We start from the raw sequence: 112733 nt of genomic DNA, 5'->3' as shown, positions 1-112733 counted from the left end.
CGTCGCCGGCCTTCGGGTTGTGGAACAGCGAGATCTCCATGGCCGAACAATCCGGCTATGGCCGTCGCGGTTCCGTCCGCTTCGGCCCGCCGCGCCGTCGGAACCATCCGGGCGGCGGCGACATTCTCGCTGGCAGGACCTGCGGCCGTCTGGCTGCAGGTCGCTCCATTCATCTGCCGGACCGGCCAAGAAGGCTCGACATGGCACCAGACGACGCAACCCGTCAGGGCGCCGCCGGCACCTCGGCGCCCGATGACCGGGATTTGGCCGCGCCGGAGGACCGTCGCGGCGTCTTCGCCAGGCATCGGCGCGCCATCCTGATCGGCTCGGTCGCGGCCGCGGTGCTGCTGGCCGGGGCGGCCGGCTGGTGGCTGCACGCCCGCAACTACGAAAGCACCGACGACGCTTTCATCGACGCCCGCACGGTCGCCGTCAGCCCGCAGGTCAGCGGCGCCATCGTCGATGTGCCGGTGACCGACAACCAGCCGGTCGAGGCTGGTGCCGTGCTGGCCCGGATCGACGACCGCGACTACGCTGCCGCCCTCGCCCAGGCCCGGGCCAAGGTCGACCAGGCGAAGGCCGACATCGGCGATGTCGCGGCCCAGATCGAAGCGCAGACGGCGAAGGTGGACCAGTCCCGGCTGCAGGTCGCCGCCGCCCAGGCGGCGCTGCAATTCGCCGAGGACGAGAACAAGCGGGCCCAGGACCTGGTGCGGACCGCCGCCGGCACCCGGCAGCGGGCGGACCAGGCGTCGACCGACCTGCGGCAGCGCCAGGCCGAATTCGACGGCGCCCGGGCGTCGCTGACCGCCGCGGACAAGCAGCTCGGCGTGCTGCGGGCCCAGGCCCAGAGCGCCGCGGCGGCGCTGGAGCAGGCCGAGGCCTCGCTGCAGCAGGCCCGGGCCAACCAGGACCGGACCGTGCTGACGGCGCCGGTCGCCGGCCGCGTGGCCAAGCTGTCGGCGGCCAAGGGCGCCTACGCCTCGCCCGGCCAAAGCCTTATGATGCTGGTGCCGCGCGAGGTCTGGGTCACCGCCAATTTCAAGGAGACGCAGCTCGACCTGATGCGCCCCGGCCAGCCGGTGTCGATCTCGATCGACGCCTATCCCGACCGCGACTTCCCGGGCCATGTCGACAGCCAGCAGTTCGGCAGCGGCACCGCCTTCGCCCTGCTGCCGGCGGAGAACGCCACCGGCAACTACGTCAAGGTGGTGCAGCGGGTACCGGTCAAGATCGTGTTCGACGACCCGCCGGACCTGCCGCTCGGGCCCGGCATGTCGGTGGTGCCGACCGTGACGGTGCGATGAGCGCCGCGGCGGAGGCTGCCGGCAGCCGTTCCGCGGCCGGCGGCCGCAATCCATGGCTGATCGCCGGCGTGGTCTCGATCGCGACCTTCATGGAGGTTCTGGACACTTCGATCGCCAATGTCGCGCTGCGCCACATCGCCGGAGGGCTGGCCGCCGGCCAGGACGAGAGCACCTGGGTGCTGACCAGCTATCTCGTCGCTAATGCCGTGGTTCTGCCGATCAGCGGCTGGCTGTCGGGCGTCGTCGGGCGGAAGCGCTTCTACATGATCTGCGTCGCCCTGTTCACGGTCAGCTCGTTGCTGTGCGGCATGGCGACCAGCCTGGAGATGCTGATCTTCTGCCGGGTGCTGCAGGGCCTCGGCGGCGGCGGCCTGGCGCCCAGCGAGCAGTCGATCCTGGCCGACAGCTTCCCGCCGGAGAAGCGGGCCCAGGCCTTCGGCATCTACGCCATCGCGGTGATCGTCGCCCCGACCTTCGGGCCGACCATCGGTGGCTGGATCACCGACAACTACTCCTGGCACTGGATCTTCCTGATCAACGTGCCGATGGGCATCGCGTCGTTGATCCTGGTGCAGTGGCTGCTGGTCGAGCCCGAGGTGCTGAAGCGGGAGCGCCGCGAGGCGCTGGCCGGCGGATTGAAGGTCGACTGGATCGGGTTGCTGCTGGTCGCGCTCTGGCTCGGCTGCCTCGAGGTCATGCTCGACAACGGCCAGCGCGAGGACTGGTTCGATTCCGCCTTCATCACCGTCTTCGCCAGCATCTCCTTCGTGTCGCTGGCCCTGCTGGTGCCGTGGGAGCTGTCGCGCAAGGACCCGATCGTCGACATCCGGCTGGTGCTGCGTCGGCAGTTCGGCACCACCTGCCTGGTGATGCTGGCGGTCGGCGCCATCCTCTACAGCTCGACCCAGATCCTGCCGCAGCTGCTGCAGGAGCAGTACGGCTACACCGCCACCTGGGCCGGCCTCGCCCTGATGCCGGGCGGCCTGGTGATGTTCGTGCTGATGCCGATCTCCTCCCGCCTCACCAACCTGGTGTCGCCGAAATACCTGATCATGGGCGGGCTGACGGTGGTGGCGCTGGCGATGTGGCACTTCACCACCCTGTCGCCCGAGGCGGGCTTTACCTATTTCGCCTGGTCGCGGGTGTTCCAGATGATCGGGCTGCCGTTCCTGTTCCTGCCGATCACCACCGCCTCCTATGCCGACCTGCCGCCGGACAAGACCGGCCAGGCGGCGGCGCTGATCAATGTGGCGCGCAATCTCGGCGGCTCGATCGGCGTCTCGCTGTCGACCACCCTCCTGGCCCAGAACGCACAGCTGCACCAGACCCATCTGGCCGGCCACGCCTCGCCGTCGGCGCTGGCGTATCAGCTGGGGCTGGACCAGGCGACCGGGCATTTCCTGGCCCAGGGCGCAGCCGAGGCGACGGCGCGGCAGCAGGCTTTCGACTGGATCGGCCAGCTGGTCGAGGATCAGGCTTCGCTGCTGTCCTATATCGACGTATTCCAGGCGCTCGCCATCGTCGCCCTGCTGATGATTCCGGCGGCGCTGCTGCTGCGTCGCGGGCGGTTCGGCGGGGCCGCCGCCCATTGACGACGATGATCGGCCACACCTCCGCAGCCTTGACGCCGGCGGCCCGCGAGCAAGCTCAATCCCTGCGGCCGCTTCGAAGGTCCGCTCAGGACTGTAGTCCGCGGATGCCGATTGGAGCATTCTGAGGACAACCAAGGATGGAGGCATCGATGCCGGAACGAAGCGGCTCGCGGGCGATGCTCTGGCTCTCCGGGCTCGTCATCATCCTGCTCGGTTTCGCCCTCGGGGCCGGCGGTATCTGGCTGCTCGGCCTCGGCGGATCCTGGTACTACTTGGCCGCCGGCTTCGGCTTCGTCCTGACCGGCCTGCTGCTGCTGTTCCGCAGCCCTGCGGCGCTGTGGGTCTATGCCGTGGTGGTGCTCGGCACCATCGCCTGGGCGCTGGACGAGATCGGCCTCGACTGGTGGCCGCTGGCGGCGCGCGGCGACGTCGTCTTCCTGGTCGGCCTGTGGCTGCTGATGCCCTGGATCACGCGCAGCCTCCGCCGCGACCCGGCGGATCCGCCGCCGGCGGCCTGGCGCGGCGCCGGCCTGCCGCTTGCCGTGGCGCTGCTGATCGGTGCCGTCGCCGGCATCGCCGCCATGGTCACCGACCGGCACGACCGGCCGGGCGAGCTGCCAACGGCCCAGGGACCGGCGCCGCAGGACTACGGCGGCGTTCCGGACGGCGACTGGCACGCCTATGGCCGCTCCTCATACGGCAACCGCTGGTCGCCGCTGACTCAGCTCACGCCGGAGAACGTCGGCCAGCTGCAGGTCGCCTGGCATTTTCGCACCGGCGATGTCCGCGGCCCGGACGATCCCGGAGAGACCACCTACGAGGTCACGCCGATCAAGGTCCACGACACGCTGTACCTGTGCACGCCGCACAATTTCGTGATCGCGCTGGACGCCGAGAGCGGACGCGAGAAGTGGCGCTACGACCCCAAGATCTCGCAATCGAAAGCCCTGCAGCACCTGACCTGCCGCGGCGTCTCCTACCACGAGGCGGCGGGCGCCCAGGCGGCATCGTCCGGCGATTGCAGCCGCCGCATCTTCATGCCAACCGCCGACGCCCGGCTGATCGCGCTCGACGCCGATACCGGCCGGCCCTGCCCCGGCTTCGGCGAGAACGGGCAGGTCGACCTGTGGCAGGGCATGCCGGAGCGGCAGGAAGGCATGTACTACTCGACCTCGCCGCCGGTGGTGACCCGCGACCTCGTCATCATCGCCGGCAATGTCAGCGACAACGTCTCGGTGAAGATGCCGTCGGGCGTGATCCGCGCCTATGACGCAACCACCGGCCGGCTGGTCTGGGCCTGGGATCCCGGACGGCCGGACCGGACCGAGCCGCTGGGCCCTGGCGAGACCTATGTCGCCAGCTCGCCGAACAGCTGGAGCATCTCCAGCGCCGACGAGGGGCTGGGCCTGATCTACATCCCGATGGGCAACCAGCCGCCCGACCAGTGGGGCGGAAGGCGCACGCCGGAGGCCGAGCGCTATTCCAGCGCGATCGTGGCGCTGGAGATCGCCACCGGCAAGCCGCGCTGGGTGTTCCAGACCGTGCATCACGACCTCTGGGACATGGATATCGGCTCCCAGCCCAGCCTGATCGACCTCGACCTGCCGCGGGGCAAGGTGCCGGCGCTGGTGGCGCCGACCAAGCGCGGCGACATCTATGTCCTTGATCGCCGCACCGGCGAGCCGGTGATCCCGGTGGAGGAGCGTCCGGTGCCGCAGGGTGCGGCCGAAGGCGACCACGCGGCGCCGACCCAGCCCTTCTCCGCCCTCACCTTCCTGCCCGACCGCCCGCTCGAGGAGCGCGACATGTGGGGCGCGACGATGTTCGACCAGCTGCTGTGCCGGATTCAGTTCCGGTCGCTGCGCTACGAGGGCATCTTCACGCCGCCGTCGGAACAGGGGTCGCTGGTCTATCCGGGCAATTTCGGCATCTTCGACTGGGGCGGCATCGCCGTCGACCCGGTGCGCCAGGTGGCGTTCGCCAACCCGGACTACATGGCCTTCGTCGACCGGCTGATCCGGCGTGAGAACGCCTCGTCCGAAGGCAAGCAGGAAAGCGCACAGGAACCGTCCGGCGGATCGGATATCGAGGGCACGCAGGAGACCGGCGGCGTCAACCCGAACTACGGCGCGCCCTTCATGGTGGCCTTGAACGCCTTCCTGTCGCCGCTCGGCCTACCCTGTCAGGCGCCGCCCTGGGGCTACGTCGCCGGGGTCGACCTGCGCAGCGGCAAGGTCGTCTACCAGCACAAGAACGGCACGATCCGCGACAGCTCGCCGGTGCCCCTGCCCTTCCGCATGGGCGTGCCCAGCCTGGGCGGGCCGATCATGACAGCGGGCGGCGTCGCCTTCCTGACCTCGACTCTCGACCAGTATGTCCGCGCCTATGACGTGACCTCCGGCCGGCAGCTCTGGGAAGACCGGCTGCCGGCGGGGGGGCAGGCCACGCCGATGACCTACCGCTCGGAGCAGAGCGGGCGGCAGTTCGTGGTCGTGGTCGCCGGCGGACACGGCTCGCTGGGTACGAAGGCCGGGGATTCGATCATCGCCTACGCCCTGCCGCGCTGACCTGGAAAGGGGCCGGCCCCGCGGAGCCGGCCCTGTCTGCGCATTCGGACGGATCAGCCGCCGCAGCGGGCGGTGTATTCCTGATCCGCCGCCTGGATCCGCTGATCCTGCTGCTGCAGCTCCTGCGCGGTCAGCTGCAGCTGCGCCTGGCAGTTGCGGCGGATCGCGTTCAGGCGCTTGGCTTCGGCGATCAGCCTGGAACCGGTCTGGCACTGCTCCGCCAGCGGCGCATTGGCCTGGTTGCTCAGGAGCTGGTGCTCGGTGCGGACCTTGTCGGTCTGGGCCTGGGCATCCGACTGGCAGTCGGCGAAGGCCGGCGAGGCCGCGAGAACCGCCGCAGCGGTGATCAGAACGAGTTTCACTAGACTCTCCCCATCAGGCTGGCAGGGTCGCCTTCCGCCGCGCTGCGGCGGAGACATCTAGGCAATGGTCGAGCCCCGGCGATTGTTCCGGCCGCGCTGCGACAAAGGCCGATCCGCCGATTCAGCGCCCAGCCGGCAAAGAAACCGCCGAATTTGATAAATGTTGCTTCTGAATCTCGATGATCACGCTGCCGCCTTTTGCGATCCGGAGGCGGTCGATTCACGTTTATCAATTGTTAGGACGATGAGACCTATTGGGATTGTCATGCCGATGTATGGCAAGCGAAGCGGAATTTCATTGCAAATCGCGCCGGAAAGAAGAGCGTTTTTAATGGAACAGTCGGGCCGCCCATCGGTTTCGTCGGTAATCAGTCGCAACATGGACGCTCTCCGATGCCGGCCATCTCAGCCGCAACCGAGCGACAGTTTCTCGCGACCGTCGCTCCCTGCATTCCGGATCTCCGGCGTTATGCCGTGAGCCTGACCCGCAATCGCGCGGATGCCGACGACCTGATCCAGGAGACCCTGCTGCGGGCTGCGCTCAAGCTCCATCTCTGGCGCCCGGGCAGCAACATCGTGGCCTGGCTCATCGTCATGATGCGCCGCCTCCATCTCTCTAAATTCGTCTCGGGCAAGCGCAACCAGACCGAGATGGTGCCGATCGAAGGCTGGGACCTGCCGTCCCCGGCCAGCCAGACCGAGGCGATCGAGGTGCGCGAGCTGGAGGAACGCTGGCCCACCCTGTCGCGCAGCCATCGCGAGGTGTTGCGGCTGGTGGCGATCAACGGCGCCTCCTACGAGGAAGCAGCCGAGCGCCTGCACGTGCCGATCGGCACCATCCGGTCCCGCCTGGCGCGGGCGCGGCATGCCCTTCGCGGCGAGGACCATCCGGTCCATTGATGGCGGTTCCGCCGCTCACAGCGCCTCGACCGGCAGCGCGAAGACGTAGCCGACACCGCGCTCCGTCCGGATGATCCTCGGATTGCCCGGGTCGGCTTCCAGCTTGCGGCGCAGCCGCAGCACCTGCACGTCGATCGTACGGTCGAACACATCCTCGCGGATCCGCGTGGCCTGCAGCAGCTGCTCGCGCGAAAGCGGCCGCTGCGGGGCCGCGACGAACGCGACGAGCAGCGCGTACTCGGTCTTCGACAGCGGCACCACGGCGCCTCGGGCGTCGGTCAGCCGCCTCAGGCGCCGATCGAGCTGCCAGCCGCCGAAGCGGCATCGGCCACGCTCGGGGAACCGCAGCGTCGCCCGAGCGTGGTCCCGTCCGCGCAGGCCCGCCCGGATCCGCGCCAGCAGCTCCCGCAGTCCGAGCGGCTTCGCCATGTAGTCGTCCGCACCGAGCTCCAGCCCGATGACGCGGTCGATCTCCTCTCCGCCGCGCCCGGTCCCGATGATCACCGGGACGGCGAGCCTTCCGCGGATCTCGCGCAGCAGGTCCAATCCGTTCTCCTGCAGGTCCAGGATCACCACGTCCGGTTCGTCCCTGGCGATGCACCGGGCGATCTCCTGGCGCCCCGCGGCCGCGACCGCTTGCGCACCGTGACTCCCCAGATAGTCGACGATGGCGTCCCGGATCGCGGGGTCGCCGTCGGCGACGAGGACGCGGACCGGCCGGTCTTCCGCGGCCAGGCCCAGCCGCGTCGACGACGTGCTGGACTCAGCCGGCGTCCAGGGAGAAGCGGGATGATCGGCCGGGGGCATCCGATATTGAAGCAAGGCTCCTGACTCCGGTTTCCGGCGGCGATGGGCATCCGCCGCCTGTGCTGTGCCCGGACCATCGCACCGGGATGGCGGAGCCGGAGGTGACCTGGGTCACCATGTCAGGACCGAAGTCGGCGGGGCAGGACGCCCGCGCGTATCGTCGTTAACGATTGCCGGAAACCGTCACGCCGTGCGGGTGATCTTGCCCAGATGCGGCATCGACAGGTGGAGCACCTGGTAGACCGCCCCGTCCGCTGTGTCCGGGGCCTCGGTCCTCAGGGCGAAGCACACCAGCTCCCATGACCGTGGATCGACCGCCAGGGCCGTGGTGTGGGTGCCCGGCCGCCGGGCGCGACCCTCCAGATCGGCGACGGCCTCGGCCACGAGGCCCGTCGGATCGGCGTCCGTCGGCATCGGCCAAGTGTGACGGGTGGCGTAACGTGGGACATCTCCACGATCCGGTCCCGCCAGGCAGGCGATCCCGGTCCAGTGCCGCACCGCCGGCCGGCCGAAGGACTCGACGATGCCGCCGAAGCCGCCGCCGCCCCACAGGAAGCGGCCCATCCCCCCGGTCGAAGCCCACAGGTAGAAGGGTGCGTACTGGTTGACCGGCGAGCCGTCGACGCCGCGCTCGCGGATCAGATAGGCCTTGAGCCCCAGCCCGGGAAAGGCGTCGAGCGCCGGCCCCCGGACCGAGACCCGGCGGCGGATGACCCGCATGTCGTAGTCGGACGGCAGCGTGATCTCGTATTGCATCACGTACATCTCGTCCTCCAGGCCATCAGACCGGCTCCATCCAGCGCACCGCCGTGCCGTCCTGCACCGGCTGGATGCTGACATAGGCGAAGACGCTGTCGGCCGTGGCGCCATGCCAGTGCCGCTCGTCCGGCGCGAACCAGACGCTATCCCCTGCCCTCACCTCCTCCGCAATCCCGCCGGCGCGCTGGACCAGGCCGACGCCGTGCAGGACATAGAGCAGCTGCCCGCGCGGGTGGCTGTGCCAATGCGTACGGATACCGGGATCCAGGGTGGCGCGCATCGCCGTCATCTCGCCGTCGCGACGGCCCTGCAGCAGCCATTCGGCCCAGAACGGCCCGCTGGCGATACCGTCCGGGGTGCGGGCGATCGCGGCGCCGGCGCGGCGGATGGTCATCTCGCCGGGGTTTCCTGGAGCCATGTCGGACGTCATCGCGCGCTCCTGTCGTCCCGGACCATCGAGGCGACGCCGCCGGCGAAGGACCAGTCGTCGAGCTGCGTGGTCGAGATCACCACCATGACGTCCTCGGGCCGCAGGCCCGGCGCCTCGGCCAGGCGATCGACCAGCCGGCGGTAGAAGCCGGCCTTGGTCCCGGTGCTGCGCGGCCGGCCGGCGGTGATCTGGAACAGGACGAAATCGCCGGAGCGCGGCCCGCCGAGATAATGGCGATCGAACACCAGCTCCCCCGGCTCGTGCTGGTGGATGATCTGGAACCGGTCGTCGGGCGGGACCTCGAAGGCCTCGACCAGCGACCGGTGCAGGCTGTCGGACAGGGCGCGGAGATAGTCAGGCGACTTGCCCCTGGCGAGCGAGATGCGGGTGAGCGGCATGGGAGGGCTCCGTGGATCGGCCTTGACGCCCAGCAGATAGCGCCGCAGGTTCGTCCGGAAAATCAGAAATACCTGGATCATTGGTTCAGAAAATCGGGACGTTCTCCATGCGCCGGATCACCTTCGACCTGGACGTGCTGCGCAGCTTCGCGACGGGGATGGAGCTGGGCAGCTTCGCCAGGGCAGCGGACCGGCTGGGCCGTTCGACCTCGGCGGTCAGCGCCCAGCTGCGCAAGCTGGAGGAGCAGGCGGGCACGCCGATCTTCCGCAAGGCTGGGCGCGGCCTGGCCCTGACCGAGGCCGGCGAGACCATGCTGGCCTATGCCCGCCGGCTGCTCGCCCTCAACGATGAGGCGGCTGCGGCGGTGCATGGCGCCGATCTCGAAGGCTGGGTGCGGCTCGGCCTGTCCGAGGATTTCGGGGAGGCGCTGCTGCCGGCCGTGCTGGGCCGCTTCGCCCGGGCCCATCCCCGGGTGCGGATCGAGGCCCGGATCGCCCGCAGCTTCGACCTGCTGGACCGTGTCGGATCCGGCCAGCTCGACCTGGCGCTGGCCTGGGGCGACGGCGGCGGCCTGCCGCATGCCGAGCCGGTGGCCGAGCTGCCGATGCGCTGGGTCGGCCCGGCCATGGGCGACGGCGTCCTCGCCTCCGCCCATGGCCGGGCCGACGAGCCGCTGCCGCTGGCAACGCTGGAGGCGCCGTGCCTGCTGCGCACGGCCGCGACCACGGCGCTGGACCGCGCCGGAATCCCCTGGCGCCTGGCCTTTGTCAGCCCCAGCCTCGGCGGGCTGTGGGCGGCGGTGGCGGCCGGGCTCGGCGTCACCATCCGCACCGATTTTGGCCTGCCGGCCGGGGTGCGGACGCTGAAGCCGGCCGATGCGCCGGCGCTGCCGTCACTGCCCCTGACCCTGCTGCGGGCCGAGGCCGAGCCGGATCCGGTCACCGCCCGCCTGGCCGCCATCCTGGCGCAGTCAGTGCGAGACGTGCTGCCCGGCTTCACCCGGGCCGCATGAGGTTGGGTCTCGCTTATTTCAGCATGCGCGCGATCGCCTGGTAGCGCGGGGTGAAATGCGGCGCCAGCAGCGCCGCCCAGGCCTTGAACATCTTGCGCGATTCGTCGGGGCAGCGGACGGCGCGCGTCTCGGGCAGGAACTTCTCCCGGACGATCCAGTCATAGTCGTCAGGATTGTGGCCGTACATGTAGCACAGCAGGTTGTAGAAGCGCTGCTCGCTGAGGGAGTGCTCGTCGGCGAAGACCTGCATGTTCTGGCTGGCGTCGCTGCCGACCGAAGCGTTGTTCTGGAACCAGATGGCGGCCATCCGCAGCACCTCGGCGATCTGGTCGGTCGTCTCCTTCCCGCCGGGGTTGAGGAGGATCATCATCGCGGCCATCTGGTCGACCGCGTCTTCCTCCCGCCCGGTCGACGGCAGCTCCAGCATGTCGATCAGGGCGTGGCCGGTTTCGTGCAGCAGGATGAAGCGGATGTTGCTGGCGATATAGGCGCCGAGGATGTTCGACCGCGGATCCGCCTTCTCGGCCAGCTTCTGGGCCTGCTGCTCCAGGGAATCGACCAGCTCGTAACAGAGGACGATCGCGGAATCCTTGGGCGAGTAGAACGCGTTCACCGACCCGCATTCCGCGGCTGCGTAGCGCAGCGGGCGCGGCAGTTCGAACATCCCGTTCATCCAGGCGATCTCGGGATTCCGCCGCAGCAGGTCGGTGTCCCGCGTCAGCTCGTAGGCGCCCTTGAGGGCGGGGCTGTCCGGCTCCAGATAGGCGAAGGCGAATTGCCCCTCCTCCATGTCCTCACCGCTCGGGCCGGCCTGGTTGTCCTGATGGGACGAGGGCGCGCCGCCCGTCTCCGATGGCCCTCGGGCAGGTGGCGCCCGGTCCGGGGCGGGGCTCGTGCTGGCCTGCTGCGAGCGGTCGGCGTCCTGGGGCGCCTCCCTCGTGCCGGCCGATCCGCCCTGCGGATCCCGTGCATCGGCCAGCGCCATCAGGGTCGGGTAGCTCGGTTCCGCCGGCGGGGTGTCGTAGCCGAACGGATAGAAGCTGTTCGAGATCAGCACCGAGAGCGCCTGCAGATCCGCGTCGTGATCGGCCCGCCAGATCAGGTCGTAGCCGCGGATCTCGCGGCCGCGCTGCTCGAAACGGCTGTAGAACTTGCCGGCCTTGCGGTTGCCGGTGACGATGAACAGGTTGTTCCGGCGGAACTCGTAGGTGATCTCGGATTCGCCGCTGCCGGAAAGGGCGTCGTAGAAGGCGTTGATCTGGCCGTCGGTGACATCGGTGAAGCGCATCGTCATCAGCGATGCGCCGCCATCGGGGTCGTTCAGGGTGACACCCCCCGCCTCCGACTCCGTCCGCTCGGTCAGGACCTTGGAGGGATAGGAGATGGTGATCCCGCTCCTCGAATCGGACAGGGGCTGCCAGCCGGTCTTATCCCGCATCGCCAGGGCCGTGCCGGCGAGCGTGACGGCCTGGTCGGGGTCGAGCTCGCCGGTGGCGCGCAAGCCGTTCTGCTGCTGCCAGGCGGACAGCGCGCTGCGCGTGCCGGCCTTGAAGGCGCCGTCGAACCAGCCCTTGTAGAAGCCTAGCCAGGCCAGCCCCTCCTGCACCAGCTTCTTCTCGTCCGGGTTCAGCGCCTGCTCCAGGGTGGCCGGATCGGATGCGACGATGTTGGAGCGCTGGCCCGGCACGATGTGCTGCCCGTATCCGGGCGATGCGCCGAACAGCCCGAACAGCAGGCAGGCCGCGGCGGCCGCCGCCCGCGTCATCCGCGACAATTCCGATCCCACCATCTTCCCCCTCCGAACCCTCTCGTGGCCTGATATTCGGTGAATTTGTTGAGAATCAGGCCGAATCCGTACCCAATAAGGAACTGAGCGGGGAAGTTCTGAAAAGCCCCTGCCTGCGGACGATCAGGATGGGCCGATCTTCAGGCCAGCGACTGCAGGTCGCCGCAGATGCTGATGGCCTGGCCGGAGATGGTGCGGCCGCGCGGCGAGGCCAGCAGCAGGATCTGGTCCGCCAGCTGGCGCGGCTGGATCATCTCCCGGATCGAAGCCTGCGCCAGCGACTGCTCCTGCATCGCTTCGGCCGTGATGCCGCGCTGCGCCGCCTTGGCGGCGAACACCCGGCGGATGCGGTCGCCCTCGACGATGCCGGGCTGGATCGCGTTGACCCGGATGCCGAGGGCCCCGAGCTCGATCGACAGCGACTTGGTGAAGCCGACCACCGCCCATTTCGAGGCGGCATAGGGCGTGCGCAGCGGGAAACCGAGGCGCCCGGCGGAGGAGGACAGGTTGATGATGCTGGCGTTGCCGCTTTTCGCCAGATGCGGCACGGCCAGGCGGGTGCAGTTGAACTGGCCGGTGATGTTGACCGCCAGCGTCCGGTCCCATTCCTCCGGATCGATCTGGTCGACCCGGCCGGTGGGGCCGGCGATGCCGACATTGTTGACCAGGCAGTCCAGCCCGCCCAGCGCCGCCAGCGCCTCGTCGAACAGCCGGGCCACGGCCGCGCGGTCGGACATGTCGGCCGTGGTCGCGGTGATCGCCGGGCTCTCCGCCGCCAGCGCTTCGAGCGCCGCCGCGTCGACGTCCGAGACATGCACCCGCGCCCCCTCCTCGACGAAGGCGCGGGTGATCTCCCGCCCGATGCCGGACGCGCCGGCTGTGACCAGGACGCGCAGGCCCTTGATGCCGAGATCCATGGCGTTCTCCTCCTCGTTCGTTTCAGTCCGGCAGCCTTCCGGTCGCCGCGATGAAGCGGGCGGCGTTCTCGATGTCCGAGGCCAGCGCCGCGCGCGCCGCCGGCCCGTCCCGCGCCGCGATCGCCGCGACGCAATCGGCGTGGAATCCCTCCGCCCCGCCGTCGACGAGTCGTTCGGTCGAGGATCTGAGGTCCAGGTTGATCACCGGCCCGACCTTGAGCCAGAGCCCTTCGATGATGGCGACCAGCGACGGCAGCCCGGTCGCGGCGTAGATGGCGAAGTGCAGCTCCTTGTTCAGCCGCAGCGCCGCGATGGCGTCCGCCTCGGGCGCCTTGACCTCGCGCCGGAACGCCTCGTCCAGCCGGCGGATCTCGGCCAGATCGCCCTCCGAGCGATGGGCCGCCGCCTGCTCTGCGGCGAAGCCCTCGACGGCGAGGCGGACCGTGGTCAGCTCGCGGAACTTGGCGCGGGTCATCACCGGCACGGTGACCGCCCGGTTCGGCATCACCGCCAGCGCGCCGTCGGCGACCAGCCGGCTCACTGCCTCGCGCACCGGCATGATCGAGACGCCGAGCGTCGCCGCCACGCTGCGCAGCGACAGCTTCTCGCCCGGGGCCACGGCGCCGGAGAGCAGCAGCTCGCGCAGCGCCTCATAGGCGCGCTCGCCGAGCGTCACCCGCTCGATCCGCGCCATGCCGGCCAGCCCCGCGCTCATCCTTCAGCTTAACTCCTTCCGGGACTCGACAAGCCTTCCGATTTCGTCCAGCCTAACTGTGATCACAGATCACGGCAAGGTGGGCGCAGACCCAACCCGCCGTGGCTCGACCGGACGAAGACCGCGCCAAGCCGGCGTCTGACGAGGGAGGATCCTATGCCTGAAGATTTGCGCTTCACCCGCCGTGCCCTGTTGCGGGGCGCCGCGTCCACCGCCGCCGTCGCCGCCATCGGCATGCCGGCCATCGTCCGCGCCCAGACGGACGCGCTGCGCATCGGGCATCTGACGCCGCGCACCGGCTTCCTCGGCCCGCTCGGCGAATACGCCGTGATGGCGGTGCAGCTCGCGGCCGAGGAGATCAACGCCGCTGGCGGCGTGCTGGGCCGGCCGGTCGAGCTGATCATCGAGGATTCGGTCAACCCGCAGACCGCCTCGGCCAAGGCCGAACGGCTGGTCGAGCGCGACAAGGTCGCGGCGATCATCGGCGAGATCTCCTCCGCCTCCGGCCTCGCCATTTCCCAGGTGGCGCAGCGCAGCAGAACCTTGTTCTTCAACACCGGCTGCAACTCCGACGCGCTGCGCGGCGCCGACTGCAAGCGCTTCATGTTCCATGTCGAGGGCGCCAACTCGATGTATGTGAAGTCGGTCGGCCGGGCGCTGCTGCAGACCGATCTGGTCAAGGGCAAGCGCTGGTATTCGCTGACCGCCGACTACGCCTTCGGCCACGACCTCCTGAAGGTGGCCAAGCGCTTCATGGAGCAGAATGGCGGGCAGTTCGCCGCCGACGAGCTGGTGCCGACCGACGCCACCGACTTCTCCGCCTATCTCCTGAAGATCCGGCAGGCAGAGCCGGACCTGGTGATCTCCAACCTCGCCGGCGCCCAGATCACCAATTTCATCAAGCAATACGCCGAATACGGCCTGTCCTTCCCGGTCGCCGGATTCGGCTTCGACACCGCGGTCGCCTGGGGCGCCGGCGAGGGCAACTTTCTCGGCACCTGGCCGTCGCTGTGGCACCACCGGGTCGACACCCCCGCGTCGAAGGCCTTCGTCGACGCCTTCACCAAGAAGTATGGAAAGCCGCCGGAGAACCAGGCCTGGGGCGACTATAACGCGCTGAAGATTCTGGCCCGCGCCATCGCCGAGACCAAGTCGGCCGACAGCCCGGCGATCGTCGAATATCTCGAGAAGGGCGCCAAGTTCGACGTGATGAAGTCGCGCGAGGGCTATTTCCGGGCCCGTGACCACCAGCTGATGACCGAGATGTACGCGATCACGGCACTGCCGCCGGACGAGGTGGAGAACCAGTGGGACATCTTCACCTCCTCGCCGGCGGTGCCGGGCCCGGAGGAGCCGCTGGAGGCGATCGCGCCGACGGAAGAAGAAGCCGCCTGCACGATGCCGGCGTGAGGCCCGCCGCGCCGTGGTCCTCGCCCTCCTCACCGAGCAGATCGTCAACGGCCTGTTCACCGGCGCGATCACGCTGCTGATCGCGCTGGGCCTGTCGCTGATCTTCAGCCTCGGCGGCATCGTCAACCTGGCGCATGGCGCCTTCTACGCGATCGGCGCCTATCTGGCGGTGTCGCTGACGCCGAGCATCGGCTATGGCGGGTCGCTGGTCGCGGCCCCGGCGGCGGTCGGGCTGCTGGGACTGCTGCTGGAACGCTTCCTGTTCCGGCGCTTCTACCGGGCCGACCCGATCCTGTCGCTGCTGCTGACCTTCGGCCTGGCCATGGTGATCGAGCAGCTGCTGCGCATGGGCTTCGGCGCGGCGCCCCTGCCCTATTCCATTCCGAGGTTCCTGCGCGGCCAGGTCTTCCTCGGCGACTTCGTGCTGTCGCGCTACCGGCTGACCATCCTGGCCGGCGTCGTCGTTATCGTCGCAGGTTTGTGGTGGCTGCTGCAGCGCACCGCCTTCGGGCGGGTGGTGCGCGCCGGGGTGCAGAACCCCGACATGGTCGGGGCGCTTGGCATCTCGCTGGCCCCCTATATGGGCGCCGTGGTCTTCCTCGGCGTCGGCCTGGCGGCGCTGGCCGGGGTGATGCTGGCGCCGATCGCCGGCGTCCACCCGGCCATGGGCGCCGAGATCCTGACCGGGGCCTTCGTCGTCGTGGTCATCGGCGGGCTCGGCTCCTTCTGGGGCGTCGTCCTGGCCGCCCTGCTCGTCGGCGCGCTGCGCGGGGTTATGGTGACGGTCTACCCCTCCGCCGCCGAGGCCGCGGTCTATGCACTGATGGCGCTCGTCCTTCTGCTGCGCCCGCGCGGCCTGTTCGGCGAGCGCATCCTGCGCTTCGAATGAGGTCGCCCGGGATGAGCAAGCGCAAGGACAGCCTCGTCCTCGTCACCGCCGCGCTCGGCCTCGTGTTGCTGCCCTGGCTGCTGCTGGCGGTCGGCCTCACCCTGACCTCGGCGATCGACGTGGTGGTCTTCGCCACCGCCTGCCTGGGGCTGAACATCCTGGTGGGACGGACCGGCCTCGTCTCCTTCGGCCATGGCGCCTGGTTCGGCCTCGCCGCCTATGCCGCCGCCCTGGCGCAGCTGCCCTGGTTCCCCAGTGGGATCGTGCTGCCCGGCCTGCTCGCCGTCGCCTTCGTCCTGGTCGCCGCCGCTGTCGCCGGCGTTCTCGTCCTGCGGCGGCGCGGCGTCTATTTCTCGCTGCTGACCCTGGCGCTGACCGCCCTGCTCTACGCCGTGGCCTTCCGCTGGACGGCCCTGACCGGCGGTGAGAACGGCCTCGGCGGGCTGCAGCGCGGCACGCTGCTGGGCTTCGATCTCGACGACGCCTGGGCCTACTACGCCGCCGTCGCCGCGGTCGGCTTCGCCGTGGTCGTCGCGCTGCGGCGCTTCCACGCCTCGCCGGCCGGCACCGTCCTGGTCGCGATCCGCGAGAACGAGCAGCGGGCGCGCTTCGTCGGCTATCCGACCACCCGCTACAAGCTGCTGGGCTTCGTCCTGTCGGCCGGCATAACCGGCCTCGCCGGGGTGATGTCGGTGTTCAACCATCGCTTCGCCTCGGCCGACCCGCTGTCGATCGCCTTTTCCGGCGAGCTGCTGGCCATGGTCGTGATCGGCGGCATGCGCAGCTTCCTGGGGCCGGCGCTGGGGGCGCTGTTCTTCATCCTGTTCCGCGAGTTCCTGTCGATCTGGACGCCGGACTGGCTCTTGTGGTTCGGGCTGCTCTTCGTCGGCTTCATCCTGTTCTCGCCGACCGGCCTGGTCGGCATCGCCGCGCGCATCCTGGCGACGCTCCGCCCGCCGCCGGCGGAAGCCGCCGCCATGGCGGGCCGGCAAGCGGGAGCCTCAGGTGCGCTGCCGGCCTTTCTGCGCCCGGCCGACCACGGCGACGGGCCGGTCCTCGTCGCCTCGGGCCTTGCCAAGCATTTCGGCGGCATCCGCGCGGTCGAGAGCGTCGACATCGCCGTGCGCGACCGGTCGCTGCACGCCCTGATCGGGCCGAACGGCGCCGGCAAGACCACGGCCTTCAACCTGCTCTCCGGCATGTTCACGCCCGATGCCGGCAGCGTCAGCTTGAAGGGGCGCGACATCGCCGGCTTGGCGCCGGAACGGATCTGCGCCGCCGGTATCGGCCGGTCGTTCCAGATCACCAATCTGTTCCCGGCGCTGAGCGTCGAGGAGAATCTGCGGCTGGCGGTCCAGGCGCGGCATCCAAAGCGCTTCGCCCTCTGGCGCGCCGCCCGGGCGATCCCGGAGATCGAGGCCGAGACCGCCGAGCTGCTGCGCTATCTCGGCCTGTCCGGAATCGAGCAGGCCGAGGCCGGCACCCTGTCCTATGGCGGGCAGCGCCTGCTCGACATGGGGCTGGCGCTCGCCACCCGCCCGCGCCTGCTGCTGCTCGACGAGCCGCTGGCCGGGCTGGCGGCGGCGGAGCGGCAGCGCGTCGGCGACATCGTCAGGCACATCTCGGCCGACATCCCGGTGCTGCTGGTCGAGCACGACCTCGACCGCGTGTTCCAGATCGCCGATGCGGTAACGGTGATGAACGAGGGCCGGGTGCTGGTCGACGGCACGGTCGAGGACGCCCGCGGCGATCCGCGGGTGCAGGAGGTCTATATCGGCTCCGGCGCCGCCGCGGTGGCGGCCAGGCCGCGGCCCAGCGCCGCCGAGCCCGAGACGCTGCTGGGCCTGGAGGGCGTCAACACCTTCTACGGCAAGAGCCACATCCTGGCCGATGTCGCCTTCGCCGTGCACCGGCACGAGATCGTGGCCCTCTTGGGCCGCAACGGCGCCGGCAAGTCGACCCTGCTGAAGACGCTGATCGGCATCGCCCCGCCCGCCTCCGGCAGCATCCGCCTCGACGGGGCGGAAATCGCGGGGCTGCCGCCGGCCGCGATCGCGCGGCTGGGCATCGGCTATGTGCCGCAGGGGCGCGGCCTGTTCGCCGGCATGACGGTCGCCGAGAATCTCGGCCTCGGCCGGTCGCAGCGCCGCAGCGGCCACGGCACGCATTGGGACCTTGACCGGATCTTCGAGTATTTCCCGCGCATCCGCGAGCGGCTGCACACCCCTGCCGACTACCTTTCCGGCGGCGAGCAGCAGATGATCGCGGTGGCCCGCGCCTTGTCCGGCGATGTCCGGGTTCTGCTGCTGGACGAGCCGTTCGAGGGGCTGGCCCCGGCAGTGGTCGAGCAGCTGTTCGAGAGCTTCGACCGGCTGCGCCGCGACCTCTCGATCGTCATCGTCGACCATAATCTGGACCTGGCGCTCGCCCTGTCCGATCGTACCGTGGCGCTGGAGCGCGGCCGGGTGATCCATGCCGGCCCGTCGCAGGCGCTGCGCGACGACCTCGACCTGCGCCGCAAGGTGCTTTGGCTGTGAGAGCCTGTCCGGACACTCGCCCCGGCGGCCGTCTGACGCGGTTTTCTGCGCTTCCGGTGCTCACGGACCTCATATCCGCTGCGCTCCGGTTCTCGAAAACCACGCCAGCCGACTCACCAGGACGCGTGTCCGGACAGGCTCGGAAAGGAAGGAACGCATGCCGACTATCGCGATCATCGGCACCGGGCTGATCGGCCGGTCCTGGGCGATCGTCTTCGCCGCCGCCGGCTGGCAGGTGCGGCTGACCGACGCCAGCGCCGCCGCCCTCGCGGCCGCGCCGGGACTGATCGCCGAGGGCCTGGCCGAGCTCGCCAGCCATGGCCTGATCAAGGATCCGGCCGGGGCCGCGGTCCGGGCCCGGGCCGCCGGATCGCTCGCCGAGGCGGTGGCGGAGGCCGAGCTGGTGCAGGAGAACCTGCCCGAAGATGTGGAGATCAAGCGCGCGGCCTTCGCCGAGCTGGACCGGCTGGCGCCGCGCGACGCGATCCTCGCCTCCTCCACCTCGGCCATCGTCGCCTCGCGGTTTACCGAGGGCTTGGCCGGCCGCGACCGCTGCCTAGTCGCCCACCCGGTGAACCCGCCGCATCTGGTGCCGGTGGTCGAGCTGTGCGGCGCGCCCTGGACCTCCCTCGAGACCATCGAGCGGGCGCGGCGGATCTACAGCGCCGTGGGGCAGGAGCCGGTCACGATCCACCGCGAGGTCGACGGCTTCGTGCTGAACCGCCTGCAGGGCGCATTGCTGGCCGAAGCCTTCCGCCTAGTCGGCGAGGGCGTGATCAGCCCGCAGGACCTGGACAAGACCATCAAGGACGGGCTGGGCCTGCGCTGGTCCTTCCTCGGCCCCTTCGGCACGATCGAGCTGAACGCGCCGGGCGGCATCCCCGACTACTGCGCCCGCTACACCGGTCTCTATCGCCGCCTTGCCGCCGACCCGGCCGGGCCGGAGGTGTGGGACGGCCCCACCATCGACCGCCTGCTGGCCGGCTGGGGCGAGACCCCGGACGCCGCCCGGCTGGCCGCGCGCAGCGCCTGGCGCGACCGCCGCCTGGCGGCGCTGAAGGCGCACAAGGTGGCGCAGTCCGAAGACCCGACCGTTTCCTGAGCCGGAGAACAGACCAGATGGCCAAGAGCCGCAAGATCGTCATCACCTGCGCCGTCACCGGGGCGATCCACACCCCGTCGATGTCGGCCCACCTGCCGGTGACCGCCGAGGAGATCGCCGAGGCAGCGGTCGGCGCGGCCGAGGCCGGCGCCGCCATCGTCCATCTGCACGCCCGCGACCCTGAGACCGGCAAGCCCGACCAGACGCCGCAGGCCTTCGAGCCCTTTCTCAAGGTGATCAAGCAGCGCTCCAACTGCATCGTGAACCTGACCACCGGCGGCGCGCCCTGGATGCGGGTCGAGGAGCGCATCCTGCCGGCCCAGACCTTCAAGCCGGAGGTGGCGTCGCTGAACATGGGGTCGATGAATTTCGGCCTGTTCCCGATGCTCAACCGGTTCAAGGAGTTCAAGCACGCCTGGGAGCCGGAGGCGCTGGAAGCCTCGCGGGACCTGGTGTTCCGTAACAGCTTCAAGGACATCGAGTTCGTGCTGCGGACGCTGGGCGACGACGGCATCCGCTTCGAGTTCGAGTGCTACGACACCTCGCACCTCTACAACCTGCACCATTTCCTGGAGCGCGGCCTGGTGAAGCCGCCGCTCTTCGTCCAGACCGTGTTCGGCATCCTCGGCGGCATCGGCCCGCATCCGGAGGATGTGGCGCATATGAAGCGCACGGCGGACCGGCTGTTCGGCGATCAGTACGAATGGTCGGTGCTCGGCGCCGGGCGCAACCAGCTGCCGATCGCGGCGATGGCGGCGGCGATGGGCGGCAATGTCCGCGTCGGGCTGGAGGATTCGCTCTGGGCCGGCCCCGGCAAGCTGGCGGAATCGAACGCCCAGCAGGTCCGCCTTGCCCGCCAGATCATCGAGGGGCTGGGCCTCGAGATCGCCTCGCCTGATGAGGCGCGCGAGATCCTCGAGCTCAAGGGCGGCGACCGCGTCGCCTTTTGACGCCGGGAGGCTGGTCCGACGCGCGTGGATGGCAAGTCCCCCGTTCGGCCAGTCGGAGGCGCCGGAGCGTAACGCGGCGGAGGCTGCCCCCGCCCCCCGATGGCGTAGGGGCGGCTCTCCGTCCGTCTCCCACTCTCCGCGCCGGAGGGTGGGGAGACCAGAAAGGATGATGCCGGTCGCTCCCCACGGCGGGAAGTATCGCTGTTACGGTGGTCACAGCGACAGGCTGCAGACCGTGTGAGATTGGCGGCATGACTACCGCCTCACATGCTCGATTCCAACGGTCCGGCATGTTCGGACCGCTATCCCGCCACGGCGCTTCGGCTCGGGGGGATCGTGGATCGTCTGATCATGTGGGCGGCCTGGGGCGATCATCGGTCCTGTGGCCGATTTCCCACTCTGCCCAACAATGTGGCCATCCCGCCCTGATTTCGACGCCGTCACCTGATATCGGTGAAGGCTGGCATCGGAGTGCATGCTATCTTCAGTTTGAAATCTGGGGAGTGAAATCAAGTAACAGTTCGATTTCTTCATTGAATGGTTATTTTGTTTCCGCGCCCTGCACCATTCGAAACGAAGCGATTTTCGGTGTGGATAAATAAATGACGCCCTCTTTTACCGCCTCGGTACGATCCGGTTCGGATGCCCCTGCCCTCCGGTTCGAGAGCGCATCTCGCCGAGTCTATGACCGCCCCGTCGCCGTCGATGCGGAACGGGTGTCGTGATGGGGGCGCAAACCCGCATGAATCCTGGCGTTTCAATTCGGTGCACGACCGACATCGCGTCTCTGGGTATGATCGAGGCAAGCATCCCGAAGGGGAGCGCAAGAAGCGGTAGGGATCGGACAGGTTCAATGGCACAGGCGCCCGAGGCGTCGCACACGGCTGCTGGTGACGGGCAATCGATCGTCAGCCAGACTCTCCCCTCTCAGCTCCTGACCCTGTTCCGGACGCTGCGAGCCTCCCCCGACTGGAAGCGGATCCTTGTCCTCATCGTCGGCGTCGTCATCGTCGTCGCCCTGACCGCGGCGGCGCAGATCCGGCTGAACGCCTGGAATCAACCGTTCTATGACGCGCTGGCGCAGAAGAGCCTGATCGGCTTCTTCCACCAGTTGCTGGTCTTCGTCGTCATCGCCGGCGTGCTGCTGACCCTCAACGTCGCCCAGGCCTGGCTCAACCAGACGCTGAAGGTGCGGCTGCGGGCCGGGCTGACCCGCGACCTGTTCAGCGAGTGGCTGAAGCCCAAGCGCGCCTTCCGCCTGGCCGGCGCCGGCGAGATCGGCGAGAACCCGGATCAGCGCATCCACGAGGACACGCGGCACCTGACCGAGCTGTCGACCGATCTCGGCATCGGCCTGCTGCAGTCGACCCTGCTGCTGATCAGCTTCGTCGGCGTGCTGTGGATCTTGTCCCAGGGCATCGCCCTCAAGATCGACGGCATGGCTCTGTCGATCCCGGGCTACATGGTATGGTGCGCCCTGCTCTATGCCGCCGCGGCCTCCTGGATCAGCTGGCGCGTCGGGCGGCCGCTGATCAACATCAATGCCGAACGCTATGCCCGCGAGGCCGATCTGCGCTCGGCCCTGGTCCGGGTCAACGAGCATGTCGACGGGATCACGCTCGACAGCGGCGAGGCCGATGAGCGGCGCCGGCTGGACGCCGACCTCGACCGGATCGTCGCGGTGATGCTGCGCTACGTCCGCGCCGTCACCAACCTGACCTGGATCACCGCCGGCTATGGCTGGTTCACCATCGTCGCCCCGATCCTGGTCGCCTCGCCCGGCTATTTCGGTGGCGACCTGACCTTCGGCGAACTGATGGTGGCGGTGGGCGCCTTCGTCCAGGTGCAGCAGGCGCTGCGCTGGTTCGTCGATAATTTCAGCAACCTGGCCGACTGGCGGGCAACACTGCTGCGGGTGATGAGCTTCCGCGAGACGCTGGTGACGCTCGAGACCCTGAACGGGGAACCGCGCAGGATCGAGATCGCCGAAGGCACCGGCGACACGCTGGGCTTCGAGAAGCTGGGCGTGCTGTCGGCCGGCGGCCTGGCGGTGCTGGACGACGAGCGGGTCGAGATCAAGCCGGGCGAGCGGGTCCTGATCGTCGGCCGCACCGGCGGCGGCAAGAGCACGTTGTTCCGCGCCTTCGCCGGCCTGTGGCCCTGGGGCACCGGCCGCATCCTGATGCCGCCCCAGGCCCGCACCATGTTCCTGCCGCAGCGGCCCTATCTGCCGCCCGGCCCGCTGCGCGACGCCCTGACCTATCCGATGGATGCGTCCAGCTTCACCGACGAGCAGATCTGCGCCGCGCTCCGGCGCACCGAGATGGGGCATCACGAGATCTCGCTCGACCAGGTCAAGAACTGGGACAAGGAGCTGACCAGTGACGAGCTGCAGACCCTGACCTTCGCCCGGCTGCTGCTGCACAAGCCGCGATGGGTGTTCATCGACGAGATGGTCGATGCGTTGGACGAGGAGCGGCGGAAGACCGCGATGTCGATCTTCGAGCAGGAGCTGCCGGAGACGGCGGTGATCACCATCGCCCGGCGAGAGGTCAAGAACGGCTTCTACACCCGTGTCCTGCGGCTGCATCTGACCGACGAGGTCACGGGCGAGCGCCGGATCCCGATCGGCAGGCCGCCGCGGCGGGCGATCCCCTCCTCCGCCGGCTTCGCCCCCCTGCTCCACCACCGAGACCCGATGGAATGACCAAACGGCCTGCCGCACCCCGCCGCGCCTCCAAGAAGGGCGCCGCGGCGCTGTCGGACGACGCCCTGCTCGACCTCGTGCAGCGCCAGACCTTCCGCTTCTTCTGGGAGGCGGCGCACCCGGTCAGCGGCATGATCCCGGATCGCACGGACCGCGCCGGCAAGGCGCCGAACGACTGGGTGACGACCGGCGGCTCCGGCTTCGGCATCCTGGCCATCATCGTCGCCGCCGAGCGCGGCTGGATCGACCGGGCCGCGGCGGTCGAGCGACTGATGACGATCGTGCGCCATCTCGAGCGCACCACCTCGCATCACGGCGTGTTCCCGCATTTCCTCGACGGCCGCACTGGCGCCACCGTCGCGTTCAGCCGCAAGGACGACGGCGGCGACCTGGTCGAGACCGCGTTCCTGTTCCAGGGGCTGCTGACCGCGCGCCGCTATTTCGACCGCGACACGGCCGCCGAGACCGAGCTGCGCAACCACATCGGCTGGATGTGGAACGAGACCGAGTGGAACTGGTACACCCGCGGCGGGCTGAACGTGCTGTTCTGGCACTGGGGCGCCAACAACGGCTGGGGCCTGGGCCACGAGATCCGCGGCTGGAACGAGTGCCTGATCGCCTATGTCATCGCCGCCGCCTCGCCGCGCTACGCCATCGACGCCGAGGTCTATCACCGCGGCTGGGCCGTCGGCCGCTGGTTCCTGAGCCGGCGCAGCTATTACGACGTCGAGCTGCCGCTCGGTATGCCCTATGGCGGGCCGCTGTTCTTCAGCCACTACTCCTTCCTCGGCCTCGACCCGCGCGGCCTGAAGGACCGGTATGCCGACTACTGGGAGCAGAACCGCCGGCATACGCTGATCAATTACGAGCACTGCGTCCGCAACCCGAACGGCTTCAAGGGCTACGGGCCGGATTGCTGGGGCCTGACCGCCAGCGACACGCCGGGGGGCTATTCGGCCCATGCGCCGGACAACGACCTCGGCGTCATCACCCCGACCGCCGCCTTGTCGGCGATGCCCTACACGCCGGAGCAGTCGATGCGGGCGCTGCGGCACTTCTACGAAAAGCTGGGCGACCGGATCTGGGATCGATACGGCTTCGTCGACGCCTTCTCCGAGCAGGCGAACTGGGTGGCCGACACCTATCTGGCGATCGACCAGGGCCCGATCGTGGTGATGATCGAGAACCACCGCACCGGCCTCTTGTGGCGGCTGTTCATGAGCGACCCGGACGTCCAGCGCGGCCTGCGCACCCTCGGCTTCGAGAGCCCGCATCTGGGCGGGCGATGACGGCGACCATCGTCTATCTCCTGGAAAGTCTGCTACATTGGTCGAGCCATGAACGAGAACACCGAGAACCTCGTCCTCGAACATCTCCGGCATCTTCGCGCCGGCATGGATCGCATCGTCGACCGCCTGGACGACCTGACCGCCCGTGTCGGGCGGCTCGAAGTCAACACCGCGCGCATCGAAGTCGTCCTGGCCGAACACTCCGTGCGCTTCGACAAGATCGAGAAGCGGCTTGACCGGATCGAGACCCGTCTCGGCCTGATCGACGCTTGAGTCCCTCCGGCAGCACCGCTCTGACCGACTGGCTCGACCGGCAATACGCGGTCGCCGCCCGGAACCTGACGCTCGGCGTCTCCGCCACCCATCTGGTGAAGGAGCGGCGGCCCTTCCGCCAGCGCATCGTGCCGAAGCCGGGATCGGTCGTGGCCTCTTCGGTGATGGGGGCCTATGACCCGGACCCGGATTATTTCTTCCACTGGTTCCGGGATTCGGCGCTGGTGATGGACGCACTGCGGATCCTGGTGGCCGACGGCACCCGGCCGGCCGCGGATGCCGGCCATATCCGCGACTTCATCCGCTTCAGCCTCGGCCTGCGCGGCCTGACCGGCGCCGCGGTGCTGGCCAAGGGTGACCCGCGGCAGGGCGTCGACCCGGATGTCGTGCAGCATGTCCGCTCCGAGGCCGATCTGCGCGGCGTCGCCGGCGACCGGGTCTGGGGCGAGGTCCGGGTCAACCCGGACGGCACGCTGGACACGCTGAACTGGTCGCGGCCGCAGCATGACGGGTCGGCGCTGCGGGCCCTGACCCTGCTGCGGTGCCTCGACGACGGCCTGCTGGAGCCGGGCGTGCGGGACGAGGCGGCCGGGCTGCTGCGCATCGACCTGGACTTCGTCCTGGCGCATCACGCCGAGCCCAGCTTCGAGATCTGGGAGGACAGCCTCGGCCACGACTATTACACCCGCGTTGTGCAATGCGCCGCGCTGCGCCGGGGTGCCGATTGGCTGGAGGCTTGTGGCGACTCCGGGACCGCCGGGCGGTGCTGGGAGGCCTCGGCGGCCCTTGCAGAGGCGCTGGACGGCCATTGGCGGGCTGGGGCCTATGCCAGCCTGCTGCCGGCCGCGTCCGGCGCAATGGGCCGCGACCTCGACATCGCCGTGATCCTCGGCGTGCTTCATGCCGGCTTGCCCGCCGGGCCGCACAGCATGCTCGACCCGAAGGCCCAGGCCACGCTCGCCGCGCTCGAGGATCTGTTCGTCGGCCTGTTCCCGATCAATGCCGGGCGGCCGGCGCCGGCGCTCGGCCGGTTCCGCGAGGATCGATATTACGGCGGTGGGGCCTGGTATATCGCGACCCTCGCCGCAGCGGAGTTCAACTACCGTCTGGCCGCGGGGGTGGCAGGCGGCGCGGCATTCGCGCTGACCGAAGACAACCGCGGCTTCGTCGTTCGTGTCCTGGGCGCCGAGCCCGGGCCGGAAGACCTCGACAGTCGACGCCTGGTCGGCGCCCTCCTCGCCCGCGGCGACGCCTTCCTTGCGACGGTCCGGACCTTTACTCCGCTGGACGGTGCGCTGTCCGAACAGATCGATCGCGCGACCGGCGCCCAGAGCTCGGCCAAGCATCTGGGCTGGAGCTATGCCGGCTTCATCACCGCGGTCCAGGCGCGGCGCCGGATCGCGCAGATCTGACGGACTCGACGATCTGGCCCGACGCTCTGGCCGGTGCGCGTACGAGCCCTATGTTCCTCGCCGCGACCACCAGGCCGGAGATCTTTCCCATGCGCCTGTTCCGCGCCATCCCAGCACTGCTGGGTTTCTGGTTCGTCGCCCTGCCCGGCCTGGCCCAGCAGCCGCCGTCGCAGACCTATGGCGAGCTGTTCCGGGACGTGCAGATGCAGCGGGTCTTCCCGGACGGCAAGACCTTCGTCGATGCCGAGCCGAAGGCGGCGCCCGGCGAGATCCTGCGCCTCTATGCCGAGCGGAAGGACGAGGCCGGATTCGATCTCGCGGCCTTCGTGCGCCGGTACTTCACGCCGCCGGCGACGCATGAAAGCGGCTACCGCTCGGTGCCCGGCCAGGATGTCTGCAGCCATATCGACGGGCTGTGGGACGTGCTGAAACGGCCGCCGGACCGGCCCGACCCGCGGTCCTCCCTGCTGCCGCTGCCGAACCCCTATGTCGTCCCGGGCGGGCGCTTCGGCGAGGTCTACTACTGGGACTCCTACTTCACCATGCTCGGCCTGATCGAGAGCGGCCGGGACGATCTGGCGCACGACGTGCTGGCGAACTTCGCCAGCCTGATCGACCGCTACGGCCACATCCCGAACGGCAACCGCAGCTATTATCTCAGCCGGTCGCAGCCGCCGTTCTTCGCGGCGATGGTGGAACTGGTGGCGGAAAGCAGCGACGACCCGGGCGCGACCTATGCCGCCCACCTGCCGAGCCTGGCCCGGGAGTATGCCTTCTGGATGGACGGCGCCGATTCCCTGGAGCCCGGGGCTGCCCATCGCCGCGTGGTCCGGCTGCCGGACGGCACTCTCCTGAACCGCTACTGGGACGACAGCGACCAGCCGCGCGACGAATCCTATCGCGAGGATGTCGAGACCGCACGGGCGACGAACCGGGCACCGGTCGAAGTCTATCGCGACCTGCGGGCCGCGGCCGAAAGCGGCTGGGACTTCTCCTCGCGCTGGCTGGCGGACGGCAAGACCCTGGCCACCATCCGCACCACGGCGGTGGTGCCGCCGGACCTGAACAGCCTGATGGCCGAGCTGGAGAGCGTCCTGGCGAAGGCCTATGCGGCGTCGCACCGGCCGGAGCGCGCGGCGGAGCTGGAGGCCCGCGCCAGGCTGCGTGCCGAGGCGGTCCGACGTCTGCTTTGGGACCAGGAGGCCGGCGTGTTCACCGACTATCTGTGGCGCGAGGGGCGACGCACCGGCGCCGTGACTCTGGCGACGGCCTATCCCTTGTTCTTCGATCTGGCCGATCCGGACCAGGCCGCCCGCGTCGCCGAGACGCTGGAGCGCCGGCTGCTCGCCCCCGGCGGCCTGCTGACCACCGAGATCGCCTCGGGGCAGCAATGGGACGCGCCGAATGGCTGGGCACCACTGGAATGGATCGCGATCCGCGGCCTGGCCCGCACCGGCCATGACCAACTGGCGGAAACCGTCGCCCGCCGCTGGGCCGAGCGGGTCGCCGGCGTCTACACGCAGACCGGCAAGCTGACCGAGAAATACGACGTCGCCGGTACCGAAGCCGCCGGCGGCGGGGAGTATCCCAACCAGGACGGCTTCGGCTGGACCAACGGCGTGCTGCGGCGGCTGCTGGCGACATACCCGCAGCTCACCACCGCAAGCGGCGGCGACATCGCCTGCCTGGCGGCAGCGAACGACAACCGGGCGCCGGAGGCCCAGCCCCTGCGCCGTCCCCCTTAGCCGGCCGCCTTGGCGGTGGCGGTCGAAGAGGCGCGCCACAGGTCGATGCCGCCATCGAGCGCGTGCCGGTCGATCTCGGCCAGCTCCTCGGCCGTCAGCGGCGCGCCCTTCAGCGCGTCGAGGCTGTCGTCCAGCTGCGCCACCGACCGGGCGCCGATCAGGGCCGAGGTGACGCGCGGGTCGCGCAGCACCCAGCTCAGCGCCATCTGCGCCAGGGTCTGGCCGCGCCGCTGGGCGATGGCGTTCAGCTCCCGGATGCGGGCGATGTTGCCCTCCGACAGCAGGTTGGTGCGCAGCGAGCGGCCGCGCCTGGCCCGCGAATCCTCGGGCACGCCGTCCAGGTACTTCGAGGTCAGCATGCCCTGGGCCAGCGGCGAGAAGGCGATGCGGCCGATGCCGAGTTCCTGCAGCGTGTCGAGCAGCCCGTCCTCGATCCAGCGATTGAGCATCGAATAGGAGGGCTGGTGGATCAGGCAGGGCGTTCCGAGATCCTTCAGGATCGCCGCCGCCTGGCGGGTCGCCTCCGGCGAGTAGGAGGAGATGCCGACATACAGCGCCTTGCCCTGGCGCACGACATGGTCGAGCGCGCCCATCGTCTCCTCCAGCGGCGTCTCGGGGTCGAGCCGGTGCGAGTAGAAGATGTCGACATAGTCGAGCCCCATGCGCCTGAGGCTCTGGTCCAGGCTGGCGACCAGGTATTTGCGCGAGCCGAAATTGCCGTAGGGCCCCGGCCACATGTCGTAGCCGGCCTTGGTCGAGATCAGCAGCTCGTCGCGATAGGGCCGGAAATCGGCGGCGAAGATGCGGCCGAAATTCTCCTCGGCCGAGCCGTAGGGCGGGCCGTAATTGTTGGCCAGGTCGAAATGGGTGACGCCGCGGTCGAAGGCGCGGCGCAGCACGGCGCGGCCGGTCTCGTAGTGGTCGACCCCGCCGAAATTCTGCCACAGGCCGAGCGAGATCTCGGGCAGCTGCAGTCCGCTACGGCCGGAGCGGCGGAAGCGGGCGGTCTCGTAGCGCGCCGTATCGGCGATCCAGGGCGTCTGCATGGCTGTGTCCGTCCTATCCGTGTTGGCGTCAGGCGACCGGCTGGGCGCATTGCCCCGTGCCGACGATCGCGGTCTTCGCCGCATCGGCGTCCTGCGGCGCGCCGTCCTGCAGGAAGAAGACCTCGTTGTTCTGGTTGAAGGCCTTCAGCTCGCGCCCGTCGGCGTCCGCAATCGTGCCGGTATGGTTGATCGGGTGCTGGCGGCGGCCGCCCTCCGGCGTCTCGACGATCAGGAAGCCGCACAGCTCGTAGCGCACCGTCCGCCCCGCCGGCACCTTCACCTGCAGCTCGGCGATCGGGTCTTCCCTGGTGACGTGGAGGACACCGACGGTGCGGCCGTCGATGCCGACGGCGATCAGCTCCTCGATCTGGTCGGGGCCGAGCTCGTCGACGATGCGGAAGCGGTGGTCCTTCGGGCCGGCGCCGGCCGGGGTTGCGGCGAACAGGCCGATCAGCAGCGCCAGGGCCGCGGCGCGCCAGAGTCGCAATCTGCGTGTCGATGGCTGCACGGCGCCCTCTCCGTCCCGTCCCTGGTCGCAAGCGAGCGACCCTAGCGCGCGGGCGGGCGACATACCAGCTTGCACGATCACCCCCGGATCGGTTAGGCCAGCGCTTCCGCGGATGCGGCACGGTCCCGGGCCGTGCCCACGGCATCCCTCCGAAAACCCAGCGTAGGGTCAGTTATGCGTTCTTTTGACGGACAGCGGTCCGACGGCGCGCCGATTCGCCGGAACCGCCAGGAAAAGCAGAAGCAGTTGCAGGAGCTGGAGCAGAAGCGCGCCCATCTCGGCAGCCACACCTCGCCGACTCTGCGGGCCGCCATGGACCGCAAGATCGCCGAGCTGAAGACCGAGCTGGCGCTGGCCGAGCGTGCCGCCGCGAACCAGGCCGCCAACCCGGCCCCGCAGCCGCGCCGGCCGCCGCGCCGTTGATGGCAGGGGGGCGGCGTCGGCCGCCGCCCCTAGATCTCGATCACCAGCCCGTCATGCGCTGGCCGGACATGGTCCGGCAGTTGCCGGCAAAGCCATTCATAGTCCATCTGGTGGTTCATGTGCGTCAGCCAAGCCTGCTTCGGCTTGAGCCGCTCGATCCACTCCAGCGTCAGCGCCAGATGGGCGTGCGAGACATGCGGCTCCGGCCGCGTCGCATCGACCATCCACAGCTCCACCCCCTCCAGCGCCGCCCAGGCGCGGTCGTCGAGGCGGACGACATCGGTCGAATAGGCGAAGCGGCCGAAGCGGTAGCCCATCGAGACGACACGGCCATGGTCCTGCTCGAACGGCACGATGTCGATGTCGCCGACCCGGAACGGCCCGTCCAGCAGATGCGGCACCAGGAACGGGTGGTAGAAGCCGCGGTCCATCTCGACCGAGGTCATGATGTAGCCGAAGCGCTCCTCCAGCTCCTGCCGCACCGCCGCGTCCATATAGGCGTTGACCGGCTGCTTGAAGGCCAGCGGCCGCAGGTCGTCGATGCCGTGGATGTGGTCGGCATGGGCGTGGGTGTAGAGCAGCGCGTCGATCCTCTTGACGTCGTGGTCCAGCAGCTGGTCGCGCAGGTCGGGCGAGGTGTCGATCAGGATCGTGGTGCTGTCGCTCTGCACCAGGATGGACGGGCGGCGCCGGCGGTTGCGCGGATTGGCCGGATCGCAGGTGCCCCAGATGCCGCCGACCATGGGCACGCCCATCGAACCGCCGCAGCCGAGCACCGTCACTCGCATCGTTCAGGCCTCTTGCTTCGGGATCTTCGTGAACAGGCCGAAGAAGTTGTCGCTCGTCCTTCGAGCGAAATCCGAACCCGACAGCCCGTGCAGCTCGGCCACCCGCTGGGCGGTGTGGGCGACGAAGGCGGGCTCGTTCCGCTTGCCCCGCTTCGGCACCGGCGCCAGGTAGGGCGCGTCGGTCTCGACCAGGATGCGGTCGAGCGGCAGGTCCTTCGCCGTGGCGCGGATGTCCTCGGACCGGTTGAATGTCACGATCCCGGACAGGGAGATGTGAAGTCCGAGTTTCACCGATTCTTCAGCGAGTTGCCGGGTTCCGCTGAAGCAATGGATGATGCCGCGCAGCGGCGGGCGGTCGCCGCCCTGCCCTTCCTCGGCCAGGATCCGCAGCGTGTCGGCCTCGGCCTCGCGGGTGTGGACGATCACCGGCACGTCGGCGATGCGGGCGGCCCGGATGTGGCGCCGGAAGCTCTCCTGCTGCGCCTCGGCCGGGCTGAGACCGTAATGGTAATCGAGGCCGGTCTCGCCGATGCCGACCATCTTCGGGTGCGCGACGAGCTCCAGGATCGCCTCGACCGTCAGGTCGATGAAGTCCTTCGCCTCGTGCGGATGCACCCCGGCGGCGCCGTAGAGCATCGGGAACCGCTCGACCAGCGCGATCGTGGCCGGCAGCCGGTCCGGCCGGGTGCAGATGGTCAGCATGCAGCCGACCCCGGCCGCCCGGGCGCGGCCGACAACGTCGTCGATCTCGGCCGCGAAATCCGGGAAGTCGAGATGGCAGTGGCTGTCGACGAGCATCAGGCCCCGGCCTCCGGCTCGACATAGCGCGGGAACACACCCTGCGGTGCCGGCAACGGCGTGCCGGGCACCAGCGCATGGTCGTCGCCGATGCAATCGAAGCTGCGGGCATCGGCGGCCACGGCGAGTTGGTCCAGCACCTTGGCCATGGACTGTGGCATCACCGGCTGCATCAGGATCGACAGGCGCCGCACCGTTTCGGCCAGCACCCACAGCACCGTCGCCATCCGCGCCGGATCGGTCTTGCGCAGGGCCCAGGGCGCCTGCTCGTCGACATAGCGGTTGGCCTCGCCGACGAAGGCCCAGACCGCGTCCAGGCCGCGATGGAAGGCCTGGACGTCGAATTCGCGCCGCAGCGTCTCCAGGAGATCCGGCGCCTGGGCCAGCAGCGCCCGGTCCTCGTCGGTCAACGGACCCGGCTGCGGCACCTTGCCGTCGCAGTTCTTGGCGATCATCGACAGCACGCGCTGGGCCAGGTTGCCGAAGCCGTTGGCCAGCTCGCCGTTGGTGCGCTGGATCATGCCGCGGCGGGAGAAGTCGCCGTCCTGGCCGAAGGAGACCTCGCGCAGCAGGAAATAGCGCACGGGGTCGAGGCCGTAGGTGTCGACCAGCTCCAGCGGGTCGATCACGTTGCCGAGCGACTTCGAGATCTTCTGGCCCTCGTTGGTCCACCAGCCGTGGGCGAAGACGCGCTTCGTCACCGGCAGCCCGGCCGACATCAGGAAGGCCGGCCAGTACAGGGCGTGGAAGCGCAGGATGTCCTTGCCGACCATGTGCAGGTCGGCCGGCCAGTAGCGCTTGAAGCTCTCGGCCTGCGTGTCGGGATAGCCGACGGCGGTGAGGTAGTTGGTCAGCGCGTCGACCCACACATACATGATGTGCGCCTCGTCGCCCGGCACCTTCACGCCCCAGTTGAAGGTGGTGCGGCTGATCGACAGGTCGCGCAGCCCCGCCTTGACGAAGGCGATCACCTCGTTGCGGCGGGACTCCGGCGCGATGAAGTCCGGATTGGCCTCGTAGAAGGCCAGCAGGCGGTCGCCCCAGGCCGACAGGCGGAAGAAGTAGCTCGGCTCCTCCACCCATTCGCATTCGGCGCCGGTCGGGGCGATGCGCTTGCCGTCGACGACGGTCAGCTCATCCTCGCCGTAGAACGCCTCGTCGCGCACCGAGTACCAGCCGGCATAGCCGCCGAGATAGATGTCGCCGTTCGCCTTCATCGCCTCCCAGATCGCCTGCGAGGCCTTGATATGCCGCGGCTCGGTGGTGCGGATGAAGTCGTCGTTGCTGAAGTTCATCGCCGCGGCCAGGTCGCGGAAGTTCTGGCTGACCCGGTCGGTGAAGGTCTGCGGGTCCACCCCGGCCAGCTCGGCCGCCTTCTGCACCTTCTGCCCGTGCTCGTCGGTGCCGGTCAGGAAATGGACGTCATAGCCGTCCAGCCGCTTGAACCGGGCCAGCACGTCGCAGGCCAGCGTCGTGTAGGCGTGGCCGATATGCGGCTTGTCGTTGACGTAGTAGATCGGGGTGGTGATGTAGAATGTCTTCGGCGCCGACATCGCGGCCTCTTTCCGTGCTACGGCGGCGGTCAGCCGTTGCAGGCGCGCTCGATGCCGATGAACGCCTGCAGGAGAACCTGCTTCCGATCGAGGTTGGACCCGTCCGCCTGAGCGAACAGACGGCGGGTGTTGTCCCACAGCTCCACCCAGCGATCAAGGCCGCCGGCCCGTCCCAGGGCCCCGACCACCCGCTGCATCACCGCCTCCTCCCCCGCCACGATCTCGGCCGGGGCGGTGCCGCGGGCGGCGGCGCGGGCCAGCCGCTCCATCCACCAGACCAGGAGGCCGGTGAACAGGCGCCAGCTCGACTCCGCCGCCACCGGGCCGATCCGGTCGCCCATCCTGTGCACGGCCCGGAAATCCACCCGCGGGAAGTCGTCGAGCAGCGCCAGCATGTCGCGGTAGAGACCCAGCCCGCCATCCTCGATCAGCGCCGCCGCCCGGCCGATGCTGCCCTCGGCCAGCCGGACCAGCGACGCCCGCTCCTCGGGGTCCAGCTCCGGCGCGTGCTCGGCGAGCAGCCGGTCGACGGTCGCGTCCGGCAGCGGTTCGAGCGCCAGCAGGCGGCAGCGCGACCGGATCGTCGGCAGCAGCGCGCCGGGATTGCCGCAGGTCAGCAGCAGGATGGCATGGGCGGGCGGCTCCTCCAGGATCTTCAGGAGGGCGTTGGCGCCGTTGCGGTTCATCGCCTCGGCCTCGTCGACGATGACGACGCGCCAGGCGCCCTCCGCGGCGGTGAGGCGCAGGAACGGCTCGATCCGCCGGATCTCCTCGACCGGGATCTCGCGGCTGCGGCGCTTCTTCTCCTCTTCGCCGCCACCGTTTCGCTCGATGGTCAGCAGGTCGGCATGGCCGCCCGCAACGGCGCGGCGGAAGGTCGGATGGTCGGCCGGGATTTCCAGGCTGTGGGCGCCGCGCGGGCCGCCGGACAGCAGGAATCGCGCGACCCGGTGGGCGAAGGTGGCCTTGCCGATGCCGGGCGGGCCGGTGATCAGCCAGGCATGGGGCAGCCTTCCGGCGCGCAGCGCCTCAAGGAACGCCGTTTCCGCAGTCTCGTGGCCGAGCAGCCGTGGATTGGCGCGGGGCGCGGAAAACTCACCGCTCATGATGTCGGCCCGAATTTCGCCTCGATCGCCGTGCGGATCGCGGCCGCGACCTCGTCGACCGTGCCGCCGGCATCGATCAGGACGCAGCGCTCCGGCTCGGCCGCGGCGATGGCCAGGAAGCCCTCGCGCAGGCGCTGGTGCAGGGCCTCGCCCATCCGCTCGTAGCGGTCCTCGCCGCCGCGGCGGGCGCCGGCGCGGGCGAGGCCGGTTTCGACCGGCACGTCGAGGATCAGCGTCAGGTCGGGCTTCAGCCCGTCGGTCGCTATCCGGAACAGGGCGTCGAGGACATCGCGGTCCACGCCCAGGCCCCAGCCCTGATAGACCATCGAGCTGTCGGCATAGCGGTCGGAGACCACCCAGGCCCCGCGCTCCAGCGCCGGGCGCACGGTGACGCGCAGATGGTCGCGCCGGGCCGCGAAATGCAGCAGCGCCTCGGTGACCGGGTCCCAGCGGTCGGTGTCGCCCTTGACCAGCAGGTTGCGGATCGCCTCCGCCCCCGGCGAGCCGCCGGGCTCCCGCGTGCTCACGACGTCGAGGCCACGCCGGGCGAGATCGGCGGCCAGGCGCTTGACCTGGGTGCTCTTGCCCGAGCCCTCGCCACCTTCGAATGTGATGAACCGTCCGCGATTGCCCAAGCGATCCGTCCCCGGTTGCGGCCTCGTCCCGCCGCGAACCGACAGGGGTCACTCGGCGACGACGCGTGCTCCGGAATAGCCCGCGGCGGCGATCTGCTTCAAGGCGGTCGATGCGGCCTTGGGGTCGATGAAGGGTCCGATGCGCAGCTCGATCGCGCCTGCGGCGGCGGCGGTCGAGACCGGGCCGAAGCGGCGCAGGGCGTCGGACAGCGAGGCCACCTGCTGCGGCCGGGTGGCCTTGGCGGCTGCGACGAACAGACCGGACGGCTTCGGATCGGCATCGTCATCGACGCTGCCGACGATCTCCGGCACCCGGTCGGGCACCGGCGGCGCTGGCGGCACGGCGATGTAGCGCGCGTCCGGGAGATCGACATCCTTGCCGGCCGAGGCGACCTGGTTCTTCCGCGCCTGGTCCCGCTGCTGCTGCAGCGCCTGGAAGCGGCTCTCCTCCTCCAGCACCTGGATCTTGACCCGGGCCGAGCCGTTGCCGCGGAAGCCCAGCAGTTCCGCTCCGCGGGCGGACATGTCGATGATCTTCGACCGCACGAACGGACCGCGGTCGTTGATCCTGACGATCAGGGTCCGGCCGTTGTCGAGGTTGGTGACCTTGACCAGGCTCGGCATCGGCAGGGTGCGATGGGCGGCGGTGACCAGGCCGCTGTCGAAGCGTTCGCCGCTGGCGGTCTTGCGGCCGGGGAAGCCCGGGCCGTACCAGGTGGCGGTGCCGACCTGCACCGAATCGCGATCGGTGCGCGCCACGTAGCGCACGCCGTTGATGGCCACGACACCCGGATCAGCGGGTCGCGAGAGAACGGGCCGTTCGGCGATGCTCCCCTTTCCCGGCTGGGAGGGAGCGCATCCGGTGGCGGCCAGCGCCACGCCGATGGCTGCAACGACGGCGAGCCCCGGGAGACGATCCGACTTCGTGCGGCTGAATTTCACGCAAAAAGAACGGCGTCCGGACCGGGTCGGGATCGGTTCGGCAGTCATGCAAACCCGTATGTCACAACATCCGGTCAATGGTCCAGCATAATCGTCCCGTCCCGCTCCGGCATATCTGAGCATGTGCTGGATGGCTGTACGGCAACCGGTCCTATCCGTCGGTTTGCACCCAGTATTTCTGGGTATTTCTGTATGCCCTCATAGGTTGTATTAGCGTGCAGATCGGTTCGACAGCGGGGCCCGTAACCGCTTCGGTTCGCAGCAAAAAGCGACAACTCACGATTTCAATTGTCGGATGTTGCCCGCGCGCTCGGACGGCCCGACCGATGCGAAGCGATTTGAAACCGGCGGGGCAAATCCGTATGGTGCGGCCGGTCCGGAAGGGTGGCCGAGCGGTTTAAGGCACCGGTCTTGAAAACCGGCGTGGCGGCGACGTCACCGTGGGTTCGAATCCCACCCCTTCCGCCATCCCTGCCGCTTGTGCGAAGAGGGCGCTTCGTGCATCCCAGGTTGCTCAGGACATTCCTCGCGGTGGCCCGCCATCGCAACGTCACCCGCGCAGCCGAGGAGGTCCATCTCGCGCAGTCGAGCGTGAGCGATCAGATCCAGTCCCTCGAAACCGAGTTGGGCACGAGCCTGTTCACGCGTTCCAGGCTGGGCCTGGAATTGACGCCGGCAGGCGAGACGCTGAAATCCTATGCCGAGGATATCCTGGCGTTGGCCGACGAAGCCCGAGCCGCGGTGAACGCCGCGGGCGGGCAGACGGTCGGACCGCTGACGATCGGCGCGCTGGAGACGATTGCCGCAGCCAAGCTGCCGCGATGGTTGTCGGGCTTTCGCAGCGACCATCCCGACATCGATCTCAGGCTGAAGGTCGCAGGCAGCGGCGAGCTGCTGCGGATGCTGGAGGATGGCGGGATCGACGTCGCCTTCTGTTTCGACAAAGGCGGCCTCGACGAGCGCTTCGCCAGCCGGACGGTATCGATGGAGCCGCTGGTTCTGATCGGTCCTCCCGGACAGCCGCCCGACACGACACCGGCTGATATGGCCGCCCTGGCCGCCGCGCGCTTCGTGGCCACCGAGACCGGGTGCATCTATCGCCGCATGCTCGACACGGCGTTTGCCGCGGCGGGCTTCGCCGCGCCGAAGCCCGCCGCCGAGGTCGGCAGCATCGGCGCGATCGCGCGGCTCGTCGCGGCTGGCGTGGGGCTTGCCTTCATTCCGCGCCTCGCGGCCGGCGATGCGCTCGATCGCGACGAGATCGTCGAGATACCCTGGCCCGGGCCGGCCCGGTCGGCATCGCTCGCCGCGATCTGGCGCCGCCGGCGTGTCCAGCCGCCGGCGCTGAGGCTGTTGCTGGCCGCGTTGGGGGATGGGTTAGCGCCGGTCAGATCAGCCGGTGGCCGCCCTCGACATGCAGTATCGTCCCCGTGGTGAAGCCGTTGCCCATCATGAAGCCGATGGCATCGGCGATATCGTCCGGCCGCCCGACCCGGCCGACAGGCAACCGCTTTGCCATCGCGCTCAGCCTCTCCTCCTTCTCGTCGCCGGCGACATGGGCCCAGATCGGCGTGTCGACCCAGCCGGGCGAGACGGCATTGACCCGGATCGGCGCCAGTTCGACCGCCAGAGCCCGGACCAGCCCTTCCAGCGCCGCGTTGACGGCTGCGACCACCGAACCGCGGGCCGAGGGCCGATAGGCGGCGATGCCGGAGGTGAAGGTGATGGATCCCCAGGCCGGCAGCATGGGCGCGCCGTATTTGGCGAGCAGAAGCGGCCCGTAGACCTTGCTGTCCATCACCCTCTGAGCGGCCTTCAGGTCGATCGCCGGCAGCAGCTCATAGGCGCCTTCGATATCGGCGGCGGTGCTGACGATGTGGTCGAGAGGACCGGTCCGCCGGAACAGATCGGCCACCTGCTCCTCCCGCGCGATATCGACTGCGACCGTCTCCAGCGACGACGCCTGCCCCAGATCCTCGCGGGCCTGCTTCAGCTTGGCCTCGCTGCGCCCGGCGATGATGACCTCGGCACCGGCGCCGAGACACCGCCGCGCCAGCGCCAGCCCCATTCCGGAGCCGCCGCCCACGATCAGGATCCTTCCTTTCGCGATATCCATGACCTGCCATGCCTCCGTTCGGATCAGCGATGGTCCAGGGATCGCAGGCCGGCGCGAATGGACGAAACGGAAGAAACCGATAGGGTTATCGGAGGTCCCGATGGTTGTCGCTCTGCCAAGGCATTGGGTAGAGTTGAGCAGATTCGTGATCAGATCCCGAGAGGCGGTCATGAAGCTCGGATGGCAGCCGCGGAAGTGGCTCGAGAAGAAGGCGAAATGGGGTTCGCGCGGCTTCATGCACGAGGCGAGCTGAACATTCCCGACGAGGCAGAAAGCGCCGCCGCTGGCCTCGCCAACAACCCGGAACCGACCGATGACCGAACTGCTGCACAGCGGCGACGAGACGATCCTGTCCTGCGACGCGAGCGGGCCGGCGATCGACAGCCCGCAGCGCGCCGCCGACCTGATCGGCGAGGCGCTGTCCGCCGGCGCCTCGGTGATCGCCGTGCCGGCCGCACGCCTCGGACCGGCCTTCTTCCAGCTCCGTACCGGTGTCGCCGGCGAATTCGCCCAGAAGGCCGTCAACTACCGGCTGAAGCTGGCCGTGATCGGCGACATCTCGCAGCATCTCGCCGCCAGCGCTGCCCTGCGCGACTGGGTGCGGGAGGCCAATCGCGGCAACGAGATCTGGTTCGAGCCCAGCCTGGACAGTCTGGTGGCCCGGCTCGGCGGCGGCCAAACCGGGGTTTGACCACCCGCTCCCCTCACCTCTCCGCCATCAGCGCGTTGATCTCCGGATACGGCATCGCGCCGGAAACTAGCGGATCGGACACGCCGTCCTGCAGGAACGACTTCGCCAGCTCGGCGATCCGGGCGAACACCGTCTGGCTGATGCCGGAGCCGGCGCTGAGGCGGCGGACGCCGAGGGCGGCGAGCTCGGCCGCGCCGGGCAGGCCGGGGCGCGCCATCACGTTCAGCGGCAGCGGCGCCGCGGCTGCGATCGCCTGGACCTCTTCGGGCCTCGTAACTCCCGGCGCGAAAATACCGTCGGCGCCGGCGGCGCGGTAGCGCTCGGCCCGGGCCAGCACCTCCGCCACCTTGCCGCCCTCCGGCGCCAGGCCACGGAGATAGACGTCGGTGCGGGCGTTGACGAACACGTCCTGCCCGCTGCGGGCGGCGGCGCGCTTGATCGCCTCGATCTTGGCGCAGAGCAGGTCCGGCGTCCCCGCCCCGTCCTCGAGGTTGATGCCGGCGGCGCCGGCGCCGATCAGCCGGGCCACCGCCTCCCCGACCGCGGCCGGATCGTCGCTGTACCCGCCCTCGGCGTCGACAGTCAGCGGCACCCGGATGATGCGGGCGATGTCGGCCGTGGTGGCGACCAGCAGGTCGAGCGGCAGCGCGTCGCCGTCCGGATAACCATGCGCCCAGGCGACGCCGGCGCTGGTGGTGGCGATCGCTTTGGCGCCGAGACTCTCGATCAGCCGGGCGCTGCCGGCGTCCCAGGCGTTGGCGAGCAGCAGGATGCCGTCCTGGTGCAGGCGGCGGAACTGCTGCAGGGACTCGGCCTGACGGGTGTCGGTCATGAGCTTTCCTCTCCCAGGTTCGATTCAGATGGCGAGCGACAGCTGCCTGCTGCCGGCGCCTTCGTGGTTCAGCAGCCAGCGCTTGCGGTCGAGGCCGCCGCCGAAGCCGACCAGCGACCCGTCGGCACCGATCACGCGGTGGCAAGGCACGACGATCGGGATCGGGTTGGCATTGTTGGCGAGGCCGACGGCGCGCATGGCGCCCGGCTGGCCGATCCGCCGGGCGATCTCGCCATAGGACACGGTGGTGCCGCAGGCGATGCCGCGCAGCGCCGCCCACACCGCGCGCTGGAACGGCGTGCCGGCGGCCTCGACCGGCAGCGCGTCGATCGCCGCGAGGTCGCCGGCGAAATACGCCTCCAGCGCCGCGGTCAGGCCGGCCGGGTTGCGCTGCGGCGCCAGCGTGAAGTCGTCGCCACCGAGGCTGCGGGCCAGGCGGGCGCGCAGCCGTTCCTCCTCGCACCAGTCGATGGCGCGCAGCCGGCCGGCATCGTCGGCGACGACCAGCAGCTCGCCGAGCGGGCTCGGCAGGCGGTCGAAGACCAGCGCCTCAGCCATGCTTCGCCCCCGCGACCTTCGCCACAGGCCCGGCATCGGCGGCCCAGAGATGCTGGGCGGCATAGGCGCGCCAGGGCCGCCAGGGCTCGGCCCGCTGCAGCAGGTCGGCGGGGGTCGGCCGCCCCCCGGCGCCGTCGGCGGCGCCGCGCAGCAGGCCGATGTCGCTGGCCGGGAAGGCGTCGGGCTCGCGCAGCGCGCGCAGGGCGATGTATTGGGCGGTCCAGTCGCCGATGCCGCGGATGCGGCGCAGCCTTGCGATCGCCTCCTCCACCGTGCCGAAGGGGCGGAACAGATGCGGGTCGGCGATCGCGGCCTCGGCCAGCGCGGTCAGCGTCGCCCGGCGCGACCCCGGCATGCCCAGCGCGCCGAGATCGGCCGCCGCCACGCGCTGCGGCGATGGGAAGGCACGGGACAAAGCGGGGTTCAGCCGCGCCGCCTCGGGCACCTCGGCGCCGCAGATCGACACCAGCCGGCCGGCCAGCTGCCGGGCCGCGACCACCGTGACCTGCTGGCCCAGCACGGCGCGCACCGCCAGCTCGAACCCGTCCCAGCCGCCGGGGGCGCGCAGGCCCGGCCGCTGCGCCACCAGCGGCGCCAGGAACGGATCCTGCGACAGATGGGCGCCGATCGTCTCGATGTCGGCGCCGACGTCGAACACCCGCCGCACCCGGGCCAGGATGCCCGGCAGGGCGCGCACCGAGGGGAAGCGCACCAGCACCGCCAGGTTGTCGCGCGCCGGCTCGTGCCGGACCTCGACGGTGCCGATCTCCTCGCCCTCGGCGACGCTGCGGCGGTAGACCTCGCCTGCGACCTGCTCCACCCCCTCGATGGCGCGGGCCCGCAGATAGGCCAGCATCGCCGGCCAGTCATAGGGCGGGCGGTAGCGCAGCCGCAGCGTCACCCCGCCGGCGGCGACCGAATCGACCGGCAGCCCGGCCCAGGCCCGGCGGCGAAGCGCGCTGGGCGGGCGGCGGAACAGGTCGTGGAAGGTCTCGTTGAAGCGGCGGACGCTGCCGAAGCCGGCGGCCATTGCCACCTCGGCCATCGGCATCCGCGTCTCCTGGATCATCTGCTTGGCGAACAGCACGCGCCGGGTCTGGGCCACGGCGACCGGCGTGGCGCCGAGATGCTGCTTGAACAGCCGGCGCAGCTGGCGGCCGCCGACGCCGAGGCGGTCGGCCAGCGCCTCCACCCCCGCCTCCCCGTCCAGCCCGCCATCGGCGATCAGCGCCAGCGCGCGCGACACGGTGTTGGAGGTGCCGCGCCAGGAGGCGAGGTCGGGCGCCGTTTCCGGCCGGCAGCGCAGGCAGGGCCGGAACCCGGCCTCCTGCGCCGCGGCGGCGGAGGCGTAGAACCGGCAGTGCTCGAACTTCGCCGTGCGGGCCGGGCACACCGGGCGGCAATAGATTCCGGTGGAAGTCACGCCGACGAAGATGCGCCCGTCGAACCGCGGGTCGCGGGTCACCAGGGCGCGGTAGCAGGCTTCGGGGTCGAGCGTTTCCATACCCCGACCATGTCACGTCCGGAGCGATCGCGCTCGCGGTTTTCGGACATGGTCGGCGGAAGGGTGCCTGGCGGCGCGGTCCCCCTTCACCGTCATCGCGAGAAGGCGAAGCCGACGAAGCAATCCAGGGGCCGGTTCGCGCTGGCCCTGGACTGCTTCGCTACGCTCGCAATTGTAGAGGTTCAGGAATTCGCTGATCGGTTGGGTTGGGTTTTGGTGAGAGCGAAGGCCTTTGGGGTAAGGCCATCGAGGGCTTGGTGAGGCCTGAAGGCGTTGTAGTAGACGAGGTATTCGAACAGCTCGTTGGAGAAGTGTTCGAGGTGGTCGAAGGTGGCGCCGTCGATCAGGTCGTCGTTGAGGGTGCGCCAGAAGCGTTCGGCCTTGCCGTTGGTCTGGGGCCGGTAGGGCCTGGTGTAGCGGTGGTTGATGCCGAGCTCGAGGAGCATGGCCTCGAAGGGGTGGTCTTCGGGGTGTTGCCGGGAGGCGAACTCGGCGCCGTTGTCGGTGAGGATGTCCTTGAACTGCAGGCCGTAGTTGGCGTTGAGGGTGTTGATCATCTTCAGGGTGCGGAACATCACCGGCAGGGCCTTCTTGCTGGCGAGGATCTCGGCCCAGGCCAGGCGGGAGCAGGCGTCGATCAGGCAGACGAGGTAGGCCGGCTTGGCGGGCGGCTGCAGGAACATGTCGCGGGGCAGCTGGTGCAGGTCGACATGGCCCATCTCGCCGAGCATGGTCTTGATGATCCTGCGCTTGGTCTCGACCATGGCCTTGGTCTTGCGGTTCAGGCCATGCTGCTTGAGCCTGCGGTAGATGGTGGAGGGTGACGGCAAGGACGATACATCCTGGCGCGTCTCCCGCAAGACGGCATGGATCTCGTAGCGGTTGAGGCCGCGCTGGCGGCAGGCCAGGATCTCGGCCTCGATGCCGTCGGGGTCGCGGCGCTCGCGCCACTTCGGTCCGCGCCGCTGCGGCAGCAGATCCTGCTCCGAGCCGCTGAGCAGATAGCGGTTGTAATACTTGCGGAAGGTCTGCGAGCAGGTGCCGTGATGCCGGTAGAACTCGCCGACCCGCCGGAACGTCTGTGACGTCCCGGCCTTCACCGCCTCGTATTCCGGGATCAGGAAGCGCCACTTCTGCAGATAGTTGCGCTCGATCGTCCGGTCGTAGCTGTTGTCCCGCATCGATGCCGCCTCCTTCTCGCCGGCATCGATCAACGAATTAATGAACATGCACAGCAATGACGGTATAGGGATTTCAGGAAAGGTCTCTACCCGAAGAGACCGGAGTCCCCCGCCGTCAGCTCCCGGCCCGGCTTGCAAGCTGCGGGATGAACAGCTCAGTCCAGCTCGCCGGCTTCACCTTGATGGTGCCGGCCAGGTGCATGAAGTCGGCGAAGTCCATCACCTTGGTCGGGGTGGTGGAGAACCGGGTGTCCGGGTCGTTCAGGATCTCCAGCACCTCCTCCGGCGAGATCTTCACCGCCGAGCTGCGCGAGAAGATCTCCGCCGTCTCCTGCTTGTGCGCGGCGATGAAGGCGTTGGCCTCGTCGAGCGCGGCGAGGAAGGCGTCCACCGTCTTCGGGTTAGCGTCGACGAAGCGCTTCGGGGCGAAGACGACGTCGAGCGTGATGTTGCCGATCACGTCGACCGAACTGGCGACGCGGTGGATAGCCGGGTTCTTGACCTCGAGATAGGAGAAGGGCGGCGAGGTGAAATGCGCCTTCACCTCGGTCTGGCCCGAGGTCAGCGCCGCCAGCGCGTCGGGATGCGGCAGGCTGACCGTCATCGGGTCGAGCTGGGCGAAGTTCTCGCGGCCGAACTGCTTGGCCGCCATCATCTGCAGCACCACGGCCGACAGCGAGGTCTTGATGCCCGGCAGGGCGATCTTGTCCGCCGGCCCGAAATCGGCCAGCGACGTCAGCTCCGGCTTGTTGCTGTTGAGCCAGAGCGAGGTCGAGCTGAGCCCGCTGATGCCGGTGACCTCGACATTCGGGATGCCCTTGGCCTTAGCCCAGAGGGTGATAAAGCCCGGCGCGCCGGTGCCGGCGAAGTCGAGCGTGCCGGCCATCATCGCGTCATTGATGACGTTGCCGCCGTCGAGCATCACCCATTTCACCGCGACGTCGCCGAGGCCGGCCGCCTTGGCCTGCTTCTCGAACAGCTTCTGGTCCTGCATCACGATCAGCGGCAGGTACAGGATGCCGTAGCCCTTGGAGACCCGGATCTCGCTGACCTCGGCCCGCGCCGCGCCGGCGAGGCCGAGCCCGATCGCCGTTGCGATCGCCGCCGCGGCGAAGCTCTTCATCATTCCCATGGTGTCCTCCCTTGTCCGGGCCGGCCGATCCGGCCCGTTGTTGCACAAATCGTCAGTGCTGCATGCCCCAGCGCCGGATGGTCTTCTTCTCGATCGTGGCGAAGACCACGTTCTCGACGAACAGGCCGATGAGGATGACGGTGAACAGGCCGGCGAAGACGTTCGCGGTCTCCAGCTGGTTGCGGTTCTCGTAGATGAACCAGCCGAGGCCGCCGGAGCCGGAGGAGACGCCGAACACCAGCTCGGCCGCGATCAGGGTGCGCCAGGCGAAGGCCCAGCCGACCTTCAGCCCGGTCAGGATCGACGGGAACGCCGCCGGGATCAGGATGTGCCGCACCAGCGACAGCCGCCGCAGCCCGTAATTCAGCCCGACCATGCGCAGCGTGTTGGATACGGCGCGGAAGCCGGAATGGGTGTTCAGCGCGATCGCCCACAGCACCGAATGGACCAGGACGAAGATCACGCTGCCCTGTCCCAGCCCGAACCAGATCAGGGCGAGCGGCAAGAGCGCGATCGCCGGCAACGGGTTGAACATCGAGGTCAGGGTCTCCAGCAGGTCGGCGCCGATGCGCGAGCCGATGGCGACCGTGGTCAGCACCGCCGCGAGCGCAATGCCGATGGCGTAGCCGATCACCAGCGTCTGCAGCGACGCCGCCGCCCGCGCCGGCAGCACGCCGTTGCCGATGTTGCTCAGGAACGCGTCGAGCGTCTCGGTGAAGGACGGGAACAGCAGCGGGTTGCCCAGCCAGCGGCCATAGCCCTCCCAGATCAGGGCCAAGACCAGCAGGATCAGCGTCTTGCGCACGAAGCCTAAGCGATAGACCCGCTCGACCGGGGAGATCGCCTTTTCCACCGGCGGGATGTCGGTCTTCGGCGTGTCGCGCAGTATCTCGGGCCGGAAGGCGACGCCCCCGGCAATGGTCGTGTCGGTCATGGTGGCGGCCCTCAATGGACGAACAGCATGTCGTTGATGCGCGCCTCCAGCGCGCCCTGGGCGGCGGTGCCCCAGTCGTCGCGGCCGATGCTGTTCAGCTCGGCCTTCACCTGCCCCGGATGCGGCGACAGCAGCAGGATGCGGTTGCCGATGCGGATCGCCTCCTCGATCGAATGGGTGACGAACAGCACGGTGAAGCGCGTGTCCTCCCACAGCTGCAGCAGCTCGTCCTGCATGCGCCGGCGGGTCAGGGCGTCGAGCGCGGCGAAGGGCTCGTCCATCAGCAGCACGTCCGGCTCCATCGCCATGCCGCGGGCGATGGCGACGCGCTGCTTCATGCCGCCCGACAGCATGTGCGGGTAGCTGTCGGCGAACTTGGCGAGGCCGACCTTCTCGATGTAGTGGCCGGCGCGGTCGCGCGCCTCGGCCGGGCCCAGGCGGCGGCTGGCGATCAGCGCGAAGGCGACGTTCTCGCGCACCGTCTTCCAGGGCAGCAGTTGGTCGAATTCCTGGAACACCATCATCCGGTCCGGCCCGGGCTCGGACACCGCACGGCCCTTCAGCCGGATCTCGCCCTCGGTCGGCGCGATGTAGCCGCCGATCGCCTTCAGCAGCGTCGACTTCCCGCAGCCGGACGGCCCGAGCAGGATGAAACGGTCGGAGGGGTGGACGTCGAAATCGACGCGATGGGTGGCGGTGACCACCGCCTGGTCGGTCTTGTACTGCAGCGTGACCTGGCGGACGGAGAGCAACGCGTCTGCTGGCGGCGATTGCACGATGGCCATATATCCTCCCTGGCAGCGGCACCGCTTCGGCGGGCCGTTGCAGGGAGTGTTCCGCATCAAGCTGACGCCAGCCTGACTCGGAATCGGAACAGTGGAGAGCCCGTGCGCATCCTGGTGGTCGAGGACACGGCGGATATCGGCGAGGCGATCGTCGCCCGACTTGAGCGCATGGGCCATGCGGTCGACTGGGAGCGCGACGGCGAGGCGGCCGGAGACATGCTCGGGGTGCAGGATTACGACCTGCTGGTGCTCGACATCATGCTGCCGGGCCGCGACGGCATCGCCCTCTTGAAGGAGCTGCGGGCGCGGCGCCGGTCCACCCCGGTGCTGGTGCTGACCGCCCGCTCCGGCGTCGAGGACCGGGTCGGCGCGCTCGACCTCGGCGCCGACGACTACCTGGTCAAGCCCTTCGACTACCGTGAGCTGGAGGCGCGGGCCCGCGCCCTGCTGCGCCGCCGGACCGGCGACAGCAGCAATGTGCTGACCTGCGGCGACGTCACCATCGACCGCGCGGCGCGGCTGGCCGCTGTCCAAGGCCGGCCGCTGGACCTGACCCGGCGCGAGCTGACGGTGCTGGAGATCCTGGCGACGCGGCCCGGCCGCATCGTCTCCAAGGACGACCTGCTGGACCAGATCTACAGCTTCGACCAGGAGCCGAGCCCAAACGCGGTGGAGCAGTACGTGACCCGGATCCGCCGCAAGCTGGCGGGATCCTCGGTCGAGATCCGGACGCTGCGCGGCCTCGGGTATCAGCTTGTCGTCGGCTGACCGGATCCGCGGCTCGCTCTATGTCCGCATCCTCGCCTTCATCGCGGTGGTGGTCTGCCTCGGCACCGCCGGGGTGATCGCCGCCGCCGCGCATTACGCCCGGCTAGCGGCCGGCGAGGCCTATGACCGCCTGCTGGTCGGCGGCGCGGTGCAGGTGGCCGAGAACGTGTTCATGCAGGGCGGGGTGGTGGCGCTGGACCCGCCGGTCGCGGCCTTCGCCTCCCTCTCCGCCTACGACCTCGTCTACTACAAGGTGGTCGACCCGCGCGGCGTGGTGGTGGCGGGATATCCCGACCTCGCGCTCGATCCCGCCGCGGCCCAGCAGGCCCGGCACGGCGTGGTGGTCGAGGATGGCAGCTTCCAGGGGGAGGCGGTGCGGGTCGCCGTGCTGGGCCGCCGGATGGATGACAGCGATGGTGGCTGGGCCACGGTGGTGCTGGCCCAGACCACCCGGGCCCGCGATGCCCTGGCCCGGTCCCTGACCCGCCAGGCGGTGCTGATCGTCCTGGCCATGGGGATGCTGACCATGGTGGCCGGCGCGGTGGCGGTGCGCTGGGCGCTGGCGCCGCTGATCCGGATCGAGAAGGCGCTGGCCGACCGGGCGCCGGACGACCTCAAGCCGCTCGACGTCGCCACGCCGACCGAGATCCGCACCCTGGTGTCGTCGATCAACCTGTTCATGGGCCGGCTGGCCGGCCGCATCGGCCTGATGCAGCGCTTCATCGCCGACGCCGCGCACCAGATCCGCACGCCGCTGGCCGCGCTGGACGCCCAGGTCGAGCTGCTGGGCCACGAGAGATCGGCCGGCCGGCGCCAGCAGCAGATGGAGCGGGTGCGGCAGCGCACGGCGGAGCTGGGGCGGCTGACCAACCAGCTGCTGAACCACGCCATGGTGATCCATCGCGGCGAGATCGGCGCCTTCGCTCCGGTCGATCTGGTGGAGCTGGCGCGGACGGTCCTGGCGGCGTCGGTGCCGCTGTCCTTCGACCGCGACGTGCGCATCGCCTTCGAGGCGCCGGAGGAGCCGGTGATGGTCGATGGCGACGCCGTCAGCCTGCGCGAGGCCCTGTCCAACATCATCCACAACGCCCTGGCGCATGGCGCCGAGACCCGGCTGCTGGTTCGCGTCGGCGACGGCGCGGAGGGCGCCTGGCCAAATGGCGCTTGGATCGAGATCAACGACGACGGCCCGGGCATCGCGGAGGCCGACCGGGCGCGGGCGCTGGAGCCGTTCCATTCCGGTTCGGAGGACGGCACCGGCCTGGGCCTGGCCATCGCCGCCGAGGTGATGAAGGCCCATCGCGGCCGGGTCGAGTTCCGGCAGGACCCGGCCGAGGGATTCTCGGTGGTGCTGCGCTTCGGGGCTTGAGGCCTTCTTACCACCCCTTCACCGCGGCCGCCTGGCCGGCCAGCCACTCGCAGAACAGTGACAGCGGCCGGCGCAGCGTCGCGCCGCGGATGGTGACGATGTAGAAGCGCCGGCCGGTGTCGAGATGCCGGGGAAAGGCGTCGGCCAGCCGGCCGGCCCGGATCAAATCGTCGATGATCGGCCGCCAGCCCAGCGTCACCCCCTGCCCGTCCATCGCCGCCTGCAGCGCCACTGCATGGTCGGTGACGCGCAGCGACCGCGCCGGCCCGGGCGCAGGCAGGCCCAGCACGGCGAACCACTCGCCCCAGGTGGCGCGGCGGCGCAGCGCATCCTCGTAATGGATCAGCTGACAGCGGCTCAGGTCATCAGCGTCGCGCAGCGGGCCGTGCTCGGCCAGATAGGCCGGGCTCGCCACGGCATGCACATGCTCCTCCCACAGCGGGATGGTGTCGTGGTCCGGCCATTTGCCGTCGCCGAGCCGGATCACGACGTCGATCCCGTCCTCGCCCGGATCGGCGTCGCGGTCGATGGTCTGGATCCGCAGCGGGACAGCCGGGAAAGCCGTGCGGAAGGCGGCGAATCGCGGCAGCAGCCAGTAGGCGGCCATCGAGGTCGACACGCCGATCACGATCTCGCGCTGCGCCGCGGCCACGGACCGGCCGGTGATGTCGTCGACTGCCTGGGCGATGGCGGACAGGCTGGTGGCGACGGCGGCGTAGAGCCTTTCGCCCTCCGGCGACAGCTCCAGCCGGCGGTGGTGGCGGATGAACAGATCGAGGCCGAGCGAGGCCTCGAGCTGGCGGATGCCGTGGCTGACCGCCGACTGGGTGATCGCCAGGTCCTCCGCCGCCCTGGAGAAGCTGAGCCGCCGCGCCGACGCCTCGAACACCGCGAGGGCGTTGAGCGAGGGAAGGCTGCCGCGGAGGGTTTGCATCGACTGGGCTCATGCCGGCGTGAAGGAAATTCGGTTTACCATCGGCCGGCAGGCCGGAAGAGTGAAACCGTCACAACGATCCGACAGCGGACATGCCGAACGCCGATCCCCTGCTGCAACCCTACCAATTGCGCCACCTGACCCTGCGCAACCGCTTCATGTCGACCGCGCATGAGCCGGCCTACACCGAGGACGGCCTGCCGAAGGAGCGGTACCGGCTGTACCATGCCGAGAAGGCGAAGGGCGGCATCGCCCTGACCATGATCGGCGGCTCCTCCGTCGTCGCGCCGGACAGCCCGCAGGCCTTCGGCAACATCCTGCTGTACAAGGACGAGGTGGTGCGCTGGCTGAAGGAGCTGGCGGATGACGTGCATTCGCACGGCGCGGCGGTGATGATCCAGGTCACCCATCTCGGCCGCCGCACCAGCTGGTCGAAGGAGGACTGGCTGCCGGTCGTCGCCCCCTCCCCCGTGCGCGAGCCGGCGCACCGCGCCTTCCCCAAGGCGATGGAGGATTGGGATATCGAGCGTATCGTCGCCGCCTATGCCGACGGCGCCGAGCGGGTGCGGGCCGGCGGTCTCGACGGGCTGGAGCTCGAATGCTACGGCCACTTGATCGACCAGTTCTGGTCGCCGGCCACCAACAAGCGCGAGGACGAGTACGGCGGCGACCTGGACAACCGGCTGCGCTTCGCCTTCCAGGTGCTGCGCGCGATCCGCGACCGGGTCGGGCCGGATTTCATCGTCGGCACCCGCATGGTCTGCGACGAGGATTGGGAGCGTGGGCTGTCGAAGGCCGAGGGGCTGGAGATCGCGCGACGGCTCGTCGCCTCCGGCCTGATCGACTTCGTCAACGTCATCCGCGGCCATATCGACACCGACGAGGCGCTGGCGCACGTCATCCCCGGCATGGGCGCCCGCTCCGCCCCCCATCTCGACTTCGCCGGCGAGGTGCGGGCGGCGACCAGGGTTCCGACCTTCCATGCCGCCCGCATCCAGGACGTCGCCACCGCCCGCCACGCGATCGAGAGCGGCAAGCTGGACATGGTCGGGATGACCCGGCCGCACATGGCCGACCCGCACATCGCCCGCAAGGTGATGGCGGGGCGCGAGGCCGAGATCCGCCCCTGCGTCGGCATGGGCTATTGCATCGACAGCATCTATGGCGGCCAGGCGGCCTGCATCCACAACGCCGCCACCGGGCGCGAGGCGACGGTGCCGCATGTCGTGCCACGAACGACCGGGCCACGGCGCAAGGTGGTGGTGGTCGGCGCCGGCCCGGCCGGGCTGGAGGCGGCGCGGGTGGCCGGCGAGCGCGGCCATGCCGTCACCTTGTTCGAGGCGGCGGACCAGCCGGGCGGCCAGATCCGGATCACCGCCGGCCTGCAGCGCCGGCGCGAGATCCTGGGCATCGTCGACTGGCGCATGGCGGAGTGCGAGCGGCACGGCGTGGCGATGCGCTTCAACACCTATGCCGAGGCCGGCGACGTGCTGGCCGAGGAACCCGATATCGTGGTGGTGGCGACCGGCGGCCTGCCCAACACCAGCTTCCTCGATGCCGGCGAGGATCTGGTGACCACCAGCTGGGACATCCTGTCCGGCGCCGCCAAGCCGGCCGAGACCGTGCTGCTCTACGACGACAACGGCGCCCATCCCGGCCTGACGGCGGCGGAGTTCATCGCCCGGGCCGGCAGCAAGCTGGAGCTGGTGACGCCGGAGCGGACGCTGGCCCCGGATGTCGGCGGCACCAGCTTCCCAGCCTATTTCCGCGCCTTCTCCGACCATGGCGTGCAGGTGACGATCAACCTGCGGCTGGAGAGCGTGCGGCGCGACGGCAACCGGCTGGTCGCGGGCTTCCTCGACGAATACGGGCGTCGCCGGGTCGAGAAGCGGGCCGATCAGGTGGTGGTCGAGCACGGTACCCTGCCGCTGGACGAGCTGTACTTCGCGCTGAAGCCATTGTCCTCCAATCTCGGCGCCGTCGACTACGAGGCGCTGATCGCCAACCGGCCGCAGGCGGTGCGGCGCAATCCGGAGGGCCGCTTCGTGCTGTGGCGGATCGGCGACGCCGTCTCCTCCCGCAACATCCACGCCGCGGTCTATGACGCGCTGCGGCTGCTGAAGGACGTCTGATGACGGCGATCTTCGCCATCGATGCCGATGCGCTGGAGGTCGACCCGCTGTGGCTGGTCGGGCGGCTTCGTGAGGGGCACCGGCAGGGGATCGGCACGGTCGAGCGGCTGCTGCTGGAGGAGCCGGGCGCGGCCAACAGCCTGCTGACCTGGGTGGCCTGGCAGCCGGGCGCGGCGCTGGGAGCCAAGCTGGCCACGGTGTTCCCGGGCAACGAGGCCCGCGCCGCCGGGCCGAACATCCGCTCCATCGTCGTGCTGTTCGACGGGCAGAATGGGCGGCCGCAGGCGGTGATCACCGGCGAGAGCTTCACCCGAGCCAAGACCGCGGCCGATTCCGCGCTCGGCGCCGACCTGCTGGCCCGGCTGGATGCGACGGCGCTGGCGGTGCTGGGCGCGGGGGCGCAGGCGGAGACGCAGATCCGATATCTGCTGGCGGTCCGGCCGTCGATCCGGCGCGTCGCGATCTGGAACCGGACGGCGGAGAAGGCGCAGGCGTTGGTCGCGTCCCTCCGCTTCCCCGGCGTCGAGATCGGCGCCATCGAGGACGCCGAGGCGGCGGTCCGCCAGGCCGACATCGTCTGCTGCGTCACCGCATCCCGCGATCCGGTGCTGCACGGCGCCTGGCTGAAGCCGGGCGCGCATGTCGACCTGGTCGGATCCTTCACCCCGGAGATGCGCGAGGCCGATGACGCGGCGATGCGCCGGGCCCGCCTGTTCGTCGACACCCGCCGCTTCGCCATCGGCCATTGCGGCGAGTTCACCCAGGCGATCGCCGCCGGCGCCATCGCCGCGGCGGACGTCGCCGCCGAGCTGGCCGAGCTCTGCGCCGGCGCCCCGGGCCGCCGCTCGGCCGATGAGATCACGCTATTCAAGAACGCCGGCGGCGGCCATCTCGACCTGATGATTGCGCAAGCCCTCTACGACCTCGCCGCCGGCGGGGCCTAACAAGACTGAGCCAAACAGGGAGCTGACCATGAGCAACGACGAGACGCCGGGCCGTCTGCATCCCGCGATTCCGCCGATGACCGAGCAGCTGAAGGCCGGCCGGATCGGGCGGCGCGACTTCATCCGCACCGCGGCGCTGCTGGGCATGGCGGCGCCGGCCGCCTATGCCCTGGCCGGGCGGATCACAGGCGACGCCTCGATCCCGCAGACCATGGCGCAGGAGGCGCCGCGCAAGGGCGGCATCCTGCGCATCGGCATGCCAGTGATGGATTGCGCCGACCCCGCCATCTACGACTGGTCCGAGAAGGGCAATGTCGCGCGGCTGATCATCGAGCCGCTGGTGTCGATCGGCACCGACGACGTCGCCCGGCCCTGGCTGGCCGAGAAATGGGAGGCCAGCGACGACGTCAGCCAGTGGACCTTCCACCTGCGCCGCGGCGTGAAGTGGAACAACGGCGACGACTTCACCGCCGACGATGTGATCGCCACCTTCACCCGCTGGCTCGACAGCAAGACCGGCTCCTCCAACCAGGGGCGGTTCAGCGGCCTGACGGTGAAGGAGGGCGACGCGGTCAAGATGGCGCCGAACGCCATCGAACGGGTCGACGACCACACCGTGCGCTTTCATCTGCAGAGCCCGATGCTGCAGTTCCCGGAAAGCCTGGGCGACTATCCGGCGCTGATCACCCATCGCGACTTCGCCAAATCCGGCGCCAACCTGATGAAGGCCCCGGTCGGCACCGGGCCGTTCCGGCTGAAGGAACAGGCGGTCGGGTCGCGCGCCGTGTTCGAGAAGCGGCCGGCGGCCGAGTATTGGGGCGAGGAGGTCTTTCTCGACGGGATCGAGTACATCGACCTCGGCAGCGACCCCGCCGCCTGGCTGGCGGCGCTGGGCTCCGGCCAGGTCGACCTGATCCACCAGGTGCCGGTCAATCTGCTGCCGGCGGTCCAGGCCATGCCGAACCTGAAGACCTATGAGAAGCTGACGGCGGAGACCGGCGTCGCCCGCTTCCGCATCACCGAGCCGCCCTTCGACAAGAAGGCGGTGCGCCAGGCGATCCAGGCCTGCGTCGACCATCAGCGGCTGACCCAGTTGGCCTATCAGGGCTTCGGCACGCCGGGCGACGACTTCCACGTCTCGCCGGTCCATCCGGAATACACGCCCCTGCCGCTGCCGACGCCGGACATCGACAAGGCCAAGAAACTGCTGGCGGACGCCGGCTATCCGGACGGGCTGTCGATCGAGATCAACTGCCAGGACGCGCTGAAGCACGAGATCGACACCGCGCAGGTGCTGTCGGAGATGGTCAAGCCGGCCGGCATCGACCTCAAGGTCAACGTCCTGCCTGGCGCCACCTTCTGGGACCGCTGGACCAAATGGCCGTTCTCGGTCACCCAGTGGCTGACCCGGCCGCTGGCGGTGCAGGTGCTGGCGCTGGGCTATCGCAGCGGCGTGGCCTGGAACGAGACCGGCTACGCCAACCCGGAATTCGACAAGATCCTCGACGAGGCGCAGGCGACCCTCGACATCGAGAAGCGCAAGAACCTGGTGCACCGGCTGGAGCAGATCATGCAGGAGGACGCCATCGCCATCATCCCGTTCTGGCTGAAGATCTTCACCGCCAGCACCGACAAGGTGCAGGGCTTCGAATACCACTTCGCCCGCGAGATGCACCTGAACCGGGTGTGGCTGTCGGCGTAGGGCGGAGCTTCGTAGATTGGGTTCGCGCTGGCGACCCCAACATGGCTCTGACTGCACAGTGTTGGGTTCGCTGCCGCGACCCCACCCTGCCTCAGCGGCAATGCCCGCCCCTACTCCACGGTGACGCTTTTGGCGAGGTTTCGGGGCTGGTCGACGTCGGTGCCTTTGGCGACGGCGGTGTGATAGGCCAGGAGTTGCACCGGCACGGCGTAGAGGATCGGGGCGACGAAGGGATCGATGCCCGGCAGGCCGATCGCCGCCACCGGGCCGGGGCCGAGCCTCTCGATCCCCTCGGGGTCGGAGACGAAGATCACCTTGCCGCCGCGGGCCATCACCTCCTGCACGTTCGACACGGTCTTGTCGAACACCGGGTCGCGCGGCGCCAGCACGATCACCGGCACCTTGTCGTCGATCAGCGCGATCGGCCCGTGCTTCATCTCGCCGGCGGCGTAGCCTTCCGCGTGGATGTAGCTGATCTCCTTCAGCTTCAAGGCCCCTTCCAGCGCCAGCGGATAGGACAGGCCGCGGCCGAGATACAGCACGTCCCGCGCCAGCGCCACCTGGTGGGCCAGGTCGCGGATCGTGGCGTCGTGGTTCAGGACCTCGGCCAGCCGGCCCGGCACCTCGGTCAAGGCGGTCGACAGCTCGGCCTCCCGCTTCGCGTCGATGGCGCCGCGCGCCCGCGCCGCCGCCACCGCCAGGCAGGCCAGCACGGTCAGCTGGGTGGTGAAGGCCTTGGTCGAGGCGACGCCGATCTCCGGCCCCGCCAGGGTCTGGATCACCGCGTCGCTCTCGCGCGCGATCGAGCTGTCCGGCACGTTGACCACCGAGAGCACGCGCTGGCCCTGCGACCGGGCGTAGCGCAAGGCCGCCAGCGTGTCCGCGGTCTCGCCCGACTGCGACACGAAGATCGCCAGCCCGCCCTCCGGCAGCGGCGCCTCGCGGTAGCGGAACTCCGAGGCGATGTCGATCTCGACCGGCAGCCGGGCCACGGTCTCGAACCAGTGCTTCGCCACCATGCCGGCATAGAAGGCGGTGCCGCAGGCGACGATGGTGGCCCGCGGCACCCGGGCGAAGTCGAAGGGCAGCGCCGGCGGCACGATCGCCCGGGTCGCCGGATCCAGCATGGTGCGCAGCGTGTCGCCCACCACCGCCGGCTGCTCGTAGATCTCCTTCAGCATGTGGTGCCGGAAATCGCCCTTGCCGATCAGCGCCCCGGTCTGGGCGATCGGCTTCACCGGCCGGGCCACCGACCGGTCCCCGGCGTCGTAGATCTCGACCCCGCTCCGGGCGATCACCGCCCGGTCGCCCTCGTCGAGATAGCAGATCCGGTCGGTCCAGGCCCCGATCGCCAGCGCGTCCGAGCCGACATACATCTCGCCGTCGCCGAAGCCGATCGCCAAGGGCGAGCCGCGCCGGGCGACCACCAGCAGGTCCTCCTCGCCGGTGAACAGGAAGGCCAGCGCGAACGCCCCCTCCAGCCGCCGCAACGCCGCGGCGCTGGCCTCGCGCGGCGCCATCTGCCGGTCGAGGTAATGCGTCACCAGATGCGCGACGATCTCGGAATCGGTCTCGGTCGCGAAGACATGGCCGAGGCCCTCGAGCTCTCGCCGCAGCTCCCGGAAATTCTCGATGATGCCGTTGTGCACGATCGCCACCCGGGCGGTCGCATGCGGATGGGCGTTGGTCTCGCTCGGCCGGCCATGCGTCGCCCAGCGGGTGTGGCCGATGCCGATGGTGCCGTCGACCGGGTCCTCGCCCAGGCGCCGCTCCAGATTGACCAGCTTGCCCTCGGCACGGCGGCGCTCGATCCGACCCCCAACCAGCGTGGCGATGCCCGCCGAGTCATAGCCGCGATACTCCAGACGCTTCAGCGCCTCGACCAGTCGCGACGCCACCGGCCGCCTCCCCACGATCCCCACAATCCCGCACATCAACCCTTCTCCTGATCGCGCTTCGCCTTTTCCGCCTTCTTCTTCTCGCGATAGGCAGGTGCCCAGCCGGGCTTGTCCTCCTGCCGCGCCCGGCCGATCGCCAGCGCGTCCGGCGCCACGTCGCGGGTGATGACGCTGCCGGCGGCGATGTTGGAGCGGTCGCCGATCGTCACCGGCGCCACCAGCACCGAATCGGAGCCGACGAAGACCTCGGCCCCGATGCTGGTGCGGAACTTGTTGTAGCCGTCGTAGTTCGAGACGATGGTGCCGGCGCCGATATTGGTCTTCTCGCCGACCGAGACGTCGCCGAGATAGGTCAGGTGGTTGGCCTTGGCGCCGGGGGCGAGATCGGCCGCCTTCAGCTCGACGAAATTGCCGATATGCGCGCCCTCGCCCACCGTCGTGGTCGGCCGCAGCCGGGCGAAGGGCCCGATGCGGGCGCCGGTGCGGATCGTCGTCCCCTCGATATGGCTGAAGCCGAGGATCTCGACCCCGTCCTCGACGGTGACGCCGGGGCCGAAGAAGGTCGACGGCCCGATCACGACATCGCGGCCGAGCCTGGTGTCGACCGACAGCCAGGTGGTCTTCGGGTCGATCAGCGTGGCGCCGTTCAGCATGGCTTGGCGGCGCAGCCGGTCCTGCAGGATGGCCTCGGCATCGGCCAGCTCGACCCGCGAGTTGATGCCCAGCACCTCGTCGGGATCGCCCTCGACCACGCTGCAGGCCCAGCCGCGGGCGCGGGCGGCCTCGACCGTATCGGTCAGGAAGAACTCGCCCTTGGCGTTCTCGGCCTTGAGATCCCCGATCAGCTCCGGCAGGCGGCGGCCGTCGAAGGTCATGATACCGGCGTTGCAAAGGCCGATCTGGCGCTCGAAATCACTGGCCTCGGAGTATTCGACGATGCGGTCGAGGCCGCCGTCGTCGGTCAGCACCAGCCGGCCGTACTGCAGCGGGTCGGCCGGGCGCATGCCCAGCACGACCACCGCCGGATCCTCCGCGGCGCGGCGAGCCTCGACCAGCCGCTCCAGCGTCGCCGTCGTCAGCAGCGGCGTGTCGCCGAACAGGACGATGACGTCGCCCTCGAAGCCCTCGATCGCCGGCAGGGCCGCGCGCACCGCGTCGCCGGTGCCGCGCTGCGCGGGCTGGACCACGGTCGGAACCGGGGCGACGCTCTTCGCCACCGCCTCCATCCCCGGCCCCACCACCACGGCGATCCGTTCGGGCGCCAGCGCCTGGGCGGCGGCGACCACGTGGCCCAGCATCGACCGCCCGGCGATCTCGTGCATCACCTTGGGTCGGTCGGATTTCATCCGCGTGCCCTTGCCGGCGGCGAGGATGAGGCAGGCGACAGCACTCACGGGGCAATGGCTCCACAATCACGGAAGATGTCCCGTGTGGTCTGCCACGGCCGCCACGAAAGCGAAATTCAATTATTGTTTCGACGGGTTACGCCATTCGGCTCAGATCACGAGGCACCGGCCTGGATCGCGCGCAGATGCACGATGACGCGGCCCCAGGGCGATTCGCTCTGAATCCGCACCGGCACCGCCGGCAGGCCGGCGCCCGGCGATGCCAGCCAGGTGTCGATCACCCGCTGGTCCGGCGCCCGCGAGCTGCGCTGGAAGTACTCGGTCGGTTTGTTGTCGCGCCGCTCGTCGCCGAAGTTGAAGTCGCCGACCATCGGGGTCAGCGACAGGGTGCAGCGTTGGGCCTCGCCGCCATACATCCCCTGCTCGGCCTTCTGCAGCATCACCGTGCCGCCGTCGGTCAGGTCGGCGCGATACAGGCGGCGCCCGTCGAACACCGGTACCTGCCCCTTGCAGGCCTCGGCCCCGACATGCAGGGCCTGCAGGATCGCAACCACGCCGCTCAGCGGATCCACGGCATGGACCAGCCGCTCCGGCGGGATGGTCTGCTCGCGCTTCGGCTTCTTGCTCGGCACGATCTCCACATCCACCCGGCCGCCGCCGAGGAAGCTGATGGTCGTGGTCCGGGCGTCGTCGCCGTTGATCCGCTCCACCACGTTGCGGACCGGCCGGCCCCGGGCGCCGTCCAGCCCGCCGGTCGACCGCACGTTCGAGCGCCAGTCGCTGAAGGTGGCGGCGATCCCGACGACATGGGCCGACAGGGCGACGTCGTAGCGGTCGCCCGCCAGCGACACGCCGGAGCTCACCTCCAGCATGCGCAGGCCGCCGACATAGACGTCGTAGGTCATTCGCGCGCTGGCATCGGCGGCCGCGGCGGGGCCCGCAACCAGGAGGGCAGCGGAGGCGGCGATCGGAATGAGGCGGTGCATGCGCGTCGAGAACCTCGCAGCGGCGACGGGTCGCCAGACTGGGGTGAAACTGGGGCGCGATTGCGGCGATATCCAGGGGCAGGCGGATAGCGACGCCTCAAGAGCACTACGATGTCAACGTAGTGCTTTCGCCATCGCGCTGTATCGGATTGCCGCCGGACGACCGGAGGATGGTGGGCGCGACAGGGATTGAACCTGTGACCCCTCCCGTGTGAAGGGAGTGCTCTCCCGCTGAGCTACGCGCCCCCGCGTCGTCGGGGCCGCTTAAGTACGGGGCGGCGTCCCGGCTGTCAAGGCCGCAATGCGGCGGCCCGATCGTCTTTCCGTCAGGCCGCCCGGCGCTGCTCGATCGCGGTCTCGACCAGGTCGACGGCGGCGCGCAGCACCTCCGGCCCCGCCCCCGGGCGATGGGCGTTCTCGGCCAGGTGCCGGCGGAAGGCGCGCGCGCCCGGCACCGCCTGGTACAGGCCGAGGATATGGCGGGTCATGGCGCCCAGCGGCACGCCGCGGGAGCGCATCGCCTCGACATAGGGCAGGAAGCCGTCGACCGCGTCGCGGCGGGTGCGGGCCGGCCCGTCCTCGCCGAAGATCCGGCGGTCGGCCTCGGCCAGCATCCAGGGGTTCTGATAGGCCTCGCGGCCGATCATCACGCCGTCGACATGGGCCAGCTGCGCCTCGGCGGCGTCGAGCGAGGTGATGCCGCCGTTGATCGCGATGGTGAGCTGCGGGAAGTCGCGCTTCAGCCGGTGCACCACCTCGTAGCGCAGCGGCGGGATCTCGCGATTCTCCTTCGGGCTCAGCCCGCTCAGCCAGGCCTTGCGGGCATGGACGATGAAGGTGTCGCAGCCGGCCTCGGCGATCGAGCCGATGAAGTCGATCAGTTCCTCGTAGCTGTCGCGGTCGTCGATGCCGATGCGCGACTTGACCGTGACCGGCACGTCGCAGGCGGCGCGCATGGCCGAGACGCAGGCGGCGACGGTCGCAGGTTCCGCCATCAGGCAGGCGCCGAAGCGGCCGGACTGCACCCGGTCGCTCGGGCAGCCGACATTGATGTTGATCTCGGCATAGCCCCAGTCGGCGCCGATCGCGGCGGCGCGCGCCATCGCCTCCGGGTCGCTGCCGCCGAGCTGCAGCGCCACCGGCTGCTCGGCCTCGGAGAAGCCGAGGATCCGCTCGCGGTCGCCGTGCAGCACCGCCCCGGTCGTCACCATCTCGGTGTACAGCCGGGCTCGGCGCGAAATCTGGCGCAGGAAGAACCGGCAGTGCCGGTCCGTCCAGTCCATCATCGGCGCCACGGAAAGGCGGTGTGTGTCGGCGTTCGAGGTCATGGCTCGCAGTCTATCCGGGACGGCGCCGGGCCCGAAGCCCCGGCGCGCTTTCGGTCACCGCCCGACGGGCCGGCGGCGCATCGGCGCCGAGCCGCCGTCATTCGCCGGCGCCGGACGGCGGTCGCCGCCCTGATGCGCCGGGCGCTGGCCCTGATGCCCGTGGCCGTGCGGACGCTGGCCGTGCTGGCCCTGAGGCCGCTGCCCCTGGCCATGATGGCCGCCATGGCCGTGCGACCGCTGACCGTGGCCCTGCGGACGGCCGCCACGCTGCTGCGGGCGGCCCTGGCCGCGCGGGCCGGGTCCGGCGCCGCGCTGGGTGAAGGGGATGGTGGAGCGGTAGGCGTGCTCCTCCACCACCGGCACCGGCTGGCGGATCAGCTTCTCGATGTCGCGCAGATAGGCGCGCTCCTCGACGTCGCAGAACGAGATTGCCATGCCGTCGGCGCCGGCCCGCGCGGTGCGGCCGATGCGGTGAACGTAGCTCTCCGGCACGTTCGGCAGCTCGAAATTGATCACATGGGTGACGCCGTCGACATCGATGCCGCGGGCGGCGATGTCGGTGGCGACCAGCACCCGGACCTTGCCGTTGCGGAAGCCCAGCAGGGCCCGCTCGCGCTGGCTCTGCGACTTGTTGCCGTGGATCGCGTCGGCGACGATGCCGGCCTGGGTCAGCTGCTTGGCCACCCGGTCGGCGCCGTGCTTGGTGCGGGTGAACACCAGGACGCGGCGGATGCTCTCGTCCTCGCGCAGGATCTCGGTCAGCAGCGAGCGCTTGTCGTCCTTCTCGACGAACATGACCCGCTGGTCGATGCGCTCGGCCGTGGTCGCGACCGGGGTGACCTCGACCCGCACCGGGTCGGTCAGCAGCCGGCCGGCCAGGTCGGAGATGTCGGTCGGCATGGTGGCCGAGAAGAACAGGCTCTGCCGCTTCGCCGGCAGCGCCGCGACGACCTTCCGGATGGCGTGGATGAAGCCCATGTCGAGCATCTGGTCGGCCTCGTCCAGGACGAAGACATCGAGCTCGTTGAGGCGGATGGCGCCCTGGGACATCAGGTCGATCAGCCGGCCGGGGGTGGCGACCAGCACGTCGACGCCCTGCGCCATGGTGCGGATCTGCGGGCCCATGCCGACGCCGCCGAACACGGTGGTTCGGGTCAGCGGCAGGTGGCGGCCGTAGACGCGGAAGCTCTCGGCGATCTGGCTGGCCAGCTCGCGGGTCGGGCTCAGCACCAGGGCGCGGCAGCCGCGGCGCGGCGCGGTGCGCCGGTCGGCCATCAGCCGGTGCAGGATCGGCAGGGCGAAGGCGGCGGTCTTGCCGGTGCCGGTCTGGGCGACGCCCAGCAGGTCACGGCCCTGCATCAGATGGGGGATGGACTGCGCCTGGATCGGCGTCGGGGTCTCGTAGCCCTCGGCCGCCAGCGCCTTGAGGATGAGCGGGTTCAGGCCGAGTTCGGTAAAACTGGTCAAAGGGGAACTTTCGGTAACAACGACGCCGGGCCGCCGGCACCGGTGCGTCCGGGTCGGGGCGATAAGCGCGGGTTGACAATGACGCCCCGCGCGATCTGGGCAGTCGGATGGGTTCGATCGGGACCGACAGGACGCATCCCGGAGGGGAGCGCTCACGCGATCGGTGGCCGACGGCTGCCCCGTGGACCAAGCCACATGCAGCGCCCGGAATGTCGTTGCGCAGTGCACAAAAGTCAAGGCTGTCGCGGCTTTGCATTCCTGCCCTGCATGACGGCTCAGAAAATTTCATTCGGATTTGCCGATCGTCGGCCGCAGCCATCGATTTTCCTTGCTGCCGACGCCGGGCCGCGGGACCGTGGCGGCATGAACGTCACGCTGCGCCAGATCGCGTATTTCACCGCGGTGGCCGAGGCCGGCTCGGTCTCGGGCGGCGCCGCGGCGGTCGGCATCTCGCAATCGGCGATCACCGACGCGCTGAAGGCGCTGGAGGAGCAGACCGGCGCCCGGCTGTTCGAGCGCCATGCCCGCGGCGTGATCCTGACCTATCCCGGCCACCAGTTCCTGCGCCACGCCCGCACCATCCTGGCGGCTGTGGCCGACGCCCAGAACGCGCTGCGGACCCTGCCCGAGGCGGTGCAGGGCACGCTGCCGCTCGGCGTCACCGCCATGGTCTCGGGCTATTTCCTGGCCGATCTCCTCGCCCGGTTCCGGCGGGTGTTCCCGAACGTCACGGTCGAGGTGATCGAGGAAGAGCGGACCTATATCGAGCACCTGATGATCAACGGCGAGATCGCGGTCGCGGTGATGATCGTCTCGACCCTGGACAACCGCGACGCGCTGGAGAGCGAGATCCTGGTCCGCTCCGAGAGCCGGCTGTGGCTGCCGCCCGACCACCGCTTCATGGGGCGCGAGGCGATCCCGCTGGCCGAGATCGTCGACGAGCCGCTGATCGCGCTGGCGGTGGACGAGATCGTCGAGGCCAGCGACCTGTTCTGGCGGGCCGCCGGCCTGATCCCGAAGCGGGTGCTGCGCACGGCGTCGGTCGAGGCGGTGCGCAGCCTCGTGGCGACCGGCGCCGGCGTCGCCATCCTGCCCGACATGGCCTACCGCCCCTGGTCGCTGGAGGGCGACCGGATCGAGGCCCGGCCGATCGGCGATCCGCTGCCGACCCTCGATGTCGGCGTGGTGTGGCGCCGCGGCTCGCCGCTTTCGCCCCAGGCCGAGACCTTCATCCAGGTGGCGCGCACCCACCCGGCGCCGCGCCTCCGGTCGCTGTAGCTGCGTCTCAGTCGGCCAACCCCATCATGAAAGCGATCGCCACGTTCAGCCGCGCGACGTCGGCAGGCGACAACTGACCGATTCTCCGGCCGATACGCTCGCGCCGCACCGTCACCGGCTTGTCCGCCATGATCTGGGATCGGATGCGCAGACCATTTTCCGGCCCGGGTTCGATCGTGATCCGGAAGTCAGGCGCGTCGGCAATATCGGACGTCATCTGACAGACGATCACCGAAGCATGCTCAGACGGGAACGCATCGGACTGCACGATCACCGCGGGCCGCGGCTTTCCGTAATCGCCCGATGCGGCGACCGTCACGACATCACCGCGACGCATCGTCGTCGAATTCGGAGACGGTTTCGATCCATGCCAGGGCGTCGTCCTCTGCGGCCTGATCGAGAGCCGCCACCTGCTTGGCGACGCGCTTCCGGACGAGAGCCGTCCGGGCATCGGGGACGCTCAGCCTGACATCGCGGAGCCCGCGCGACCGGCGCCGTTCGCGCATCGCCTTCATCCGTTCCGCCGCCGTCATCGCGACCTCCGTCGTTGTCACGCGTGACGCACTGTAACGCGTGACAATGGAGAGCGCCAGGGAACTTGATGCGAAGGAGCAGACAGCGCCATCGGTTTCTCCGATAGCAAAACAGGATATTTCATATTTCTCGGCGTTCCGGCAACGGACCTAGCATTCTCCGCAACAACACAACAGGGAGATCGAGATGGGATCGCAGCTTCGCCGGATGCTCGCCCTGGGCAGTGCCCTGGTGTTCGGCGCCACCACTCTGGCCGGCGCCGCGCCGCCGACCGAGATCGGGCCGGGGGAAGGCCAGGTCGATATCGTCGCCTGGGCCGGCTACATCGAGCGCGGCGAGACCGACAAGGCCTATGACTGGGTCACCGGCTTCGAGAAGGAGACCGGCTGCAAGGTCAACGTCAAGACCGCCGGCACCTCGGACGAGATGGTGGCGCTGATGAACGAGGGCGGCTTCGACCTCGTCACCGCCTCCGGCGACGCCAGCCTGCGCCTGATCTACGGAAAGCGGGTGCAGGAGATCAACACCGAGCTGATCCCCGGCTGGAAGACCATCGACCCGAGGCTGCAGAACGCGCCCTGGTTCACCGTCGACGGCAAGCATTACGGCGTGCCCTACCAGTGGGGCCCGAACGTGCTGGCCTACAACACCGAGGTGTTCAAGGAGCCGCCGAAGAGCTGGAGCGTGGTGTTCGAGCCGACCACCCTGCCCGACGGCAAGCCGAACAAGGGCCGCATTGAGGCCTATGACGGGCCGATCTACATCGCCGACGCGGCGCTGTACCTGATGAAGGCGAAGCCCGAGCTCGGCATCAAGGACCCGTACCAGCTGAACGAGGAGCAGTACAAGGCGGCGCTGGACCTGCTGCGCGGGCAGCGGCAGCTGGTGATGCGCTACTGGCACGACGCCATGGCTCAGGTCGACGACTTCGTCAACGAGGGCGTCGTCGCCTCCTCGACCTGGCCGTTCCAGGTCAACCTGCTGAAGTCGCAGAACAAGCCGGTGGCCAGCGTGATCCCCGAGGAAGGGGCGACCGGCTGGGCCGACACCACCATGCTGCATGTCGACGCGGCGCATCCGAACTGCGCCTACAAATGGCTGCAGCACTCGCTGAACCCGAAGCTGCAAGGCGACCTCGCCGCCTGGTTCGGGTCGGTGCCGGTGGTGCCCGACGCGTGCAAGGGCAACGAGCTGCTCGGCGCCGAGGGCTGCAAGACCAACGGCTTCGACAACTTCGAGAAGATCCACTTCTGGACCACGCCGCGCCAGCAATGCGCCGCGCATCCGGAAGGCTGCGTGCCCTATCTGCGCTGGACCACGGACTACATCGCTATCCTGGGCGGGCGGTAGGCCGCGCCCACCCCCTCACCCTCCCGGCCCTCACGGGCCGGGCCCCTCCCTCTCCCCGAGGAGAGGGATCGGATCTCGGCTCCTTCACCTCTCCTTGGGGAGAGGTCGAAATCGCGCAGCGATTTCGGGTGAGGGGGTGACCGGCCCGGCCGCTTCATTTCCGCCTCTCATCAAGGCACGGTTCCCATGACCGACCGCAGCACTGCCGTCCGCTTCGACCATGTCAGCCGCCACTTCGGGTCGGTGCGGGCGGTGGACGATGTCAGCTTCGAGATCCGCGACGGCGAGTTCTTCTCCATGCTCGGGCCTTCCGGCTCCGGCAAGACCACCTGCCTGCGCCTGATCGCAGGTTTCGAGCAGCCGACCGCCGGCCGCCTGCTGCTGCACGGAAGCGACGTCTCGACCACCCCGCCCTATGACCGCGACGTCAACACCGTGTTCCAGGACTACGCCCTGTTTCCCCATATGAGCGTCTGGGAGAACGTGGCCTACGGCCTGATGATCCGGCGCGTGCCGAAGGCGGAGCGGCGGCGCCGGGCCGAGGAGATGCTGGCCATGGTCAAGCTCGGCGACTTCGCCGGGCGGCGGCCGGCCCAGCTGTCGGGCGGGCAGCGCCAGCGGGTCGCCCTGGCCCGCGCTTTGGTCAACCGCCCCTCGGTGCTGCTGCTGGACGAGCCGCTCGGCGCCCTCGACCTCAAGCTGCGCGAGGCGATGCAGGAGGAGCTGAAGGCGCTGCAGCGCCAGGTCGGCATCACCTTCGTCTACGTCACCCACGACCAGGGCGAGGCGCTGGCGATGAGCGATCGGGTGGCGGTGTTCAACCGCGGCCGGGTCGAGCAGATCGACACGCCCAGCGCGATCTACGACCGGCCGGCCACCGCCTTCGTCGCCGGCTTCGTCGGCGCCTCCAACATGGTCGACGCGGCCACCGCCGGGAAGCTGATGGGCCAGGCCCGGCCATTCGCGCTCAGGCCCGAGCGCATCCGGATCCTCGGCGACGGACAGCCGGCGCCGGCCGACGCGGTCGAGGTGGCCGGGACAGTGCACGGCGTCAGCTTCCTCGGCGCCACCACCCGCTACCGCGTGGCGTTGGCCCCCGGCGGCGCGGTCGACGTGGTCGAATCCAATCTCGACGCCGGGCCCAAAGCCCCTGGCCGGGCGGTGCGGCTGGCCTGGCGGCGCGCCCGCGCCCACCCGCTGGCGGAGATCGCAGCGTGACCATGGCGGCCACCCTCCCCGCCCCCGCCGCGGACGGCTTCGGCCGGCGCGCGGCGCGGCTGCTGTACTGCAACGGCTGGCTGCTGCTGATCCTGCTGCTGACGCCGCCGCTGCTGTGGCTCGGCGTGGTCTATCTCGGCTCGCTCTTCGCCCTGCTGCTGCAGAGCTTCTATTCGGTCGACGGCTTCACCGGGATGGTCGTCCCGGAATTCACCCTGTCGACCTATGCCGACCTGCTGACCGCCGCCAACATGGACGTGGTGCTGCGCACCGCGGTGATGGCCACCGCCGTGACCATCCTGTGCGCGCTGATCGGCTTCCCGATCGCCTATTACGCGGCGCGCTACGCCCGCGGCCGGGCCAAGGCCGCCTTCTACATCGCGATCATGCTGCCGCTGTGGTCCAGCTACCTGGTCAAGGTCTATGCCTGGAAGCTGATCCTGGCGCGCGAGGGCGTGGTCACCTGGCTGGCCGCCCAGCTGCACCTGACCTGGCTCTTGGACGGCATCCTGGCCCTGCCGGTGGTCGGCGGCCCGTCGCTGTCCAGCGCCTATCTCGGCACCGCCGTGGTCTTCGTCTACATCTGGCTGCCCTACATGATCCTGCCGGTGCAGGCGGCGCTGGAGCGGGTGCCGCGGTCGCTGACCGAGGCCTCGGCCGATCTCGGCGCCCGGCCGGCCCAGACCTTCCGCACCGTGATCCTGCCGCTGGCCTTTCCCGGCGTGGCCGCGGGATCGATCTTCACCTTCTCGCTGACCCTCGGCGACTACATCATCCCCGGCATCATCGGCTCCTCCCGCCCCTTCATCGGCCAGGTGGTGCTGCAGCTGCAGGGCACCGCCGGCAACGTGCCGCTGGCCGCCGCCTTCACCGTGGTGCCGATCCTGATCATGGCCGTGTACCTGACGGCGGCGAAACGCCTGGGGGCCTTCGATGCGCTCTGACGGAAAGGCCACGGCCGGGACCGGCGCGCCGCTCGGCCTGCGGCTGATGGCCCTCGGCGGCATCCTGTTCCTGCATATGCCGCTGCTGTTCATCCTGCTCTACGCCTTCTCCAGCGACGAGAAGACCTTCCAGTTCCCGCCGCCCGGCCTGACCCTGCACTGGTTTAGCGTCGCCTGGCTGGACCGGCCGGACATCTGGGCGGCCCTTTGGCTGTCGGTGAAGGTGGCGGCGATGGCGACGGCGGTCGCGATCGTGCTGGGCACCTGCGCGGCCGCCGCGGTCTGGCGCAGCCGGTTCTTCGGGCGGGAGTCGCTGTCGCTGCTGATCATCCTGCCGATCGCCCTGCCCGGCATCATCACCGGCATCGCCCTGCGCTCGGCCTATTCGCTGATGGAGATCCCGTTCAGCTTCTGGACCATCGTCATCGGCCACGCCACCTTCTGCATCGTCGTCGTCTACAACAACGTGCTGGCCCGGTTCCGGCGCACCTCCGGCTCGCTGATCGAGGCGTCGATGGATCTCGGCGCCGACGGGTTCCAGACCTTCCGCCACGTGGTGCTGCCGAACATCGCCACGGCCCTCCTGGCCGGCGGCATGCTGGCCTTCGCGCTCAGCTTCGACGAGGTCATCGTCACCACCTTCACCGCCGGGCAGCAGCAGACGCTGCCGATCTGGATGCTGTCCGAGCTGATCAAGCCGCGGCAGCGGCCGGTGACCAATGTGGTGGCGATCATCGTCATCGTCGTGACGTTCCTGCCGATCCTCGGCGCCTATTACCTCACCCGCGACACCCACGATTTCTCCGGCACCGGCAAGTAAGGGAGACAGTTCATGGACATCGAGCTTCTGATCGACGGCGCCTTCGCGAAGGGCGAAGGCCAGGCCGAGCAGGTGCTGAACCCGGCGACCGGCAAGCTGATCGTCGAGGTGCCGGAAACGTCCCAGGCCCAGCTCAACGCAGCCGTGGCCGCCGCCGCCCGCGCCTTCGAAAGCTGGTCGCTGACCACCCCGGCCCAGCGCGCCGGGCACCTGCTGAAGCTGGCCGACGCGATCGAGCGCGAGGCCGAGGCCTTCGCCCGGCTGGAATCGCTGAACTGCGGCAAGCCCTATGCCCGGGTGCTGGAAGACGAGATGCCGGCGATCATCGACACCTTCCGCTTCTTCGCCGGCGCCACGCGCTGCCTGACCGGCTCGGCCGCGGGCGAATACGTCGCCAACCACACCAGCATGATCCGGCGCGACCCGATCGGCGTGGTCGGGTCGATCGCGCCCTGGAACTATCCGCTGATGATGCTGGCCTGGAAGGTCGCCCCGGCCCTGGCCGCCGGCAACACCGTGGTGATGAAGCCGTCCGAGCAGACCCCGCTGACTGCGCTGAAGCTGGCCCGCGCTTTGGCCGAGATCTTCCCGAAGGGGGTGATCAACATCGTCGCCGGCCGCGGCGAGACCGTGGGATCCGCCCTCACCAGCCATCCGCAGGTGCGGATGGTGTCGCTGACCGGCGACATCGCCACCGGCCAGAAGGTGCTGCAGGCGGCGGCGAAGAGCCTGAAGCGCACCCATCTCGAGCTCGGCGGCAAGGCGCCGGTTCTGGTGTTCGACGACGCCGATCTCGACGCCGTGGTGGCGGGCGTGCGCGCCGGCGGCTTCTACAATGCCGGGCAGGACTGCACCGCCGCCTGCCGCGTCTATGCCGGGCCGAAGATCTACGACCGGCTGGTGGCCGACCTGGCCGGCGCGGTCGCCAGCCTGAAATACGGCGCGCCCGACGACGCCGCGACCGAGCTGGGACCGCTGATCAGTGAGCGCCAGCGCGACCGGGTGGCCAGCTTCGTCGAGCGCGCGGCGGCGCAGAAGCACACCGAGATCGTCACCGGCGGCGGCAAGGCCGAGGGCGGCGGCTTCTTCTTCAAGCCGACCCTGGTGGCCGGCGCGCTGCAGAGCGACGAGATCGTGCGCAAGGAGGTGTTCGGACCGGTGGTCTCGGTCACCCGCTTCGACGACCCGGATGCCGCCATCGCCTGGGCGAACGACAGCGACTACGGCCTCGCCTCCTCGGTCTGGACGTCCAACGTGAAGACGGCGCTGAAGGCCTCGGCCCGGCTGCAGTACGGCTGCGTCTGGGTGAACGCGCATTTCACCCTGACCACCGAGATGCCGCATGGCGGGCTGAAGATGTCCGGCTACGGCAAGGACATGTCGATGTATGGGCTGGAGGACTACACCGTCGTCCGCCACGTGATGCTGAATTTCGGATAAAGCGGGCGGGTCCACCCCCATGGACCCGCCCTCCCCTACACCACCGCCACCCGGATCTCCCCACCCCGTCGACATGGCCGACCATCTCGTCGCCGCGGACCACCGCCCCGACCCCGGCCGGCGTGCCGGAGAAGATCAGGTCGCCGGGCTGGAGCTCGAACAGGCCGGAGAGGTAGGAGATCATCTCCGGCACCTTCCAGATCATCTGGTTCAGGTCGCCCTCCTGCCGCCGCTGGCCGTTGACGTCGAGCCAGACGGTGCCGGCGGCGGGATGGCCGATCTCCGCCACCGTGCGGATCGGGCCGCAGGGCGCCGAATGCTCGAAGGCCTTGCCGACCTCCCAGGGCCGGCCGAGCTTTTTGGCCTCGCCCTGCAGGTCGCGCCGGGTCATGTCGAGCCCGACGGCGTAGCCGTAAACATGGTCGAGCGCCTTCTCGACCGGGATGTCGCGGCCGCCCGACTTGAGCGCCACCACCATCTCGACCTCGTGATGCACGTCCGAGGTCGCCGGCGGATAAGGGAAGCGGCCGTCGGTTCGCAGGTTGGACGGGTTCTTCTGGAAGAAGAAGGGCGGCTCGCGGTCCGGGTCGTGCCCCATCTCCACCGCATGCGCCGCATAGTTGCGGCCAACACAATAGACGCGGTGCACCGGGAACAGCCGGCCGGTGCCGAGCACGGGCAGCGCCGGAACGGGAGGCGGCGTGATGACGAATTCCCCAATCTCGTTGATCGTCCCGGGCGAGGCCATGGTCATGACTGTCGTACTCCTGCGTAATAGGCGATGCGGTGCTCGAGCCGGGAGACCAGCCCGGAGAGGAGAAGCGCGAAGGCGAAGAGGACCAGGGTCAGGGCCCAGAACTCGGCCATCAGGAAGTTGCGGGAATAGAGCTCGAACAGAGCGCCGAAGCCGATGATCGACACCAGCAGCTGCCCGACCACCACGCCCTTGACGCCGCGGATCAGCCCGACCCGGATGCCGGCCAGGATCTCCGGCAATGCCGCCAGCAGCAGGATCCGGCTGGCCGTCTGCCAGCGCGTCGCGCCGAAGGAGCGCGCCATCTCCACCAGCGACGGCGGCACGTGCCGGATGCCGGCGCGGGTGTCGAGCGCGATGATCCAGACGGCGAACAGGAAGACCGTGACCACAACCGTCGCCGTGCCCATGCCGAACAGCAGCATGATCACCGGCACCAGGGCCGAGAGCGGCGCACTGACGAACAGGTTCACCCACATGCCGGCGAACTGGTCGACCGCAGTGAAGCGCCCCATCAGTGCCCCGAGCGGTACGCCGACGGCGATGGCCAGCGCCATGCCGAGGACGAAGCTGACGACCGTGATCAGCGCGGCGTCGACGAAGCTTTGCGTCGGCACCACGGTGAACAGCGCCGCGACCACTTCGGAGAAAGGCGGGAACAGCAGGACCAGGTCCAGCCGGCCCACCACCTCCCAGGCCAGGGCCCAGAGGAGCAGCGACGCCATCATCGGGATGCGGTGGCCGAAGACGGTCATGGCGCCCTACTCCACATAGCGCCGCAGGCCGCGCCAGATGTCCTCGACCGTGTCGATATAGGCGGAGTCGCGGCGGATCTCGTCGGGCGTGCCCTGGCGCGGGATCTCCGGCACCACGATCTCCGACACCCGGCCGGGCCGCGGCGACAGGAGGACGATGCGGTCGGAGAGGTAGACCGCCTCCTCGATCGAATGGGTGACGACGATGAAGGTCTTGCGCTCCTCGCGGCACAGCGCCAGCAGGTCCTCCTGGAACTTGCGGCGGGTCTGCTCGTCGACGGCGCTGAACGGCTCGTCCATCAGCAGCACCTCGGCGTCGACCGCCAGCGCCCGGGCCAGGCCGACGCGCTGGCGCATGCCGCCGGACAGCTGGTGCGGATAGCGGTTCTCGAAGCCGGCGAGGCCGACCCGGGCGATGTGCCGGCGCGCCGTCTCCTCGCGCTCGGCCCGGGCCACGCCCTTCAGCTCCAGCCCGAAGGCGACGTTGCGCAGCACCGTGGCCCAGGGCATCAGGGCGAAGTCCTGGAACACGAAGGCGCGGTCCGGCCCCGGCCCGGCCACGGCGCGGCCGCGGACCAGCACCTCGCCCGCGGTCGGCTCCATCAGCCCGGCGATGATCTTCAGGAGCGTGGTCTTGCCGCAGCCGGACGGGCCCAGGAGGCTGGTCAGCTCGCCCTCGCGGAAGGCCAGAGAGATGCCGTCGAGGGCCACGACCTGGGTGCCATAGCGCTTGACGATGCCGCGGACCTCGACCGCGGGCTCGGCCGGTTCCGCCACGACCTGATCGCGGGGCAATGGCATGGCGGCGCTGCTCTTGCTCATGGCTGTCCTCGCTTTTCCGGCCGGAACAGGGCGACCTCGAGCCGCTGCAGCGCCCCCACGGTCACCGCGGCGAAGAGGATGATGGAGGCGATGGTCGCGTACATCTCCGGATAGTCGGCGACCGAGCGGTGATAGGTGATCAGGTCGCCGATCCCGGTCGGGGTGATCAGCAGCTCGGCCAGGACCACGCCGATGAAGCCGGCCGATATGCCGAGCCTGAGGCCGGCGAAGATCATCGGGCTGGCGTCCGGGATCACGATCTTGCGCACGATCTGCCGCCGGGTGGCCATGAAGGACCGGGCCATGTCGGCCAGCGACGGCCCGACATGACGCACCGCCTGGTAGCTGTTCAGCACGATCACCGGCAGGGCCAGCATCACCACGGCGATGACCTTGGCGGTCAGGCCGATGCCGTAGACGAAGGTGGTCAGCGGGATCAGCGCCGCCATCGGCGCCGCCTGCATGACGATGAAGATCGGCGCCCCGGCCCATTCCAGGCTGCGGTTCAGCCCCATGGCGACGCCGCAGCCAACCCCGGCGACGGCGGAGATCACGAGGCCCAGCAACAGCGGCTGCAGCGTGTCGAGATAGGCTGTCGCCAGGCTGCCGTCGGCCAGCAGCCGCCAGAAGGCCGCGGCGGTGGCGCTGAAGGACGGCAGCGCGTAGTTGACCGGGATGCGGCCCGCGATTTCCCACCCGCCGCACAGCACGACGACGGAGGCGAGGCGCCAGAACAGCGGGTCGGCAGCCAGGGCGGTAAGGACGCTGCCCCTCCGCTCGGCTTCGGCGACGGCGGCGCCCGTCATTTCCGGCCGACCTTCTCCAGCGCCTTGTTCAGCGGCGCGAAGGTCCAGAAATCCTCGACCTTGAGCGTGGCGGGGTCGCCCTGCAGCTGGCCGGCGACGGCGTAGAAGGCGAAATCGTCCTTCACCGCCGCCTCGTCGCCGCCGTTCAGCGGATACATCCCGGCGGCCACGGCGTCCTGGTAGAACGGCACGACCTCGGGCTCGAGCTCGGCCGGCAGATCAGCCAGCAGCTTGTGGGTCTTGCGCAAGTCGCCGACGACGGCCGGGTTGGCGGCGATCTCGCGCCAGGTGTTCAGCAGCTCCTCGGCCAGGATTCCGGCGGCCTCGGCGTTGGTCTCCAGGAATTCGGTGTTGGCGAACAGCGCCTCGTCGGTGGCCTGGACGTCGCCGACCTCCAGCAGCTTGAACTTGCCGCCGCCCTTCTCCTGCAGCAGGCGCCAGCCGGCGGCGTCGACGATCGTCGCCTTCACCGCGCCCTGCAGCAGGGCGCCGGTGCGGACCTCCGATCCCGGCACGTAGCTGACCTTGCCGTATTTGATGCCGTTGCGCTGGGCCATCAGCATCATGATCGCCTCGGTGCCGGAGCCGCGGGAATGCACCGCCACCTCCTGGCCGTCCAGGTCCTTCCAGTCCTGGTAGAACTCGGTGTTCACCACCGGGTAGAAGCGCAGCGTGCTCATCTGGAAGAACAGCCGGATCGGCGCGCCGACCTTCTGCAGCAGCGCGTAGGGCGTGCCGACGCCGATATCGGCCTGGCCGCTGACCACGGCCTGGGCGGCGATGTCCTCGGATTTGAAGAAGGTCAGCTCGATCGGGACGCCGCGGGCGCGGGTGCGCTCGATCGCGATCAGGAAGTTCAGGCTCTCGACCGACGGGATGTCGCCGAAGGCGACCCGGACCGGATCCGCCGCCCTGGCGGACAGCGGCATCGCCAGCAGCAGGGCGAACAGGATTGCGGCGCGGCGGGTGACTCGGGTGGCAAGGCACGGCATGGCTCTCTCCTCCCTCGAACCGGCGGGCTTGCGCGCCCGCGCTTTGACCAATTCCCGAATTATTCTTTAACCAATTTACCATTGGTTAGCAGCTGGCGGATTTCCGGTCAATCCTCAGCTTGACCGCACCGGCCGAAACTGGGTAAGCCTAAACCAATATGGAAATTGGTTTGACCATGTCGCTCGATCACGACCAGGGCCAAGGCGCCCTCACCCAGCTCCGCGCCTATCTGGCCCAGCAGGCCCTGCCGTCCGACGGAAGGCTGCCGCCCGAGCGCGAGCTGTGCGAGACGCTCGGCATCTCCCGCGGCGAGCTGCGCAAGGGCCTCGCGGCGCTGGAGGCAGACGGCCAGATCTGGCGCCATGTCGGCAAGGGCACCTTCCTCGGCTCGCGTCCGATCGAGGAGGTCGACGACGCCGCCGCGATCGCGTCCCGCACCTCCCCCGCCGCGGTGATGCGGGCGCGCCTTCTGGTCGAGCCGCAGATCGCGCAGGAGGCGGCGCTGCACGCCTCGGCCGAGGATCTGCGCAAGATGCGCGTGGTGATCGCCAAGACCCGCACCGCGGAGAGCTGGCGGCAATACGAGACGCTGGACAACCAGTTGCACCGCCTGATCGCCGAGGCGACCCGGAACACGGTTCTGGTGGCGCTGTTCGATCTCCTGAACACGGTGCGGCGGACGGTGGTCTGGGGCCGGCTGCGCGCCGACATCCCCCGGCCGCCGGCCGACCATCACAGCTTCGCCGAGCACGACGCCATCGTCGAGGCGATCGCCGAGCGCGACCTGGAGGCTGCCGGGCGGGCCATGCGCCGGCATCTGCGGTCGGTCGAACGCAAGCTGCTTGAAGCGCATCACGACGATTGAGTAGAGACTGGCGGGCCACGGTCCGGATCCTGCCCTTGCCTCAGACCATCACCATCATCGGCGGCGGCCCCGCCGGGCTGATTGCCGCGCAGCGCCTGGCCGAGGCCGGGCGGCGCGTCACCGTCTACGACCGCATGCCGACGGTCGGGCGGAAGTTCCTGATGGCCGGGCGCGGCGGGCTGAACCTGACCCATTCCGAGCCGCTCGACCGCTTCGTCGCCCGCTACGGCGCGGCCCAGGGCTGGATGGAGCCGCTGGTCCGCGCCTTCACGCCCGACGACCTGCGGGCCTGGAGCCTGGATCTCGGCGTCCCGACCTTCGTCGGCTCCAGCGGCCGGGTGTTCCCGGAGAGCCTGAAAGCCTCTCCCCTGCTCCGCGCCTGGCTGGGCCGGCTGGCGCAGCTCGGCGTCGAGGTCCGCAACCGGCACGACTGGACCGGCCTGACCACCGGCAACCGGCCGGTGCTGCGCGGGCCGGATGGGGAGTTCGAGGCGAAGGCCGACGCCACCATCCTGGCCTTGGGCGGCGCCAGCTGGCCGCGGCTCGGCGGCGACGGCGGCTGGGTGCCGGTCCTGGCGGCGCGCGGCGTCGCCGTCGCGCCGCTGCTTCCGGCCAATGCCGGAGTCGAGATCGCCTGGTCGCCGCAGCTGCGCGACCGCTTCGCCGGCACCCCCTTGAAGCGCATCGCCCTGACCTTCGCCGGCCGCACCGTGCGCGGCGAGGCCATGATCGCCGCCACCGGCCTGGAGGGCGGCGCCGTCTACGCGCTGGGGGCCGGGCTGCGCGAGGCGATCGCGCGCGACGGCGGCGCGGTGCTGGCGCTCGATCTCCGTCCCGACATGACGGCGGCGGAGATCGCCGACCGGCTGGCGCGCGCGGGCAGCAGCGACAGCGCCCCGAACCGGCTGCGCCGCGCCCTGTCGCTGACCGGCCCGGCCTATTCCCTGCTGCGCGAGGGCTTCGCGCCCGAGGCGCTGGCGACGCCGGAGGCCCTGGCCGCCGCAATCAAGGCGGTCCCGCTGCGGGTCACCGGTCTGAGGCCGCTCGACCGCGCCATCTCCACCGCCGGCGGCATCCGTCTCGACGCCCTGACCCCGGCGCTGGAGCTGAAGGCCCTGCCCGGCGTCTTCGCCTGCGGCGAGATGCTGGACTGGGAGGCGCCGACCGGCGGCTACCTGCTGCAGGGCTGCTTCGCGACCGGCGTCGCCGCCGCCCGCGGGGTGCTGGGCCGTCCCTGACCCCTCGACAGGACCGCATCCGCCTCTCTACCGTGGCGCTCCGAAGCTCGTGGGAGACAGCGCCATGACCGATCCCGTCCTGACCGAAGCCAAGGGATCGGTCCTGACCATCCGGCTGAACCGGCCGGAGAAGAAGAATGCCATCAGCCTCGCCATGTACGAGGCGATGACCGCCGCGCTGAAGGCGGCGGCCGAGGACCCGGCGGCGCGCGTCGCGGTGATCCGCGGCGGCGAGGATTTCTCGGCCGGCAACGACATCGCCGACTTCCTGGCGGCCGGCGGCGAATCCGGGCTGACGCCGATCGTCGACTTCCTCGACGCCCTCTCCACCTTCCCGAAGCCGCTGGTGGCCGGGGTGCGTGGCGCCGCGATCGGCATCGGCACCACCCTGCTGCTGCATTGCGACGTGGTGCTGGCCTCGGCGACCGCCCGGTTCCAGCTGCCATTCATCCAGCTCGGCCTGGTGCCGGAGGCCGCGTCCTCGCTGCTGCTGCCGGCCGCTGTCGGCCGGCTGAAGGCGTCCTGGTGGCTCCTGACCGGCGAGGGCTTCGACGCCGACGCCGCCTTCGCTGCCGGGCTGATCACCAAGCTGGTGGCCGACGAGACGCTGGACGCCGAGCTCGATGCCGCCGCCGCCCACCTCGCAGCCCTGCCTCCGGCCGCGCTCCGCCAGACCAAGGCGCTGCTGCGCGGACCGCAGGAGGCGGCGGTGCGCGAGGCCATGACCCGCGAGGTCGAAGCTTTCGGCGCCCAGCTGAAATCCGCCGAAGCTCGAGAGGCCTTCACCGCCTTCCTGGAGAAGCGGAAGCCGGATTTCAGCCGGTTCGGGTGACCAATACCCCTGAGGCTTGATCTCTTCGTCATCGCGAGCCGGCGAAGCCGGCGTGGCGATCCAGGGGCCGGGACCACTGGATGGCCACGCCCCTTCGGGGCTCGCCATGACGGTGTATCGGCGACTACAGCAGCCCGCGCTTCACCAGGCTGGCCATCAGCGCCCGAGCGCCGAAGGTCCAGGGCGCGATCTTGTCGCTGTGGTTCACCCGATTGACCAGCGTGCCCAGGCTCGGGGTCGAGATGGTGACGATGTCGCCGATCTTGTGGGTGAAGCCCATGCCCGGCGCGTCGCGGTCGTCGGTCGGCGCGAACATGGTGCCGAGGAACAGCACCGCCCCGTCCGGATACTGGTGGTTCGGACCCAGCATCTGGCCGGCGAGGTCGAGCGGGTCGCGGCTGATCTTGGAGATCGAGCTGTGGCCCTGGAGCGTGTAGCCCTCCGGCCCGTGCACCGCCATCGACAGGTCGGCCTTGCGGATGTCGTCGATGCCGAAGCCGCCGTCGAACAGCCGGATGAAGGGGCCGATGGCGCAGGAGGCGTTGTTGTCCTTGGCCTTGCCGAGCAGGAGCGCGCTGCGGCCCTCGAGGTCGCGCAGGTTGACGTCGTTGCCGAGCGTCGCACCGACGACCTTGCCGCTCGGCGCCACCACCAGAACCACCTCGGGCTCCGGGTTGTTCCAGGTCGAGACCGGGTGGATGCCGATCTCGGCGCCGAGGCCGACCGAGGACATCGGCTGGCTCTTGGTGAAGATCTCGGCGTCCGGGCCGATGCCGACCTCGAGATACTGCGACCAGGCATTCTGCGACAGCAGCACGTCCTTGATCCGCTGCGCGTCGGCCGAGCCGGGGCGCACCGCGGCCAGGTCGTCGCCGATGATCGAGACGATGCGCTGACGGATGGCGTCGGCCTTGGTGGCGTCTCCGCGCGCCTGCTCCTCGATCACCCGCTCCAGCATCGAGGCGACGAAGGTGACGCCCGCCGCCTTCACCGCCTGCAGGTCGACCGGCGCCAGCGGCCAGGGCTTCGACGGATCGCGCGTGGTCTCGTCGGCATTGGCCAGCAGGTCGGCGACGCTGCACACGACCGCGCCGTCGGCCTTGGCGAGCGCAGCCGGATCGGCGGCCGAGATCAGGTCGGAGATGGTCGGCGCGGCCTTGGTGATGTCGATCACCTGGCCGTTGCGCAGCGCCACCACCGCCGGCCCTTCGACCTGCGGCAGCCAGACCCGGCCGACCAGGGTGGCGCGGTCGGCATCTGCCGGCAGGCAGGCCGCGACCGAGATGTACTCCTTCATGGGTGTCCCTTCCCGCTTCTCTTCTCGTCCGGCGTTCCCGCCGTCACATCACCGCCCCGATCTGCCAGGGCACGAACTCGTTGTCGCCGAAGCCCTGGGCCTCGCTCTTGGTCTGCTCGCCCGAGGCGACGGCCAGGAATTTCTCGAAGATCCGGCGGCCGGCCTGCTCGATGGTCTCGTCGCCGTCGATGATGGTGCCGCAGTTGATGTCCATGTCTTCCTCCATGTGCCGGTACATGGTGGAGTTGGTGGCGACCTTGATGCAGGGCGCCGGCTTGAAGCCGGAGACCGAGCCGCGGCCGGTGGTGAAGCAGACGATCTGCGCGCCGCCTGCCACCTGGCCGGTGGCCGAGGCCGGGTCGTAGCCGGGCGTGTCCATGAACACGAAGCCCTTGGCCGTCATCTGCTCGGCGTATTTGTAGACCTCGACCAGGTTGGTGGTGCCACCCTTGGCCGCGGCGCCCAGCGACTTCTCCAGGATCGTGGTCAGGCCGCCGCGCTTGTTGCCGGGCGACGGGTTGTTGTTCATCTCGCCGCCGTTGCGGGCGGTGTAGCCTTCCCACCACTTGATCCGGGCGATCAGCTTCTCGCCGACCTGCCGGTTGACTGCGCGGCGGGTCAGGAGGTGCTCGGCGCCGTAGATTTCCGGCGTCTCCGACAGCACGGCGCTGCCGCCGTGGCGGACCAGAAGGTCGACGGCGGCGCCCAGCGCCGGATTGGCCGAGATGCCGGAATAGCCGTCGGAGCCTCCGCATTGCAGCGCCACCATCAGCTCGCTGGCCGGCACGGTCTCGCGCCGCGCCTTGTCCGCCTCGGGCAGCATCTCCATCACCCTGGCGATGCAGTGGTCGACCGTCTTGCGAGTGCCGCCGAGGTTCTGGATGTTCATGGTCTGGAACAGCGGCCCACGCTCGATCTGGTAGGCGTCGAGCAGGAAATCGATCTGGTTGACCTCGCAGCCCAGCCCGATCATCAGCACGCCCGCGAAGTTCGGGTTGCGAGCATAGCCCCAGAGGGTTCGCTGCAGGTTGTCGTAGCCTTCGCCCGAATCCGCCATGCCGCAGCCGGTCGAATGGGTGATTGCGACCACGCCGTCGACGTTCGGGAACTGCTCCAGCACGCCGGAGCGTTCGAAATGCGCGGCGATCATCCGGCTGGTGGTGGCCGAGCAGTTCACCGAGGACAGGATGCCGATGTAGTTGCGGGTGCCGACCCGGCCATTGGCCCGGCGGTAACCTTGGAAGGTGGCGCGCTCGGCCTCCGGCACGTAGTCGGTCGGCTTGGCGTCGGCGCAGAAGGCGTAGTCGCGCTCGAAATCGCCCATGGCGCAGTTGTGGACATGGACATGCTCGCCGGTGCCGATCGCCTCGGTGGCGAAGCCGATGATCTGGTTGTAGCGGCGGATCGGCTCGCCCTGCGCGATCGGCCGGGTCGCCATCTTGTGGCCGGCCGGGATGTGGCCGGCGGTGGTGACGCCTTCCTCGGGGATCGGCGTGCCCGGCGTGATGTCGGCGCGGGCGAGGACGACGTTGTCGTCGCGGTTCAGGCGGATGAAGAGGCTGGGGCTGGGCATCGGTTTCGCACGCGTTCTTGGGCTTGCCTGGCGGATCTTGGGCGGCCGCTACTTTACGTCGGACTTTTGGACCGCGCCATCCTCCTGAAGAGATGGGAACGGCATCGGCCGGAAGGGATGGTCCGGTCGGTTCATTCGGTCTGATGAATTGACGATAAGGGGAGATCAGCGCAACATCATGCCGAATGAAATGTCGGACGAGTTTGAATCGTTCGCGGGCAACAGACCCATTCAGGGAGGACCGGATGCTGCTTCACCGTTTCGCCGCGGTCGCCGCGGCTGTCATTCTCTCCACCGCGGCCCTGACGGCGCCCGCGGCCGCCGCGCCGAAGACCGTGGACGGGCCGGGCTATCTGCCCCAATGCTTCGCGCCCTGGAGCAAAGACACCAAGTTCTTCAAATGGGACGCGCGGCCGGGGCCGTACCGCATCGCGCTGGTCAACGGCTTCGTCGGCAACATCTGGCGCATCCAGATGATCCAGACCGCCAAGGCCTATGCCGCCCTGCCGGACGTCGCCAAGGACATCAAGGAGTTCAAGGTCGTCTCCACCGGCACCGACGCCGCGGCACAGCTGGGCGCGATCGAGGACTTCATCAACCAGGGCTTCGACGCCATCATCACCATCGCGGTCAGCCCGACCGGCTTCGACCGGGTGATCAAGCTGGCCAACCGCAAGAACGTCGTGCTGGTCCCGTTCGACAACGTCCTCGACACAACCGAGGTGATGCAGATCAACGAGGACCAGACCGAGATGGGCGTGATGTCGGCCAAATTCCTGATCGACCACATCCCCAACGGCGGCAAGATCCTCGAGGTGCGCGGCCTGCCCGGCAACTCGGTCGACCGCGACCGGCACGAGGGCTTCCAGAAGACAATGAAGGACTCGGGCAAGGCCTTCGAGATCGTCGAGGTGGTCGGCAACTGGGCACCGGGCGATTCGCAGAAGGCCACGGCCGACGCACTGGCGGTGCACGGCCATTTCGACGGCATCTTCACCCAGGGCGGGTCAAACGGCACGGTGCAGGCGCTGATCGACGCCAAGCATCCCTTCGTGCCGATGGCCGGCGAGGGCGAGAACCTGTTCCGCCAGCAGATCGCCCAATACCAGGACAAGGGGCTGAAAGGCCTGTCCTACGGCCAGTCCCCGGCCCTCGTCGCCATCGCCACCAAGGCGGCGATCGCCGCGCTGAAGGGCGAGACGATGCCGCAGATGGTGTCGATCCCGATCCCGGTCGCGGACTACAAGACGCTGAAGGACGGCGAGAACTACTGGTCGAACCTGACAGTCGACTTCTTCGCGCCGAACGCATTCGAACCCTGCGGCATCACCTTCACGGCACCGCAGATCATGGCCCAGAACGCCGAGAACAAGTAAGCGCGGTGGCGTCGGCAATGACCGTCGCCGCGGACACGCCACCGCTGGTGCGCCTGACCGGGGTCAGCAAGCATTACGGCGGCGTGCACGCGCTGCGCGAGGTGGAGTTCGCGGCCCGGGCCGGGTCGATCCACGGGGTCCTGGGCGAGAACGGGGCCGGCAAGAGCACGCTGATCAAGATCATCGCCGGGGTGGTCCAGCCCAGCGCCGGCGAGATGCTGATCGACGGGCGGCCGGCCAGCTTCGCCTCGCCGCAGGCGGCGAACGCGGCCGGCGTCGTCTGCGTGTTCCAGGAGCTGTCGCTGCTGCCGGATCTGTCGGTGGCGGACAACATCTGCATCACGCGACCGCCCCGGCGCCTCGGCCTGATCGACCGCAAGGCCCAGAGGCGGCGGGCGGAGGAACTGCTGGCCCGGATCGGCTGCGCCGACATCGACCCGCGGCTTCCGGTCAAGGCCCTCCCCCTGTCGCGCCGGCAGATGGTCGAGATCGCCAAGGCGCTGGGGCGCGACCCGCGCCTGCTGATTCTCGACGAGGCGACCTCGGCCCTGACCGCGGCGGATGTCGAGAAGGTCTATGCTCTGCTGCACCAGCTGCGCCGGGAGGGGCTGGGGATCCTCTACATCTCCCACCGCATGCCGGAGATCAAGGCGCTGTGCGATACCTGCTCGGTGTTCCGCAACGGCCGGCACATCGACACCTTCCCGGCCGGAACGCGGACCGACGACGAGGTGGTGCGGATGCTGATCGGCCGCGAGATCCACAACGCCTATCCGCCCAAGCCGGTCCGGACCGGGGCGCCGCCGCCGGTGCTGGAGATCCGCGGCCTGCGCTGGGGCCAGCGCCTGGCCGATATCTCGCTGACCGTCGGCCACGGCGAGATTGTCGGCCTCGGCGGGCTGGACGGCCAGGGGCAGCGCGAGCTGCTGCTGGCCCTGTTCGGCGTGCTGCGCGGGGTCGAGGGCAGCGTGCTGGTCGACGGCCGGCCGGTGCGGATCGGCAGCCCGAGCAAGGCCAAGAGTGCCGGCATCCGCATGGCGCTGATCCCGGAGGACCGCAAGACCGAGGGGCTGCTGCTGCCGATGTCGGTCGGCGAGAACATCACCCTGGCGGCGCTGGGCGGCATGGCCAGGAGCGGCGTCATCGACCGCAAGCGCGAAAGCGACAGCATCGCCCGCATGGTCGAGGCGCTGCGGATCAAGATCGGCTCGGCCGACGCGGCCGTCGGCACCCTGTCCGGCGGCAACCAACAGAAGGTGGCGATCGCCAGATGGCTGCTGACCGAAGCCCGCATCGTGCTGCTGAACGACCCCACCCGCGGCATCGATGTCGGCACCAAGCAGGAGATCTACCAGCTGCTGCACGACCTCGCGGCCGCCGGCACCTCAATCCTGTTCTATTCGACCGACTATGACGAGCTGATCGGCTGCTGCGACCGGGTGCTGATCCTTTACGGCGGCCGGGTGATCCGGACGCTGGAGGGCGACGCGATCACCGAGACCAACATCGTGGCCAGCGCCCTCAACCTCGAGACCAACGGCCGGGCGGCGGAGGCGGTGCCGGCATGACCACCCTCCTCCGCATGTCACGCCAAGGCGGCCTGCTGCTGGCCATTACCCTGTTCGTGCTGTTCTACGGCCTCTACTCCTACCAGCATCCGCGCGGCGGCAGCGCCGACCTGATCGTCCAGAACGCCAACGAGACCTTCACCTTGGCGCTGGTGGCGATGGCCCAGACCGTGCCGGTGCTGCTGGGCGGGCTGGACCTGTCCGTCGGCCCGCTGATGACGATGGTGAACTGTCTGGCGTCGCATCTGCTGACCGGCAGCGGCTGGGACCTGGCGCTGGGCATCCTGCTGTGCCTCTGCGCCGGGCTGCTGGCCGGGTTCATCAACGGGGCCCTGGTCGTGTATGGCCGGATCCAGCCGATCATCGCGACCCTGGCCACCGGCGCGGTGCTGATCGGCATCGCCCTGTTCCTGCGGCCGACGCCCGGCGGCGCAGTCGACAGCGACCTGTCCTGGGCCGCCACCAACACGCTGTTCGACGTGGCCGACACCTATGGCTGGTGGGGCGGCGACCTGCCGGGCTGGTTCCAGGCGATCCAGTCCATCCCGGTGCCGGTGATCCTGATCGTGCTGGTGGTGCTGCTGGTCTGGCTGCCGTTCAAGAACTCGGTGACCGGGCGCGGCTGCTACGCCATCGGGTCGTCCGAGCAGGCGGCCTTCATGTCCGGCGTCGCCATCGACCGGTCGAAGCTGGCCGCCTTCACCCTGGCCGGGCTGTTTGCCGCGATCGCCGGGATCTACCTGGCGCTGCAGACCGGCAGCGGCAATGCCGACATGCCGATGGCCGGCGCCTACACCCTCAATTCGATCGCCGCGGTGGTGATCGGCGGCACGTCGCTGTTCGGCGGGTCGGGCGGCGCCGTCGCCTCGATCATCGGCGTGATGGTGCTGCGCGCCATCTCTTTCTGCTTCCGCGTGGTACCGGAGGACAGCCTTGTCGGCTTCCTGGCCAACCCGCTGCTGCAGCCGCTGTTCGAGGGCATCATCCTGCTGGCCGCGGTCTCGCTGGGCGCCGCCCGGGTGTTCACGGTCAGGAACCGCCTGCAGCTGTTCGGGTAGCGGAGGACCGATGCAAGCCTATCTCCGCTCCATCGACCGGCCGATCCTGGTGGCCTGCGGCTTCGTGATCCTGATCCTCGCGGCCGGCACCGCCTACACCGCGATCACCCAGGGCACGGCCACCTTCCTGTCGCCTGCCTATCTGCTGCAGCAGCTCAAGGTCGCCTCCTTCCTCGGCGTCGTCGCCGCCGGGATGATGCTGGTGATCCTGATGGGCCATATCGACCTGTCGGTGCCCTGGACCATCGCCGCCTCTGCCATGCTGGCGACCGCGGTCGGCGGGACGGAGGCGATCCCGGTCGGCCTCGCCGTCGGCGCCCTGGTCGGGCTGTTCAACGGGCTCGGGATCGCCTTCCTGCGCGTGCCGTCGATGATCTTCACCCTCGGGGTCAACACCGTGCTGCGCGGGCTGATGGTGATGCTGACCGGCGGCTTCTCGCCGACCACCATGGCGACGCCGCCGATGCAGTTCCTGGCCAAGGCCGAGCTGCTGGGAATCCCGATGGCGGTGTTCGTCTGGGCCCTGCTGTCGCTCGGCATCGTCTTTCTGCTGACCCGCACGCCGATGGGCCGCTACATCTACGCCATCGGCAACCGCGAGGCCGCGGCTTACCTGTCCGGCGTCAACACCCGGCTGGTCATCCTCGGCGCCTTCACCCTGTGCGGGCTGTGCTCGGCGATGGCCGGCATCCTGCTGGCCGGCTATTCCAGCAAGGCCTATCAGGCGATGGGCGACCCCTATCTGCTGCCGGCCATCGCCGCGGTGGTGATCGGCGGCACCAATATCCTGGGCGGCCAGGGCCGCTATGCCGGAACCGTGGTCGGCACCATCCTGATCGTGCTGCTGCAGAGCGTGCTGTCGGTGATGCAGATGCCGGAGGCCGGGCGCCAGATCATCTACGGGCTGGTGATCATCCTGATGCTGGTGCTGTACGGGCGCGGCGGCCGGTCGGCGGCCTGAGAGTCTGGCCGATTTTTCATCTGCCGAATCGTTGACGGGTCCTTGGGTGGGGCGCAACACTCCGGCCAGTTATGTCCGATCAATCGGCTGCCCGGCCAAGCCGGGCCAAGGGAGGAACCAGGATGCTCGATCCCTGTTTCGAGGTGCTGGACAAGCGCTTCGCGAGCTATGTCATGGGCAATGTCCATATCGACGTGCTGGCCAGCGACATCGGGCTGCGCTGGTCGGAAGGGCCGGTCTGGTTCGGAGACGGCCGCTACCTGCTGTGGAGCGACATCCCGAACAACCGGATCATGCGCTGGGACGAGACCGACGGCAGCGTCAGCGTCTTCCGCAATCCGTCGAACTACACCAACGGCCACACCCGCGACCGCCAGGGCCGCCTGGTGTCCTGCGAGCATGGCGGCCGCCGGGTCAGCCGCACCGAATATGACGGCCGGGTCACCGTCCTGGCCGACAGCCACAACGGCAAGCGCCTGAACTCGCCGAACGACGTGGTGGTGAAGTCGGACGACACGGTGTGGTTCACCGACCCGCCCTACGGCATCCTGTCGGAATACGAAGGCCACCAGTCCGAGATCGAGCAGGACGGCTGCCACGTCTACCGCTTCGATCCGAGGTCGGGGACGCTGAAGACCGTCGCGACCGATTTCGATAAGCCCAACGGCATCGCCTTCTCGCCGGACGAGAAGCTGCTCTACGTCGCCGACACCGGCGCCAGCCACGACCCGGACGGGCCGAAGCACATCCGCCGCTTCCAGGTGCGCGACGACGGCACGCTGGCCGGCGGCGAGGTCTTCGCCGAATGCACCTTCGGCCTGTTCGACGGCTTCCGCATCGACCATCACGGCAACATCTGGACCAGCGCCGGCGACGGCGTGCATTGCTACGCCCCGGACGGCACGCTGATCGGCAAGATCAAGGTGCCGGAGGTGGTGGCCAATGTCTGCTTCGGCGGCCTGAAGAAGAACCGCTTGTTCATCTGCTCCACCACCTCGCTGCGGGCGGTCTACTTGAACACGCGGGGCGTGCAGACGCCGTAAGCCGCTGCCTTAGCCCCTGACATAATCCGGAAACCGCGCCCGGATCTCATCGACCTGCGCCAGGGTCCCGGACAGGTGCTGCCGCAGCGCCTCCTGCGCCCCATCGGCGTCGCCCGCGGCGATGGCGTCGAGGATGCGGGCGTGGTCATTCAGGATCGACTGGGCCTTGCCCGGCACCGGCAGGTGCAGCCGCCGCAGCCGGTCGAGGTGGCCGCTGCGGCTGCGGATCAGCGTCCACAGGCCGGACACCTCCGCCGCCTCGCAGAGCTGGCGGTGCAGCAACTGGTCGGTCTCGGCGAAGGCCTCGAAATCCTCGGCATCGAGCATGGCCCGCTGGCGGGCGATCAGCGTCCGCAGCGGCGCCACGAAGGACCGGTCCGCGCGCAGCGCCAGGGTCCGCACTACCTCGAGCTCCACCGACCGACGCAGGAAATGCGCCTGACGCGCCGCCGCCAGATCGATCGGGCTAACCACCGTGGCGTGCTGCGGGAAGATGTCGACCAGCCCCTCCTCCGCCAAGCGCAGCAGGGCGTCGCGGATCGGCGTCTGGCTGACCCCGAACTGTACCATCAGCTCGTTGCGCGCCAGCACCGAGCCCGGCGCCAGGGTCAGCGCGATGATCTGCTCGCGCAGCCGCTCATAGACCTGCGGCGCCGCCTGACGGGCGCGGTCGAGCTGGATCGCCGTGACGGTCATGCTGCGAAAGGTCCTCGTTCGCTTCTTTGCCAAGGCCGCATCATACCTGCCTGGATGTCGGTGCACTAATGCATTAGTGTTGCTGACCCGAGTCCATCCTGCCCAGCCACCGATCCTCTCCAGACGGCAGCGAGCCATGACCGATATCCGCCGCAAGACGCCCGAGACCCTCCGCAGCGCCCGCTGGTTCGCGCCCGACGATCTGCGCTCCTTCGGCCACCGCTCCCGCGCCATGCAGATGGGCTACGGGCCCGAGGACTGGGTCGGCCGGCCGGTGATCGCGCTGATCAACACCTGGTCCGACGCCAACCCCTGCCACGCTCATTTCAGGCATCGGGTCGAGGATGTGAAGCGCGGGGTGCTGCAGGCGGGCGGCTTCCCGATCGAGCTGCCGGCGCTGTCGCTGTCGGAGAGCTACGTCAAGCCGACCACGATGCTGTATCGCAACATGCTGGCGATGGAGGTGGAGGAGCTGCTGCGGTCCCACCCCGTCGACGGCGCGGTGCTGCTGGGCGGCTGCGACAAGACCACCCCCGGCTTGCTGATGGGCGCGACCAGCGCCGGGCTGCCGGCGATCTACCTGCCGGCAGGGCCGATGCTGCGCGGCAACTGGAAGGGCAAGGTGCTGGGCTCCGGCTCCGACGCCTGGAAGTTCTGGGACGAGCGCCGGGCCGGCAACATCAGCGACCAGGACTGGCTGGACATCGAAGGCGGCATCGCCCGCAGCTACGGCCACTGCATGACCATGGGCACGGCCAGCACCATGACCGCGATCGCCGAGGCGATCGGCATGACCCTGCCCGGCGCCTCCTCGATCCCGGCCGCCGACGCCGGCCATATCCGCATGTCCTCCGCCTGCGGCCGGCGCATCGTCGAGATGGTGTGGGAGGACTTGGTCCCGGCCCGGATCCAGATCCGCGCCGCCTTCGAGAACGCGATCGTGGTGGCGATGGCGATGGGCTGCTCGACCAACGCCATCATCCATCTGGTCGCCATGGCGCGGCGGGCCGGCGCCGATATCTCGCTGGACGATTTCGACGCCGCCAGCCGGGTGGTGCCGGTGATCGCCAATGTCCGGCCCAGCGGCGACCAGTACCTGATGGAGGACTTCTTCTACGCCGGCGGCCTGCCGGCGCTGATGACGCGGCTGCGCGACCACCTGAAGCTCGATGCGCTGACCGTCAGCGGCCGGACGCTGGGCGACAACATCGCCCATGCCGAGATCTATAACGAGGACGTGATCCGGCCGCTCGACAACCCGCTCTATGCCGAGGGCGCTCTGGCGGTGCTGCGCGGCAACCTGTCGCCGGATGGCTGCGTCATCAAGCCCAGCGCCTGCGAGCCGCGCTTCCTGAAGCACAGCGGCCCGGCCCTGGTGTTCGACGACTATCCGTCGATGAAGGCGGCGATCGACAGCGACGACCTGGACGTCACCGCCGACCATGTGCTGGTGCTGCGCAACGCCGGGCCGCAGGGCGGCCCCGGCATGCCGGAATGGGGCATGCTGCCGATCCCGAAAAAGCTGGTGAAGCAGGGCGTGCGCGACATGGTCCGCATCTCCGACGCGCGGATGAGCGGCACCAGCTACGGCGCCTGCATCCTGCATGTCTCGCCCGAATCCTATGTCGGCGGCCCGCTGGCGCTGCTGCGCACCGGCGATATCGTCACGCTCGACGTCGCCGCCCGCCGCATCGACATGGAGGTGCCGGAGGAGGAACTGGCGCGCCGCCGGGCCGAGCTGCAGCCGCCGCAGCCCCGCTTCGAGCGCGGCTATGGCTGGATGTTCAACCGCCACATTCGCCAGGCGCATGAGGGCTGCGACTTCGACTTCCTCGAGACCTCTTTCGGCGCCCCGGTGGGCGAGCCTGACATCTTCTGAGAGAGGACCGGCGATGAACGGACAGGATGAGATCCGGGGCGGCTGGACGCCCTCGTCCCGGTATCCCGACCCGGCGGTGGAGGTGCTGGACCCCAGCTTCACGCCGTACCGGATCTTCAGCGCCGCGGTGGAACGCATCGCCACTGGCTGCCGCTGGGCCGAGGGGCCGGTCTGGTTCGGCGACCGCCGCGCCCTGCTGTGGAGCGACATCCCGAACAACCGGATCCTGAAATGGGACGAGGAGACCGGGGCGGTCAGCGCCTTCCGCAAGCCCTCCAACAACGCCAACGGCAACACGCGGGACCGCCAGGGGCGGCTGGTGACCTGCGAGCATCTCGGCCGCCGCGTCACCCGCACCGAACATGACGGCACCATCACCGTGCTGGCCGACGGCTTCGACGGCAAGAGGCTTAACTCACCCAACGACGTCGTGGTGAAGTCCGACGGGTCGGTCTGGTTCACCGACCCGCCCTTCGGCATCACCGGCAACTACGAGGGCCGCAAGGCGGAGCCGGAGCTGCCCGGCAACGTCTACCGGATCGATGGGGAGACGGGGGCGCTTGCCGTCATCGCCGAGGACGTCAAGGGGCCGAACGGCCTGTGCTTCTCGCCCGACGAAAAGATCCTCTATCTCGTCGAATCCCGCGCCGTGCCGAACCGGCTGATCGTCGCCTACGACGTCGTCGACGGCGGCCGGCGCATCGCCAACCGGCGGGTGGCGATCGATGCCGGCCCCGGCACCCCGGACGGCATGCGCGTCGATGTCGACGGCAATCTCTGGTGCGGCTGGGGCATGGGCAGCGACGAGCTGGACGGGGTGATGATCTTCAACCCCGAAGGCAAGCCGATCGGCCGGATCGCCCTGCCCGAGCGCTGCGCCAACCTGTGCTTCGGCGGCGAGATGCGCAACCGCCTGTTCATGGCCTCCAGCCAGTCCGTCTATGCCCTCTATGTCGGCACGCAAGGTGCCGTCGGCGGCTGACCGGAACCCAACGAGGATGATCGAATGACCGGATTGAAGCCCGAGACCCGGGACAAGCTGAAGACCGTCAGCACCGCCACCCTGACCACTGCGCTGTTCAAGCGCGGGCTGCGCAACCAGTTCATCCAGGACGTGCACCCGCTGAACCCGTCGGCCGGGCCGATGGTCGGCGAGGCCTTCACCCTGCGCTACATCCCGGCGCGCGAGGACCTGAACCCGATCAGCGTGTTCCAGGACCGCGCCCATCCGCAGCGCAAGGCGGTCGAGGACTGCCCGCCCGGAGCCGTCTTCGTCATCGACAGCCGCAAGGACCCGCGCGCCGCCTCGGCCGGGTCGATCCTGGTGGCGCGGCTGATGAAGCGCGGCGTCGCCGGCGTGGTCACCGATGGCGGCTTCCGCGATTCGCCGGAGATCGCGAAGCTCGGCATCCCCGCCTATCACAACCGCCCGGCAGCCCCGACCAACCTGACCCGCCACCAGGCGCTGGACATCAACGTGCCGATCGGCTGCGGCGACGTGCCGGTGTTCCCGGGTGACGTGGTGGTCGGCGACGGCGAGGGCGTGGTGGTGATCCCGGCGAACATCGCCGACGAGATCGCCGACGAGGCGGTCGAGATGACCGCCTTCGAGGACTTCGTCACCGAGGAGGTGATGAAAGGCCGCTCAATCCTCGGCCTCTATCCGGCGACCGAGGAGCAGACGAAGATCGACTTCGCCGCTTGGCGCAAGGCGAACGGACGGTAGCCGGGACAGGGGGCGAAACGCCCTCTCCCCTTCACACCACCGGGGTCAGCAGCGGCTGGCCGCCGAAATGGGCCAGGATGTTGCGGACGACGAGGTCGGCCATGGCGTTGCGGGTCTCGACCGTGGCGCTGCCGACATGCGGCTGCAGCACCACGTTGTCGAGCTTGTAGAGCGCCTCCGGCACCGCCGGCTCGTGCTCGAACACGTCGAGCCCGGCGGCGCCTAGGCGGCCGTCGACCAGAGCCGAGACCATCTCCGGCTCGTCCACCACCGTGCCGCGGGCGATGTTGACCAGGATGCCCTCGGGTCCCAGCGCCTCGATCACCGCGCGGTTGACGATGTGGTGCGTCGCGGCGCCGCCCGGGCAGCACAGCACCAGCACGTCGCTGTCGCGGGCCAGGGCCACCAGGTCCGGATAGTAGGGATGGTCGATCTCCGGCTTCGCCCGCGGCCCGTGCCAGGCGATCGACAGGCCAAAGACCTTCGCCCGCTCCGCCACTGCCTGGCCGATCCGGCCCATGCCAACCACGCCGAGGCGCTTGCCGCGCAGGCTGCGGGCCAGCGGAAGACCGCCCTGGGTCCATTTGCCGGCGCGGACGAAGCGGTCGCCGACGCAGAGCCGCCGCGCCGTCGCCAGCATCAGCAAGAGGCCGAGATCCGCCACCTCGTCGTCGAGCACGCCGGGCGTGTTGGTGACGCGGACGCCGCGCGCCTTGGCATGGGCGGTGTCGACCTTGTCGTAGCCGACGCCGAAATTGCCGATGATCTCCAGCGCCGGGAACCGATCCATGAACTCCGCCGAGACGCCCGGGCCGGTGACGATGCCGCGGACCTCCGGCGCCACGCGCTTGATCAGCGCCTCGCGATCCTCGGCCTCCCACAGCCGGTGCACGGTGCAGTTCGCCTCCAACTCGGCGAAGGGGCCCGGCATCAGGCCGGCCAGAGCGAGGACGACGGGTTTGGTCATGGCGGTTTCCTCTTGCGGTCCCGGTTCGGCGGGCCGGCGCCCAGCCTATCGTACAAGTCCGACGATTCAAGGCCTTCCGGCGACGGATTTCGCAGCCGTCCCATGCCTGCCATGCTGGCGCCACGTTCCGCTGCGCTTGATGTCGCGACGGTACCGATACGGTACACTGACGGAACAACGACATGAGTCGGCTGTTGTGAGTTCTGAATATACGCAAGAAAAGGCCGGGCCATCTTGACCCCCTTGGAGATCTTCGAGTTCAGCGTATACGGTCTACTGGCCATCGCGCTGACGCTATTGTGCCTCCTGTCCTGCAATCTCCTCTGGCTCGCAGTCACCTTCTGGCGGCATCAGTCGCAGGGGCAGAGCCTGCCGAATCAGGGGACGGCTCCAACCCCGGACGCTGACCTGCCCAGGGTGCTGATCCAGATTCCGGTGTTCAACGAGCGGCATGTGGTGCGCCGTATCCTCGGCGCCGCCGCCGCGCTCGACTGGCCGCAGGACAAGCTGACGATCCAGCTGCTCGACGACAGCATCGACGAGACCCGCGAGATCGCCGAGGCGGCGGTGCAGGAGCTGCGCGCCGCGGGCATCGACGCCCACCGGCTGCACCGGACCGACCGCACCGGCTTCAAGGCCGGGGCGCTGCACGCCGGGCTGGCCGTCACCGACCACCCCTATGTCGCGGTCTTCGACGCCGACTTCATCCCGCGGCCGGACTTCCTGCGCCGCACCGTCGGCGTGCTGGAGAACGACAAGCGCCTGGCCTTCGTGCAGGGCCGCTGGGAGCATCTGAACGGCGACGAGAACCGCCTGACCCGCGCCCAGACGCTGATGCTGGACGCGCATTTCGGTGTCGAGCAGCCGGCCCGCAGCATGACCGGCCTGCCCCTGCCCTTCAACGGCACCTGCGGCATCTGGCGCCGCGCCGCGATCGAGGATGCCGGCGGCTGGAAGGCCGACACGCTGACCGAGGACCTCGACCTCAGCCTGCGCGCCCATCTCAAGGGCTGGCGCGCCCGCTACCTGTCCGACATCACCGTGCCGGGCGAGCTGCCGTCGTCCATCGCCGCCTGGCGGGTGCAGCAGTTCCGCTGGACCAAGGGCTTCGCCCAGGTCGCCTGCAAGCTCTTGCCGACGATCTGGCGCTCCACCTTCCCGCCCAAGACCAAGGTCGCGGTCAGCCTGCAGCTGCTGCAGTGCCTGTTCTACCCGCTGGGCGCGCTGGCGATGGTGAACACGCTGATGTTCCTTGCCGTCGGCTTCGACCAGCCGGTGGCGCTGACCGTGCTGGGCGTGGTCTCGACCGTGCTTGGCATCTCCGGCACCGCCGCCTTCCTGGTCTCCGGCCGCTGCGCCGTGCGGCGGGAGCGGCTGGGCCAGGCCGTGATGGACATGCTTGCCACGATGGCGCTGAACGCCGGCCTGTCGCTGTCGAACTCGATGGGCGTGATCGAGGCCTTCATCGGGCGGCGCAGCGGCTTCGTGCGCACGCCGAAGAAGGGCAGCTCGCGCCGGTCGGGCTATCGCAGCGGCGCCGGCAGCGGCATCCCCGAGACGGCGGCCGGCACAGTGCTGCTCGGCATGGTGCTGACCGACCTCGCCTGGTACCTGCCGTTCCTGGTCGTGTCCGGCACCGGCCTCCTGATCATGGGCACCGCGCTCCTGGCCGAGCGCTACGACCTGCGGCTCGACCCCCGCGCCCTGCCCCGCACCATGCCCGGCGTGAAGCTGGCGCCGCCGGCGGCCCGGGCGTCGCAGCCGCACACCCGCAGCTGACCTCGAGAGAGGGGCCGAGATTCTCCCCGGCCCGCTCTACAGCCGCTTCTCCAGCACCATCTCGTAGGGCTCGAAGCCGTGCTTGCGGTAGGCGCGGACGGCGCTGTCGTTGTTCGCCAGGGCGCCGATCCGCATGCGCACCACGCCGGTGCCGCGCAGATGCGCCTCGATCGCCGACAGCAACCGTCCGGCGATGCCGTGGCCGCGCCAGGCCGGCGCGGTGTAGACGTCCGAGACATAGCCGAAGCGGTTCGAATCCGCGGTCTCCGAGATCAGGTCGTCCTGCTGCACCCAGCAGGCGGAGAAGCCGGCGAGCTCGCCCTCGGCCGACACCGCGACCAGGATCACGCCCCCGCGCGCCGCCGCATGGCCTTCGAGCCAGTCGAGATAGGGCTGCGCCGTCTCGCTGCCGGGCAGCCGCGTGTCGTGCAGCGCCCGCTCGTACTCCTGCATGTCGACCAGCGCCGCCTGCAGCGCTGCGCGATCGTCCGGCCCCGCCGGCCGCACCGTCACCTCGGCCATCCGCCCCGCCTCTTTTCCGTCCCAAGCTGATAGTATCGTCCGCGCGCGATCCGGCCCATGAGGGCCGCGGATGGAGGGGACCATGGCCCTGTGGGACAAGATTGCCGGCGAATTCATCGACATCATCGAATGGACCGATGACACCCAGGACACCATCGTCTACCGGTTCGAGCGGCACAACAACGAGATCAAGTACGGCGCCCAGCTGACGGTGCGCGAGAGCCAGGTCGCCGTCTTCGTCAACGAGGGCCAGATCGCCGACGTCTTCCAGCCGGGGATGGTTCGGCTGGAGACCAGGAACCTGCCGATCCTGTCGACGCTGCAGGGCTGGAAATACGGCTTCGAGAGCCCGTTCAAGGCCGAGGTGTATTTCCTCAACACCAAGCGGTTCACCGACCTGAAATGGGGCACGATGAACCCGGTGATGCTGCGCGACCCGGAGTTCGGGCCGGTGCGGCTGCGCGCCTTCGGCACCTACGCCATCCGGGTCAAGGACCCCGCCGCCTTCATCCGCGAGATCGCCGGCACCGACGGCCGCTTCACCACCGACGAGATCACCGACCAGCTGCGCAACCTGATCGTCACCAGCTTCGCCGGCGCGGTGGCGAAGTCGAACATCCCGGTGCTGGACCTGTCGGCCAACTACGACCAGCTCGGCAAGGTCATCCGCGACGCGATCCAGCCGGAGTTCGACGCCTACGGCCTGGAGGTCGCGACGCTGCTGGTCGAGAACGTCTCGCTGCCCGAGGAGGTGGAGAAGGCGCTGGACCGTCGCAGCAGCATGGGCGTGGTCGGCGATCTCGGCCGCTACACCCAGTACCAGACCGCCGAGGCGATCAAGGCGGCGGCGGAGAATCCGGGCGGGGCCGCCGGAATCGGCATCGGCATGGCCACGGGCGGCGGCCTTGCCGCGGCCATGGGCGCCGCCGTGCAGCAGGGCGCCCAGCCGGCGACGGGCTCGGCCCCGCCGCCCTTGCCGGGGTCCGAGGCCTGGCACGTCGCCATCGACGGCAAGCAGGCCGGCCCGTTCCCGGCCGCCGAGCTGCAGGGGCTGGTGCGCGACGGCCGCCTGACCCGCGAGAGCCTGGTCTGGATCCAGGGCATGGCGAACTGGACCAGGGCCGGCGAGGTTGCCGGGCTGGCCGCGCTGTTCGCCGACCAGCCGCCGCCGCTGCCCCCCGCCTGATCCCGGATCATGGCGGACATGGCCTTCACCTGCGCGTCCTGCGGCGCGCAGCTCGAATACGCGCCCGGAACCAGCGTGCTGAAATGCCCCTATTGCGGGCATGAGAACCCGATCGAGGCCTCGCCCTGGACGACCGTCGCCGAGATCGACTACGCGGCCGGCCTGGCGGAGGCGGAGCAGCAGGCGCCGACCGAGACGGTGTCGATCGTCTCGTGCAGGCGCTGCGCCGCGGAGTTCCAGCTGGACCCCGCCATCCAGGCCTCGCGCTGTCCGTTCTGCGGCACGCCGATCGTGCTGGAGCCGCGCACCCTCACCCATCTGCGGCCCGGCGCGGTGCTGCCCTTCGGCTTCGACGCCAAGGCGGCGCGGGCGAGATACGAGGCCTGGCTGTCCGGGCTGTGGTTCGCGCCCGGCGACGTGAAGCGCCTGGCCAAGGCCGACAACGGCTTCATCGGCATGTATGTGCCCTACTGGACCTTCGACGCCGCGACACGGAGCGACTATACCGGCCGGCGCGGCATCACCGTCGTGCGGACGGTCCGCGACGGCAACCAGACGCGGACGGTGGCCGAGACGCGCTGGACGCCCTGCAGCGGCCGGGTCGCGCGCGATTTCGACGATGTCGCAGTGGCGGCCAGCCGGTCGCTGCCGAAGGACTATCTGGACCGGCTGGAGCCGTGGGACCTGGGCGCGCTGGTGCCCTATGACGGGCGCTATCTGCGCGGCTTCGGGGCCCAGCACTATCAGGTTAGCCTGGCCGACGGCTTCGAAACGGCGAAGGCGAAGATGGAGTCGGTGATCCGTGGCGATGTCCGCGGCGATATCGGCGGCGACCAGCAGATGATCAGCTCGCTGCAGACCGACTACGCCGGGGTGACCTTCAAGCATGTGCTGCTGCCGGTCTGGCTGAACAGCTTCCGCTATGGCGGCCGGACCTACAGCTTCGTGGTCAACGGCCGCACCGGCGAGGTGCAGGGCCAGCGGCCATGGAGCTGGATCAAGATCGGCCTCGCCGTGCTGGGCGCGGTCATCCTCGCCATCCTGTTCGCGAGCCTTTACGGCCAGCAGTGATCGCCGCTCCGTCAGGCCGGGCTTGACCCCGGCGCACGGGACGGCCAGAGCGTGGGCATGCTCGACCTCTCCCACCATCTCTGGATCCTGGCCGCGGCCCTGCTGCTCGACGCGCTGGTCGGCGACCCGCCCTGGCTGTGGCGGCGGCTGCCGCATCCGGTCGCGCTGGCCGGCCGGGGGATCGCTTGGCTTGACCGCCGCCTGAACCAGGACGGCGACGCGCCGGCCCGGCGCCGCGCCGCCGGCATCGCCGCGACGCTGCTGCTGGTGCTGCTGGCCGGCGGCATCGGCTGGGGCCTCTCCGCCCTGCTGCGCGCCCTGCCCTTCGGCTGGGTGCTGGAGATCGCCGTCGCCGCAATCTTCCTGGCCCAGCGCAGCCTGCACGACCATGTCGCCGCCGTGACCGCCGCCTGTGAGCTGGAAGGGCTGGAGGGCGGGCGCCGCGCCGTGTCGATGATCGTCGGCCGCGACCCGCAGAGCCTGGACATGGCCGGCGTGTGCCGCGCCGCGATCGAGAGCGACGCCGAGAACTATTCCGACGGCGTGTTCGCGCCGGCCTTCTGGTTCGCGCTGCTCGGCCTGCCCGGCCTCCTGGTCTACAAGGCGGTCAACACCGCCGACAGCATGATCGGCCACCGCACCGTCCGGCACGAGGCCTTCGGCTGGGCCGCGGCGCGGCTCGACGACGTGTTGAACCTGGTCCCGGCCCGGCTCTGCGGCGCCCTGCTGGCCCTGGCCGCGCCCTTCGGCGGCGGCCGCATCGCCACGGCTTGGCGGGCGATGCTGCGCGACGCGCCGAAGCACCGCTCGCCCAATGCCGGCTGGCCGGAGGCGGCGATGGCCGGCGGCCTCGGCCTCGCCTTGGCCGGGCCGCGGCAGTATCACGGCACGGTGGTGCCCGATGCCTGGATGGGCGATGGCGGCCGGGCCGAGGCGACTCCGCGCGACATCCGCCGGGCGCTGGAGGTCACCAAGGGCGCCGGGACGGTGCTGGTCCTGGCGACGGTCGCGGCGGCGCTTCTGCTCTCATAACATTGGCCGGCTCTCGCCCCCTCACCCGAAATCGCTACGCGATTTCGACCTCTCCCCAAGGAGAGGTGACGTTTCCCTCTCCTTGGGGAGAGGGAGGGGCCCGGCGCGAAGCGACGGGAGGGTGAGGGGGGTGGGCCGCACCTCCTGGCGCACTTATCCAGACAACCCCGCGATCCGGGTCAGCGCCGCGATGTCCAGATGCCGTTCCAGATGGTCGGCCAAGCCGTCCAGCGTGGCGTCCACCATGGCGTCATAGGCCAGCCCCTCCCCCACGCGCGGCTTGAGGCCGGCCAGGAAGGCGGCGCGGAAGCCGTCGGCGGCGAACAGGCCGTGGACGTAGCAGCCGGCGACGCGGCCGTCGGGCGAGACCGCGCCATCCGCCCGTCCCTCCAGATCAAGCAGCGGCCGGGCCAGGGCCGGGCCTTCGGTGCGGCCGACATGCATCTCGTAGCCGCGGATCGCCGTGCCGGTCGGCAGATGCGTGCCGACGACGGCGACCAGGCTTTTCTCCGGCGTCATCACCGTCTCGAGGTCGAGCAGGCCGAGCCCGTCGGCCGAGCCCGGCGGGCCGTCAATGCCATCCGGGTCGTGCAGGCGGCGGCCGAGCATTTGGAAGCCGGCGCACAGACCCAGCACCCGGCCGCCGCGACGGAGATGGGCGGCGAGGTCGATGTCCCAGCCCTGGGCGCGCAGGAAGGCCAGGTCGCCGATGGTCGATTTCGACCCCGGCAACAGCACCAGGTCGGCGTCGCCCGGCAGCGCCTCGCCCGGCGGCACCATCCGCACCGCCACGTCGGGCTCCAGCCGCAACGGGTCGAGGTCGTCGAAATTGGCGATGCGCGACAGCACGGGCACGGCGACGGTGATCGCCCGGCCGCGCGGCGTCTCGATCTCGGCCAGGGCGTTGGCGTCCTCGGCCGGCAGGCGGGCGGCCTGCGGCCAATGCGGCACGATGCCAAGGCCGCGCCAGCCGGTGCGGCTCTCGACGATCCGCATGCCATCGGCGAACAGGGCGGCGTCGCCGCGGAAGCGGTTGACGATGAAGCCGCGGATCCGCGCCGCCTCTTCCGGCGCGATCACCGCATGGGTGCCGACCAGGCTGGCGATGACGCCGCCGCGGTGGATGTCGGCGACCAGCACCACCGGCAGGTCCGCCGCCTCGGCGAAGCCCATATTGGCGATGTCGCCGGCGCGGAGATTGACCTCGGCCGGGCTGCCGGCGCCCTCCACCAGCACCAGGTCGGCTTCGGCCGACAGCCGGGCGAAGCTGTCCAGCACCGCCGCCAGCAGCTCGGGCTTGCGGCCGGCATAGTCGCGGGCCTTCAGCGTGGCGACGCGGCGGCCCTGGACGATCACCTGGGCGCCGGTCTCGGTCTCCGGCTTCAGCAGCACCGGGTTCATGTGCACGGTCGGGTCGACGCCGCAGGCCCGCGCCTGCAGCGCCTGGGCCCGGCCGATCTCGCCGCCATCGGCCGTCACCGCGGCGTTGTTCGACATGTTCTGCGGCTTGAACGGCCGCACCCGCAGGCCGCGCCGGGCAAAGACCCGGCACAGCCCGGCGACCACCAGCGACTTGCCGACGTCGGAGCCGGTGCCCTGGATCATCAGGGCGGAGGGCCTATCCAGCGGCACGGCCGGCGATCCCCCTCACCCGAAATCGCTGCGCGATTTCGACCTCTCCCCAAGGAGAGGTAAAGCAAGCCCGGCTCAGATACCTCTCTCCTCGGGGAGAGGGAGGGGCTCGCCGCGTTGGCGGCGGGAGGGTGAGGGGGAAGTGCCCCATCAGAACTCGATCCCGGCCTGGGCCTTCACGCCATCGCGAAACGGGTGCTTGATAAGCGTCATCTCGGTGACCAGATCGGCGATCTCGATCAACTCGTCCTTGGCGTTGCGGCCGGTGACGATGACATGCGTGTCCGCCGGCTTCTCGTCGCGCAGGAAGGCCACCACCTCCTCGACCGGCAGGTAGTCGTAGCGCAGCACGATGTTCAGCTCGTCCAGCAGCACCAGGCGATAGGACGGGTCGCGGATCATCGCCTTGGCGGCGTCCCAGGCGGCGCGGGCGGCGGCGATGTCGCGCTCGCGGTCCTGCGTCTCCCAGGTGAAGCCCTCGCCCATCGCGGCGATGGTGACCAACTCCGGGAACCGCTCCAGCACATGACGCTCGCCGGTGTCCCAGCGGCCCTTGACGAACTGCACCACCCCGGTGCGGAAGCCGTGGCCGATCGAGCGCAGCACCATGCCGAACGCCGCCGTCGACTTGCCCTTGCCCTTGCCGGTGTGGACGATCAGCAGGCCCCTCTCGATGGTCTTGCCGGCCAGCATCCGGTCGCGCACCGCCTTCTTCTTCGCCATCTTCTCGGCGTGGCGGGCGTTGATCTCGTCCTCGGTCATGCCCTCGGTGTTCATGAGTGGGGCTCCTTCGTCATCAGGTCGAGCTCATGGGTGACGGCATTGGCGCGCGGCTGCCACAGGCCGCGGTCCAGCGCCTCCTGCAGCCGCTCCGCGATCTCGCGCGCCGCCGCCGGGTTGGCCTGCTCCAGGAAGGCCCGCACCTCGGGGTCGCCGAGCATCGCGTCGTAGACCAGGTCGAACTGGTGGTCGGCCACCGCGTCGGTGGTGGCGGCGAAGGCGAACAGGTAGTCGACCGTCGCCGCCATCTCGAAGGCGCCCTTGTAGCCGTGGCGCATCACGCCGCGGATCCATTTCGGGTTCACCACCCGGGCGCGGACGACGCGGGCGATCTCCTCGCGCAGGGTGCGGATCACCGGCCGCTCGGGGCGCGAATGGTCGTTGTGCCACACGGCCGGCCGGGCGCCGGACAGATGGTGGATCGCCGCCGCCAGCCCGCCCTCGAACTGGTAGTAATCGTCGGAATCGAGCAGGTCGTGCTCGCGGTTGTCCTGGTTATGGACGACGGCTTCGACCTTCTCCAGTCGCCGGGCGAACAGGTCGTGCGCCGCCGCACCCTCGGCCCCGTCGCCATAGGCCCAGCCGCCCCATTCCAGATAGGCGCGGCCGAGATCCGCCTCGTCGCGCCACAGCCTCTCGTCGATCAGCGCCTGGAGGCCGGCGCCATAGGCTCCCGGCTTGGAGCCGAAGACCCGGAAGCCGGCACGGCGACGGGCCTCGGCCTCGGGCATCCCGCCCTCGACCAGCGCCGCCGTCTCGGCCCGGACGCGGGCGGCGAGCGGGTTCGCCTCCTCCGGCTCGTCCAGCGCGGCGACGGCGCGGACGGCGCTGTCGAACAGGTCGATCTGACTGGGGAAAGCGTCGCGGAAGAAGCCGGAGACGCGCAGGGTCACGTCGACCCGCGGCCGGCCCAGAACGCCTTCCGGCATCACCTCGAAGCCGGTGACGCGGCGGGACGCGGGATCCCAGCGCGGCTGCACGCCGAGCAGCGCCAGGGCCTGGGCGATGTCGTCGCCGCCGGTGCGCATGTTGCTGGTGCCCCAGGCGCTGAGCGCCATCGAACGCGGCCAGTCGCCGTGCTCCTGCCGGTGCCGCTCAACCAAGAGGGAGGCTGATTTCCAGCCGAGATGCCAGGCGGCCGGCGTCGGCACCGTGCGGCTGTCGACCGAATAGAAGTTGCGCCCGGTCGGCAGCACGTCCAGCCGCCCGCGGGTCGGCGCGCCGGAGGAGCCGGGCGGCACGAAGCGCCCGGCCAGCCCGCGCAGCAGCCCGTCGATCTCGGCGGCGCCGGAGCGGTCGACGGAGGGCGCGACGGTGGCCTCGATCTCGCCGAGGACGGCGGCGGTGGCGGCCCAGTCGGATTCGAGCGTCCGGGCGCCAGCGACGAGGTCTCGCGCCAATCCCTCCAGCCGCTCGACCGTGTCGCCATGGGTGCGCCAGCCCGTCTCCGGCCCCAGCAGCGCCGGGCGCGGCCCGGCCCAGGCGTCGCCAAAGCGGCAGTCGAGCGGATCGAAGCCGAGGCCGAGATCCGTCGCCAAGGCACGGATCAGCGAAGCGTCGCCGCCCTGCCCCGTCCCGCGCGGCACTCGGGTCAGCGCCACCAGCAGGTCGGTGCGCTGGTCGCCCTGCGGCGAGCGGCCGAAGATGTGCAGGCCGTCGCGGATCTGCATCTCCTTCAGCTCGCAGAGGTGGTTGTCGATCTGCGCCAAAGCGGAGTCGGAATCGGAATCCGCCGCCACGCCGCAGTCGCGGTCCAGGCCGGTCGACCGGGCGAGGTCGAGGATGCGGTCGCGCAGATGCTTGAGCCGGCGCGGGTCCATGCCGGCGGCCTCGTAGTATTCGTCGACCAGCGCCTCCAGGTCCTTCAGCGGGCCGTAGCTCTCGGCCCGGGTCAGCGGCGGCGTCAGGTGGTCGATGATCACGGCGGCGGCGCGGCGCTTGGCCTGGGTGCCTTCGCCCGGGTCGTTGACGATGAAGGGGTAGAGATGCGGGACGGGGCCGAACGCTACTTCGGGGAAGCACTCCCGCGACAGCGCCAGCGCCTTGCCCGGCAGCCATTCCAGGTTGCCGTGCTTGCCCATATGGACGATGGCCTGGGCCCCGAATCCCTGTCGCAGCCAGGCGTAGAACGCCAGGTAGCCGTGCGGCGGCACCAGGTCCGGGTCGTGATAGGTCGCCTGCGGGTCGATGTTGTAGCCCCGCGCCGGCTGCACGCCGATGACGACGTTGCCGAAGCGATGCACCGCCAGGCGGAAGGCATCGCCCTCGACGAAGGGATCGGATTCGGGCGCACCCCAGCGGTCGGTCACGGCGGTCCGGACGGCCTCGGGCAGGCTGTCGAAGTGAGCGCGGTACTCGGCCAGCGGATAGGACACGCCGCCGGAGCGATCGGCCCGGTCCGCCAGCGCGTTCGTCGGACCGGCGGAGACGCGGGCCATCAGCGCGGTGGCGTCGGCCGGCGGATCCTCGACCCGGTAACCGGCCGCGGTGAGGGCCTGCAGCACCTCGACCGTCCCGGCCGGGGTGTCGAGGCCGACGCCGTTGCCGAGGCGGCCGTCGCGGTTCGGGTAGTTGGCCAAGACCAGCGCGACCCGGCGTTCCGCCGGCGGCGTGCGGCGCAGCCGGGCCCAGGCGGCGGCCAGGTCGGCGACGAAGCCGATCCGGTCCGGCACCGGGCGGTAGGACACCACGGTGCATTCGGTCAGCGGATCCCAGCGCGCCTCGGACTTGAAGGACACGGCGCGGGTCAGCACCCGGCCGTCGATCTCGGTCAGGGCGACGTTCATCGCCAGATCCTGCGCCGACAGGCCGCGGGTGCCGTCGCGCCACGCCGCCTCGGCGCCGCCGGCGAACACCATCTGCAGCACCGGGCAGTCCGCCGCGTCGAAGGGCGTCGGCTGGGCCGGGCCGCCGGGGCTGGAGACGGCAAAGCTGGTGGCGTTCAGGATCACCGCCGGCTTGTGGCGGGCGAAGGCGTCGGCCACGAGCTCGGCCGAGACCGCGTCCTTGAGGCTGGAGACGAAGACCGGCAGCGGGTTCAGGCCGCGGGCCTTGAGGGCCGCGACAAGCGCATCGACCGGCGCCAGGTTCCCGGCCTGCACCAGGGCGCGGTAGAAGACGAGGCCGACGATGGGGGCTGTGGTGGCGTGCGGAGCGCCCTCCTCAGATCCTCCCCTCCTTGCGGGAGGGGCAGGGGAGGGGTTTGTCGAGGCGGGGATCGGACTTGGCCTGCTGATCCGGATCTTGCGGCGCCAGCCCTCCTCCCTTCCTCCCGCAGGGGGAGGGGGAGACATTTGGCAGGGTTGCCTCTGTTTGGTTCCACCGCCGCTCGATCTCACCGAACGACGGATGCCGCAGGTCCGGCCAGTACAGGCCGGCGCGCAGCAGCGGCCGGGGCTCGGCCCAGGGCAGGTCGTGGCCGATCAGACTCGCGGCATAGGCCAGGAAGCCGCGAGCGTTCTCGATGCCGCCCTCGGCCAGGTAGCGCCACAGCCGCCCCCTCGCCTCTTCCGGCAGGGTCGAGAGGCCGTCGAGATCGGCATCCGGCTTGTCGTCACCCGGCAGCACCGCCAGGGCGATGCCCTCGCGCCGGCAGGCGGCGTGCACCTGCTCGATGCCGTAGCGCCAATAGCCGGCGCCGCCCAGAAGGCGCACCACCACCAGCTTCGCCCGGCTCACCACGTCGTCGACATAGGTGTCGACCGACAGGTTGTGGCCGAGCTGCAGCAGGTTGGCCAGGCGCAGCCGGAGGAAATTCTCGCCGAAGCCGGCGCACGCCGCCGACAGGCAGGCGAGCTCGGTGTCCGCCGCGGTCAGGACGACGATGTCGCCCGGGCTCTGGCCCAGATCGACCGCCTCCGACCCATCGGCGATGCTGCCCGGCTTGGCGGCGAGGAGATGCATCAGGGATTGCTCCCCGATGGAGAGGCCTGCTCCCCCTCACCCTCCCGTCGCCAACGCGACGGGTCCCTCCCTCTCCCCGAGGAGAGGGAAACAGACGGCGCGCGCTGATGCACCTCTCCTTGGGGAGAGGTCGAAATCGCGTAGCGATTTCGGGTGAGGGGGAGCACCGGCCTCGCCATTCCGCTCAGGCCGTCAGGGCTTCGGTGATGGCGGTGCGGTCGAGGCCACGCTCGCCGATCACCACCAGGGTGGTGCCGCGCGGCTCCTCGGTGCGCCAGGCGCGGTCGTAATAGTGCTGGATGCGGCCGCCGACCGCCTGCACCACCAGGCGCATCGGCTTGCCCGCGACCTCGGCGAATCCCTTCAGCCGCAGGATGTCGTGCGCCTCGATCACCGGCTTCAGCTTGCGGGCCAGGGCGTCCGGGTCGGCCACCGGGCCGAGATCGACATGGAAGCTCTCGAAATCGTCGTGATCGTGCTCCTCCTCCGCATCGTGATGCGAGGGGCGCGCTGCGAGGTCGTTCTCGGCCGCCGCGCCGAGGCCCAGCAGCACCGCGGCGTCGATGGCGCCATGTCGCGCCTTCACCACCTTCACCCCCGGCCGCAGCTGGGCGGCGAGGTCGGTCGAGACGGCCGACAGGGAGTCGTCGTCCAGCAGGTCGGTCTTGTTCAGGATCACCATGTCGGCGCAGGCCAGCTGGTCCTCGAACAGCTCCTCCAACGGACTGTCATGATCCAGCGCCTCGTCGGCGGCGCGCTGGGCGGCCAGGGCTTCCTCGTCCGGCACGAAGCGGCCTTCGGAGACGGCGGCGCCATCGATCACGGTGATGACGCCGTCGACCGTCACCCGGGTGCGGATCTCCGGCCAGCCGAAGGCCTTCACCAGCGGCTTGGGCAGGGCCAGGCCGCTGGTCTCGATCACGATGTGCTCCGGCGGCTCGTCGCGGGCCAGCAGCTTCTCGATGGTCGGGATGAAGTCGTCGGCCACGGTGCAGCAGATGCAGCCATTGGCCAGCTCCACCACATCCTCCTCGCGGCAGGTGGCGTCGCCGCAGCTGCGCAGGAGGTCGCCATCCACGCCGACATCGCCGAACTCGTTGATGATCAGCGCCAGCCGCCGGCCATTCGCGGTCTGCAGCAGGTGGCGGATCAGCGTGGTCTTGCCGGCGCCGAGAAAGCCGGTGACGACGGTGGCGGGGATCTTGGCGGGCATTCGGGGTCCTCAGGCGGATTTCAGGATCAGGGGAAGGCCGGCGGCGACGAAGACGACCGAGGGCACGACGGCGGCCACGGCCTGGTGCAGGCGCCCGGCATGGTCGCGGAAGGCGCGGGCCAGGGCGATGTCGGGGACGATGCCGAGGCCGACCTCGTTCGACACCAGCACCACCGGGCCGGGCGGCGCCGCGAGCCAGCGCACCAGCCGGTCGGTCTCGGCGGCGATGTCGCGGTCGGCATGCATGAGATTGGACAGCCAGAGGGTCAGGCAGTCGACCAGCACGGCGCGGCCGGGGCCGGCCGCCTGCTCAAGGGTCTCGACCAGCTCCAGCGGCGCCTCGACCGTGCGCCAGCGCGAGCCGCGTTGCGCCTGGTGGCGGGAGATGCGCTCCACCATCTCGGCGTCCCAGGCCTCGGCGGTGGCGAGATAGATGCAGTCGCCGGACTGGCTCTCGACCAGCGCCTCGGCATGGCGGCTCTTGCCCGACCGGGCGCCGCCCAGCACCAGCGTCGCCGCCGGCAGCTCAGACATCAGTCGGTCGATGCTTCACGCCACGCCCCTCGCTCGGCCGGAAGGGGCTCGGACGCCGGAGTCGGTGCCTGGTGGCGCCGCGCATCCCGCGCCACCGGTACACCCCGCCCGGCGGTTCGCACGCATCGCCTCGCCGGCAGGTCTCCTGGCTCGCGGGTCGTCGCCCGCCTCCGCCTTCCCGGCCATCGGCCAGTGGCTGTCGGAGGTGGGCTCGCCGCCTACAGTTGCGGGGGCAGCCGCGGATCAGGCCAAGGATCGGCCATCCCGCGTTCCCTTTTCACCCCTCGGGCGTCTGCCTTCGGGGAACCGGCTGCGCGATGGCGGCACAGTAGGCGGCGCGGGACGGGCGGTCAATCGATGGCGCGGCTCAGGGGGCTCAGGCCGCGGCCAGGCGCTTGCTGAGGGCTTCCAGGATCAGGCGATGGGCGCGCTCGACGATCTCCTCCATCGACCGGGTCTTGGCGAACATCGCGGTGGCGCGCAGCCGGACCTCGTCCCGCGTCGGGAAGCCCGGAACATGCGCCTTGGCCAGCAGGTCCGCGGTCTTGTGCTGCGCGGTCGCCAGGGCGTCCCGGATGTCGGCCAGGGTCGGCGCATGGGCGTGGGTCCGCGCCTCGTGCAGCGCCGCCGCGATGCGCTCGACCGGGAAGGTCGCCGCCAGCTCGGCCGCCGCCCGCTCGATGATCTTGGTGCCGAGGCGCTGCTCGTTGCGCAGCACGGCCTCGGGCGGGGTCTTCAGGTTCCAGACAACGCCGCACCAGGACAGCGCCTTCAGGATGTAGAAGGTCGGGTCGACCTCCCACCACCTGAAGCCCTGGCGCACGCTGCTCTGATAGGCGTGGTGGTTGTTGTGCCAGCCCTCGCCCATGGTGATCAGCGCGAGCAGCCAGTTGTTGCGGGAATCGTCGCCGGTGACGTAGCGCTTGCGGCCATGCACATGGGCCAGCGAGTTGATGCTGAAGGTGCCGTGATAGACCAGCACCGTGCTCCAGACGAAGCCGACCACCAGCCCGGGCCAGCCGCCGAGCAGGAAGGCGATGGCGGCCAGGATGACGGCCGGGGTCAGCTCGTATCTGTGCAACCACATCAGCTCGGGGTAGCGCGCGAAATCGGCGATCTTCGTGAGATCCGTCGTGCGATGGCGGGTCGAGAAGATCCAGCCGAGATGGGCATAGAGGAAGCCCCGGTGCCGGGGCGAATGCACGTCCTGCTCGGTGTCGGAATGCTGGTGGTGGTGCCGGTGCTTGGCCGCCCACCACAGCACGCTCTTCTGCGCCGTGCTCTGCGACAGGAAAGCCAGGATGAACTGGAAGACCCGGCTGGTGGAATAGGCGCGATGGGCGAAATAGCGGTGATAACCGGCCCCGATCGCGAAGATGCGCAGGACATACAGGACCACGCAGATCACCAGGGCCTGCCAGGTGACGCCGGTCCAGATCGCCGCGAGGCTGGCGAGATGGAGCAGGACGAACGGGCCCGCCTCCGGATACAGGATGTCCTCGTGCTCGTGCGAGGTGTCGTCCGGGCCGGTCTGCGAGGTGGCCATGGGCTCCGTCATATATGCTCGTCTCTGGTGCATCGACCTCGACGAAAGGGCGCCGGGCGTCCCCTAGATAGGGATCGGCGCGGCGCCGTCAAGCGGACGTAGCGCCGCGCACCGTCCGCAGCCGCTGAGCGTAGACGTTGATCACCAGGGCCGCCAGCAGGATCAGGCCGCGGATCAGGATCTTCAGGAAGCTGTCGATGTCGACATGGTCGAGGCCGTTGTTCAGCACGCCCAGGATCAGCACGCCGATGATGGTGTTGCCGATGCCGCCGCGGCCGCCGAACAGGCTGGTGCCGCCGACCACCACCGCGGCGATGGCGTCGAGCAGGAAGGTGTCGAACTCGTTCTGCTGGGCGCTGCCGAAATAGGCGACGCCGAGCATGCCGGCGAGGCCCGAGCACACCGCCGAGATCACCAGCACCGCGCCGATGATGACCCGGACGTTGACGCCCGAGAACTCGGCCGCCTCACGGTTGCCGCCGACCATGTAGACGTAGCGGCCGAAGCGCGTGTAGGTCAGCACCAGATGCGCGACCAGCAGCGTGATCCCGGCCACGATCACGATCCAGGGAATGCCGCCGATCGACCCCGAGCCCAGGGTGACGAGGATCGGCGGCACGGCATAGGCGATCTGTCCGCGCACCAGCATGGCGCAGATGCCGGCACCGATCTGCATCATCGCCAGCGTCATGATGAAGGACGGGATGCCGATCCGGGTGACGCCGAAGGCGTTGATCAGCCCCAGCGCCACGCAGCTGGCCAGCGCCACCAGGATCGCGGCCCAGCCGGGCAGCGGCACATTGGCGATGTTCACATAGGATTCCTGCACCGTCAGGAAGGCGACGACGATGCCGGTGGCGTTGGCGATGGCGGCGACCGACAGGTCGATCTCGGCGCACAGGATGACGAAGGTCAGGCCGACGGCGATGATCGCGGTGACCGAGACCTGGTTCAGGATGTTGCTGAAATTGTCGACCGTCAGGAAGGACGGGCTGGCGACGCCGAAGAACACCAGCAGCGCGATCAGCGTGATGAAGGGCGCGATGTTGCGCAGCTGGCTGCCCAGCATCGCCCCGAGCCTGGAGCCCGGGCTGCCGGTGGTCTGTGTGGTCTGCGCGCCCATGCCTGTTCCGTCCCCTGTCACGCCGCCTCGAGCAGGCGGTCCTTGCTGACCGTGCCGTCCGCGAATTCGCGGGCGATCTCGCCCTTGCGCATCACCACGATCCGGTCGGCCAGCGCCAGCACCGTCTCCGGCTCCGCCGACACCACGACGACTCCGATGCCCTGGTCGCGCAGGCCGCGGACGATGCCGACCACATCCTCCTTGGCGCCGACATCCATGCCGCGGGTCGGCTCGCTCAGAATCAGCACCCGCGGCGCGTAGGTCAGCCACTTGGCCAGCGCCACCTTCTGCTGGTTGCCGCCCGACAGCGCGCCGAGTTCGGCATCGACATGCGGGGTGCGGATACGCAGCGTCTCGACATGCTTGCGGGCGATGCCGCGCTCCGCCTCCGGCCGCAGCAGCCAGCGCGAGATCCGGTCGAGGATGCTGATCGAGACGTTCTTGTAGATCGGCTCGTGATGGAACAGCATCGCCCGCCGGCTCTCCGGCACGAAGGCGATGCCGGCCCGCCGGGCCTGGGCGGTGCTGGACAGCCGCACCGGCCGCCCTTCGACCGAGATCCGGCCAGCATCGGCGCGCAGCTTGCCGAACAGGGTTCGCGCCAGCTCGAGCTGGCCGCAACCCATGAAGCCGTAGATGCCCAGCACCTCGCCGGCCCGCACCTCGAGCGAGACGTCGCGGTAGCGGCCGGCCAGCGACAGCCCGTCGACCGACAGCACCACCGGATGGCGGGGCTTGGGGTCGAGCCGGAATTCGCCGGTGTAGCTCTCCTCCAGCTCGTCATGGCCGGCGCCGATCATGCGGTCGATCAGCATCATCTTGTCGGTATCGGCGGCCGGAGCAGTCATGACGCGCTGGCCGTTGCGGAATACCGTCACCGAATCGGAGATCCGCAGGATGTCGTCGAGGAAATGGGAGATGAAGACGAAGCTGCGCCCCTCGTCGCGCAGCCGCCGCAGCACGCCGAACAGCCGCTCGATCTCCGGCGGCGACAGGGCGGAGGTCGGCTCGTCCAGGATGATGATGCGGGCGCCGGAGAACAGCACCCGGGCGATCTCAATCAGCTGCTGCAGCCCGATCGGCAGGGCGCCGGCAGGGGTGCGCGGGTCGAGGTCGATGCCGAGGCGGCGCAGCTGCTCCCCCGCCGCGCGGCGCATGCCGGCCCAGTCGACGACGCCGAGCCGGGTCAGCGGCTGCGAGCCGAGGAACACGTTCTCGGCCACGCTGAGGTCCGGCACGATGCTGAGCTCCTGATGCACCATGCCGACGCCGGCGGCCAGCGCGTCGCGGGCCGATCGGAAGCGCACGTCATGGCCGTCGATCCGCATCCGGCCCTCATACTCCGAATGCACGCCGGCGATGATCTTCATCAGGGTCGACTTGCCGGCGCCGTTCTCGCCGACCAGGCCGTGGATCTCGCCGGCCTTGAGCGCGAAGTCGACATCCCGAAGGGCCCGGACGCCGCCGAACGCCTTCGAGATGCCGCTGAGCTCGAGCACAGGGGGCTGTGTCATCGTGCGGGCCTGTCCACTGCCGTCCGGCCGAGGGTTCCCCCCAAGCCCCCGGTGTCATTGCCGGGCTCGACCCGGCAATCCAGAGGGTCTCGACATCCTCTGGATGCCCGGGTCAAGCCCGGGCATGACAGTTTAAGTTGCAATACCGGTTCCAAAGACGGCCGTGGTCAGATCAGGAAGTGATCCTGCATCCACTGCATCCCGGCCGCGTTCGCCTTGGTCACGACCGGACCGTCGGTGACCACGGATTTCGGGATGCCGCCCGGCCCCGTCTTCTCGCCGCCGACCACTGCCGCGACGCCGGCGATCACCGCACCGCCATGGATGCGGCAGGACGGGTTGCGCACGGTCGCGTACATGCGGCCGTCCGCCACCGCCTGGATCGCCGGCGGCATGGCGTCGACGCCGCCGATCAGGATGTCGGTCCGGTTGCGGGCCTTCATCACGTTGTAGGCGGCAAGCGCCATGTCGTCATTGTGGAAGAAGGCGGCGCTGATCTTCGGATACTTGGTCAGGTGCGTCTCCCACAGACGCGCCGTCTTCGACACGTCCCAGTCGGCCGGGTCGGTGTTCAGCACCTCGATCTTCGGGAACTGCTTGACCACCGATTCGAAGCCGCGCGCCCGCCCCTGCGCCCCGGTGTGGCCGAGCGCGCCCTGGGTCATGATGATGGTGCCCTCGCCGTTGATGGCGTTGCACAAAGCCTGGGTCACCGACGCGCCCATGAACTCGTTGTCCGGGGCCAGGAAGCTGTGGACGTTGATCTGGTCCAGCGGTGCGATCAGCGTGTCCATGTCGATCACCGGGATGCCGGCGTCGATCATCTTCTGCACCGGCTGGGTCAGGGTGCCGATGCCGAAGGCCTGGATGGCCACGAAGTCCCATTTCTGGGAGGCCATGTTGTCGATCGCGGTGCGCTGCTTCGGCGCCGCCAGCTCACCGTCGAACCAGGTGATCTCGACGTTGAACAGCTTGCCCCAGTATTCCGCCGCCTGCTTGCCCTGGGCACACCAGGTGGCCTGCAGGCCGGCATTGGAGAAGGCCGCCTTCAGCGGCTTCTCGGACCGGCCGACGGCTTCCGCCGCCTGCGCCGCCATCTTGAAATCCAGCCCGCCGAGCGCGGCTGCCGCGCCCGCCGTCGCCGCCGCGGCCATGATGAAATCACGCCTGCTGCGATGCTCACGATCGCCCATGGACGTCCTCCCGATATCGTGCTGTCGAAACAACAGTCACCCGGGGCTTCTTGCGAGCCCCGATGAAACTCTGGCAGCGCGCGGGAGACGGCGCAACGGCTATTTGTCAGACAGTTTGCCCGCGCGGCCTGCTCTGCCCCACCCGGGCCGCCAGGACGGAGAAGGACGGCGCCGGCTCTTCCGCCGCGGCCTTGTTGGCCATTCGCAGATAGCGCAGCGGGAAGCAGATCGCCTCGACATTGGCGGCGCTGACCTCGGCCGGGCGCCGGACATCGGCAACAAGGCCAGCCTCCGCCTTCGCGAGCGCCTGGTCGATCTCCTCCTGGCTGAGCAGGCCCTTGTCGCGCAGCGCCGTCATCAGCGCGGTGAGCGCGGCATAGACGCCTTCGAGCTGGAGGTTGGCGGTGTTCATCTGGCACTCCCCGGGCTGGACGACACAGTCCCACTATAGCGCCAAATAACGCTCCCGTGTTCCCTCGGCTGCGGCGAGCTCCGCGCTCGTGCCGCTCCACACCACCCTTCCCTTCTCGATCACCGCATGGCGCTGGGCCAGGCGCAGCAGGGCGTCGAGGGTCTTGTCGACGATCAGGATGGACTGGCCCTCGCCCTTCAGCCGGTCGAGGCAGGCCCAGATCTCGGCCCGGATCAGCGGTGCCAGCCCTTCCGTCGCCTCGTCCAGCACCAGCAGCTTCGGGTTGGTCATCAGCGCCCGGCCGATCGCCAGCATCTGCTGTTCGCCGCCGGACAGCTGGCTGCCGCGGTGCCGCCGCCGCTCCGCCAGCCGCGGGAAGACGGCGTAGACCCGGTCGAGCGTCCAGGGCTTGGCCCGGCGGAAGCGGTCGGCGGCGGTGGCGACCAGGTTCTCCTCGACCGTCAGGGTCGGGAAGATCTGCCGGCCTTCCGGCACCAGCCCGATGCCGGCCTGGGCGATGCGGTAGGGCGGCAGGCCGGTGATGTCGGATCCCTCGAAACGGATGCGGCCGGCCCTCGGGCGCAGCAGGCCCAGCAGGCTGCGGATGGTGGTGGTCTTGCCCATGCCGTTGCGGCCGAGCAGGGTCGCGATCTCCCCTGCCTCAACGCCCAGGCTGATGCCGAACAGCACCTGGGCGCCGCCGTAGCCGGCCTCCAGCCCCTCGATCTCCAGCAGCGCGGTCACGCCGCCTCCTCGCCGAGATAGGCCGCGCGGACCTCCGGGCTGGCGCGGATCTCGGCCGGCATGCCGGTGGCGATGACGCGGCCGTAGACCAGCACCGAGATGCGGTCGGCCAGGGCGAAGACCGCGCTCATGTCGTGCTCGACCAGGATCATCGGCAGGCTGCCGGCCAGACCGCGCAGCAGCTCGACCAGCCGGGCCGTCTCCTCCCGCCCGGTGCCGGCCATCGGCTCGTCGAGCACCAGCAGCTTCGGCTCCAGCGCCAGGGCCATGGCGAGCTCGAGCTGGCGCTTCTCGCCATGGCTCAGCGCCGACGCCGGGACATCAGCCCGCGCGGCGAGGCCGGTACGCTGCAGCAGCGCCCGGGCCGCCGCGTCGATTCCGCGGTCGCGGCTGACTGGCCGGAGAAAGCGGAAGCTGGAGCCGCGGCGGCGCTGCACCGCCGTGGCCACGTTCTGCAGCGTGGTGAAGCCAGGCAGCAGGCGGGTGATCTGGAAGGTGCGGGCCAGGCCGCGCTGCGCCCTTCGATGCGCCGACAGGCGGGTGACATCCTCGCCCAGGAAGCGGATGGTGCCGGCATCGGGCGCGAGGCGGCCGCAGATCTGCTGGATCAGCGTGGTCTTGCCGGCGCCGTTCGGGCCGATCAAAGCGTGGATCTCGCCCGGCCGGACGTCGAAGCCGACGCCATCGGTGACGGTCAGGGCGCCGAAGCGCTTGCAGAGGCCTTCGACCTGGAGCACCGGCTCAGTCATGCCGGACCTTCCCGAGCAGACCGCCCAGCCCGCCGCGCAGGAACAGCACCACCAGGATCAGGAGCGGCCCGAAGATCAGCCGCCAATGCTCGGTGACGCCGGACAGCAGTTCCTCCGCCAGCAGGAAGGCGGCGGCGCCGACGATGGCGCCGTGCAGGCTGCCGATGCCGCCCAGCACCACCATCACGATCAGCTCGCCCGAGCGCTGCCAGGACATGTAGGCCGGGCTGACGAACTCCGCCTGGACCGCCAGCAGCGCCCCGGCCAGGCCGGCGATGGCGCCGGCGATGACCGTGGCGGCCAAGCGGTAGGCGAAGGGATCGTAGCCCAAAGCCCGCATCCGCTCCTCGTCCTCGCGGCAGCCGCGCAGCACCCGGCCGAAGCGCGACCGGGTGACGGCGCGGCACAGCGCCCAGGCGGCGACCAGCAGGAGCAGCACCGCATAGTAGAAGGCTGACCGGTCGTTCAGCCAATCGAAGCCGGTGACCAGCGGACGCGACCACAGCGTCAGCCCATCGTCTCCGCCATAGGCGGACAGGCTGGTCATCGTGAAATACGCCATCTGCCCGAACGCCAGCGTGATCATGATGTAGTGCACGCCGCGGGTCTTCAGCGACACCGCGCCGGTCAGGAGTGCGAAGAGCGCGGCGGCCAGCATCGCGGCCGGGAACAGCAGCAGCCCCTCCTCCCACCCCGAATCCATCAGGATGCCGACGGCATAGGCGCCGAGGCCGATGAAGGCGGCATGGCCGAAGGACACCAGCCCGCCATAGCCGAGGATCAGGTCGAGGCTGACCGCGGCGATGGCGAAGATCATGATCCGGCCGGCGACGGTCAGCGGATAACTGCCGCCGCCGAGCAGCGGCGCCACCACCGGCACCAGCGCCAGCACGGCGAAGATCAGCAGCGCCGGCCAGGCCGAGCGCAGCGCGGAGGGGGGCGAGATCGTTGCCCCGGTCATCGCGTCACTGGCCATGGGCGGGGAACAGCCCGGCCGGGCGCCAGAACAGGATCGCGGCCATCAGGAGGTAGATCAGCATCGAGGCCAGCGCCGGCCCGACCTGGTTGGCCGCGGCGGGCGCCAGCACCAGGCGGAACAGGTCGGTGGCGAAGGACCGGCCGAGCGTGTCGACCAGCCCGACCAGCAGCGAGGCCATGAAGGCGCCCTTGATCGAGCCGATGCCGCCGATGACGATGACGACGAAGGCGAGGATCAGGAAGTTGTCGCCCATGTTCGGCTCGACCGCGAAGATCGGCCCTGCCAGGGCACCGGCGAAGCCCGCCAGCATGGTGCCGACGCCGAACACGATCATGAACAGCCGGCGGATGTTGACGCCCAGCGCCGAGACCATGTCGGCGTTGCTGGCCCCGGCCCTGACCCGCATGCCGATCCGGGTGCGCGCGATCAGGACCCACAGCAGCAGCGCGACGCCGAGGCCCGCCGCCAGCACCACCAGCCGGTAGACTGGGTACAGCAGCCCCGGTATCAGCGCGATCGACCCCGACAGCGCCTCCGGCATCGGGTAGCTCAGCGGCGACGAGCCCCAGATCGCCCGCACCGCCTCGTTGAAGAACAGGATCAACCCGAAGGTCGCCAGCACCTGGTCGAGATGGCTGCGGCCGTAGAGATGTCGGAACACCAGCACCTCGAGCAGCAGGCCGAGCAGCAGCGCCGCCGCCAGTGCCAGCAGCAGGGCCAGCAGGAAGTGGCCGGTCAGGCCGTAGAAGGCGACGGCGAAATAGGCGCCCAGCATGTACTGCACGCCATGCGCCAGGTTGATGAAGTCCATCACCCCGAAGACCAGCGTCAGCCCGGCCGCGATCAGGAACAGCAGCACGCCGAGCTGCAGCCCGTTCAGGGCCTGGACGACCAGGAGGGTGGTGCTCATGGCTTCGCCTGGCGCGGCATCGCCGCGCCGCCCCTCACCCGGTCTCGCTGCGCGAGCCCGACCTCTCCCGTAAACGGGAGAGGTAAAGATTCATGCACCCCCTTTTGCCTCTCCCGCGTGGCGGGAGAGGTCGGATGTCCGCCAGGACGTCCGGGTGAGGGCTGGCAGGGTCTCGCCATCACGAACCGGCCCGCTGTCCCTGCCTCAATCCATCGAGCACTGGTCGGCGTAGGCGTCGCCGTAGTCCGGGAACACGGTCTCGACCCGGCTGGTGACGATCTTGCCGTCGTCGCGCTTCACCACCTCGGTCAGGTAGAAGTCCTGGACCGGGAAGTTGTTCTTGTTCCAGGCGAAGTCGCCGCGGACGCTGGTCCATTTCGCCTCGCGGATCGCCGTCTTCAGCGTCTCCGCGTCGGTCTTGCCGCCGGCCTGGCGGATCGCGGCGTCGATCAGCTTGGCGGCGTCGTAGCCGTTGGCGGCGTAGAGCGCCGGCTCGTAGCCGTATTCCTTCTCGAAGGCGGCGACGAAGGCCTTGTTGGCGGCATTGTCGAGGTTCGGCGCCCATTGCGCGCCCGCGAACAGGCCCAGCGCCGCGTCCTTGGTGGCCGGCAGCGTGGTCTCGTCGACGGTGAAGGCAGACAGGAACGGGATGCGCTCGGCCAGGCCGGCCTGGCGGTACTGCCGCACCAGGTTGACGCCGGAGCCTCCGGGCATGAACACGAACACCGCCTGCGGCTCGGCCGCCGCGATCTTCGCCAGCTCGGCCGAGAAATCCTGCTGGTTGACCTGGGTGTAGATCTCCTCGACCACCTCGCCCTTGTAGTGGCGCTTGAAGCCGGCCAGCG

Annotated in this window: 103 protein-coding genes, 2 tRNA genes, 1 pseudogene and 1 riboswitch (2 of these 107 cut by a window edge); of the genes and pseudogenes, 45 read left to right on the top strand and 61 right to left on the bottom strand. The window is 69.8% G+C overall.

The genetic code is table 11. The annotated features are described in order from the left end of the window. Window positions 1-40 carry the start of a diacylglycerol kinase family protein gene (locus LG391_RS01855; RefSeq protein ID WP_225765469.1) on the bottom strand. Its footprint begins 833 nt before the window's first position, so only the first 40 of its 873 coding nucleotides appear in the window; the start codon lies at window positions 38-40; its stop codon lies off the left edge, out of view. 160 nt (window positions 41-200) lie between these two features. Between LG391_RS01855 and LG391_RS01850 the strand changes: the two genes are divergently transcribed. The 3 genes from LG391_RS01850 (at window position 201) to LG391_RS01840 (ending at window position 5466) form a co-directional block, all read left to right on the top strand. Continuing rightward, on the top strand, window positions 201-1307 hold the full coding sequence (locus LG391_RS01850) for an HlyD family secretion protein (RefSeq protein WP_225765467.1): 1107 nt from the start codon (window positions 201-203) through the stop codon (window positions 1305-1307). Next, complete coding sequence (locus tag LG391_RS01845) at window positions 1304-2899, top strand: DHA2 family efflux MFS transporter permease subunit (RefSeq protein WP_225765465.1); 1596 nt, start codon at window positions 1304-1306, stop codon at window positions 2897-2899. The genes LG391_RS01850 and LG391_RS01845 overlap by 4 nt, the downstream gene beginning before the upstream one ends. 149 nt (window positions 2900-3048) lie before the next feature. Next, entirely contained in the window at window positions 3049-5466 is a 2418-nt protein-coding gene (locus LG391_RS01840; RefSeq protein ID WP_225765464.1) for a glucose/quinate/shikimate family membrane-bound PQQ-dependent dehydrogenase, read from the top strand. Between the two features lie 53 nt (window positions 5467-5519). On the opposite strand, the gene LG391_RS01835 is transcribed toward LG391_RS01840, so the two are convergent. Beyond that, a complete protein-coding gene (locus LG391_RS01835) occupies window positions 5520-5828 on the bottom strand; it encodes a hypothetical protein (RefSeq protein ID WP_225765453.1) in 309 nt (102 codons plus the stop codon). A gap of 183 nt (window positions 5829-6011) precedes the next feature. Continuing rightward, window positions 6012-6209 carry a hypothetical protein gene (locus LG391_RS01830; protein ID WP_225765451.1) on the bottom strand — a complete coding sequence of 66 codons (198 nt, stop codon included), beginning with the start codon at window positions 6207-6209 and terminating at the stop codon, window positions 6012-6014. A gap of 12 nt (window positions 6210-6221) precedes the next feature. On the opposite strand from LG391_RS01830, the gene LG391_RS01825 reads away from it, so the two are divergent. Continuing rightward, window positions 6222-6728 carry an RNA polymerase sigma factor gene (locus tag LG391_RS01825; RefSeq protein ID WP_225765448.1) on the top strand — a complete coding sequence of 169 codons (507 nt, stop codon included), beginning with the start codon at window positions 6222-6224 and terminating at the stop codon, window positions 6726-6728. A gap of 15 nt (window positions 6729-6743) precedes the next feature. On the opposite strand, the gene LG391_RS01820 is transcribed toward LG391_RS01825, so the two are convergent. The 4 genes from LG391_RS01820 to LG391_RS01805 form a co-directional block, all read right to left on the bottom strand. Continuing rightward, window positions 6744-7535, bottom strand: a complete 792-nt coding sequence (locus LG391_RS01820) for a winged helix-turn-helix domain-containing protein (protein ID WP_225765446.1) — start codon at window positions 7533-7535, stop codon at window positions 6744-6746. A 183-nt stretch (window positions 7536-7718) separates the two neighbouring features. Further along, window positions 7719-8300, bottom strand: coding sequence for a DUF4865 family protein (locus LG391_RS01815; protein WP_225765445.1), 582 nt, complete (start codon window positions 8298-8300; stop codon window positions 7719-7721). A 16-nt stretch (window positions 8301-8316) separates the two neighbouring features. After that, a complete protein-coding gene (locus LG391_RS01810) occupies window positions 8317-8724 on the bottom strand; it encodes a cupin domain-containing protein (RefSeq protein ID WP_225765442.1) in 408 nt (135 codons plus the stop codon). Further along, the gene (locus LG391_RS01805) at window positions 8721-9122 is read right to left on the bottom strand and encodes a tautomerase family protein (RefSeq protein WP_225765440.1); all 402 of its coding nucleotides are present in this window, start codon (window positions 9120-9122) and stop codon (window positions 8721-8723) included. The genes LG391_RS01810 and LG391_RS01805 overlap by 4 nt, the downstream gene beginning before the upstream one ends. A 107-nt stretch (window positions 9123-9229) precedes the next feature. Between LG391_RS01805 and LG391_RS01800 the strand changes: the two genes are divergently transcribed. After that, a complete protein-coding gene (locus LG391_RS01800; RefSeq protein WP_225765438.1) occupies window positions 9230-10135 on the top strand; it encodes a LysR substrate-binding domain-containing protein in 906 nt (301 codons plus the stop codon). A gap of 13 nt (window positions 10136-10148) precedes the next feature. Here the strand turns inward: LG391_RS01800 and LG391_RS01795 are convergent, their stop codons facing one another. The 3 genes from LG391_RS01795 to LG391_RS01785 form a co-directional block, all read right to left on the bottom strand. Continuing rightward, window positions 10149-11924, bottom strand: a complete 1776-nt coding sequence (locus LG391_RS01795) for a DUF4344 domain-containing metallopeptidase (protein WP_225765436.1) — start codon at window positions 11922-11924, stop codon at window positions 10149-10151. Between the two features lie 137 nt (window positions 11925-12061). Beyond that, window positions 12062-12838 (bottom strand): SDR family oxidoreductase, encoded by a 777-nt coding sequence (locus LG391_RS01790; RefSeq protein WP_225765433.1) that lies wholly within the window; start codon window positions 12836-12838, stop codon window positions 12062-12064. 22 nt (window positions 12839-12860) lie between these two features. Then, complete coding sequence (locus LG391_RS01785) at window positions 12861-13553, bottom strand: GntR family transcriptional regulator (RefSeq protein WP_225765431.1); 693 nt, start codon at window positions 13551-13553, stop codon at window positions 12861-12863. Between the two features lie 156 nt (window positions 13554-13709). Between LG391_RS01785 and LG391_RS01780 the strand changes: the two genes are divergently transcribed. From LG391_RS01780 to treF, 10 genes are all read left to right on the top strand, one after another. Continuing rightward, window positions 13710-14963, top strand: a complete 1254-nt coding sequence (locus tag LG391_RS01780) for an ABC transporter substrate-binding protein (protein ID WP_225765429.1) — start codon at window positions 13710-13712, stop codon at window positions 14961-14963. 13 nt (window positions 14964-14976) lie between these two features. Next, the gene (locus LG391_RS01775) at window positions 14977-15852 is read left to right on the top strand and encodes a branched-chain amino acid ABC transporter permease (RefSeq protein ID WP_225765427.1); all 876 of its coding nucleotides are present in this window, start codon (window positions 14977-14979) and stop codon (window positions 15850-15852) included. A gap of 11 nt (window positions 15853-15863) precedes the next feature. Then, entirely contained in the window at window positions 15864-18389 is a 2526-nt protein-coding gene (locus LG391_RS01770; protein ID WP_225765425.1) for a branched-chain amino acid ABC transporter ATP-binding protein/permease, read from the top strand. 157 nt (window positions 18390-18546) lie between these two features. Continuing rightward, window positions 18547-19491: a 3-hydroxyacyl-CoA dehydrogenase gene (locus LG391_RS01765; RefSeq protein ID WP_225765422.1), complete on the top strand. Its 945-nt coding sequence runs from the start codon at window positions 18547-18549 to the stop codon at window positions 19489-19491. Between the two features lie 17 nt (window positions 19492-19508). After that, window positions 19509-20441: a 3-keto-5-aminohexanoate cleavage protein gene (locus LG391_RS01760; protein WP_225765419.1), complete on the top strand. Its 933-nt coding sequence runs from the start codon at window positions 19509-19511 to the stop codon at window positions 20439-20441. 853 nt (window positions 20442-21294) lie between these two features. Next, on the top strand, window positions 21295-23148 hold the full coding sequence (locus LG391_RS01755; RefSeq protein WP_225765417.1) for an ABC transporter ATP-binding protein/permease: 1854 nt from the start codon (window positions 21295-21297) through the stop codon (window positions 23146-23148). Next, entirely contained in the window at window positions 23145-24437 is a 1293-nt protein-coding gene (locus LG391_RS01750; protein ID WP_225765415.1) for a glucoamylase family protein, read from the top strand. The genes LG391_RS01755 and LG391_RS01750 overlap by 4 nt, the downstream gene beginning before the upstream one ends. A gap of 48 nt (window positions 24438-24485) precedes the next feature. Beyond that, window positions 24486-24710 carry a hypothetical protein gene (locus LG391_RS01745; protein ID WP_225765413.1) on the top strand — a complete coding sequence of 75 codons (225 nt, stop codon included), beginning with the start codon at window positions 24486-24488 and terminating at the stop codon, window positions 24708-24710. After that, entirely contained in the window at window positions 24707-26122 is a 1416-nt protein-coding gene (locus LG391_RS01740; protein ID WP_225765403.1) for a glycoside hydrolase family 15 protein, read from the top strand. The genes LG391_RS01745 and LG391_RS01740 overlap by 4 nt, the downstream gene beginning before the upstream one ends. Window positions 26123-26211: 89 nt before the next feature. Next, window positions 26212-27867: an alpha,alpha-trehalase TreF gene (treF, locus tag LG391_RS01735; protein ID WP_225765401.1), complete on the top strand. Its 1656-nt coding sequence runs from the start codon at window positions 26212-26214 to the stop codon at window positions 27865-27867. Here treF and mgrA read toward each other — a convergent pair. Both mgrA and LG391_RS01725 read right to left on the bottom strand, forming a co-directional pair. After that, window positions 27864-28913 (bottom strand): L-glyceraldehyde 3-phosphate reductase, encoded by a 1050-nt coding sequence (gene mgrA, locus LG391_RS01730; protein WP_225765389.1) that lies wholly within the window; start codon window positions 28911-28913, stop codon window positions 27864-27866. The genes treF and mgrA overlap by 4 nt on opposite strands. Before the next feature lie 28 nt (window positions 28914-28941). Continuing rightward, entirely contained in the window at window positions 28942-29400 is a 459-nt protein-coding gene (locus LG391_RS01725) for a hypothetical protein (protein WP_225765387.1), read from the bottom strand. Between the two features lie 267 nt (window positions 29401-29667). Between LG391_RS01725 and LG391_RS01720 the strand changes: the two genes are divergently transcribed. After that, on the top strand, window positions 29668-29844 hold the full coding sequence (locus LG391_RS01720; RefSeq protein ID WP_225765385.1) for a hypothetical protein: 177 nt from the start codon (window positions 29668-29670) through the stop codon (window positions 29842-29844). Between the two features lie 29 nt (window positions 29845-29873). On the opposite strand, the gene LG391_RS01715 is transcribed toward LG391_RS01720, so the two are convergent. From LG391_RS01715 to LG391_RS01690, 6 genes are read right to left on the bottom strand one after another with little or no spacing between them, the layout of a single operon-like run. Further along, the gene (locus LG391_RS01715; RefSeq protein WP_225765383.1) at window positions 29874-30632 is read right to left on the bottom strand and encodes an MBL fold metallo-hydrolase; all 759 of its coding nucleotides are present in this window, start codon (window positions 30630-30632) and stop codon (window positions 29874-29876) included. A 3-nt stretch (window positions 30633-30635) separates the two neighbouring features. Continuing rightward, window positions 30636-31430 (bottom strand): TatD family hydrolase, encoded by a 795-nt coding sequence (locus LG391_RS01710; RefSeq protein WP_225765381.1) that lies wholly within the window; start codon window positions 31428-31430, stop codon window positions 30636-30638. Then, window positions 31430-32983 carry a methionine--tRNA ligase gene (gene metG, locus LG391_RS01705; RefSeq protein ID WP_225765379.1) on the bottom strand — a complete coding sequence of 518 codons (1554 nt, stop codon included), beginning with the start codon at window positions 32981-32983 and terminating at the stop codon, window positions 31430-31432. Before metG ends, LG391_RS01710 begins: the two co-directional genes overlap by 1 nt. 29 nt (window positions 32984-33012) lie before the next feature. Next, window positions 33013-34089 carry a DNA polymerase III subunit delta' gene (locus tag LG391_RS01700; protein WP_225765377.1) on the bottom strand — a complete coding sequence of 359 codons (1077 nt, stop codon included), beginning with the start codon at window positions 34087-34089 and terminating at the stop codon, window positions 33013-33015. Then, the gene (tmk, locus tag LG391_RS01695) at window positions 34086-34724 is read right to left on the bottom strand and encodes a dTMP kinase (protein WP_225765375.1); all 639 of its coding nucleotides are present in this window, start codon (window positions 34722-34724) and stop codon (window positions 34086-34088) included. Before tmk ends, LG391_RS01700 begins: the two co-directional genes overlap by 4 nt. 48 nt (window positions 34725-34772) lie before the next feature. After that, window positions 34773-35507 (bottom strand): septal ring lytic transglycosylase RlpA family protein, encoded by a 735-nt coding sequence (locus LG391_RS01690; protein ID WP_225765373.1) that lies wholly within the window; start codon window positions 35505-35507, stop codon window positions 34773-34775. Between the two features lie 537 nt (window positions 35508-36044). Between LG391_RS01690 and LG391_RS01685 the strand changes: the two genes are divergently transcribed. Then, window positions 36045-36134: transfer RNA gene (locus LG391_RS01685), tRNA-Ser, on the top strand. After that, window positions 36090-37103, top strand: coding sequence for a LysR family transcriptional regulator (locus LG391_RS01680; protein WP_308013034.1), 1014 nt, complete (start codon window positions 36090-36092; stop codon window positions 37101-37103). The genes LG391_RS01685 and LG391_RS01680 overlap by 45 nt, the downstream gene beginning before the upstream one ends. On the opposite strand, the gene LG391_RS01675 is transcribed toward LG391_RS01680, so the two are convergent. Continuing rightward, the gene (locus LG391_RS01675; protein ID WP_225765362.1) at window positions 37054-38019 is read right to left on the bottom strand and encodes an SDR family oxidoreductase; all 966 of its coding nucleotides are present in this window, start codon (window positions 38017-38019) and stop codon (window positions 37054-37056) included. The genes LG391_RS01680 and LG391_RS01675 overlap by 50 nt on opposite strands. Window positions 38020-38095: 76 nt before the next feature. On the opposite strand from LG391_RS01675, the gene LG391_RS01670 reads away from it, so the two are divergent. After that, the gene (locus LG391_RS01670) at window positions 38096-38473 is read left to right on the top strand and encodes a DUF4180 domain-containing protein (RefSeq protein ID WP_225765360.1); all 378 of its coding nucleotides are present in this window, start codon (window positions 38096-38098) and stop codon (window positions 38471-38473) included. 13 nt (window positions 38474-38486) lie between these two features. Here LG391_RS01670 and LG391_RS01665 read toward each other — a convergent pair whose 3' ends face one another. From LG391_RS01665 to LG391_RS01635, 7 genes are all read right to left on the bottom strand, one after another. Continuing rightward, the gene (locus LG391_RS01665) at window positions 38487-39305 is read right to left on the bottom strand and encodes an isocitrate lyase/phosphoenolpyruvate mutase family protein (protein WP_225765358.1); all 819 of its coding nucleotides are present in this window, start codon (window positions 39303-39305) and stop codon (window positions 38487-38489) included. A gap of 24 nt (window positions 39306-39329) precedes the next feature. Next, a complete protein-coding gene (locus LG391_RS01660; RefSeq protein WP_225765346.1) occupies window positions 39330-39863 on the bottom strand; it encodes a methylated-DNA--[protein]-cysteine S-methyltransferase in 534 nt (177 codons plus the stop codon). Then, window positions 39856-41367 carry an AlkA N-terminal domain-containing protein gene (locus tag LG391_RS01655; RefSeq protein ID WP_225765344.1) on the bottom strand — a complete coding sequence of 504 codons (1512 nt, stop codon included), beginning with the start codon at window positions 41365-41367 and terminating at the stop codon, window positions 39856-39858. Before LG391_RS01655 ends, LG391_RS01660 begins: the two co-directional genes overlap by 8 nt. 182 nt (window positions 41368-41549) lie before the next feature. Then, on the bottom strand, window positions 41550-42548 hold the full coding sequence (locus LG391_RS01650) for an integrase core domain-containing protein (RefSeq protein ID WP_225765342.1): 999 nt from the start codon (window positions 42546-42548) through the stop codon (window positions 41550-41552). 115 nt (window positions 42549-42663) lie between these two features. Then, the gene (locus tag LG391_RS01645; protein ID WP_225765331.1) at window positions 42664-43680 is read right to left on the bottom strand and encodes an ABC transporter substrate-binding protein; all 1017 of its coding nucleotides are present in this window, start codon (window positions 43678-43680) and stop codon (window positions 42664-42666) included. Between the two features lie 52 nt (window positions 43681-43732). Then, on the bottom strand, window positions 43733-44614 hold the full coding sequence (locus tag LG391_RS01640; protein WP_225765329.1) for an ABC transporter permease: 882 nt from the start codon (window positions 44612-44614) through the stop codon (window positions 43733-43735). A gap of 11 nt (window positions 44615-44625) precedes the next feature. Continuing rightward, window positions 44626-45399, bottom strand: a complete 774-nt coding sequence (locus LG391_RS01635) for an ABC transporter ATP-binding protein (protein ID WP_034841145.1) — start codon at window positions 45397-45399, stop codon at window positions 44626-44628. A gap of 102 nt (window positions 45400-45501) precedes the next feature. On the opposite strand from LG391_RS01635, the gene LG391_RS01630 reads away from it, so the two are divergent. Together LG391_RS01630 and LG391_RS01625 are read left to right on the top strand one after the other, a co-directional pair. Continuing rightward, the gene (locus LG391_RS01630) at window positions 45502-46167 is read left to right on the top strand and encodes a response regulator transcription factor (RefSeq protein ID WP_225765327.1); all 666 of its coding nucleotides are present in this window, start codon (window positions 45502-45504) and stop codon (window positions 46165-46167) included. After that, complete coding sequence (locus LG391_RS01625) at window positions 46154-47536, top strand: sensor histidine kinase (protein WP_225765325.1); 1383 nt, start codon at window positions 46154-46156, stop codon at window positions 47534-47536. Before LG391_RS01630 ends, LG391_RS01625 begins: the two co-directional genes overlap by 14 nt. A gap of 7 nt (window positions 47537-47543) precedes the next feature. Here the strand turns inward: LG391_RS01625 and LG391_RS01620 are convergent, their stop codons facing one another. Then, window positions 47544-48470 (bottom strand): LysR substrate-binding domain-containing protein, encoded by a 927-nt coding sequence (locus LG391_RS01620; RefSeq protein WP_225765323.1) that lies wholly within the window; start codon window positions 48468-48470, stop codon window positions 47544-47546. Between the two features lie 92 nt (window positions 48471-48562). On the opposite strand from LG391_RS01620, the gene LG391_RS01615 reads away from it, so the two are divergent. Genes LG391_RS01615 through LG391_RS01605 form a run of 3 tightly spaced genes read left to right on the top strand, consistent with a single transcriptional unit; the run spans window position 48563 to window position 53248 of the window. Further along, window positions 48563-50602 carry an NADH:flavin oxidoreductase gene (locus LG391_RS01615; RefSeq protein WP_225765322.1) on the top strand — a complete coding sequence of 680 codons (2040 nt, stop codon included), beginning with the start codon at window positions 48563-48565 and terminating at the stop codon, window positions 50600-50602. Then, a complete protein-coding gene (locus LG391_RS01610; RefSeq protein WP_225765321.1) occupies window positions 50602-51546 on the top strand; it encodes an ornithine cyclodeaminase family protein in 945 nt (314 codons plus the stop codon). The genes LG391_RS01615 and LG391_RS01610 overlap by 1 nt, the downstream gene beginning before the upstream one ends. Before the next feature lie 28 nt (window positions 51547-51574). Continuing rightward, window positions 51575-53248, top strand: coding sequence for an ABC transporter substrate-binding protein (locus LG391_RS01605; RefSeq protein WP_225765319.1), 1674 nt, complete (start codon window positions 51575-51577; stop codon window positions 53246-53248). 110 nt (window positions 53249-53358) lie between these two features. On the opposite strand, the gene glmS is transcribed toward LG391_RS01605, so the two are convergent. The 6 genes from glmS to LG391_RS01575 all read right to left on the bottom strand — a co-directional run bounded on the left by glmS (window position 53359) and on the right by LG391_RS01575 (window position 60273). Next, complete coding sequence (gene glmS, locus LG391_RS01600; RefSeq protein ID WP_225765311.1) at window positions 53359-55182, bottom strand: glutamine--fructose-6-phosphate transaminase (isomerizing); 1824 nt, start codon at window positions 55180-55182, stop codon at window positions 53359-53361. Next, window positions 55182-56540, bottom strand: a complete 1359-nt coding sequence (gene glmU, locus LG391_RS01595) for a bifunctional UDP-N-acetylglucosamine diphosphorylase/glucosamine-1-phosphate N-acetyltransferase GlmU (protein WP_225765310.1) — start codon at window positions 56538-56540, stop codon at window positions 55182-55184. The genes glmS and glmU overlap by 1 nt, the downstream gene beginning before the upstream one ends. 107 nt (window positions 56541-56647) lie before the next feature. Continuing rightward, window positions 56648-57478 carry a DUF3108 domain-containing protein gene (locus LG391_RS01590; RefSeq protein ID WP_225765309.1) on the bottom strand — a complete coding sequence of 277 codons (831 nt, stop codon included), beginning with the start codon at window positions 57476-57478 and terminating at the stop codon, window positions 56648-56650. A gap of 171 nt (window positions 57479-57649) precedes the next feature. Continuing rightward, a tRNA-Val gene (locus LG391_RS01585) sits at window positions 57650-57724 on the bottom strand. 80 nt (window positions 57725-57804) lie between these two features. Then, a complete protein-coding gene (gene dusA / locus LG391_RS01580) occupies window positions 57805-58806 on the bottom strand; it encodes a tRNA dihydrouridine(20/20a) synthase DusA (RefSeq protein WP_225765308.1) in 1002 nt (333 codons plus the stop codon). Between the two features lie 54 nt (window positions 58807-58860). Beyond that, complete coding sequence (locus tag LG391_RS01575; protein ID WP_225765307.1) at window positions 58861-60273, bottom strand: DEAD/DEAH box helicase; 1413 nt, start codon at window positions 60271-60273, stop codon at window positions 58861-58863. Between the two features lie 363 nt (window positions 60274-60636). On the opposite strand from LG391_RS01575, the gene LG391_RS01570 reads away from it, so the two are divergent. Further along, window positions 60637-61551 carry a LysR family transcriptional regulator gene (locus LG391_RS01570; protein WP_225765305.1) on the top strand — a complete coding sequence of 305 codons (915 nt, stop codon included), beginning with the start codon at window positions 60637-60639 and terminating at the stop codon, window positions 61549-61551. Between the two features lie 7 nt (window positions 61552-61558). On the opposite strand, the gene LG391_RS01565 is transcribed toward LG391_RS01570, so the two are convergent. Next, the gene (locus tag LG391_RS01565) at window positions 61559-61870 is read right to left on the bottom strand and encodes a type II toxin-antitoxin system PemK/MazF family toxin (RefSeq protein WP_255646353.1); all 312 of its coding nucleotides are present in this window, start codon (window positions 61868-61870) and stop codon (window positions 61559-61561) included. Between the two features lie 4 nt (window positions 61871-61874). Further along, window positions 61875-62084, bottom strand: a complete 210-nt coding sequence (locus LG391_RS01560) for an antitoxin MazE-like protein (RefSeq protein ID WP_225765301.1) — start codon at window positions 62082-62084, stop codon at window positions 61875-61877. A gap of 187 nt (window positions 62085-62271) precedes the next feature. Between LG391_RS01560 and LG391_RS01555 the strand changes: the two genes are divergently transcribed. The 5 genes from LG391_RS01555 to LG391_RS01535 all read left to right on the top strand — a co-directional run bounded on the left by LG391_RS01555 (window position 62272) and on the right by LG391_RS01535 (window position 67857). Beyond that, entirely contained in the window at window positions 62272-63435 is a 1164-nt protein-coding gene (locus LG391_RS01555) for an ABC transporter substrate-binding protein (RefSeq protein ID WP_225765299.1), read from the top strand. A gap of 186 nt (window positions 63436-63621) precedes the next feature. Beyond that, on the top strand, window positions 63622-64653 hold the full coding sequence (locus LG391_RS01550) for an ABC transporter ATP-binding protein (RefSeq protein WP_225765288.1): 1032 nt from the start codon (window positions 63622-63624) through the stop codon (window positions 64651-64653). A gap of 2 nt (window positions 64654-64655) precedes the next feature. Beyond that, complete coding sequence (locus tag LG391_RS01545; RefSeq protein WP_225765286.1) at window positions 64656-65597, top strand: ABC transporter permease; 942 nt, start codon at window positions 64656-64658, stop codon at window positions 65595-65597. After that, a complete protein-coding gene (locus LG391_RS01540) occupies window positions 65587-66417 on the top strand; it encodes an ABC transporter permease (RefSeq protein WP_225765284.1) in 831 nt (276 codons plus the stop codon). Before LG391_RS01545 ends, LG391_RS01540 begins: the two co-directional genes overlap by 11 nt. A gap of 12 nt (window positions 66418-66429) precedes the next feature. Then, window positions 66430-67857, top strand: a complete 1428-nt coding sequence (locus LG391_RS01535; protein WP_225765282.1) for a gamma-aminobutyraldehyde dehydrogenase — start codon at window positions 66430-66432, stop codon at window positions 67855-67857. A 58-nt stretch (window positions 67858-67915) separates the two neighbouring features. On the opposite strand, the pseudogene LG391_RS01530 reads toward LG391_RS01535, so the two are convergent. The 5 genes and pseudogenes from LG391_RS01530 to LG391_RS01510 all read right to left on the bottom strand — a co-directional run. Continuing rightward, window positions 67916-68605 (bottom strand): annotated as a pseudogene (locus tag LG391_RS01530) (fumarylacetoacetate hydrolase family protein); the annotation flags it as partial. Between the two features lie 2 nt (window positions 68606-68607). After that, window positions 68608-69366, bottom strand: a complete 759-nt coding sequence (locus LG391_RS01525; RefSeq protein WP_225765280.1) for an ABC transporter permease — start codon at window positions 69364-69366, stop codon at window positions 68608-68610. 6 nt (window positions 69367-69372) lie between these two features. Continuing rightward, a complete protein-coding gene (locus LG391_RS01520) occupies window positions 69373-70188 on the bottom strand; it encodes an ABC transporter ATP-binding protein (protein WP_225765278.1) in 816 nt (271 codons plus the stop codon). Continuing rightward, a complete protein-coding gene (locus LG391_RS01515; protein ID WP_225765276.1) occupies window positions 70185-70994 on the bottom strand; it encodes an ABC transporter permease in 810 nt (269 codons plus the stop codon). The genes LG391_RS01520 and LG391_RS01515 overlap by 4 nt, the downstream gene beginning before the upstream one ends. Continuing rightward, on the bottom strand, window positions 70991-71986 hold the full coding sequence (locus LG391_RS01510) for an ABC transporter substrate-binding protein (RefSeq protein WP_225765266.1): 996 nt from the start codon (window positions 71984-71986) through the stop codon (window positions 70991-70993). The genes LG391_RS01515 and LG391_RS01510 overlap by 4 nt, the downstream gene beginning before the upstream one ends. A gap of 176 nt (window positions 71987-72162) precedes the next feature. Here LG391_RS01510 and LG391_RS01505 point away from each other — a divergent pair, with 176 nt between their 5' ends. From LG391_RS01505 to LG391_RS01495, 3 genes are all read left to right on the top strand, one after another. After that, window positions 72163-72852, top strand: coding sequence for a FadR/GntR family transcriptional regulator (locus LG391_RS01505; RefSeq protein ID WP_225765256.1), 690 nt, complete (start codon window positions 72163-72165; stop codon window positions 72850-72852). 35 nt (window positions 72853-72887) lie between these two features. Then, a complete protein-coding gene (locus tag LG391_RS01500) occupies window positions 72888-74090 on the top strand; it encodes a TIGR03862 family flavoprotein (RefSeq protein WP_225765254.1) in 1203 nt (400 codons plus the stop codon). 64 nt (window positions 74091-74154) lie between these two features. Next, on the top strand, window positions 74155-74922 hold the full coding sequence (locus LG391_RS01495; RefSeq protein ID WP_225765252.1) for an enoyl-CoA hydratase-related protein: 768 nt from the start codon (window positions 74155-74157) through the stop codon (window positions 74920-74922). 124 nt (window positions 74923-75046) lie between these two features. On the opposite strand, the gene LG391_RS01490 is transcribed toward LG391_RS01495, so the two are convergent. Both LG391_RS01490 and LG391_RS01485 read right to left on the bottom strand, forming a co-directional pair. Further along, window positions 75047-76219 carry a fumarylacetoacetate hydrolase family protein gene (locus tag LG391_RS01490; protein WP_225765250.1) on the bottom strand — a complete coding sequence of 391 codons (1173 nt, stop codon included), beginning with the start codon at window positions 76217-76219 and terminating at the stop codon, window positions 75047-75049. Between the two features lie 43 nt (window positions 76220-76262). Beyond that, entirely contained in the window at window positions 76263-77792 is a 1530-nt protein-coding gene (locus LG391_RS01485; protein ID WP_225765248.1) for a UxaA family hydrolase, read from the bottom strand. 245 nt (window positions 77793-78037) lie between these two features. Between LG391_RS01485 and LG391_RS01480 the strand changes: the two genes are divergently transcribed. The 5 genes from LG391_RS01480 to LG391_RS01460 all read left to right on the top strand — a co-directional run bounded on the left by LG391_RS01480 (window position 78038) and on the right by LG391_RS01460 (window position 83798). Further along, the gene (locus tag LG391_RS01480) at window positions 78038-79168 is read left to right on the top strand and encodes a sugar ABC transporter substrate-binding protein (RefSeq protein ID WP_225765246.1); all 1131 of its coding nucleotides are present in this window, start codon (window positions 78038-78040) and stop codon (window positions 79166-79168) included. Between the two features lie 17 nt (window positions 79169-79185). Beyond that, window positions 79186-80736, top strand: coding sequence for a sugar ABC transporter ATP-binding protein (locus tag LG391_RS01475; RefSeq protein WP_225765226.1), 1551 nt, complete (start codon window positions 79186-79188; stop codon window positions 80734-80736). After that, window positions 80733-81794, top strand: a complete 1062-nt coding sequence (locus LG391_RS01470) for an ABC transporter permease (protein WP_225765216.1) — start codon at window positions 80733-80735, stop codon at window positions 81792-81794. The genes LG391_RS01475 and LG391_RS01470 overlap by 4 nt, the downstream gene beginning before the upstream one ends. Before the next feature lie 10 nt (window positions 81795-81804). Beyond that, window positions 81805-82755, top strand: a complete 951-nt coding sequence (locus tag LG391_RS01465; RefSeq protein WP_225765213.1) for an ABC transporter permease — start codon at window positions 81805-81807, stop codon at window positions 82753-82755. A gap of 122 nt (window positions 82756-82877) precedes the next feature. Continuing rightward, window positions 82878-83798 (top strand): SMP-30/gluconolactonase/LRE family protein, encoded by a 921-nt coding sequence (locus LG391_RS01460; protein WP_225765211.1) that lies wholly within the window; start codon window positions 82878-82880, stop codon window positions 83796-83798. Window positions 83799-83807: 9 nt separating this feature from the next. On the opposite strand, the gene LG391_RS01455 is transcribed toward LG391_RS01460, so the two are convergent. Continuing rightward, the gene (locus LG391_RS01455; protein WP_225765209.1) at window positions 83808-84494 is read right to left on the bottom strand and encodes a GntR family transcriptional regulator; all 687 of its coding nucleotides are present in this window, start codon (window positions 84492-84494) and stop codon (window positions 83808-83810) included. Window positions 84495-84630: 136 nt separating this feature from the next. Between LG391_RS01455 and araD the strand changes: the two genes are divergently transcribed. From araD to LG391_RS01440, 3 genes are read left to right on the top strand one after another with little or no spacing between them, the layout of a single operon-like run. After that, on the top strand, window positions 84631-86373 hold the full coding sequence (gene araD, locus LG391_RS01450) for an L-arabinonate dehydratase (RefSeq protein ID WP_225765207.1): 1743 nt from the start codon (window positions 84631-84633) through the stop codon (window positions 86371-86373). A 13-nt stretch (window positions 86374-86386) separates the two neighbouring features. After that, window positions 86387-87355 (top strand): SMP-30/gluconolactonase/LRE family protein, encoded by a 969-nt coding sequence (locus LG391_RS01445; protein ID WP_225765205.1) that lies wholly within the window; start codon window positions 86387-86389, stop codon window positions 87353-87355. Window positions 87356-87379: 24 nt separating this feature from the next. Continuing rightward, a complete protein-coding gene (locus LG391_RS01440) occupies window positions 87380-88099 on the top strand; it encodes a ribonuclease activity regulator RraA (RefSeq protein WP_225765203.1) in 720 nt (239 codons plus the stop codon). Between the two features lie 31 nt (window positions 88100-88130). Here the strand turns inward: LG391_RS01440 and LG391_RS01435 are convergent, their stop codons facing one another. Continuing rightward, window positions 88131-89066 (bottom strand): 2-hydroxyacid dehydrogenase, encoded by a 936-nt coding sequence (locus tag LG391_RS01435; RefSeq protein WP_225765201.1) that lies wholly within the window; start codon window positions 89064-89066, stop codon window positions 88131-88133. 417 nt (window positions 89067-89483) lie between these two features. On the opposite strand from LG391_RS01435, the gene LG391_RS01430 reads away from it, so the two are divergent. After that, a complete protein-coding gene (locus LG391_RS01430) occupies window positions 89484-90845 on the top strand; it encodes a glycosyltransferase (protein ID WP_225765199.1) in 1362 nt (453 codons plus the stop codon). A gap of 36 nt (window positions 90846-90881) precedes the next feature. On the opposite strand, the gene LG391_RS01425 is transcribed toward LG391_RS01430, so the two are convergent. Further along, window positions 90882-91367, bottom strand: a complete 486-nt coding sequence (locus tag LG391_RS01425; protein ID WP_225765197.1) for a GNAT family N-acetyltransferase — start codon at window positions 91365-91367, stop codon at window positions 90882-90884. 82 nt (window positions 91368-91449) lie between these two features. On the opposite strand from LG391_RS01425, the gene LG391_RS01420 reads away from it, so the two are divergent. The 3 genes from LG391_RS01420 to cbiB are packed head-to-tail and all read left to right on the top strand — an operon-like array spanning window position 91450 to window position 94656. Further along, complete coding sequence (locus LG391_RS01420; RefSeq protein ID WP_225765195.1) at window positions 91450-92553, top strand: SPFH domain-containing protein; 1104 nt, start codon at window positions 91450-91452, stop codon at window positions 92551-92553. A gap of 9 nt (window positions 92554-92562) precedes the next feature. Next, a complete protein-coding gene (locus LG391_RS01415; RefSeq protein WP_225765185.1) occupies window positions 92563-93624 on the top strand; it encodes a hypothetical protein in 1062 nt (353 codons plus the stop codon). Window positions 93625-93681: 57 nt separating this feature from the next. After that, entirely contained in the window at window positions 93682-94656 is a 975-nt protein-coding gene (gene cbiB / locus LG391_RS01410) for an adenosylcobinamide-phosphate synthase CbiB (protein WP_225765182.1), read from the top strand. A 153-nt stretch (window positions 94657-94809) separates the two neighbouring features. Here cbiB and LG391_RS01405 read toward each other — a convergent pair whose 3' ends face one another. The 16 genes from LG391_RS01405 to LG391_RS01330 all read right to left on the bottom strand — a co-directional run. After that, window positions 94810-96261: a cobyric acid synthase gene (locus LG391_RS01405; protein WP_225767626.1), complete on the bottom strand. Its 1452-nt coding sequence runs from the start codon at window positions 96259-96261 to the stop codon at window positions 94810-94812. A gap of 177 nt (window positions 96262-96438) precedes the next feature. Next, on the bottom strand, window positions 96439-97065 hold the full coding sequence (gene cobO / locus LG391_RS01400) for a cob(I)yrinic acid a,c-diamide adenosyltransferase (protein ID WP_225765181.1): 627 nt from the start codon (window positions 97063-97065) through the stop codon (window positions 96439-96441). After that, the gene (gene cobN / locus LG391_RS01395) at window positions 97062-100169 is read right to left on the bottom strand and encodes a cobaltochelatase subunit CobN (protein WP_374200713.1); all 3108 of its coding nucleotides are present in this window, start codon (window positions 100167-100169) and stop codon (window positions 97062-97064) included. The genes cobO and cobN overlap by 4 nt, the downstream gene beginning before the upstream one ends. A 61-nt stretch (window positions 100170-100230) precedes the next feature. Next, window positions 100231-100971, bottom strand: coding sequence for a hypothetical protein (locus LG391_RS01390; RefSeq protein WP_225765179.1), 741 nt, complete (start codon window positions 100969-100971; stop codon window positions 100231-100233). A 184-nt stretch (window positions 100972-101155) separates the two neighbouring features. Then, window positions 101156-102184, bottom strand: coding sequence for a cobalamin biosynthesis protein CobW (gene cobW, locus LG391_RS01385; protein ID WP_225765177.1), 1029 nt, complete (start codon window positions 102182-102184; stop codon window positions 101156-101158). A gap of 9 nt (window positions 102185-102193) precedes the next feature. Beyond that, window positions 102194-102718, bottom strand: a complete 525-nt coding sequence (cobU, locus tag LG391_RS01380) for a bifunctional adenosylcobinamide kinase/adenosylcobinamide-phosphate guanylyltransferase (RefSeq protein ID WP_225765175.1) — start codon at window positions 102716-102718, stop codon at window positions 102194-102196. Window positions 102719-102835: 117 nt separating this feature from the next. After that, window positions 102836-103044, bottom strand: a riboswitch (cobalamin riboswitch). Between the two features lie 50 nt (window positions 103045-103094). Next, window positions 103095-104264: a fatty acid desaturase gene (locus LG391_RS01375; RefSeq protein WP_225765173.1), complete on the bottom strand. Its 1170-nt coding sequence runs from the start codon at window positions 104262-104264 to the stop codon at window positions 103095-103097. Window positions 104265-104352: 88 nt separating this feature from the next. Beyond that, complete coding sequence (locus tag LG391_RS01370) at window positions 104353-105387, bottom strand: ABC transporter permease (RefSeq protein WP_225765171.1); 1035 nt, start codon at window positions 105385-105387, stop codon at window positions 104353-104355. Between the two features lie 17 nt (window positions 105388-105404). Continuing rightward, window positions 105405-106901 carry a sugar ABC transporter ATP-binding protein gene (locus LG391_RS01365; RefSeq protein ID WP_225765169.1) on the bottom strand — a complete coding sequence of 499 codons (1497 nt, stop codon included), beginning with the start codon at window positions 106899-106901 and terminating at the stop codon, window positions 105405-105407. Window positions 106902-107068: 167 nt separating this feature from the next. Next, window positions 107069-108094, bottom strand: a complete 1026-nt coding sequence (locus tag LG391_RS01360; RefSeq protein ID WP_225765159.1) for a sugar ABC transporter substrate-binding protein — start codon at window positions 108092-108094, stop codon at window positions 107069-107071. Window positions 108095-108200: 106 nt separating this feature from the next. Next, window positions 108201-108506, bottom strand: coding sequence for a hypothetical protein (locus tag LG391_RS01355; RefSeq protein ID WP_225765156.1), 306 nt, complete (start codon window positions 108504-108506; stop codon window positions 108201-108203). 33 nt (window positions 108507-108539) lie between these two features. Beyond that, window positions 108540-109241: an ABC transporter ATP-binding protein gene (locus LG391_RS01350; RefSeq protein ID WP_225767624.1), complete on the bottom strand. Its 702-nt coding sequence runs from the start codon at window positions 109239-109241 to the stop codon at window positions 108540-108542. A gap of 5 nt (window positions 109242-109246) precedes the next feature. Next, window positions 109247-109999 carry an ABC transporter ATP-binding protein gene (locus LG391_RS01345; RefSeq protein WP_225765146.1) on the bottom strand — a complete coding sequence of 251 codons (753 nt, stop codon included), beginning with the start codon at window positions 109997-109999 and terminating at the stop codon, window positions 109247-109249. Continuing rightward, window positions 109992-110975, bottom strand: coding sequence for a branched-chain amino acid ABC transporter permease (locus tag LG391_RS01340; RefSeq protein ID WP_225765143.1), 984 nt, complete (start codon window positions 110973-110975; stop codon window positions 109992-109994). Before LG391_RS01340 ends, LG391_RS01345 begins: the two co-directional genes overlap by 8 nt. After that, window positions 110965-111888, bottom strand: a complete 924-nt coding sequence (locus LG391_RS01335; RefSeq protein ID WP_225765133.1) for a branched-chain amino acid ABC transporter permease — start codon at window positions 111886-111888, stop codon at window positions 110965-110967. The genes LG391_RS01340 and LG391_RS01335 overlap by 11 nt, the downstream gene beginning before the upstream one ends. Window positions 111889-112092: 204 nt before the next feature. Then, window positions 112093-112733 carry the 3' portion of an ABC transporter substrate-binding protein gene (locus tag LG391_RS01330; RefSeq protein ID WP_225765131.1) on the bottom strand. It continues 532 nt past the right edge of the window, so the window shows 641 of its 1173 coding nt (coding positions 533-1173); the start codon falls outside the window, past its right edge; its stop codon occupies window positions 112093-112095.

The sequence above is a fragment of the Inquilinus sp. Marseille-Q2685 genome (assembly GCF_916619195.1).
Lineage (GTDB): Bacteria > Pseudomonadota > Alphaproteobacteria > DSM-16000 > Inquilinaceae > Inquilinus.
This window is presented reverse-complemented; position numbering and strand designations above follow the sequence as displayed.

Bases quoted from the DNA above. Each gene is read 5' to 3' on its own strand.
- LG391_RS01850 (WP_225765467.1), top strand. From the start codon at position 201: ATGGCACCAGACGACGCAACCCGTCAGGGCGCCGCCGGCACCTCGGCG.
- LG391_RS01845 (WP_225765465.1), top strand. From the start codon at position 1,304: ATGAGCGCCGCGGCGGAGGCTGCCGGCAGCCGTTCCGCGGCCGGCGGC.
- LG391_RS01840 (WP_225765464.1), top strand. From the start codon at position 3,049: ATGCCGGAACGAAGCGGCTCGCGGGCGATGCTCTGGCTCTCCGGGCTC.
- LG391_RS01830 (WP_225765451.1), bottom strand. From the start codon at position 6,209: ATGTTGCGACTGATTACCGACGAAACCGATGGGCGGCCCGACTGTTCC.
- LG391_RS01825 (WP_225765448.1), top strand. From the start codon at position 6,222: ATGCCGGCCATCTCAGCCGCAACCGAGCGACAGTTTCTCGCGACCGTC.
- LG391_RS01820 (WP_225765446.1), bottom strand. From the start codon at position 7,535: ATGCCCCCGGCCGATCATCCCGCTTCTCCCTGGACGCCGGCTGAGTCC.
- LG391_RS01815 (WP_225765445.1), bottom strand. From the start codon at position 8,300: ATGTACGTGATGCAATACGAGATCACGCTGCCGTCCGACTACGACATG.
- LG391_RS01810 (WP_225765442.1), bottom strand. From the start codon at position 8,724: ATGACGTCCGACATGGCTCCAGGAAACCCCGGCGAGATGACCATCCGC.
- LG391_RS01805 (WP_225765440.1), bottom strand. From the start codon at position 9,122: ATGCCGCTCACCCGCATCTCGCTCGCCAGGGGCAAGTCGCCTGACTAT.
- LG391_RS01800 (WP_225765438.1), top strand. From the start codon at position 9,230: ATGCGCCGGATCACCTTCGACCTGGACGTGCTGCGCAGCTTCGCGACG.
- LG391_RS01795 (WP_225765436.1), bottom strand. From the start codon at position 11,924: ATGGTGGGATCGGAATTGTCGCGGATGACGCGGGCGGCGGCCGCCGCG.
- LG391_RS01790 (WP_225765433.1), bottom strand. From the start codon at position 12,838: ATGGATCTCGGCATCAAGGGCCTGCGCGTCCTGGTCACAGCCGGCGCG.
- LG391_RS01785 (WP_225765431.1), bottom strand. From the start codon at position 13,553: ATGAGCGCGGGGCTGGCCGGCATGGCGCGGATCGAGCGGGTGACGCTC.
- LG391_RS01780 (WP_225765429.1), top strand. From the start codon at position 13,710: ATGCCTGAAGATTTGCGCTTCACCCGCCGTGCCCTGTTGCGGGGCGCC.
- LG391_RS01770 (WP_225765425.1), top strand. From the start codon at position 15,864: ATGAGCAAGCGCAAGGACAGCCTCGTCCTCGTCACCGCCGCGCTCGGC.
- LG391_RS01765 (WP_225765422.1), top strand. From the start codon at position 18,547: ATGCCGACTATCGCGATCATCGGCACCGGGCTGATCGGCCGGTCCTGG.
- LG391_RS01760 (WP_225765419.1), top strand. From the start codon at position 19,509: ATGGCCAAGAGCCGCAAGATCGTCATCACCTGCGCCGTCACCGGGGCG.
- LG391_RS01755 (WP_225765417.1), top strand. From the start codon at position 21,295: ATGGCACAGGCGCCCGAGGCGTCGCACACGGCTGCTGGTGACGGGCAA.
- LG391_RS01750 (WP_225765415.1), top strand. From the start codon at position 23,145: ATGACCAAACGGCCTGCCGCACCCCGCCGCGCCTCCAAGAAGGGCGCC.
- LG391_RS01745 (WP_225765413.1), top strand. From the start codon at position 24,486: ATGAACGAGAACACCGAGAACCTCGTCCTCGAACATCTCCGGCATCTT.
- treF (WP_225765401.1), top strand. From the start codon at position 26,212: ATGCGCCTGTTCCGCGCCATCCCAGCACTGCTGGGTTTCTGGTTCGTC.
- mgrA (WP_225765389.1), bottom strand. From the start codon at position 28,913: ATGCAGACGCCCTGGATCGCCGATACGGCGCGCTACGAGACCGCCCGC.
- LG391_RS01715 (WP_225765383.1), bottom strand. From the start codon at position 30,632: ATGCGAGTGACGGTGCTCGGCTGCGGCGGTTCGATGGGCGTGCCCATG.
- LG391_RS01710 (WP_225765381.1), bottom strand. From the start codon at position 31,430: ATGCTCGTCGACAGCCACTGCCATCTCGACTTCCCGGATTTCGCGGCC.
- metG (WP_225765379.1), bottom strand. From the start codon at position 32,983: ATGTCGGCGCCGAAGACATTCTACATCACCACCCCGATCTACTACGTC.
- LG391_RS01700 (WP_225765377.1), bottom strand. From the start codon at position 34,089: ATGAGCGGTGAGTTTTCCGCGCCCCGCGCCAATCCACGGCTGCTCGGC.
- LG391_RS01675 (WP_225765362.1), bottom strand. From the start codon at position 38,019: ATGAAGCCGCGCGAACCCCATTTCGCCTTCTTCTCGAGCCACTTCCGC.
- LG391_RS01670 (WP_225765360.1), top strand. From the start codon at position 38,096: ATGACCGAACTGCTGCACAGCGGCGACGAGACGATCCTGTCCTGCGAC.
- LG391_RS01665 (WP_225765358.1), bottom strand. From the start codon at position 39,305: ATGACCGACACCCGTCAGGCCGAGTCCCTGCAGCAGTTCCGCCGCCTG.
- LG391_RS01660 (WP_225765346.1), bottom strand. From the start codon at position 39,863: ATGGCTGAGGCGCTGGTCTTCGACCGCCTGCCGAGCCCGCTCGGCGAG.
- LG391_RS01655 (WP_225765344.1), bottom strand. From the start codon at position 41,367: ATGGAAACGCTCGACCCCGAAGCCTGCTACCGCGCCCTGGTGACCCGC.
- LG391_RS01650 (WP_225765342.1), bottom strand. From the start codon at position 42,548: ATGCGGGACAACAGCTACGACCGGACGATCGAGCGCAACTATCTGCAG.
- LG391_RS01645 (WP_225765331.1), bottom strand. From the start codon at position 43,680: ATGGGAATGATGAAGAGCTTCGCCGCGGCGGCGATCGCAACGGCGATC.
- LG391_RS01640 (WP_225765329.1), bottom strand. From the start codon at position 44,614: ATGACCGACACGACCATTGCCGGGGGCGTCGCCTTCCGGCCCGAGATA.
- LG391_RS01635 (WP_034841145.1), bottom strand. From the start codon at position 45,399: ATGGCCATCGTGCAATCGCCGCCAGCAGACGCGTTGCTCTCCGTCCGC.
- LG391_RS01620 (WP_225765323.1), bottom strand. From the start codon at position 48,470: ATGCAAACCCTCCGCGGCAGCCTTCCCTCGCTCAACGCCCTCGCGGTG.
- LG391_RS01615 (WP_225765322.1), top strand. From the start codon at position 48,563: ATGCCGAACGCCGATCCCCTGCTGCAACCCTACCAATTGCGCCACCTG.
- LG391_RS01610 (WP_225765321.1), top strand. From the start codon at position 50,602: ATGACGGCGATCTTCGCCATCGATGCCGATGCGCTGGAGGTCGACCCG.
- LG391_RS01605 (WP_225765319.1), top strand. From the start codon at position 51,575: ATGAGCAACGACGAGACGCCGGGCCGTCTGCATCCCGCGATTCCGCCG.
- glmS (WP_225765311.1), bottom strand. From the start codon at position 55,182: ATGTGCGGGATTGTGGGGATCGTGGGGAGGCGGCCGGTGGCGTCGCGA.
- LG391_RS01590 (WP_225765309.1), bottom strand. From the start codon at position 57,478: ATGCACCGCCTCATTCCGATCGCCGCCTCCGCTGCCCTCCTGGTTGCG.
- dusA (WP_225765308.1), bottom strand. From the start codon at position 58,806: ATGACCTCGAACGCCGACACACACCGCCTTTCCGTGGCGCCGATGATG.
- LG391_RS01570 (WP_225765305.1), top strand. From the start codon at position 60,637: ATGAACGTCACGCTGCGCCAGATCGCGTATTTCACCGCGGTGGCCGAG.
- LG391_RS01560 (WP_225765301.1), bottom strand. From the start codon at position 62,084: ATGACGGCGGCGGAACGGATGAAGGCGATGCGCGAACGGCGCCGGTCG.
- LG391_RS01555 (WP_225765299.1), top strand. From the start codon at position 62,272: ATGGGATCGCAGCTTCGCCGGATGCTCGCCCTGGGCAGTGCCCTGGTG.
- LG391_RS01550 (WP_225765288.1), top strand. From the start codon at position 63,622: ATGACCGACCGCAGCACTGCCGTCCGCTTCGACCATGTCAGCCGCCAC.
- LG391_RS01545 (WP_225765286.1), top strand. From the start codon at position 64,656: ATGGCGGCCACCCTCCCCGCCCCCGCCGCGGACGGCTTCGGCCGGCGC.
- LG391_RS01540 (WP_225765284.1), top strand. From the start codon at position 65,587: ATGCGCTCTGACGGAAAGGCCACGGCCGGGACCGGCGCGCCGCTCGGC.
- LG391_RS01535 (WP_225765282.1), top strand. From the start codon at position 66,430: ATGGACATCGAGCTTCTGATCGACGGCGCCTTCGCGAAGGGCGAAGGC.
- LG391_RS01525 (WP_225765280.1), bottom strand. From the start codon at position 69,366: ATGACCGTCTTCGGCCACCGCATCCCGATGATGGCGTCGCTGCTCCTC.
- LG391_RS01520 (WP_225765278.1), bottom strand. From the start codon at position 70,188: ATGAGCAAGAGCAGCGCCGCCATGCCATTGCCCCGCGATCAGGTCGTG.
- LG391_RS01515 (WP_225765276.1), bottom strand. From the start codon at position 70,994: ATGACGGGCGCCGCCGTCGCCGAAGCCGAGCGGAGGGGCAGCGTCCTT.
- LG391_RS01510 (WP_225765266.1), bottom strand. From the start codon at position 71,986: ATGCCGTGCCTTGCCACCCGAGTCACCCGCCGCGCCGCAATCCTGTTC.
- LG391_RS01505 (WP_225765256.1), top strand. From the start codon at position 72,163: ATGTCGCTCGATCACGACCAGGGCCAAGGCGCCCTCACCCAGCTCCGC.
- LG391_RS01495 (WP_225765252.1), top strand. From the start codon at position 74,155: ATGACCGATCCCGTCCTGACCGAAGCCAAGGGATCGGTCCTGACCATC.
- LG391_RS01490 (WP_225765250.1), bottom strand. From the start codon at position 76,219: ATGAAGGAGTACATCTCGGTCGCGGCCTGCCTGCCGGCAGATGCCGAC.
- LG391_RS01485 (WP_225765248.1), bottom strand. From the start codon at position 77,792: ATGCCCAGCCCCAGCCTCTTCATCCGCCTGAACCGCGACGACAACGTC.
- LG391_RS01480 (WP_225765246.1), top strand. From the start codon at position 78,038: ATGCTGCTTCACCGTTTCGCCGCGGTCGCCGCGGCTGTCATTCTCTCC.
- LG391_RS01475 (WP_225765226.1), top strand. From the start codon at position 79,186: ATGACCGTCGCCGCGGACACGCCACCGCTGGTGCGCCTGACCGGGGTC.
- LG391_RS01470 (WP_225765216.1), top strand. From the start codon at position 80,733: ATGACCACCCTCCTCCGCATGTCACGCCAAGGCGGCCTGCTGCTGGCC.
- LG391_RS01465 (WP_225765213.1), top strand. From the start codon at position 81,805: ATGCAAGCCTATCTCCGCTCCATCGACCGGCCGATCCTGGTGGCCTGC.
- LG391_RS01460 (WP_225765211.1), top strand. From the start codon at position 82,878: ATGCTCGATCCCTGTTTCGAGGTGCTGGACAAGCGCTTCGCGAGCTAT.
- LG391_RS01455 (WP_225765209.1), bottom strand. From the start codon at position 84,494: ATGACCGTCACGGCGATCCAGCTCGACCGCGCCCGTCAGGCGGCGCCG.
- araD (WP_225765207.1), top strand. From the start codon at position 84,631: ATGACCGATATCCGCCGCAAGACGCCCGAGACCCTCCGCAGCGCCCGC.
- LG391_RS01445 (WP_225765205.1), top strand. From the start codon at position 86,387: ATGAACGGACAGGATGAGATCCGGGGCGGCTGGACGCCCTCGTCCCGG.
- LG391_RS01440 (WP_225765203.1), top strand. From the start codon at position 87,380: ATGACCGGATTGAAGCCCGAGACCCGGGACAAGCTGAAGACCGTCAGC.
- LG391_RS01435 (WP_225765201.1), bottom strand. From the start codon at position 89,066: ATGACCAAACCCGTCGTCCTCGCTCTGGCCGGCCTGATGCCGGGCCCC.
- LG391_RS01425 (WP_225765197.1), bottom strand. From the start codon at position 91,367: ATGGCCGAGGTGACGGTGCGGCCGGCGGGGCCGGACGATCGCGCAGCG.
- LG391_RS01420 (WP_225765195.1), top strand. From the start codon at position 91,450: ATGGCCCTGTGGGACAAGATTGCCGGCGAATTCATCGACATCATCGAA.
- LG391_RS01415 (WP_225765185.1), top strand. From the start codon at position 92,563: ATGGCGGACATGGCCTTCACCTGCGCGTCCTGCGGCGCGCAGCTCGAA.
- cbiB (WP_225765182.1), top strand. From the start codon at position 93,682: ATGCTCGACCTCTCCCACCATCTCTGGATCCTGGCCGCGGCCCTGCTG.
- LG391_RS01405 (WP_225767626.1), bottom strand. From the start codon at position 96,261: ATGATCCAGGGCACCGGCTCCGACGTCGGCAAGTCGCTGGTGGTCGCC.
- cobO (WP_225765181.1), bottom strand. From the start codon at position 97,065: ATGAACACCGAGGGCATGACCGAGGACGAGATCAACGCCCGCCACGCC.
- LG391_RS01390 (WP_225765179.1), bottom strand. From the start codon at position 100,971: ATGCATCTCCTCGCCGCCAAGCCGGGCAGCATCGCCGATGGGTCGGAG.
- cobW (WP_225765177.1), bottom strand. From the start codon at position 102,184: ATGCCCGCCAAGATCCCCGCCACCGTCGTCACCGGCTTTCTCGGCGCC.
- cobU (WP_225765175.1), bottom strand. From the start codon at position 102,718: ATGTCTGAGCTGCCGGCGGCGACGCTGGTGCTGGGCGGCGCCCGGTCG.
- LG391_RS01375 (WP_225765173.1), bottom strand. From the start codon at position 104,264: ATGGCCACCTCGCAGACCGGCCCGGACGACACCTCGCACGAGCACGAG.
- LG391_RS01370 (WP_225765171.1), bottom strand. From the start codon at position 105,387: ATGGGCGCGCAGACCACACAGACCACCGGCAGCCCGGGCTCCAGGCTC.
- LG391_RS01365 (WP_225765169.1), bottom strand. From the start codon at position 106,901: ATGACACAGCCCCCTGTGCTCGAGCTCAGCGGCATCTCGAAGGCGTTC.
- LG391_RS01360 (WP_225765159.1), bottom strand. From the start codon at position 108,094: ATGGGCGATCGTGAGCATCGCAGCAGGCGTGATTTCATCATGGCCGCG.
- LG391_RS01355 (WP_225765156.1), bottom strand. From the start codon at position 108,506: ATGAACACCGCCAACCTCCAGCTCGAAGGCGTCTATGCCGCGCTCACC.
- LG391_RS01345 (WP_225765146.1), bottom strand. From the start codon at position 109,999: ATGACTGAGCCGGTGCTCCAGGTCGAAGGCCTCTGCAAGCGCTTCGGC.
- LG391_RS01340 (WP_225765143.1), bottom strand. From the start codon at position 110,975: ATGGCCAGTGACGCGATGACCGGGGCAACGATCTCGCCCCCCTCCGCG.
- LG391_RS01335 (WP_225765133.1), bottom strand. From the start codon at position 111,888: ATGAGCACCACCCTCCTGGTCGTCCAGGCCCTGAACGGGCTGCAGCTC.